General features: G+C 62.3%; 82 protein-coding genes and 1 tRNA gene. 37 read left to right on the forward strand and 46 right to left on the reverse strand.

The features are described 5' to 3' along the window. Positions 1–66: 66 nt before the first annotated feature. The 4 genes from CEJ45_RS10795 (at position 67) to CEJ45_RS10810 (ending at position 2,810) form a co-directional block, all read left to right on the forward strand. A complete protein-coding gene (locus CEJ45_RS10795) occupies positions 67–777 on the forward strand; it encodes an SDR family NAD(P)-dependent oxidoreductase (RefSeq protein WP_088755124.1) in 711 nt (236 codons plus the stop codon). 127 nt (positions 778–904) lie between these two features. Further along, positions 905–1,309: a nuclear transport factor 2 family protein gene (locus CEJ45_RS10800; protein WP_088755125.1), complete on the forward strand. Its 405-nt coding sequence runs from the start codon at positions 905–907 to the stop codon at positions 1,307–1,309. 5 nt (positions 1,310–1,314) lie between these two features. Next, complete coding sequence (locus CEJ45_RS10805) at positions 1,315–2,034, forward strand: carboxymuconolactone decarboxylase family protein (RefSeq protein ID WP_088755126.1); 720 nt, start codon at positions 1,315–1,317, stop codon at positions 2,032–2,034. A 68-nt stretch (positions 2,035–2,102) separates the two neighbouring features. Beyond that, on the forward strand, positions 2,103–2,810 hold the full coding sequence (locus tag CEJ45_RS10810; RefSeq protein ID WP_088755127.1) for an SDR family NAD(P)-dependent oxidoreductase: 708 nt from the start codon (positions 2,103–2,105) through the stop codon (positions 2,808–2,810). A gap of 59 nt (positions 2,811–2,869) precedes the next feature. On the opposite strand, the gene CEJ45_RS10815 is transcribed toward CEJ45_RS10810, so the two are convergent. Both CEJ45_RS10815 and CEJ45_RS10820 read right to left on the reverse strand, forming a co-directional pair. Then, complete coding sequence (locus CEJ45_RS10815) at positions 2,870–3,805, reverse strand: LysR family transcriptional regulator (RefSeq protein ID WP_088755128.1); 936 nt, start codon at positions 3,803–3,805, stop codon at positions 2,870–2,872. Positions 3,806–4,180: 375 nt separating this feature from the next. Then, positions 4,181–4,651, reverse strand: coding sequence for an Lrp/AsnC family transcriptional regulator (locus CEJ45_RS10820; RefSeq protein ID WP_088755129.1), 471 nt, complete (start codon positions 4,649–4,651; stop codon positions 4,181–4,183). 109 nt (positions 4,652–4,760) lie between these two features. Here CEJ45_RS10820 and CEJ45_RS10825 point away from each other — a divergent pair, with 109 nt between their 5' ends. After that, on the forward strand, positions 4,761–5,672 hold the full coding sequence (locus tag CEJ45_RS10825; RefSeq protein WP_088755130.1) for a DMT family transporter: 912 nt from the start codon (positions 4,761–4,763) through the stop codon (positions 5,670–5,672). Positions 5,673–5,701: 29 nt separating this feature from the next. Here the strand turns inward: CEJ45_RS10825 and CEJ45_RS10830 are convergent, their stop codons facing one another. After that, positions 5,702–5,986 (reverse strand): WGR domain-containing protein, encoded by a 285-nt coding sequence (locus CEJ45_RS10830; RefSeq protein ID WP_034336458.1) that lies wholly within the window; start codon positions 5,984–5,986, stop codon positions 5,702–5,704. A gap of 133 nt (positions 5,987–6,119) precedes the next feature. Then, entirely contained in the window at positions 6,120–9,863 is a 3,744-nt protein-coding gene (metH, locus tag CEJ45_RS10835) for a methionine synthase (RefSeq protein ID WP_088755131.1), read from the reverse strand. A gap of 200 nt (positions 9,864–10,063) precedes the next feature. Here metH and CEJ45_RS10840 point away from each other — a divergent pair, with 200 nt between their 5' ends. Further along, on the forward strand, positions 10,064–10,663 hold the full coding sequence (locus tag CEJ45_RS10840) for a phosphorylase family protein (RefSeq protein WP_088755132.1): 600 nt from the start codon (positions 10,064–10,066) through the stop codon (positions 10,661–10,663). Between the two features lie 86 nt (positions 10,664–10,749). Here CEJ45_RS10840 and fmt read toward each other — a convergent pair whose 3' ends face one another. The 7 genes from fmt to hemE form a co-directional block, all read right to left on the reverse strand. Beyond that, positions 10,750–11,703 carry a methionyl-tRNA formyltransferase gene (fmt, locus tag CEJ45_RS10845; RefSeq protein WP_088755133.1) on the reverse strand — a complete coding sequence of 318 codons (954 nt, stop codon included), beginning with the start codon at positions 11,701–11,703 and terminating at the stop codon, positions 10,750–10,752. Positions 11,704–11,736: 33 nt separating this feature from the next. Continuing rightward, positions 11,737–12,543, reverse strand: coding sequence for an SDR family oxidoreductase (locus tag CEJ45_RS10850; RefSeq protein WP_088755134.1), 807 nt, complete (start codon positions 12,541–12,543; stop codon positions 11,737–11,739). A gap of 100 nt (positions 12,544–12,643) precedes the next feature. Next, positions 12,644–13,351 (reverse strand): thiol:disulfide interchange protein DsbA/DsbL, encoded by a 708-nt coding sequence (locus CEJ45_RS10855; protein ID WP_088755135.1) that lies wholly within the window; start codon positions 13,349–13,351, stop codon positions 12,644–12,646. 108 nt (positions 13,352–13,459) lie between these two features. After that, positions 13,460–14,128 carry an SPOR domain-containing protein gene (locus CEJ45_RS10860; RefSeq protein WP_088755136.1) on the reverse strand — a complete coding sequence of 223 codons (669 nt, stop codon included), beginning with the start codon at positions 14,126–14,128 and terminating at the stop codon, positions 13,460–13,462. Positions 14,129–14,149: 21 nt separating this feature from the next. Then, positions 14,150–15,883: an arginine--tRNA ligase gene (argS, locus tag CEJ45_RS10865; RefSeq protein WP_088755137.1), complete on the reverse strand. Its 1,734-nt coding sequence runs from the start codon at positions 15,881–15,883 to the stop codon at positions 14,150–14,152. A gap of 297 nt (positions 15,884–16,180) precedes the next feature. Next, a complete protein-coding gene (locus CEJ45_RS10870) occupies positions 16,181–18,364 on the reverse strand; it encodes a primosomal protein N' (protein WP_088755138.1) in 2,184 nt (727 codons plus the stop codon). Between the two features lie 717 nt (positions 18,365–19,081). Continuing rightward, positions 19,082–20,179, reverse strand: a complete 1,098-nt coding sequence (hemE, locus tag CEJ45_RS10880; RefSeq protein ID WP_088755140.1) for a uroporphyrinogen decarboxylase — start codon at positions 20,177–20,179, stop codon at positions 19,082–19,084. A gap of 227 nt (positions 20,180–20,406) precedes the next feature. Between hemE and CEJ45_RS10885 the strand changes: the two genes are divergently transcribed. Beyond that, entirely contained in the window at positions 20,407–21,204 is a 798-nt protein-coding gene (locus CEJ45_RS10885) for a transporter substrate-binding domain-containing protein (RefSeq protein WP_088755141.1), read from the forward strand. Between the two features lie 31 nt (positions 21,205–21,235). Here CEJ45_RS10885 and CEJ45_RS10890 read toward each other — a convergent pair whose 3' ends face one another. From CEJ45_RS10890 to CEJ45_RS10945, 12 genes are all read right to left on the reverse strand, one after another. Next, the gene (locus tag CEJ45_RS10890; protein WP_088755142.1) at positions 21,236–22,048 is read right to left on the reverse strand and encodes a polyphosphate kinase 2 family protein; all 813 of its coding nucleotides are present in this window, start codon (positions 22,046–22,048) and stop codon (positions 21,236–21,238) included. A gap of 53 nt (positions 22,049–22,101) precedes the next feature. Next, positions 22,102–22,569: a CoA-binding protein gene (locus CEJ45_RS10895; RefSeq protein ID WP_088755143.1), complete on the reverse strand. Its 468-nt coding sequence runs from the start codon at positions 22,567–22,569 to the stop codon at positions 22,102–22,104. Between the two features lie 359 nt (positions 22,570–22,928). Then, positions 22,929–23,351, reverse strand: a complete 423-nt coding sequence (locus CEJ45_RS10900; protein ID WP_006461340.1) for a F0F1 ATP synthase subunit epsilon — start codon at positions 23,349–23,351, stop codon at positions 22,929–22,931. 118 nt (positions 23,352–23,469) lie between these two features. After that, the gene (atpD, locus tag CEJ45_RS10905) at positions 23,470–24,870 is read right to left on the reverse strand and encodes a F0F1 ATP synthase subunit beta (RefSeq protein ID WP_008332979.1); all 1,401 of its coding nucleotides are present in this window, start codon (positions 24,868–24,870) and stop codon (positions 23,470–23,472) included. Between the two features lie 57 nt (positions 24,871–24,927). Next, positions 24,928–25,800 carry a F0F1 ATP synthase subunit gamma gene (atpG, locus tag CEJ45_RS10910; RefSeq protein WP_088755144.1) on the reverse strand — a complete coding sequence of 291 codons (873 nt, stop codon included), beginning with the start codon at positions 25,798–25,800 and terminating at the stop codon, positions 24,928–24,930. Between the two features lie 30 nt (positions 25,801–25,830). Further along, on the reverse strand, positions 25,831–27,372 hold the full coding sequence (atpA, locus tag CEJ45_RS10915; protein ID WP_008332982.1) for a F0F1 ATP synthase subunit alpha: 1,542 nt from the start codon (positions 27,370–27,372) through the stop codon (positions 25,831–25,833). A gap of 45 nt (positions 27,373–27,417) precedes the next feature. Beyond that, positions 27,418–27,951 carry a F0F1 ATP synthase subunit delta gene (locus CEJ45_RS10920; RefSeq protein WP_088755145.1) on the reverse strand — a complete coding sequence of 178 codons (534 nt, stop codon included), beginning with the start codon at positions 27,949–27,951 and terminating at the stop codon, positions 27,418–27,420. Position 27,952: 1 nt separating this feature from the next. Continuing rightward, a complete protein-coding gene (locus CEJ45_RS10925; protein ID WP_075255747.1) occupies positions 27,953–28,423 on the reverse strand; it encodes a F0F1 ATP synthase subunit B in 471 nt (156 codons plus the stop codon). A 74-nt stretch (positions 28,424–28,497) separates the two neighbouring features. Further along, on the reverse strand, positions 28,498–28,743 hold the full coding sequence (atpE, locus tag CEJ45_RS10930; RefSeq protein ID WP_006461334.1) for a F0F1 ATP synthase subunit C: 246 nt from the start codon (positions 28,741–28,743) through the stop codon (positions 28,498–28,500). 76 nt (positions 28,744–28,819) lie between these two features. Beyond that, on the reverse strand, positions 28,820–29,641 hold the full coding sequence (gene atpB / locus CEJ45_RS10935; protein ID WP_088755146.1) for a F0F1 ATP synthase subunit A: 822 nt from the start codon (positions 29,639–29,641) through the stop codon (positions 28,820–28,822). Then, a complete protein-coding gene (locus CEJ45_RS10940) occupies positions 29,638–29,982 on the reverse strand; it encodes an ATP synthase subunit I (RefSeq protein WP_088755147.1) in 345 nt (114 codons plus the stop codon). Before CEJ45_RS10940 ends, atpB begins: the two co-directional genes overlap by 4 nt. A gap of 592 nt (positions 29,983–30,574) precedes the next feature. Further along, a complete protein-coding gene (locus CEJ45_RS10945; protein ID WP_088755148.1) occupies positions 30,575–32,065 on the reverse strand; it encodes an HD domain-containing phosphohydrolase in 1,491 nt (496 codons plus the stop codon). Between the two features lie 213 nt (positions 32,066–32,278). Here CEJ45_RS10945 and CEJ45_RS10950 point away from each other — a divergent pair, with 213 nt between their 5' ends. The 6 genes from CEJ45_RS10950 to rfbD all read left to right on the forward strand — a co-directional run bounded on the left by CEJ45_RS10950 (position 32,279) and on the right by rfbD (position 37,910). Further along, the gene (locus tag CEJ45_RS10950; RefSeq protein ID WP_088755149.1) at positions 32,279–33,064 is read left to right on the forward strand and encodes an alpha/beta fold hydrolase; all 786 of its coding nucleotides are present in this window, start codon (positions 32,279–32,281) and stop codon (positions 33,062–33,064) included. A gap of 259 nt (positions 33,065–33,323) precedes the next feature. Continuing rightward, the gene (gene galE, locus CEJ45_RS10955; RefSeq protein ID WP_088755150.1) at positions 33,324–34,334 is read left to right on the forward strand and encodes a UDP-glucose 4-epimerase GalE; all 1,011 of its coding nucleotides are present in this window, start codon (positions 33,324–33,326) and stop codon (positions 34,332–34,334) included. Between the two features lie 18 nt (positions 34,335–34,352). Continuing rightward, positions 34,353–35,432, forward strand: coding sequence for a dTDP-glucose 4,6-dehydratase (gene rfbB / locus CEJ45_RS10960; protein ID WP_088755151.1), 1,080 nt, complete (start codon positions 34,353–34,355; stop codon positions 35,430–35,432). Beyond that, the gene (gene rfbA / locus CEJ45_RS10965) at positions 35,429–36,340 is read left to right on the forward strand and encodes a glucose-1-phosphate thymidylyltransferase RfbA (RefSeq protein ID WP_187697661.1); all 912 of its coding nucleotides are present in this window, start codon (positions 35,429–35,431) and stop codon (positions 36,338–36,340) included. The genes rfbB and rfbA overlap by 4 nt, the downstream gene beginning before the upstream one ends. Before the next feature lie 44 nt (positions 36,341–36,384). Further along, the gene (gene rfbC, locus CEJ45_RS10970; protein WP_088755152.1) at positions 36,385–36,963 is read left to right on the forward strand and encodes a dTDP-4-dehydrorhamnose 3,5-epimerase; all 579 of its coding nucleotides are present in this window, start codon (positions 36,385–36,387) and stop codon (positions 36,961–36,963) included. Next, positions 36,960–37,910 carry a dTDP-4-dehydrorhamnose reductase gene (gene rfbD, locus CEJ45_RS10975; RefSeq protein WP_088755153.1) on the forward strand — a complete coding sequence of 317 codons (951 nt, stop codon included), beginning with the start codon at positions 36,960–36,962 and terminating at the stop codon, positions 37,908–37,910. Before rfbC ends, rfbD begins: the two co-directional genes overlap by 4 nt. Positions 37,911–38,303: 393 nt before the next feature. Here rfbD and CEJ45_RS10980 read toward each other — a convergent pair. Next, positions 38,304–38,379: transfer RNA gene (locus CEJ45_RS10980), tRNA-Arg, on the reverse strand. A gap of 243 nt (positions 38,380–38,622) precedes the next feature. Between CEJ45_RS10980 and CEJ45_RS10985 the strand changes: the two genes are divergently transcribed. Then, the gene (locus tag CEJ45_RS10985; protein WP_088755154.1) at positions 38,623–39,183 is read left to right on the forward strand and encodes a c-type cytochrome; all 561 of its coding nucleotides are present in this window, start codon (positions 38,623–38,625) and stop codon (positions 39,181–39,183) included. 177 nt (positions 39,184–39,360) lie between these two features. Here CEJ45_RS10985 and CEJ45_RS10990 read toward each other — a convergent pair whose 3' ends face one another. The 5 genes from CEJ45_RS10990 to CEJ45_RS11010 all read right to left on the reverse strand — a co-directional run bounded on the left by CEJ45_RS10990 (position 39,361) and on the right by CEJ45_RS11010 (position 42,891). Then, positions 39,361–40,092 carry a YiaD family glycine zipper/OmpA-like lipoprotein gene (locus CEJ45_RS10990; RefSeq protein WP_088755155.1) on the reverse strand — a complete coding sequence of 244 codons (732 nt, stop codon included), beginning with the start codon at positions 40,090–40,092 and terminating at the stop codon, positions 39,361–39,363. 176 nt (positions 40,093–40,268) lie between these two features. After that, positions 40,269–40,709, reverse strand: coding sequence for a hypothetical protein (locus CEJ45_RS10995; protein ID WP_088755156.1), 441 nt, complete (start codon positions 40,707–40,709; stop codon positions 40,269–40,271). Positions 40,710–40,763: 54 nt separating this feature from the next. Continuing rightward, positions 40,764–41,174, reverse strand: a complete 411-nt coding sequence (locus CEJ45_RS11000; RefSeq protein ID WP_088755157.1) for a phage holin family protein — start codon at positions 41,172–41,174, stop codon at positions 40,764–40,766. Between the two features lie 11 nt (positions 41,175–41,185). Further along, complete coding sequence (locus tag CEJ45_RS11005) at positions 41,186–41,494, reverse strand: ElaB/YgaM/YqjD family protein (protein WP_039783473.1); 309 nt, start codon at positions 41,492–41,494, stop codon at positions 41,186–41,188. Positions 41,495–41,721: 227 nt separating this feature from the next. After that, on the reverse strand, positions 41,722–42,891 hold the full coding sequence (locus CEJ45_RS11010; RefSeq protein WP_088755158.1) for a gamma-glutamyl-gamma-aminobutyrate hydrolase family protein: 1,170 nt from the start codon (positions 42,889–42,891) through the stop codon (positions 41,722–41,724). A 294-nt stretch (positions 42,892–43,185) separates the two neighbouring features. Here CEJ45_RS11010 and kefF point away from each other — a divergent pair, with 294 nt between their 5' ends. Both kefF and kefC read left to right on the forward strand, forming a co-directional pair. Next, entirely contained in the window at positions 43,186–43,707 is a 522-nt protein-coding gene (kefF, locus tag CEJ45_RS11015; protein ID WP_088755159.1) for a glutathione-regulated potassium-efflux system oxidoreductase KefF, read from the forward strand. Between the two features lie 80 nt (positions 43,708–43,787). Next, positions 43,788–45,626 carry a glutathione-regulated potassium-efflux system protein KefC gene (gene kefC / locus CEJ45_RS11020; protein WP_088755160.1) on the forward strand — a complete coding sequence of 613 codons (1,839 nt, stop codon included), beginning with the start codon at positions 43,788–43,790 and terminating at the stop codon, positions 45,624–45,626. Positions 45,627–45,893: 267 nt separating this feature from the next. Here kefC and CEJ45_RS11025 read toward each other — a convergent pair whose 3' ends face one another. The 5 genes from CEJ45_RS11025 to CEJ45_RS11045 form a co-directional block, all read right to left on the reverse strand. After that, positions 45,894–47,378: a DegQ family serine endoprotease gene (locus CEJ45_RS11025; protein WP_088755161.1), complete on the reverse strand. Its 1,485-nt coding sequence runs from the start codon at positions 47,376–47,378 to the stop codon at positions 45,894–45,896. Positions 47,379–47,536: 158 nt separating this feature from the next. After that, positions 47,537–48,871: an ATP-binding protein gene (locus CEJ45_RS11030; RefSeq protein ID WP_088755162.1), complete on the reverse strand. Its 1,335-nt coding sequence runs from the start codon at positions 48,869–48,871 to the stop codon at positions 47,537–47,539. Beyond that, positions 48,868–49,524, reverse strand: a complete 657-nt coding sequence (locus CEJ45_RS11035; RefSeq protein ID WP_088755163.1) for a response regulator — start codon at positions 49,522–49,524, stop codon at positions 48,868–48,870. The genes CEJ45_RS11030 and CEJ45_RS11035 overlap by 4 nt, the downstream gene beginning before the upstream one ends. A gap of 21 nt (positions 49,525–49,545) precedes the next feature. Next, positions 49,546–49,740: a DUF2905 domain-containing protein gene (locus CEJ45_RS11040; RefSeq protein ID WP_034332265.1), complete on the reverse strand. Its 195-nt coding sequence runs from the start codon at positions 49,738–49,740 to the stop codon at positions 49,546–49,548. A gap of 10 nt (positions 49,741–49,750) precedes the next feature. Next, positions 49,751–50,911 (reverse strand): class I SAM-dependent methyltransferase, encoded by a 1,161-nt coding sequence (locus CEJ45_RS11045; protein ID WP_088755164.1) that lies wholly within the window; start codon positions 50,909–50,911, stop codon positions 49,751–49,753. 35 nt (positions 50,912–50,946) lie between these two features. On the opposite strand from CEJ45_RS11045, the gene CEJ45_RS11050 reads away from it, so the two are divergent. From CEJ45_RS11050 to CEJ45_RS11060, 3 genes are all read left to right on the forward strand, one after another. Then, entirely contained in the window at positions 50,947–51,714 is a 768-nt protein-coding gene (locus tag CEJ45_RS11050) for an SDR family oxidoreductase (RefSeq protein ID WP_088755165.1), read from the forward strand. A gap of 18 nt (positions 51,715–51,732) precedes the next feature. Then, positions 51,733–52,122 (forward strand): dihydroneopterin aldolase, encoded by a 390-nt coding sequence (locus CEJ45_RS11055; RefSeq protein ID WP_008333021.1) that lies wholly within the window; start codon positions 51,733–51,735, stop codon positions 52,120–52,122. A gap of 159 nt (positions 52,123–52,281) precedes the next feature. Continuing rightward, positions 52,282–52,536 carry a helix-turn-helix domain-containing protein gene (locus CEJ45_RS11060; RefSeq protein WP_229297011.1) on the forward strand — a complete coding sequence of 85 codons (255 nt, stop codon included), beginning with the start codon at positions 52,282–52,284 and terminating at the stop codon, positions 52,534–52,536. A gap of 82 nt (positions 52,537–52,618) precedes the next feature. On the opposite strand, the gene CEJ45_RS11065 is transcribed toward CEJ45_RS11060, so the two are convergent. The 4 genes from CEJ45_RS11065 to CEJ45_RS11080 all read right to left on the reverse strand — a co-directional run bounded on the left by CEJ45_RS11065 (position 52,619) and on the right by CEJ45_RS11080 (position 57,358). Next, entirely contained in the window at positions 52,619–53,251 is a 633-nt protein-coding gene (locus CEJ45_RS11065) for a YitT family protein (protein WP_088755166.1), read from the reverse strand. Further along, complete coding sequence (locus tag CEJ45_RS11070) at positions 53,244–54,434, reverse strand: amino acid aminotransferase (protein WP_088755167.1); 1,191 nt, start codon at positions 54,432–54,434, stop codon at positions 53,244–53,246. The genes CEJ45_RS11065 and CEJ45_RS11070 overlap by 8 nt, the downstream gene beginning before the upstream one ends. Before the next feature lie 120 nt (positions 54,435–54,554). Continuing rightward, positions 54,555–55,871: an MFS transporter gene (locus CEJ45_RS11075; RefSeq protein WP_088755168.1), complete on the reverse strand. Its 1,317-nt coding sequence runs from the start codon at positions 55,869–55,871 to the stop codon at positions 54,555–54,557. A gap of 71 nt (positions 55,872–55,942) precedes the next feature. After that, positions 55,943–57,358 carry a M20 family metallopeptidase gene (locus tag CEJ45_RS11080; protein ID WP_088755169.1) on the reverse strand — a complete coding sequence of 472 codons (1,416 nt, stop codon included), beginning with the start codon at positions 57,356–57,358 and terminating at the stop codon, positions 55,943–55,945. A 264-nt stretch (positions 57,359–57,622) separates the two neighbouring features. Between CEJ45_RS11080 and CEJ45_RS11085 the strand changes: the two genes are divergently transcribed. The 16 genes from CEJ45_RS11085 (at position 57,623) to CEJ45_RS11165 (ending at position 73,320) form a co-directional block, all read left to right on the forward strand. Further along, positions 57,623–58,558 (forward strand): LysR family transcriptional regulator, encoded by a 936-nt coding sequence (locus tag CEJ45_RS11085; RefSeq protein ID WP_088755170.1) that lies wholly within the window; start codon positions 57,623–57,625, stop codon positions 58,556–58,558. A gap of 224 nt (positions 58,559–58,782) precedes the next feature. Continuing rightward, a complete protein-coding gene (gene ttcA, locus CEJ45_RS11090; RefSeq protein ID WP_206601745.1) occupies positions 58,783–59,745 on the forward strand; it encodes a tRNA 2-thiocytidine(32) synthetase TtcA in 963 nt (320 codons plus the stop codon). Between the two features lie 439 nt (positions 59,746–60,184). Next, on the forward strand, positions 60,185–61,258 hold the full coding sequence (gene rfbG / locus CEJ45_RS11100) for a CDP-glucose 4,6-dehydratase (RefSeq protein ID WP_187697662.1): 1,074 nt from the start codon (positions 60,185–60,187) through the stop codon (positions 61,256–61,258). A 282-nt stretch (positions 61,259–61,540) separates the two neighbouring features. Beyond that, positions 61,541–61,780, forward strand: coding sequence for an acyl carrier protein (locus CEJ45_RS11105; protein WP_088755173.1), 240 nt, complete (start codon positions 61,541–61,543; stop codon positions 61,778–61,780). Positions 61,781–61,782: 2 nt separating this feature from the next. After that, entirely contained in the window at positions 61,783–62,820 is a 1,038-nt protein-coding gene (locus CEJ45_RS11110; RefSeq protein WP_088755174.1) for a ketoacyl-ACP synthase III, read from the forward strand. Positions 62,821–62,825: 5 nt separating this feature from the next. Beyond that, positions 62,826–63,569, forward strand: coding sequence for an SDR family NAD(P)-dependent oxidoreductase (locus CEJ45_RS11115; protein ID WP_241517325.1), 744 nt, complete (start codon positions 62,826–62,828; stop codon positions 63,567–63,569). 2 nt (positions 63,570–63,571) lie between these two features. Continuing rightward, entirely contained in the window at positions 63,572–64,207 is a 636-nt protein-coding gene (locus CEJ45_RS11120; protein WP_088755176.1) for an acetyltransferase, read from the forward strand. 37 nt (positions 64,208–64,244) lie between these two features. Then, the gene (locus tag CEJ45_RS11125) at positions 64,245–65,366 is read left to right on the forward strand and encodes a 3-oxoacyl-ACP synthase III family protein (RefSeq protein WP_088755177.1); all 1,122 of its coding nucleotides are present in this window, start codon (positions 64,245–64,247) and stop codon (positions 65,364–65,366) included. A 125-nt stretch (positions 65,367–65,491) separates the two neighbouring features. Beyond that, positions 65,492–66,904, forward strand: coding sequence for an AMP-binding protein (locus CEJ45_RS11130; RefSeq protein ID WP_088755178.1), 1,413 nt, complete (start codon positions 65,492–65,494; stop codon positions 66,902–66,904). A 16-nt stretch (positions 66,905–66,920) separates the two neighbouring features. Further along, positions 66,921–67,154 carry an acyl carrier protein gene (locus CEJ45_RS11135; RefSeq protein WP_088755179.1) on the forward strand — a complete coding sequence of 78 codons (234 nt, stop codon included), beginning with the start codon at positions 66,921–66,923 and terminating at the stop codon, positions 67,152–67,154. 2 nt (positions 67,155–67,156) lie between these two features. After that, positions 67,157–67,630: a 3-hydroxyacyl-ACP dehydratase FabZ family protein gene (locus tag CEJ45_RS11140; protein WP_167386293.1), complete on the forward strand. Its 474-nt coding sequence runs from the start codon at positions 67,157–67,159 to the stop codon at positions 67,628–67,630. Beyond that, positions 67,627–69,399, forward strand: coding sequence for a thiamine pyrophosphate-binding protein (locus CEJ45_RS11145; protein WP_088755180.1), 1,773 nt, complete (start codon positions 67,627–67,629; stop codon positions 69,397–69,399). Before CEJ45_RS11140 ends, CEJ45_RS11145 begins: the two co-directional genes overlap by 4 nt. A 9-nt stretch (positions 69,400–69,408) precedes the next feature. Continuing rightward, positions 69,409–70,434: an N-acetylneuraminate synthase family protein gene (locus CEJ45_RS11150; protein WP_088755181.1), complete on the forward strand. Its 1,026-nt coding sequence runs from the start codon at positions 69,409–69,411 to the stop codon at positions 70,432–70,434. Continuing rightward, positions 70,431–71,015, forward strand: coding sequence for an alpha/beta fold hydrolase (locus tag CEJ45_RS11155; RefSeq protein ID WP_088755182.1), 585 nt, complete (start codon positions 70,431–70,433; stop codon positions 71,013–71,015). Before CEJ45_RS11150 ends, CEJ45_RS11155 begins: the two co-directional genes overlap by 4 nt. Further along, positions 71,012–72,097 carry a LuxE/PaaK family acyltransferase gene (locus CEJ45_RS11160; RefSeq protein ID WP_088755183.1) on the forward strand — a complete coding sequence of 362 codons (1,086 nt, stop codon included), beginning with the start codon at positions 71,012–71,014 and terminating at the stop codon, positions 72,095–72,097. Before CEJ45_RS11155 ends, CEJ45_RS11160 begins: the two co-directional genes overlap by 4 nt. Then, the gene (locus tag CEJ45_RS11165; protein WP_158214914.1) at positions 72,097–73,320 is read left to right on the forward strand and encodes an acyl-CoA reductase; all 1,224 of its coding nucleotides are present in this window, start codon (positions 72,097–72,099) and stop codon (positions 73,318–73,320) included. The genes CEJ45_RS11160 and CEJ45_RS11165 overlap by 1 nt, the downstream gene beginning before the upstream one ends. Before the next feature lie 42 nt (positions 73,321–73,362). On the opposite strand, the gene CEJ45_RS11170 is transcribed toward CEJ45_RS11165, so the two are convergent. The 5 genes from CEJ45_RS11170 to CEJ45_RS11190 all read right to left on the reverse strand — a co-directional run bounded on the left by CEJ45_RS11170 (position 73,363) and on the right by CEJ45_RS11190 (position 79,393). Further along, the gene (locus tag CEJ45_RS11170) at positions 73,363–74,244 is read right to left on the reverse strand and encodes a glycosyltransferase family 2 protein (protein WP_088755185.1); all 882 of its coding nucleotides are present in this window, start codon (positions 74,242–74,244) and stop codon (positions 73,363–73,365) included. 65 nt (positions 74,245–74,309) lie between these two features. Beyond that, a complete protein-coding gene (locus tag CEJ45_RS11175) occupies positions 74,310–75,419 on the reverse strand; it encodes a DegT/DnrJ/EryC1/StrS family aminotransferase (protein WP_277622419.1) in 1,110 nt (369 codons plus the stop codon). A 38-nt stretch (positions 75,420–75,457) separates the two neighbouring features. Further along, positions 75,458–77,272: a glycosyltransferase family 2 protein gene (locus tag CEJ45_RS11180; RefSeq protein ID WP_088755186.1), complete on the reverse strand. Its 1,815-nt coding sequence runs from the start codon at positions 77,270–77,272 to the stop codon at positions 75,458–75,460. Positions 77,273–77,317: 45 nt separating this feature from the next. Further along, the gene (locus CEJ45_RS11185) at positions 77,318–78,169 is read right to left on the reverse strand and encodes a hypothetical protein (protein WP_088755187.1); all 852 of its coding nucleotides are present in this window, start codon (positions 78,167–78,169) and stop codon (positions 77,318–77,320) included. Between the two features lie 174 nt (positions 78,170–78,343). Then, positions 78,344–79,393: a glycosyltransferase family 4 protein gene (locus tag CEJ45_RS11190; RefSeq protein WP_088755188.1), complete on the reverse strand. Its 1,050-nt coding sequence runs from the start codon at positions 79,391–79,393 to the stop codon at positions 78,344–78,346. 259 nt (positions 79,394–79,652) lie between these two features. Here CEJ45_RS11190 and glmU point away from each other — a divergent pair, with 259 nt between their 5' ends. Next, positions 79,653–81,011 carry a bifunctional UDP-N-acetylglucosamine diphosphorylase/glucosamine-1-phosphate N-acetyltransferase GlmU gene (glmU, locus tag CEJ45_RS11195; protein ID WP_088755189.1) on the forward strand — a complete coding sequence of 453 codons (1,359 nt, stop codon included), beginning with the start codon at positions 79,653–79,655 and terminating at the stop codon, positions 81,009–81,011. Positions 81,012–81,155: 144 nt separating this feature from the next. Here glmU and CEJ45_RS11200 read toward each other — a convergent pair whose 3' ends face one another. Further along, positions 81,156–81,647, reverse strand: a complete 492-nt coding sequence (locus CEJ45_RS11200; protein ID WP_088755190.1) for an Lrp/AsnC family transcriptional regulator — start codon at positions 81,645–81,647, stop codon at positions 81,156–81,158. Between the two features lie 211 nt (positions 81,648–81,858). Between CEJ45_RS11200 and glmS the strand changes: the two genes are divergently transcribed. Continuing rightward, positions 81,859–83,676, forward strand: coding sequence for a glutamine--fructose-6-phosphate transaminase (isomerizing) (gene glmS, locus CEJ45_RS11205; protein WP_088755191.1), 1,818 nt, complete (start codon positions 81,859–81,861; stop codon positions 83,674–83,676). Positions 83,677–84,266: 590 nt separating this feature from the next. Here the strand turns inward: glmS and CEJ45_RS11210 are convergent. Together CEJ45_RS11210 and CEJ45_RS11215 are read right to left on the reverse strand one after the other, a co-directional pair. Next, a complete protein-coding gene (locus CEJ45_RS11210; RefSeq protein ID WP_241517327.1) occupies positions 84,267–84,677 on the reverse strand; it encodes a hypothetical protein in 411 nt (136 codons plus the stop codon). 153 nt (positions 84,678–84,830) lie between these two features. Then, on the reverse strand, positions 84,831–85,149 hold a 319-nt coding region (locus CEJ45_RS11215; RefSeq protein ID WP_206601746.1), incomplete at its 5' end, for a hypothetical protein.

An 85,149-nucleotide genomic window follows, 5' to 3' on the forward strand; every position in this document is an offset into this window, starting at 1 on the left:
AGGTGCGCTCCTATCATTTTCCCTGTCGAGTTCGAATCGATCCCAACATTCCCCAAGAGGTCAATCATGAGTACAGCAAAAAAAGTCGCCATCGTCACCGGCGCATCGCAAGGCATCGGCGCTGAGATCGTCAAGGCGTATCGCAAGCTCGGTTATCGCGTGCTGGCCACTTCGCGTTCGATCAAGCCGTCCGATGATGCCGAGGTCATCACCGTAGCCGGTGACATCGGCGACCGTTCCACCGCACAGCGCGTGGTCGCCGAAGCCCTCGCCCGCTTCGGCCGCATCGATACGCTGGTCAACAACGCCGGCATCTACATCGGCAAGCCCTTTACCGAACATACCGTGGAGGACTACAACGCCATCATGAACGTGAACATGGCCGGCTTCTTCCACATCACCCAGCTGGCCCTGGCCGAGATCGAAAAGCAGCAAGGCGGCCATGTCGTCACCGTCACCGGCAGCATCGACAATGGCATGAGCGGCGGTGTCTACACCGGATTGGCCGGGCTGACCAAGGGTGGGCTCAACGCGGCCACCCGCGCACTGGCCATCGAGTATGCGGAAAAGCGCATCCGCTTCAACGCCGTCGCACCCGGCGTCATCAGGACGCCGATGCATGCAGAAGAAAATCTCCAGTTCTTCGGCAAATACCATCCGCTGGGCCGCATCGGCGAGGCCAGCGAAGTGGCCAATGCCATCACCTTCCTGGAAAGCGCCGAATTCATTACAGGCGAAATCATCCACGTGGACGGCGGCCAGCACGCCGGCCGTTAAGCGCCCATCCGCTTCAAGGGGCCGAGTCACCAGCGTGGCCCGATATCACGCCATTGCGCTGCCAAAGCATTTTCCATGGTGCTCATGGTGGCCGACATGCCGCCATTTTTCAGAAGGAATCAAGCAAATGAACACCGCACACGTCACCGACTATTTCAAGGCCTTGGCCAACAAGGATGCGCAGGGAATCGTTGCGCACCTGTCCGACGACATCGTCCTGCATGGACCGATCTTCCCCGAACCCACGCTGGGCAAGGAGGCCGTGGTACAGATCCTGAGCGGCTTCCTGGCGACCATCGATGCACTCGAAGTCAACCTGAGCTTCGCCTCGGAGCGCGATGTCGCCGTGTTTTTCAGCTTTACGTGCAAGGGAATCACCGTCAAGGGGAACGAGCATCTCCACCTCGATGAGAACGGCCTGATCGATCATATCGAGGTGGCGTGGCGTCCCCTGCCTGATGCTGTCCTGATCCAGGAGATCTTCGCCACCAAGCTGGGTTTCCAGGCGATGCGCCTCGTCCCGGCAGCCTGACCATCATGGATCACGCAAGCTTGCTGTCGAACGCAGCTGCGCTGCCCGGCGCACAGGATGTCTCGCCTTCGTTTGAACGATATACAACGGAGGTCGTGCTGGGCGATCTGTGGAAACGGCCGCATCTCTCGGTACGTGACCGCAGCGTCATCACCCTCTCGGTCCTGATCGCGCGCAACCAGAGCGCAGACATGCCGTTCTACCTCAACGTTGCGCTCGATCACGGTGTAACCCCTGGTGAAATCTCAGCCATGGTGGCGCATCTGGCCTTCTATTCCGGCTGGGCCAATGCGATGGCGGCAGTCGATGTGGTGCGCGCGGTCTTCCATCAGCGCGGCATGGATGCCACGCCGTTTGCGTCCATCGATGCCGGGCCGCATCCGATCGATGAACAGCTCGAACAGCGGCGCCATGCTGCGGCCATGCACAAGTTCGGACAGGTCGCGCCCGGCCTGGTGCAGCTCACCAGCGATGTCCTGTTTCAGGATGTATGGCGCAGTCCGGAGCTGTCGCTGCGCGACCGCTGCCTCATCACCATCTGCTCGGTCATTGCCACCGCCCAGACAGCGCAGCTGGCCTTCTATGTCAATCGAGCGCTGGATCACTGCGTGAGCCGGGCGGAGCTGTCGGAGCTGCTGACGCACATTGCATTCTATTCAGGCTGGTCGAGTGCCTATACAGCGCTGGCAGTCGTAAAGGATGTGTTTGAAAGCCGACCTGACTGACGGCACTCACAAGACATCGCTCCACTGGCCAATCGCATTCCATTCATTACCGAAAGGACAGATCAATCATGAATACAACACAAAAGGTCGCCATCGTGACCAGCGCATCCCAGGGCATTGGCGCTGAAATCGTCAAGACCTATCGCAAGCTCGACTATCGCGTGCTGGCCACCTCGCGCTCGATCAAGCCGTCCGATGACGCCGACGTCATGACGGTGGCCGGCGACATCGGCGAGCGCTCCACCGCACAGCGCGTGGTCGAGCAAGCCCTTGCAAGCTTCGGCCGTGTCGATACGCTGGTCAACAACGCCGGCATCTACATCGGCAAGCCCTTTACCGAAAATACCCTGGAGGACTACAACGCCATCATGAACGTCAACATGGCCGGTTTCTTCCACATCACCCAGCTGGCCCTGGCCGAAATCGAGAAGCAGGACGGTGGCCATGTCATCACCGTGACCGGCAGCATCGACAACGGCATCAAGGGCGCTTACTCAGGATTGGCTGCACTCACCAAGGGCGGACTCAACGCGGCCACCCGGGCACTGGCGATCGAATATGCAGAAAAGCGCATTCGCTTCAATGCGGTTGCACCGGGAGCCACCAGCACGCCGATGCAAGCGGGGAAAGATCACGCCATGCTTGGGCGCTTCCATCCGCTGGGCCGCATCGGTGAGGCGAGCGAAGTGGCCGACGCCATTATGTTTCTGGAGGCGGCAGGTTTCATCACCGGCGAGGTCGTGCACGTGGACGGTGGCCGACACGCAGGCCGCTGACGCCTTGGTAGGCAGGGCAGTGCAGCGATCGTGGAATCTGCGATAGTTGCAAAGCCGAACTAAGCGCCAGGAAACATGCGGTCCCAATAGGGCGGCGATCCGATTGCATTGACGAGGAAGGCGGAGACCTCGCGTACCTTTTGCGAGCGCAGCCGATTTTCCGGCGAGAGAATCTGGATGTAGTGCGGGTCGGCATAAGCCGATATCTCCCAGTCCTGCAGCAGCGCCACCAGCCGTCCTTCGGTGAAACTGGCCGGCGAATAAAGCCATGTCGGCATCAGCACGATGCCACGTCCGGCCAGTGCAGCGTTGATGAGCACTTCGGAATTGTTGCTGCGTAACGGGCCGCCCACGACCAGGGGTTCGAATGCTTCGTTGGAAGCGCGCCTGAAGTGCCATCGCTGCGGTTCCCGCAGGCCTTTGTACAGCAAGCAATTGTGCTGCAGGAGATCCTCCGGCGTTTGCGGGATGCCGCGCTCATGGAGATACTGCGGACTTGCGGCCAGCACGTAGTGCAGGGAACAAACGGTCTTGCCGATCAAGCCGGAGTCGACCAGGCCGCCCACGCGGATGGTCACGTCGGCGCCCTCCAGCACCGGATCGATGAAGGTATTGGTCAGCGTCAGTTCGACCAGCAGATCCGGATACTTGTCTTGCAGCTGGTTGACCAGGTGAGAGATATGCAGTCGGCCCAGCGAATCGGGCGCGTTGATCTTGAGCAGCCCGCGGATGCCTTTGTTCGTGTCCTCGAACTGGTCGGATGCGGAATCCAGAAGTTCGACCGCTGGCCGTACGTTCGCATAGTAACGCTGCCCCTGTTCGGTAAGACGCACGGCACGCGTGCTGCGGTAAAAAAGCTGTTGGCCGAGTTCCGTCTCCAGCGACGAGATGGCACGCGATACCGACGAGGCCGGCACTTCAAAATGACGTGCCGTTGCCAGGAAGCTGCCGGAGGTGGCGACCATCATGAAATAGCGTAAGGTCTGGACGTGCATGCTTGCCCTTGTAATTGTTTCGCGAATCTTGACTTCTGCAGGTGATGGGGACGACTGGCGAACGCGTCTATTCCCGATGTTCTGGAGAACCGCGGTTTGAGCATCCTGCAGCGATCGTCGCACGTTGCGCAAGCCCCGCCCAAGACACGATACCGAATTCGCCTTGGTCCGTGAAGCATCATCTCGCCCAATGGTTGCACTCGGGCCTTTCTCGCGGGCTCTTCCATGTTCGCGTTGTTGTAGGCCATACCTCTGCAAGCGCCGGCGATATACCTGGTGGGCATCCCCGGCATGCAATCATGAACGACTCGGTTTCCGATGCTGCATGTCCGGGCATGCCAGTATCAGATCGCCATGATCGATGTGCAAAGACGCTCAGTGATGGCCAGGCAATGGCAGCGCCGTCGTCAGTTTGGTTTCTTCCAGCGAAATGCTGGTCTCGGTTTCGCCAACGCTGTCGATGATGATCAGCCTGTCCCGGATGAACTTGCGGCAAGCGTCGACACTTTCAACGCGCAGCATCAGCAGGTAGTCGTAATTTCCCGTGACCAGATGGCAGGTCATGATCTCCGACATGTTCCTGATCGCCGCCTCGAAGGCATCCACCGCCTTCTTGCTTTGGGTGCGCAATCGCACGTGAATGAATGCGGTCAGCCCGAGACCGATTTTAGGACCATCGACCAGTGCCACGTATCGCTTGATGATCCCGTCCTCTTCCATCTGCTTGACCCGGCGCGCGCAGGGCGTCGGCGAGAGCCCGACGCGCTCGGACAATTCCTGGATGGTCAGGTGCGCATTCTCTTGCAACGCCCGCAGGATCTGTATGTTGAATTTATCCAGAGTCATGTGCCCCCCAAAAAGCTAATCTAAAAATTTGGTTTTTTTCACTACATCCGACAGCTCGCAGCAATGATTTTAGCTAAATCCGCTCCTTCGGTGAGCGTATTCTGCACGCATGACTACCTTACTTCTTTTCCTCAATGCCCTGCTCGTCGGGCTCGGCTCTTCCATGGTCCTGTCACAGAATGCGGAAGTCCTCCCCATCGTCGGGGTAGGTCATCGCATGTTGGGTGCGGGTGTGATTTTGCTGTTGATCGCCTGGGGAAGCGGGAAACGCCTGCATCTTGAGCGCCGCCACGTGGCCTGGGTGGCAATGCAAGGCATCGCCATGTTCGGCCTGGCCTACGTAGCCTTTTACAACGCAGTTCTGCACATCCCCAGCGGACTGGTGGCCTTGGTACTGTCGATTTCGCCGATGATCACGGCACTTCTCTCACGCATTTTGACGGGAGACATACCGACGACCACCGACAAGGTCGGCATGGGCTTCGGGGTATTGGGCATCTTCATTGTCTTCGGCGGCGGGATGGGACAGCTGATCGTCGACCCGTCCTTCCGGCACGAACTGATGCTCGGTCTGGCTTGGGCCCTGATGGCGGCATTCTCGACGGCAGCGGGAACGGCCATCGGTGCGCGCAATCGGGTCAATGGAATCTGGGGTATCGCCACCGTTGGCTGGGGGCTCTTGTTCAGCGGCGCGTCCTGCCTGGCGGTCGCTTCGATGGAAGGTGCGGCGATCGTGTCGGCGTACTCGGCGTCTTATTTGGGAGGACTGGCGTACCTGGTCCTGGCCGGCTCGGTGGCCGCTTTCCTGCTCTACTTCGAACTGATCAAACGCACAGGCCCTGCCAGGGCATCATTTTCCTTCGTTCTTGTCCCGGTGGTGGCGATCTTCATGTCGGTCATCAGGGAGGGCGTGGCCGTGACGCTGCCATTGATCGCAGGGACCAGCATCGCGTTGCTGGGCAATATCGTCGTGTTGGCACAGCCATCCAAAGGGATGCAAGGAATTGCGCCATCGAAGTGATCGCAGCTGAGAGCGGAAGGCGGGCAGCTTCAGCCCACGTGATAAAGATGCACCGGCCGGAACCCCAATCGCTCCTTGTGCCGCGCAATCTTCTGCAGCATCCGCAAGCCCTCCTCATGCCCGGCCACCACCACCCGGCGCACGGCGCTGCGGCCTTCGATGCCGTCCCAGGCCTGGGTGAGCACCCAGTCGCCCAGCAGGTCCTGCACCAGGTCCACCGTGAAAATGGCGCGCGTCTTGCCGTCGGTGAAGTGCAGGCGCGTGGCCACGGTCACGGGCAGTGCATGGGTGACGTGGTCAGCGGAATCGATCATGGCAAAAACAGGGCTACGGAACGGCGGGCGTGGATGATAGCAGGACGGCGAGGGAATACAAGAACCAACGGCAATAGTCCGGAAATGAAACTAAGCGCCCGGCACCGGGCCGGACGGCGATTCCGTCAACTATTTACAGGTTCGGCGCCAGCCAGCGTTCCACCTCTTCCTTGGGCACATGGCGGCGCTCTGCCATATCCACGACCTGGTCTTCGCCGATCTTGCCGACCACGAAGTACTTCGACTGCGGATGCGCGAAGTAGAAGCCCGACACCGAGGCGCCGGGGAACATGGCGTACGACTCGGTCAACTGCATGCCGATCTCGTCGCACTGCATGACGCGGAAAGCGTCCGCCTTGACGGTGTGCTCCGGGCAGGCCGGATAGCCGGGGGCGGGACGGATGCCGAGATATTTTTCCTTGATGAGATCGGTGCTGCTCAGGTTCTCATCGGCCGCATAGCCCCACAGGTCCTTGCGCACGCGTTCATGCAGGTATTCGGCGAAGGCTTCGGCCAGGCGGTCCGCCAGGGCCTTGAGCATGATCGAAGAGTAGTCGTCGTGGGCATCCTCGAAGCGCTTTTCGTATTTCTCGATACCCAGGCCGGCGGTCACGGCAAACATGCCGATGTAATCCTGCACGCCCGATGCCTTGGGTGCGATGAAGTCCGACAGGCACTGGTTGGGACGCGCCACGCCATCGACCACCGGCTTCTCGGTCTGCTGGCGCAGGCCGTAATAGGTGAAGGCGACCTGGCTGCGGCTGTCGTCGGTGTAGATCTCGATGTCATCATCATTGACGGTGTTGGCCGGCAGCAGCGAGATGACGCCGTTGGCGGTGAGCCAGCGGCCATCGATGATCTTCTTCAGCATGGCCTGGGCTTCCTGGAAGACCTTGGTCGCGGCTTCGCCCACGACTTCATCGGTGAGGATAGCTGGGTAAGGGCCGGCCAGGTCCCAGGTCTGGAAGAACGGACCCCAGTCGATATAGTTGGCCAGCAAACCCAGGTCCACATTCTTGAACAGGCGACGGCCGATGAACTTGGGCTTGACCGGGGCGAATTCCAGCTTGGTCTTGTTGGCGCGGGCTGCCGCCAGCGGCAGCATGGGCGCGGCCTTCTTGCTGGCGTGCTGTTCGCGGATGCGTTCGTAGTCGGCGTTGAGGTCGGCCACGTACTGCGTCTTCTGCTCGTCGGCCAGCAGCGATTGCGCCACCGACACGGCACGCGAGGCGTCCGGCACGTAGACCACCGGGCCTTCGTAGTTGGGGGCGATCTTGACGGCCGTGTGGGCACGCGAGGTCGTGGCACCGCCGATCATCAGCGGCATCTTGAGACCCGCGAAATACGGATCGCGCTGCATTTCCTTGGCGACATACGCCATCTCTTCCAGCGACGGGGTGATCAGGCCGGAGAGGCCGATGATGTCGGCCTTCTCTTCCTTGGCCTTGGCCAGGATCTCGGCGCAGGGCACCATCACGCCCATGTTGACGACCTCGAAGTTGTTGCACTGGAGGACGACGGTGACAATGTTCTTGCCGATGTCGTGGACATCGCCCTTGACGGTGGCGATGACGATCTTGCCCTTGGGCTTGGCGACTTCACCGGTGGCGATTTCGAGCTGGCGCTTCTCTTCTTCGATGAAGGGGATCAGGTGCGCCACGGCCTGCTTCATCACGCGCGCCGACTTGACCACCTGCGGCAGGAACATCTTGCCCTGGCCGAACAGGTCGCCGACCACGTTCATGCCATCCATCAGCGGACCTTCGATCACGTGGATGGGACGGCCGCCATCGGCGGCGACCTGCTGGCGCACCTCTTCGGTGTCTTCCACGATCCACTGCGTGATGCCGTGCACCAGCGCATGCGAGAGGCGCTTGGCCACCGGCAGGTTGCGCCATTCGAGGGTGGCTTCTTCCTTCTTGTCGCCGGCCTTGAGCGTGGCGGCGTATTCGATCATGCGCTCGGTGGCGTCTTCGCGGCGGTTCAGGACCACGTCTTCCACACGCTCGCGCAGCTCGGCCGGCAGGTCGTCATAGACGCCGATCATGCCGGCATTGACGATGCCCATGGTCATGCCGGCCTTGATGGCGTGATACAGGAAGACGGTATGGATCGCTTCGCGCGCCGGGTCATTGCCGCGGAAGCTGAAGGACACGTTGGAGACACCGCCGCTGATCTTGGCGTAGGGCAGGTTCTGGTGGATCCAGCGGGTGGCTTCGATGAAGTCGACCGCGTAGTTGTTGTGTTCCTCGATGCCGGTGGCGACGGCAAAGATGTTGGGGTCGAAGATGATGTCTTCGGGCGGGAAGTCCAGCTTGTCCACCAGCAGGCGATAGGCGCGTTCGCAGATCTCGATCTTGCGGGCGAAGGTATCGGCCTGGCCCACTTCGTCGAAGGCCATGACGATGACGGCCGCACCATAGCGGCGGCACAACTTGGCTTCGCGCAGGAATTTCTCCTCGCCTTCCTTCATCGAGATGGAGTTGACGATGGACTTGCCCTGCACGCACTTCAGGCCCGCTTCGATGACTTCCCACTTGGAGGAGTCGATCATGATGGGCACGCGTGCGATGTCGGGCTCGGAGGCGATCAGGTTGAGGAAGCGCGTCATGGCGGCGACCGAGTCAAGCATCGCCTCATCCATGTTGATGTCGATGATCTGCGCACCGTTCTCGACCTGCTGGCGGGCCACCGCCAGGGCTTCGTCGTATTGCTCGTTGAGGATCAGGCGGGCGAAGGCCTTGGAGCCGGTGACGTTGGTGCGCTCGCCGACGTTCACGTAGAGCGACTGGTCATTGATGGTGAAGGGCTCCAGGCCCGACAGGCGCATCTCGTGCGTGGGCTCGGGCAGCTTGCGCGGGGCGATCGTGGCGACCGTCTCGGCAATGGCCTTGATGTGCGGCGGCGTAGTGCCGCAGCAGCCGCCGGCGACGTTGACGAAACCGCTCTCGGCGAATTCCTTCAACAGGGCCGAGGTGACATCCGGGGTTTCATCGAAGCCGGTGTCACTCATCGGATTGGGCAGGCCGGCGTTGGGGTAGATGCAGACGTAGGTGTCGGCGATCTTGGAGAGCTCTTCCGCATAGGGGCGCATCAGGGCCGCACCGAGGGCGCAGTTCAGGCCCACGGTCAGCGGGCGCGCATGGCGGATGGAGTTCCAGAAGGCGGTCACGGTCTGGCCCGAGAGAATGCGGCCGGATGCATCGGTGACGGTGCCCGAGATCATGATGGGCAGGCGCTTGCCGCTCTCTTCGAAGAAAGTATCAATGGCGAACAAAGCCGCCTTGCAGTTGAGCGTGTCGAAGATGGTCTCGACCAGCAGCACGTCGGCACCGCCTTCGACCAGCGCACGGGTCTGCTCCAGGTAGGCCGCCACCAGCTGATCGAAGGTGACGTTGCGCGCGGCCGGGTCGTTGACGTCTGGCGAGATGGAGGCCGTCTTGGGCGTGGGGCCGAGGGCACCGGCCACGAAGCGCGGCTTGTCCGGGGTCGAGTACTTGTCGCAGGCCGCACGGGCCAGGCGCGCCGATTCCACGTTCATCTCGTAGACCAAGTGCGCCATGTGGTAATCGTCCTGGGCCACGCTGGTGGCGCCGAAGGTATTGGTCTCGATCAGGTCGGCACCGGCAGCCAGGTATTGCTCGTGGATTTCCTGGATGATGTGCGGCTGGGTCAGCGAGAGCAGTTCATTGTTGCCCTTGACGAAGAGATCCTTGCCGGGAACGCTGAAGTCGGCGAAACGCTGGCCGCGATAATCCTCTTCGGTCAGCTTGTAGCGCTGGATCATGGTGCCCATCGCACCATCGAGGATGAGGATGCGCTGCGACATCAGGTCGCGCAGCAGCAATTCGGTCTGGCACAGTTCGTTCGGCTTCATCTGGCGTTTTTCTCTGGTAACGGCAACAATGCGAGGCCTGATCCCGCACGCAAAGACGTTGCGGATAAAAAAACCGGCCAGAAAAGGACCGGTTCCACAGGCAAAAAGTGAACCCGATTATACGCCAAAGCACCCTCCCCCCGCCTCCCGGCAGGCTTCGCGGGCGGGGCTTAGTTGCAAATTGTTAACTACTTATCCCCATGCCAGATCACCCGCCCATCCTCATCCTGACCGCCCTGGAAAGTGAACTCGATGCCGCCGCCGCCCCGGCGGGGGTCAAGGTGGTCTATTGCGGCGTGGGCAAGGTCAACGCCGCCCTGCATGCGACCCAGGCCATCCTGACCCATCGCCCGCGTGCACTCATCAATTTCGGCACGGCCGGCAAGATCGATCCGGGGCACGACGGGCTGCTGGAAGTGGCATCCGTCATCCAGCGCGACATGGCAGCCATGCCGCTGGCACCGCGCGGGGTGACGCCGCTGATGAACCAGGAGCAACAGCCGGCACGCCTGGATTCCGGCTATCCCGGCGTGCTGTGCGGCACCGGCGACAGCTTCGTGACGGCGGCCGATGACTGGCTGCTGGAACAGAAGGTCGATCTGGTGGATATGGAATTGTTTGCCATCGCCCGCGTGTGCCGGCACTTTGGCTTGCCGTGGCGGGCCTTCAAGTTCATCACCGATGGGGCCGATGACGATGCGGCCGATGACTGGCAAGCGCGCGTGCATCTGGGCGAGGAACTGTTCTGGCGGCATCTGCCGCTGGTGCTCAGGCAGTTCGAGGGAGAACAGGCGCGTTGAGTCGCGCAGGCATTCACGTCCGGAGGGAGGACTTAGTTCGCGCCTGAACCAAAGTCCTCATGCCTGCCTGAAGGTGGTCGCGACGCTCAGGCGAAGCGGCCGCCTTCCAGCGGGAAGCCCTTCAGGAATTCCGCCGCCGGCAGGCGCTTGCCGCCCGGCTTCTGCAGTTCCGTCAGCAGCAATGCGCCTTCGCCACAGGCCACCACGATGCCGGCCTGGGCATCGGCCGACAGCACCTGGCCCGGCTCGCCAGGCTGTGCCACCTTGACCGGACGCGCCTGCCACAGCTTGACCACGGTATCGCCAAACCGGCCGGTCGCGCCGGGGAAGGGATTGAAGGCGCGGATGCGGCGGGCCAGTTGCTCGGCACTTTGGGTGAAGTCGAGCGCGGCCTCCTCCTTGGCGATCTTGGCGGCGTAGTTGGCCCCTTCTTCCGGCTGCGGCGTGGCCGGCAGCGTGCCCTGCTCCAGCCGGGCGATGGCTTCCACGATCATCTTGCCGCCCAGCGCGGCCAGCTTGTCATGCAGGCTGCCGGTGGTGTCGTCTTCGGCGATGGGGAGGCTTTCGATGAGCATCATGGGGCCGGTGTCGAGGCCCTCTTCCATCTGCATGATGGTGATGCCGGTCTCGGCGTCACCGGCCTCGATGGCGCGATGGATGGGGGCGGCGCCCCGCCAGCGCGGCAGCAGCGAGCCGTGGATGTTGATGCAGCCCAGGCGCGGGATGTCGAGCACGCTGCGCGGCAGGATCAGGCCATAGGCGGCCACCACCATCACGTCATGCGGGGTCGATTGCAGCAGGGCGTGGGCTTCCTGCGCCACGTCCGGATACTTGCCGTTCAGGCGCAAGGAGACCGGCTGTGCCACCGGCGTGCCGTGCTTGATCGCACACTGCTTCACGGGCGAGGCCTGCAGCTGCATGCCGCGTCCGGCGGGACGGTCGGGCTGGGTCAGCACCAGCGTGATCTCGTGACCGGCGGCGTACAGCGCTTCGAGCGCGACGGCGGCGAATTCCGGCGTGCCGGCAAAAATGATCTTCATGAAAAACTCCAGGAGCGGCCGCAGCCGCCAGATTTACAGATTGCGTTTCTTGTGGGGCGCGCGGGCGAAGGCCATATCGTACAGCCAGTTCGGCAGCAGCCGCAGCAGCTTGGCCACCACCCCCATCTGCCAGGGAATGACGCGATAGCTCACGCCCTCGGCGATGCTCTCGACGGCACGCTCGGCAAAACGCTCCACCGGCATCAGGAAGGGCATGGGATAGGTGTTCACACGGGTCATCGGGGTATCGATGTAGCCGGGCGCGATGGTCACGACCTTGATGCCGGAGGAGCGCAATTCTACCCGCAGCGATTCGCAGTAACTGATCACGGCCGACTTGGAGGCGCTGTAGGCCCCCGCCCCCGGCAAGCCGCGAATGCCCGCCACGCTGCCGATGCCGACCAGGCGGCAGCGATTGCGCTGCGCGGGTGGCGCGGCCTTCATGCGCGCCACGAAGGGCGTGAAGGTGGCAAAGGTAGCCGTGACGTTGACGGCCAGGATGCGTTCGAAGGCCGGCAGGTCTTCCTGGTATTCGGTCAGCGTGCCCTGCGAAATGCCGGCGTTGGCAATGACCACGTCTGCCCCGCCGAACTCGGCCAGGAAGGAGTCGGCGGCGGCGCCCAGGGCCGCGTGGTCGGTGACGTCGAGGGCGTAGACGCGGTGCCGTTCAGGATGCGGCAGGCTGGCGCGCAGGGCCTCCAGCTCGGCCGTGCGGCGGGCGACCAGGCCGAGGATGGCCCCGCGGCGGGCGTAGGCATGCGCCAGGGCCATGCCGATACCGCTGGAGGCGCCGGTCAGGAATACGCGTTCCTGGGCTGCAACGACGAGAGGGTTGGCCATGCCTGCTCCTGAGGTGAGTTGAAGGTTTAGGTAATTTCTACTGCCCAAATGACAACGGTCCGCGGCCTTGCGGACGCGGACCGTGTGGAACGGGTGAAGCTTATTTCTTTTTCGCGGGGGTGCTGCCAGCGGCCTTTTCAGCAGCGACCTTGGCCACCAGGTGATCCATCACCTGCAGGGCGGCGGCTTGCTGCATCGATTCCGGCTGGTTGGCCAGGGCCACGCCGACCACGGCGGGCGAGGTCACGTAACGGCCATCGATGGCGATCATGGGCACGCCGTCGACCTTGTAGGCTTCCTGCAGCTGGGCGGCGCGGCGGGCCTTGGTCTGCACGCCGAAGGAGTTGTACAGGTCGAGGAATTTCTGCTTGTCCAGGCCGATCTTCTCGATGTAGGCCAGGATGGTCTTGTCGGTGTTGATGCGCTGGTTTTCCACGTGGATGGCCTGGAAGATCTTGGGGGTCAGCTCGTCAGCCTTGCCCATGGCTTCCAGCGTGTAGTAGAGCTTCTGCTGCGGTACGAAGCTGTCGCGGAAGGCCACCGGCACCTTCTTGAAGCTGATCTTGTCGCCCTGCTTCTTGACCCAGGCCGTCAGCGACGGGTCCCAGGCCGCGCAGTGCGGGCAGTCGAACCAGAAGAACTCGGTGACTTCGACCTTGTTGCCGGAGTCCGTCGGCTGGGCCTGCTCCAGCACGCGGTAGTCGCTGCCCACTTGCGGATTGGCCGGCGAGGCCGAAGCGCCGACGCTGGCGCTCAAAGCCAGCACGCCGAAGCTGACCGCAGCCAGCAGCTTTTGATGGAAACGCATGGTATTACCCTCTCTGATGGATAGTCGGTGGGAACGACCCTTGGTCGTTCCGCGCCCGTCGTGCCGGTCGGTCATCCCCTGCCGCCGGCATCCACGGTGCGCTCTGGATTACTTGGGAATGCGCACGATGGCGGCATCAACCCCGTTATCGGACAGCTTGCTGCGCGTGCGGTTCATCGACTCCGCATGCTCGAAGGGACCGATGCGCACGCGATAGAGCACGCCACTGTCGGCCGTGCGTTCGGTGACCTTGGCCTCGAAGCCCAGCAGGGCCAGCTTGGCGCGGGCACTTTCGGCATCGGCCTGGTCGCGGAAGGCGCCAGTCTGCAGGAAGTAGGTCCACTTGTCGTCGTTGGTGTCGTTCTTGACAGCCGGGGTCGCAGGCGTGGTGGCCGAGGGCTTGGCGTCAGCCGTCTTGGTCTCCGATTTGGACGGTGCCGGGGTAGCCGGGCTGGACTGCGGCGCCGGGGCCACTGGCGGCACCGGCTGGGCGGCGGCCGTGTTGGGCGGCACCGGCGTCTGCGACTGCTGCTGGTCGCGCGCAGCTTCGCGGGCGATGTCGCGGTTGCCGTAGAGCGGACGGTTGGGATCGGCCGCCTGGGCCGGCGTCGGGTCGGCGCGCTCGGGGCGCGTCACCTTGTTGACGAAGGGGATGGGCGACTTGGTGATCATCAGTGCCACACCCACGGCGATCCCCAGGCCGACGATCAAACCCAGGATCAGGCCGAGCAGCGTACCGCCGGCCTGCTTGTGATATTTCGCGTTCAACGGTTTCACGTTTCTCTTTAGCTGCTTGTTTTACATTCTGGCCGGAGCCGATACGCCCAACAATGCCAGGCCGTTGCGCAGCACCTGGCGGGTGGCGGACAACAGCGCCAGGCGTGCAGACCTGGTTGGGACATCGTCGACCAGCACGCGTTCCGCATTGTAGTAGCTATGCAGTTCGCCTGCCAGATCGCGCAGGTAGAAGGCCACCTGGTGCGGTCCCAGTTCCTGCAGGGCATGGGCCAGCATGTCCGGATACTCGGCCAGCTTGGCCAGCAGCGACGCTTCGCGCGGGGCGGTCAAGAGCGACAGGTCAGCCGTGGTCTTGAGCGCTTCTTCATCCACGCCCGACTTGCCCAGCACGGTGCAGATGCGGGCGTGGGCGTACTGGACGTAATAGACCGGGTTTTCATCGGACTGCGCCAGCGCCAGATCGACGTCGAAGACGAACTCGGTATCGGCCTTGCGCGAGATCAGGAAGAAGCGCACCGCATCGCGGCCGCGCGTGAGGTCGCGCTCCTGGCCCTCGACCGCCTCGCCGGCCGACCATTCGATCAGGTCGCGCAGGGTGACGTAGGAACCGGCGCGCTTGGAAATCTTGACCTCTTCGCCATTGCGCATGACGGTGACCATCTTGTGCAGCACGTAGTCGGGATAACCCTGCGGGATGCCCACACCGGCGGCTTGCAGGCCGGCGCGCACGCGGGCGATGGTGCCGTGGTGGTCGCTGCCCTGGATATTGATGACCTTGCCGTAGCCGCGTTGCCACTTGTTGATGTGATAGGCGACGTCGGGCACGAAGTAGGTATAGGTGCCGTCGGTCTTCTTCATGACGCGATCCTTGTCGTCGCCATAGTCGGTGGTGCGCAGCCAGAGCGCGCCATCCTGCTCGTAGGTCTTGCCGGCGGCAATGAGCGCATCCACGGCGGCGGCTACCTTGCCGTCGGCGTAGAGCGAGGACTCGAGGTAGTAATTGTCGAACTTCACGCCGAAGGCCTGCAGGTCCAGGTCCTGCTCGTGGCGCAGGTAGGCCACGGCGAAGCGGCGGATCGAGTCCATGTCTTCCACATCGCCGCTGCCGGTGACGGGTTCGCCATCGCTGGCCGAGACGGTCTTCTTGTCGAGGAAGTCGCGGGCGATGTCGGCGATGTAGTCGCCGTTGTAGGCCGACTCGGGCCACTCGGCGTCACCCGGCTTGAAGCCGCGCGCACGCGCCTGCACCGAGGTGGCCAGGGTGGCGATCTGCACGCCGGCATCGTTGTAGTAGAACTCGCGCAGCACGTCATAGCCCTGGGCTTCCAAGAGCGAGGACAGTGCATCGCCCAGGGCGCCCTGGCGACCATGGCCCACGTGCAGCGGACCGGTGGGATTGGCCGAGACGAACTCGACCAGCACCTTCTTGCCGGCACCCAGGCTGCCACGGCCGAAGGCCTCGCCCTGTTCGTGGATCACCTTGACCACCGCCTGCTTGGCGGCAGCCGCCACGCGCAGGTTGATGAAGCCGGGGCCGGCGATCTCGACGGACTCCACCAGGCCTTCGCGCGCCGGGTCGGCCATGACGGCGGCCACGATGGCTTGTGCCAGTTCGCGCGGATTCTTCTTCAGCGGCTTGGCCAGCTGCATGGCGATGTTGCAGGCGATGTCGCCGTGCGAGGCATCGCGCGGACGCTCCAGGGTGATGGTCGGGGTCAGGCCGCTATCAGCCAGCAGCGGCTGCAAGGCGGACGAGAACAGGTCGGAGATGCGTTGTTTCTGTTGTGCGAGCATGGGAATGAGGGGTAAAGCGGAAGCGGCCGAGGCGCTGGTCTGGCAGGCTGCGCCGCGCGGAGGGATCGCTTGCAATTGGTTGAGCAGCCGAGATTATACCGGCTAGGCGCGCCATGTTGGCTGCCCGAGCAAGCAGCTTGCACGCGGGCAAGCTCTCTGTTGCATAAAGATGCCGCAATCACAACAAAGCATGCCGCCGCGCTTGGGACACCCTGGGACACTGTTAGAACAATTTTGCAACAAACTTCACCGCGCATGTCGAGACACGCCGGGGACCCGCCAGCGGCGGGCCTGCGTTCATATATCGACTGGATCGACTTCCAGCGACCAGCGGGCCCGGGTCTTGAGTTGCCGCAACTCGGCCAGCCAGTGTTTGAGGAAGCCCTGCAGCGCCGGACGCGAAGGGCATTCGATGAGCAGCTGGGCGCGCTCCACGTTGGCCACCCGCATCAGCGTCATGGGGATCGGTTCGTTGATGGTGATGGCGGGGGCGTCCAGCAAGGCGGCGGCCTCCTTCAGGAATCCCAGGGCCGTGTCCAGCTCGCGCGCCTCGGCCCGCAGCAGCGCCTGGTACATGAAGGGCGGGAAATGGGCCTGGCGGCGCTCCTCCAGCAAGTCGCCGGCAAAGCCGTCGTAGTCGTGGCGCATCACGGCCTGGTACAGCGGGTGATGCGGATAGCGGGTCTGGATCAGCACCTCGCCCGAGCTGCCATCGGCGGACAGCCCGGCCCGGCCGGCGCGGCCGGCCACCTGCATCAATTGGGCAAAGAGCCGTTCGCTGGCGCGGTAGTCGTGCGAGAACAGTGCCGTATCGGGATTGAGCACGCCCACCAGCGTGAGCTTTTTGAAATCGTGTCCCTTGGCCACCATCTGGGTGCCGACCAGGATATCCACCTCGCCCCGGTGCACGCTGTCGAAGGCGCTCTGGGCCGAGCCCTTCAGGCGGGTCGAATCGGCATCGATGCGCAGCACGCGCGCGCCGGGGAAGATCGCCTGCAATCCCTCCTCCACCCGCTGGGTGCCGCGCCCCAAGGGCTGCAGGTCGACGTTGCCGCAGGTCGGGCAGGCACGCGGGATGGCCAGTTCCAGGCTGCAATGGTGGCAGCGCAGGCGGCGCTCGGGCCGGTGCACCACCATGAAGGCATCGCAGCGCATGCAGTTGCTGATCCAGCCGCAGGCGTCGCAGGCCAGCACCGGCGCATAGCCGCGGCGGTTCAGGAACAGCAGTGACTGCTCGCCCTGCTCCAGGCGCTTGCGCACGGCGGCGATCAGGCCGGCGGTAAGGCCGTCGACGGGCTTGTCGCGCTCCATGTCGATCACCTTGACCGTGGGCAGCACCGCCTGCTGGGCCGCGCGCTGGCGCAGCTCCAGCCGGCGGTAGCGGCCTGCCTGGGCGTGGTGCCAGGTTTCCAGCGAGGGCGTGGCCGAGCCCAGCACCACGGGAATGCCGAGCTGGTGCGCGCGCCACACCGCCAGGTCGCGTGCGGAATAGCGCAGGCCTTCCTGCTGCTTGTAGGAGGGATCGTGTTCCTCGTCGATGACGATGAGCTTCAACGACGGCAGCGAAGACAGGATCGCCAGCCGCGTGCCCAGCACGATGTGAGCCTGGCCCAGGTGCGCGGCCAGCCAGTTGCGGGCGCGCTCGCCCTCGGCCAGCCCGCTGTGCAGCGCCACCACGTTCAGGTGCGGGAAGCGTGCGCGGATGTTGCCTTCCAGCTGCGGGGTCAGGTTGATTTCAGGTACCAGCACCAGGATCTGCGCGGGGGCTGGCGCGGGCTGGCCAGGGTCGGCCGTGTCGGTCTGCTCCTCGCCGTTGCCCGGTGCGACCTCCTCGGCCGCGCGGCGCAGGATGGCGGCAGCGGCTTGCAGGTAGACCTCAGTCTTGCCGCTGCCGGTGACGCCGTACAGCAGCAGCGGCGCAAATCCCCTGGCGCCCGCGATGGCGTCCACGGCCTGCTGCTGGGCCGGGTTCAGCGGCGGTGCCTCACCCAGCTGCAGCGGATCGGGCGCAGCCTGCGGGCCGGGTTCGACTGCCTCGACGGTGATCGCTTCGGTGTCGGCGCGAGTCTTGCGGCGCGCCTTTGTCTTTTTGGGGGCGACCAGACGGCCCAGGGCTTTGAGCGCCTTGTCCAGCGCCACCGTGGTCAGCGCACGCAGGTTCTTGGGCAGCCCGGGCAGCATCACCTCACCGAGCGGGCGCTGGTAGTAGTCGGCCGCGAAGCCGCACAGCGCCAGCCAGTGCGCCGACATGGGCGGCAACTGGTGCCGCACGGCAATGACGTCCTTGATCTTGTCGGCCTGCAAGTCGGTCTGGTCCGCATGGCCGACCACCACGCCCACAGCTTCGCGGCGGCCGAACGGTACCACCACCAGCTGGCCGATGGCCGGCATGGGCTCCTCCGGCGTGGCCGGCTGCCAGCGGTAATCGAAGACGGTATGCAGGGGCGTATCGAGCGCCACCTTGAGCAGGCGTTGTTCCACGAACTTAAAGTCAATCCTGAAAAACCGGGCTAAGCCTCGGTTTCATCGTCATTTTTGGACCTATCCACATACACTGTGGATAACTTTGGGGACAAGTGCCACTTGACATCGCCCCGCGCAGTCTGGCTGCGGCTTGCGATGCGTTGCCCAAATCGGGGGCAAAAAATTAAGTCAATGAAATCAATGACTTGCAACCAGGGCTTGAAACACGAAAAATATTTTTTCATGGACGCTTTGCGCATGTGGGCATTGCCTCCTGTGTGCATAAGTCTGCACTTAGGGGCAATGGGCCCAGCGTTTGTCAAGTCCTGACCGACGGAATTTTGTCGACTTTGGATTGCATGCTGTTATCTCACTGTCCTACAAACTTAAAGTAAACCTTCAAAGATTTCGATAAGCAACGGTTTTGTAAACGCTTTTGGTGCTTATGCACAGCATCTGTGGATAACTTTGTGGGCAACTGCCTATTGACAAGCTCGCAAGCCACGGCTAGTGCACTTTTCCACGCAATGTCGCTTCGGCGATCGAAAAATAAATCCAATAAAATCAAAGGGTTGCGCATGAGCACTCTGCGCAAACCTTCATATTCAAATAAATTTGATTCTCAATCAAGAATTCCGCCTGCGTGTGCATAAGTCCCTCGCCAGTGGCACGAATGTGCATATGGGCTTGGCCAGTCGCACAAATATGAACAGATAACGACAGATACGCGCACGTTCAGCCGCGCAGCGAGCGGCTGATCTCGTGTACGGCCTGCGCGAGCGTGGCGACCGCTTCCGGCGGGGTGTGCTGGGAGATGCCGTGGCCCAGGTTGAAGACATGTCCGCTGCCGGTACCGGGACGGCCGAAGGACTCCAGCAGCTTGCGCACTTCGGTGCGGATGGCGTCGTCACCGGCAAAGAGCACATTGGGGTCGAGGTTGCCCTGCAGCGCTACCTTGTCGCCCACGCGGCGGCGCGCTTCGCCCAGGTTGACGGTCCAGTCCAGGCCCACGGCGTCGGCGCCGATGGCGGCGATCTGCTCCAGCCACAGGCCACCGCCCTTGGTGAAGACGATCACCGGGATATGCTGGCCATCGTGCTGGCGCTGCAGTTGGCTGACCACCTGCTGCATGTAGGCCAGCGAGAATTGCTGGTAGATGCCATCGGCCAGCGCACCACCCCAGGTGTCGAAGATCATCACGGCCTGGGCACCGGCGGCGATCTGCGCGTTCAGGTAGGCGGCCACGGCATCGGCATTGGTCTTGAGGATGTGGTGCATCAGGTCCGGACGGCGATAGAGCAGGCTCTTGACCAGGCGGAAATCATCCGAGCCGCCGCCTTCGACCATGTAGCAGGCCAGGGTCCAGGGGCTGCCGGAGAAGCCGATCAGGGGCACGCGGCCGTCGAGTTCGCGGCGGATCTGGGTGACGGCCTTGAAAACGTAGTCCAGCTTGCCCAGGTCGGGGGCCTGCAGGGCCTGGATGGCCGCCTCATCACGCAAGGGGCGCTCGAACTTGGGACCTTCCCCATCGGCGAAATACAGGCCCAGGCCCATGGCGTCAGGCACGGTGAGGATGTCGGAGAAGAGAATGGCGGCATCCAGCGGGTAGCGTTCCAGCGGCTGCAGCGTGACCTCGGTGGCGTAGTCCGGATTGGTGGCCAGGCCCATGAAGGAGCCGGCACGGGCGCGCGTGGCGCGGTATTCCGGCAGGTAGCGGCCCGCCTGGCGCATCAGCCACAGCGGCGTGTACTCGGTGGGCTGGCGCAGCAGCGCACGCAGGAAGGTATCGTTTTTGAGCGGAGCGAAGGTGGACATGGAAGAAGAAGAGGACATGGTCGGCCTGCAATGCGGTCTGACGACAATCCGGCATTATCGCATCCTCCGCGCATGGCTTCCGGCTAATTGTCGCTATCAGCGTGCGCTGATATTGATGCAGGTCGTGGCGCGCGGTTTTGCTATGATCCGGTGGCTGTCCCCAGCCGGTCCTACCAATGAACAAGAAGCGGACCGCATACCGTGTCAACGTCCATCTCCACCATCATCATCCACGAGGAGCTTCCATGAAGTCCATCATCCGCACCGTCCTGCTCGCAGGCCTGGCCGCCCTGTCGCTCTGCCTGACGCTGTCGGCGGCCCGTGCCGACGACGCCGTCCCAGCCTCACGCCTGGACCAGGTACTCAAGGCCGGCAAGCTGCGCATCTGCATGACCGGCGACTACAAGCCATTTACCTACTATCGCCCCGACCAGACCTTCGAAGGCATGGACGTGGAACTCGGCCAGGCGCTGGCCAAGTCGCTGGGGGTGGAGGCGCAGTTCGTCAAGACCACCTGGAGCACCCTGATGAATGACTTCATCGCCCAGTGCGACGTGGCCATGGGCGGCGTCTCGATCACCCTCGATCGCGCCCGCAGGGCGGCCTTCTCCGAGCCGGTCATGGTGGATGGGAAAGCGCCCATCATCCGCTGTGCCGACAAGGAAAAATTCCGCAACTTCGACATGATCGACCAGCCCGGCACGCGCGCCATCGTCAACCCGGGCGGCACCAACGAGCGCTTTGCCAAGGCCCGCTACAAGAACGCGACCTTGCTCCAGCATCCGGACAACGTCACCATCTTCCAGCAGATCATCGATGGCAAGGCCGATGTGATGGTGACCGATGCCAGCGAAACCCTGTGGCAATCCAAGCTGCATCCGGAACTGTGCCCGGTGCAGCCGGACCAGCCGCTGCAATTTGCCGAGAAGGCCTACCTGCTGCCGCGTGGCGATGTCGCCTTCAAGGCCTACGTCGATACCTGGCTGCACCTGGCCAAGGCCACCGGCGAATACCAGCGCATCTTCGACAAGTGGCTCAAGTAATCAACTAGGGTCGGCTGCGCCGCTCCCGGCTTCAGTCGAACTTGAGGTCCTTGAGTTCGGGCTTGGGGTCGGGGAAGCGCAGCTTGAGCTTCTGCAGGGTCTCCAGGACCACATTGGCCACCAGCAGGTTGCGGTGGGTCTTGGAGTCGGCCGGCACCACATACCAGGGCGCGTGCAGCGTGCTGGTCTGGCGCAGCACCTCCTGGTAGCGCTGCTGGTAGGCATCCCAGAACTTGCGCTCGGCCAGGTCTTGCGGGTCGAATTTCCAGTGCTTGTTGGGATCATCGATGCGCGACTGCAGCCGCGATTTCTGCTCGGCCTTCGAGATGTGCAGGAAGAACTTCAACACCACCGTTCCGGTCTCCCACAGCATGCGTTCGAAGTCGTTGATCTGGCGATAGCGGCGCTTGCACTCCTTGTCGTCGATCCAGTCGTGCACGCGGGTGATGAGCACGTCCTCGTAGTGGCTGCGATTGAAGACGGCGATCTCCCCTGCCACCGGTACCTGCGCATGCACGCGCCAGAGGTAGTCGTGCGCCAGTTCGATGGCGGTCGGCCCCTTGAAGTTGGCGATGCGGATGCCCTGCGGGTTGACGGCAGCAAAGACGTCATTGACCGTGCCATCCTTGCCGCTGGTATCCATGCCCTGCAGGATCACCAGCACCTTGTGCTTGTGGCCGGCATAGAGCATCTGTTGCTGCAGGCCGATCTCGGCCGCCAGGCGCTGCACGGTGGCGCGGTCGGTTTCCTTGTTGCCGCTGGAGAGCGGCTTGGTGGAGGCGTCGCTTTCCTTGAGGACGAACTTGGGATGGACGATGAATTGCGGGCCGATTTTCTTTGCCATGCTGTCTCGCTTTTTCTCGTTATAAATGATTTACGGATTTCACCAGCCTGGCATTACAACACGCCATGCAACTGCCCCATGGCATGTTCGATCTTGATGCACTTGTCCATGACCACCTTCAACCCGGCCGCACGCGCGCGGGCAGCGGCCTCTTCGTGAACGATATCGAGCTGCATCCACACGCATTCGGCGCCGATGGCGATGGCCTCCTCCACCACCGGCGGAATGTCGGCCGACTTGCGGAAGCAATCGACGATGGCAATGCGCAGGCCGTCCTGCGCCAATGCCGCGCTGGCCTCCCGCAAGCTGGCATGGCAGTGCTCGCCCAGGATGGTCTGGCCGGCGTACATGGGATTGACGGCGACGATGCGGTATCCCGCTGACTGCATATAGGCGGCCACGTCAAAGCTGGCGCGCTCGGGACGGTTGGACAGGCCGACCACGGCAATGATGGGCTTGCCATGCTGGCGCGCTGTGGTCGAAGAAGGCGATGCGGAAGATGCGGGTGCAGCTGACGACATGGGGGCTCCTGTCCGGCTGATGGAAATGAGGCTAATGCTATCAATGATTGGGTCGGACGGAATTGGTTCTATCCTTCACGTCAGCGCACTTTACCCGAGGATGAAAGTTGCCGCAGCGCCAGTGTGCGCGACATGTGGGCAAACTTGATCCAGGTTGATTCATACGGCCTGGAAGCCGCCAGATTTGGTCAGCCCTGGGGCGGCAGAAGCACCCAGGATCTGCATGGAAGAACTGGCCACGCGCATGAGAGGAACTGTGCGCGCATGAAAAAAGGCAGCCGAAGCTGCCTTTCATCTACTTCTGTACTGCTGTGCTGCCGTGCCGGAGCGCTCTTCGCCGGGAAGAACGCTACCAGCGATCAGCGCTTCTGACGCAACTTCTGGATCGCGGCCAGCTGTGCCACTGCGGCGGCCAGTTCGGCCTGGGCTGCGGCGTGGTCGATCTTGGAGTCACGGTTCACCAGCGCTTCCTCGGCCAGACGCTTGGCTTCGGCGGCCTTGGCTTCGTCCAGGTCGGCACCACGGATGGCGGTGTCGGCCAGCACGGTCACGGCGTCGGGCTGCACTTCCAGGAGGCCACCGGCCACGAACACGAATTCCTCGTGTGCCTGGCCCGAGACCTTGATACGGACAGCACCTGGCTTGATGCGCGTGATCAGCGGGGTGTGACGGGGATAGATACCCAGCTCACCCGCTTCGCCCGGCAACGCGACGAATTCTGCCTCGCCGGAGAAGATTTCCTCTTCCGCCGAGACCACGTCCACGTGAATAGTATGTGCCATGTCGTTTCCTAGTCGATTGACCGCTCCTGCGAACAGGAGCGGCGCCAATGAATCAATGATTACTTACCTGCCATGGCTGCATCCGGTACTGCACCGGAGCCCCACGGCGTGGTCAGTCTTAGTTGATCTTCTTGGCCTTTTCGATTGCTTCGTCGATGGTACCGACCATGTAGAACGCTTGTTCCGGCAGGTGGTCCAGTTCACCGCTGGCGATCATCTTGAAGCCCTTGATCGTGTCCTTCAGCGAAACGTACTTGCCCGGGGAACCGGTGAACACTTCGGCCACGTGGAAGGGCTGCGACAGGAAACGCTGCATCTTGCGAGCACGTGCGACGATCAGCTTGTCTTCCGGTGCCAGTTCGTCCATGCCCAGAATCGCGATGATGTCACGCAGTTCCTTGTAGCGCTGCAGGGTACCCTGGACGGCGCGCGCGGTCTCGTAGTGCTCCTGGCCGACCACTTGCGGGTCCAGCTGGCGCGAGGTCGAGTCCAGCGGGTCGACGGCGGGGTAGATACCCAGCGAGGCGATGTCACGCGACAGAACGACGGTCGAGTCCAAGTGGGCGAAGGTGGTTGCCGGCGACGGGTCGGTCAAGTCATCCGCAGGGACGTACACGGCCTGGATCGAGGTGATCGAGCCAGTCTTGGTCGAGGTGATACGCTCTTGCAGGCGGCCCATTTCTTCGGCCAGCGTGGGCTGGTAGCCCACGGCGGACGGCATACGGCCCAGCAGCGCGGACACTTCGGTACCGGCCAGGGTGTAACGGTAGATGTTGTCGACGAAGAACAGCACGTCCTTGCCTTCATCACGGAAACCTTCCGCGATGGTCAGGCCGGTCAGCGCCACGCGCAGACGGTTGCCCGGCGGTTCGTTCATCTGGCCGTAGACCATGGCGACCTTGGAGTTGGTCGGGTTTTCCAGGTCCACCACCTTGGCTTCTGCCATTTCGTGGTAGAAGTCGTTACCTTCACGGGTACGCTCACCAACACCGGCGAACACGGACAGACCGCTGTGCGCCTTGGCGATGTTGTTGATCAGTTCCATCATGTTCACGGTCTTGCCCACACCGGCGCCACCGAACAGACCGACCTTACCACCCTTGGCGAACGGGCAGACCAGGTCAATGACCTTGATGCCGGTTTCCAGCAGCTCTTGCGAGGGCGACAGTTCGTCGTACGCAGGGGCCTTGCGGTGGATCGAAGCGGTTTGCTCGTGCGAGACCGGACCGCATTCGTCGATCGGGTTGCCCAGCACGTCCATGATGCGACCCAGGGTCGCGGTACCGACGGGCACCGTGATCGGCTTGCCGGTGTTCGAGATGGTCAGGCCGCGGCGCAGACCGTCCGACGAACCGAGCGCAATGGTACGAACCACGCCGTCGCCCAGCTGCTGCTGGACTTCCAGGGTCAGATCCGAACCTTCCAATTTCAAGGCATCGTAAACCTTGGGCATCGCATCGCGCGGAAACTCCACGTCCACCACAGCGCCGATACACTGAACGATTTTGCCATCAGCCATTTTCGTTCCTTCAATAGATAAAATTTAAATTCTGTTTCGCTACGCTACGCCAGCTGATCAGCCGACCGCAGCCGCACCGGCGACGATTTCCGACAGCTCTTTGGTAATGGCGGCCTGGCGAGTCTTGTTGTAGACCAACTTCAACTCACCGATCACGCTACCTGCGTTGTCGCTGGCGGCCTTCATCGCGACCATGCGCGCCGATTGCTCGGAGGCCATGTTCTCGGCGACGGCTTGATAGATCAGCGCTTCGACGTAACGCACCAGCAGTTCGTCCACCACGGATTGCACGTCGGGCTCATAGATGTAGTCCCAGGAGTGCGCACCCTCGTCAGCCTTGAGCTTGTCGCTGGTCAGCGGCAGCAGCTGCTGCAGGGTGGCTTCCTGCTTCATCGTATTGATGAACTTGGTGTACACCAGGTACACCGCGTCCAGCTTGCCTTCCTGGTAAGCGTCGAGCAGCACCTTGACGGGGCCGATCAGCTTTTCCAGGTGCGGCGTATCACCCAGTTGCGTCGCGTTGGCGGCCACACGGGCGCCGATGCGATTCAGAAAACCCAAACCCTTGTTGCCAATGGCGACGGTTTCGATGGCCTTGCCCTGGCCTTCCAGTTCACGGAACTTGTTGGTCAACAGACGCAGCGAGTTGGTGTTCATGCCGCCGCACAGACCCTTGTCGGTCGTGACGACGATGAAACCAACGCGCTTGGCCGTGTCTTGCTGGACCATGAACGGGTGCACGTACTCCGGATTGGCCTGCGACAGGTTGGCCGCAATGTTGCGGATCTTGTCGCTGTACGGGCGGGCTGCGTGCATCCGGTCCTGCGCCTTGCGCATTTTGGATGCCGCGACCATTTCCATCGCCTTGGTGATCTTCTTCGTATTTTCTACGCTCTTGATCTTGCCACGTATCTCTTTACCTGTAGCCATGAGTAAGACTCCTTATAGCTTCAGTAAGAATTAGTACGCGCCGGATTTCTTGAAGTCAGCGATGGCGGCTGCCAGGGCTGCCTCAGCATCCTTATCCAGTTGCTTGGTGTCTTCGATCTTCTTCAGCAGCTCAGCGTGGCTGGTCTTCATGAAGTTGTGCAGAGCCGACTCGAAGGCCAGGATCTTCTTCACTTCGACGTCGTCCATGTAGCCCTTGTTGACGGCGAACAGGGTGACGGCCATGATCGAGATCGATTGCGGGGTGTACTGAGCCTGCTTCAGCAGTTCGGTCACGCGCGCACCGCGGTCCAGCTGCTTGCGGGTGGCTTCGTCCAGGTCGGAAGCGAACTGCGCGAAGGCAGCCAGTTCACGGTACTGTGCCAGGTCGGTACGGATACCGCCGGAGAGGCCCTTGATGACCTTGGTCTGGGCAGCACCACCGACGCGCGACACCGAGATACCGGCGTTGATCGCAGGACGGATACCGGCGTTGAACAGCGAGGTTTCCAGGAAGATCTGGCCGTCGGTGATCGAGATCACGTTGGTCGGAACGAAGGCGGAAACGTCACCAGCCTGGGTTTCGATGATCGGCAGTGCGGTCAGGGAACCGGTCTGGCCCTTGACTTCGCCGTTGGTGAACTTCTCGACGTAGTCGGCGTTCACGCGGGCAGCACGTTCCAGCAGGCGGCTGTGCAGGTAGAACACGTCGCCAGGGTAAGCTTCACGGCCCGGCGGACGGCGCAGCAGCAGCGAGACCTGACGGTAAGCCACGGCTTGCTTGGACAGATCGTCATACACGATCAGGGCGTCTTGACCGCGGTCGCGGAAGTATTCGCCCATGGCGCAACCCGAGTAGGCCGACACGTATTGCATCGCTGCCGATTCGGAGGCGGTCGCGGCCACGACGATGGTGTATTCCATCGCGCCGTGGGCTTCCAGTGCGCGCACCACGTTCTTGACCGACGAAGCCTTCTGGCCGATCGCAACGTAGATGCAGGTCATGTTCTGACCCTTTTGATTGATGATGGCGTCGATGGCGACAGCGGTCTTGCCGGTCTGGCGGTCACCGATGATCAGCTCACGCTGGCCACGGCCAACGGGCACCATGGAGTCGATCGACTTCAGGCCGGTCTGCATCGGCTGCGACACGGACTGACGCGCGATCACGCCCGGGGCGATCTTTTCGATCGGGGCGGTCAGCTTGGCGTTGATCGGACCCTTGCCGTCGATCGGCTGGCCCAGTGCGTTGACGACACGACCCTTCAGTTCAGGACCGATCGGCACTTCCAGGATGCGGCCGGTGCACTTGACCAGGTCGCCTTCGGAGATGTGTTCGTATTCGCCCAGGATAACGGCGCCCACCGAGTCACGCTCCAGGTTCAGCGCCAGGCCGAAGGTGTTGCCCGGGAATTCCAGCATCTCACCTTGCATCACGTCGGACAGACCATGGATACGGCAGATACCGTCGGACACGGAGATGACCGTGCCCTGATTGCGAATCTCAGCGGTATCGCCAAGGCCTTGGATCCGGCTCTTGATCAGCTCGCTGATTTCAGATGCGTTGAGTTGCATACTAACTCCTAAAAATTGTTCTTTCGCTTAGCCAGCCAGAGGCACTTACGCGGCCAGAGCAGCTTGCAGCTGCTGCAGCTTCGCGCGCACGGAGGTATCGAACACTTCGTCGCCGACCACGACGCGCACACCGCCAATGAGGCTGCTGTCGACCGTCACGGAGGGGTTCAGCTTGCGGCCGAACTTCTTCTCCAGTGCCGAGACCACATCCTTGACCTGGGCATCGCTGAGCTCGAAGGCGCTCACGATGTTGGCATCGGCCGAACCTTCCGCCGTGTTCTTGAGCACGTGGAACTGTTCGGCGATCTGCGGCAGCAGGACCAGGCGGCCGTTGTCAACCAGCGTCTTGACGAAATTGGTCGCCTCGACCGACAGCGGGGTCTTCAGGGCAGCGGCAAACACTTCTGCCAGCTTGTCATGCGATACGGAAGGGTTCTGCGCCAGGGCCTGCACCTCGGGATGCGCCGCCACCTGGGCCATCTCGTCGACGAGATCGGACCAGGCTGCCAGGCTGCCTGCCTTGGCCACACGGAACAAGGCTTCGGCGTAAGGACGAGCGATCGTTGCGAGTTCGGCCATATTACAGCTCTGTCTTCAGTTGATTCAGCAAGTCGGCGTGAGCAGCCGCATTCACTTCGCGCTTGAGGATCTGTTCCGCGCCCTTGACGGCGAGCGTTGCAACCTGGCCGCGCAGTTCTTCACGCGCCTGGTTCACTTGCTGTTGAGCGTCTGCCTTGGCGTTGGCGATGATGCGGGCAGCTTCTTCAGCGGCCGTCTTCTTGGCTTCTTCGATGATCAGCTGAGCGCGCTTTTCGGCTTCGCCGATGCGCTTCTGGCCTTCATCACGTGCCGATGCCAGTTCGCCCTGGATACGCTTTTCGGCGGCGGCCAGATCGGCCTTACCGCGGTCAGCGGCTGCCAGCCCGTCCGCAATCTTCTTGGCGCGTTCATCGAGCGCCTTAATCAACGGCGGCCACACGAATTTCATCGTGAAGCCGGCGAGGATGAAGAAGACCACGAACTGTGCAATCAATGTTGCATTTAAGTTCACGGTAATTTCCTTCTCAGAATAACGAGTGCCGGAACCAATCGTCCGGCAGATGAGAATCGGCTATGAAGCGCGAATTACTTGGCGATGAACGGATTTGCGAATGCGAACAGCATGGCGATACCAACGCCGATCAGGAAGGCCGCGTCGATCAGGCCAGCCAGCAGGAACATCTTGGTTTGCAGGGTGTTCATCAGTTCAGGCTGACGTGCGGATGCTTCGAGGTACTTACCGCCCATGATCGCGATACCGATACAAGCGCCGATAGCACCCAGGCCAATGATCAAACCGCAAGCCAGAGCAACGAAAGAGACATCAGTCATGACAATTCCTTAAGAAAAGTTAAATTAAATACAAAACCAAAAAACAAACTGAAAAACAGGTACTGCAAGCCTTGTGTTAGTGCGCTTCGTGCGCCTGGCCCAGGTAAACCAGTGTCAACATCATGAAGATGAATGCTTGGAGCAACACGATCAGGATGTGGAAAATTGCCCAGATAGAACCGGCGATCACATGGCCGATGAAGCCGAATGCGGTCGCGGTCGATCCCAGCAATGCGATCAGCAGGAACAACAGTTCGCCTGCATACATGTTGCCGAACAGTCGCATGCCCAGGGACACGGTCTTGGCGGCGAATTCGATGATGTTCAGCAGCAGGTTGAACGGAGCCAGCCAGATGCCGAAGGGTGCTGCAAACAGTTCATGCACGAAACCGCCCGCGCCCTTGATCTTGACGCTGTAGTACAGCATCAGGGCCAGCACGCCCAGGGCGATGCCCAGGGTGCCGTTCAGGTCGGCGGTGGGAACGATGCGGTGATGCATTTCACCCAGGCCGAACAGGCCCAGGATGCCGGAGGCCAGGTCCACCGGCAGGAAGTCCAGCGAGTTCATCAGGGCCACCCAGACGAACACGGTCAGGGCCACCGGGGCGATGAAGGTACGGTCACCGTGGACAATGGCCTTGGACTGGTCTTCGACCATTTCCACGACCATTTCGACGAAGGCCTGGAAGCGGCCCGGCACGCCCGAGGTCGCCTTGCGGGCGGCCAGGAACATGAAGAAGCAGGCGATCACGCCACAGAACACGGACCAGAAGATGGTATCCACGTTCAGGATGGAGAAATCGACGATCTTGGTCTGGTGATGCGTGGAGAGGTGTCCGAGGTGGTGGACAATATATTCAGAGGCTGTCGGCGCGTGCTCTGCGGCTTCTACGGTCATGGTCGGTGTCTAAACAGTAAAATGAAATAACTCTTAAGCACCACGATGAAGCTCAGCACAAATGCGAGCCAGTGAACACCGTGGTACAACCAAACGATCGCGCCCATGAGCGCAAAAGTCGTAGCAATCTTGATAAATTCCCCGAAGAAAAACGTCATCGGGTTGGTACCACCGGGTTTCTGCGCACTGACATGAAGTCGCAGTGCAAACAGGGCATTGGGAACGACACAGCAGACGCCTCCCAACAATGCGGACCAAAGCGCCGGAAGTCCGCCGAGCATCCCCGCCACCAGGGCAGCGATGACCGTGGTGAGGAGCTGCAAGAGAATGATGCGCAGCATATCTATCCAATATCGTGCATGCGCCGCACCCTTTACGAGCAGACGGCAGCTTAAAAGCCCGGCGATTATAAAGGTTCGTTTTCCGGTAAGTCAAACCTTTTGCAGCCAGATCAAGGGCTTATCTGGGGCACTTCGCGGCGAGTTGTGGCAAATAAGCAGCCACTTGGATTTTTTGCAGTGCAACACAAAAACGTCGTTGCACGTCTTTTGCACGCTGCCCGCTTTTTGCTCCCGAGGGATCTCCCCTTCTTGTCCCTTTGTTCAGATTTATGCATCTCGCAGTGAATTTGCGGAAATGCACGTACAAAAGCCGGAAAATCGCGCCGGTTTTTGAAACAGCGCTCAATTTAATCAAAAACGCCCGTCGACGCCAGAGAAATATCCCGCAAATTCAATGATTTACGGAAATTCCCCTGGCGCTCGCAAACGTTTACGCAAGGCGCTGACATTTTGTCAGGAAATCGGGAGAGGTCGGACGACCGGGCTCGCTTTCAGGGTGGCATGTTGCAGCACAGCGTGGGTCCGCAAAAAAGTGAGCCCGCTCACCGGACCGGTGCAGTGGTCGGACCGTTGATGCCGTAAAAATACGGCATCAGATCAACCCCAGGTGCAAGCCCTTGAGCGTGGCCGCAGCCCGCGTGGAGCACTGCAGTTTGCGGAAGATGCTCTCGACGTGGGTACGCACGGTCGAGGGACTGATCTGCAGCGCGCGGGCGGCCTCCTTGTTGCTTTCGCCCAGGCTGATGCGGCGCAGCACCTCGCACTCGCGCTCCGACAGCAGCCCCTTGCGGGAAGACTGCGGGGACGTATCCCCTGCAGCGGCGGCCAGGACCCAGCGCACGGCATCCGGGTCCATGCGGCCGCCCTGCACTTCCCCCTCCAGCATCTCAGCCACGGCAGCCGGTGCACACGCGGCCCGCCACGGACGCGGCGCGCACAGGGCGGCATGGGCCGCCGAGACCGCCAGCAGGCGGGCCGGCAGGCCCAGCGTGTCGCGGTCAAGCCCACGGAAGTAGCCGCTGCCGTCGAGTCGCTCATAGAGTTGCGAAGCCAGGCCGGTGTCCTCACGCACGGCCGGCACCAGCGCTCCGGCCCGCGAGGTCCAGTAAGGGGCCAGGCGGATGCGTTCCCAGTCAGCCTGGCTGGGACGGCCCGCGCGCTCCCAGATGGTATTGGGGACGGCGGCGCGGCCGATGCCGTGGACCAGGGCGGCCCGAACCAGCCTTTGCTGTTGCTCGGAAGGCAATCCAGCCAGCGCGGCGGCCTGCGCGGCCAATTCGCTGACCCGGCGCGAATAGCCGGTCAGCCAGGGCAGCTTCAGTTCGATGAGTTCGGCCACGATGCGCAGGGGTACCAGATGCTCGGGCAAGTCCCCCGACGGATAGCGCGCGCTGTCATCGTGGTCCAGCGACGCCAGCCAGGACGGCGCATGCTCGGCCACGCGCTCGGCCAAGTCGGCCGGGTATTTGATGCCGCCGAAGCGGCGCACCACGCTCAGGGCAGCCTGCACCCCATGCGTGCGCGCATAGATCTCCAGGTCACCCGCCAGGCTCGTGTAGAGGACCGCAGTCGGCACGGCCGATCCGCGCAACTGCTGGGGCGCACCGCTGCCGTCATGATGCTCCCAGACATGGCGCAAGCCGGCCTCCACGCCCGCCGGCAAACCCAGCAGGCTGGCCACCTCCCCCGCCACTTCGCAATGGATGCGCGCCAGCGGCGCAATGGTGGTGAAGTTCAGCGGATGGTCGGCGGGCAAGCCATCGCGCAGCATGGCCTCGCGCCCGCCCACGTCATCCCCGAGCAGGCCGGCAAAGCCGGCCGCATTGGCGGTGCAGCCGGACCAGCGCAGCCAGGAGACCAGCCGGGCCTGCTCCACCAGTTCGGGCGGGGCGCCCTCCAGTTGCGCCACCCGGGCGGCCAGCGCCGCTGTACGCCGCGACTGGTCGGGAGGCTGGCCCATGCTGAGATCACCGACCAGCGCCAGCACCTGCACGGCAGTGCCGGCGGCGATCATCGGCGGCGCGTCCACGATGGCGGGGGAAGGCGAAGAGGAAGGGGAAATCGGGTTGGCGTCGGGAAGCATCCCGACACTGTAGCGGCAAGCGCGAGACTCCTGCAATCAACTCTTCGGTTAATGGGCAGGCCGGCGGTGAGCGGCCACAATCGCAGCGCCTCATCGTCACGGCCGACCGGGGTCGGTCAATTGACCGATACCGGGGCCGCAAGGGCGTTCCTATACTGGCCTCACTGCAACACACCACCCCGACACACCTTCTTATTTGAACAGGAGAACACCATGAAAAGCTCGTCCACCCGCTTCAGCCTCAAGACCGGCCTCGGCATGCTGGCCATCGCCGCCGCCTTCACCGGCAGCAATGCCATGGCCGCCGACGCGACCGAAAAGCCCTCCGTCGTGATCGTCCACGGCGCCTTCGCCGATGGTTCGGACTGGGCCAAGGTCATCCCGCTGCTGCAGGCCAAGGGCATCAAGGTCACCGCCGTGCAGAACCCGCTGACCTCGCTGGCCGACGACGTCGCTGCCGCCAAGCGCGCCATCGACAACCAGCCCGGCAAGGTCGTGCTGGTGGGTCACTCCTGGGGCGGCACCGTGATCACCGAAGCCGGCAACCATGAGAAGGTCGCCAGCCTGGTCTACGTCGCCGCCTTCGCACCGGACGCCGGCCAGGCAACGGGCGACCTGGGCCGCGACCTGCCCGTGCCCCCGGGCATCGCCAAGCTGTCGGTGGACAAGGCCGGCTTCGCCAGCCTGCCGCCGGCCGCACTGGCTGCTGACTTCGCCCAGGACGTGCCGGCCAAGCAGGCTGCCGTGATGGCCGCCACCCAGGGCCCGATCGCCATGAAGGCCTTCGGCGACAAGGTCGAGACCGCAGCCTGGAAGACCCGTCCGAGCTGGTACATCGTCAGCACCCAGGACCGCATGATCCAGCCCGCGCTGGAACGCAGCTTCGCCAAGCAGATCAACGCCAAGACCACCGAGCTGGCCGCCAGCCACGTGCCGCAGCAATCGCGTCCGGCCGACGTCGCCAAGGTGATCCTAGAAGCCGTCGCCGCCACCAAGTAAGCCTGCCTGCTTGCTCCCCGCCCCTGGCGGCAAGGGCCGTCGCCCGCTTCGTGCGGGCGACGGCCTTTTCGCTGGCGAACGCGCCCTGCCGCAAACGGGGCAAATGAAGAAAAATCCCGGCTGTTTCATGCTTGCACCTCGCCCTTCGCATGTTCTAATCTCAGGTGCTCCGGATCCCGCGACCAGATCAAACAACAATGAGGGACCGCGCGGACTCTGACATAATCGTCACGTTGCCAACTTAACAAGCGAAGCTCACATGAATATTCTTGTCACCGGCGGTGCCGGCTATATTGGTTCCCATACTTGCGTGGAACTGCTCAAGGCCGGCCATGAAGTCATCGTCTTCGACAATTTCTGCAACAGCAGCCCGGAGTCGGTTGCGCGGGTCCAGAAGATTGCCGGGCGTCCGCTCTCGCTGGTCAAGGGTGACATCCGCAACCGCGAGCAGCTGGAAAGCGTGCTGCGCGAATTCAAGTGCGAGGCCGTCATCCACTTTGCCGGCCTCAAGGCAGTGGGCGAGTCGGTGGAACAGCCGCTGATGTACTACGACAACAATGTGGTCGGCACGGTGCGCCTGCTGGAGGCGATGGAGGCCACGGGCGTGAAGACCATCGTTTTTTCGTCCTCGGCCACGGTGTATGGCGATCCGCAATACCTGCCGCTGACCGAATCCCATCCGCTGTCGGCCAGCAATCCGTATGGCCGCAGCAAGATCGTCATCGAGGACATGCTGCGCGACTACCACCGCGCCCATCCCGACTGGAAGATCGCCCTGCTGCGCTACTTCAACCCGGTGGGCGCGCACGAGAGCGGCCTGATCGGCGAAGACCCGGGCGGCATCCCCAACAACCTGATGCCCTATGTGGCGCAGGTGGCCGTGGGCCGGCGCGAGAAACTGAGCATCTGGGGGGGTGATTATCCGACCCCGGACGGCACCGGCGTGCGCGATTTCATCCACGTGGTCGACCTGGCCACCGGCCACCTGGCGGCCTTGCAGGCGCTGACCGAACCGCAATGCTTCGCGGTCAATCTCGGCACCGGCAATGGCTACAGCGTGCTGGACGTGGTGAAGGCCTATGAAAAAGCCTGCGGCAAGCCCATCCCCTACACCATCGCCGCCCGCCGTCCGGGTGACATCGCTTCCTGCTATGCCGATCCGGCCGAAGCACGCCGCAAGCTGGGCTGGGAAGCCAAGCTGGGGCTCGATGCCATGTGTGCCGATTCTTGGCGCTGGCAGCAGGGCAATCCCAATGGGTTCAAGTCGTGATCTGAACGAGTCCTTCTCATGATCTTCGTCACTGGTGGTGCCGGTTTCATCGGCAGCAACTTCATCCTCGACTGGCTGCGCGCACCCAATGCCGAGCCAATACTCAACATCGACAAGCTGACCTACGCAGGCAATCCCTACAACCTGAGTTCAGTGGCCGACGACCCGCGCTACGCCTTCGTGCAAGCCGATATTTGCGACGAGCTGGCGATGAGCACGCTGCTGTCCCGTTACCGCCCCCGCGCAATCTTGCACTTTGCGGCGGAGAGCCACGTGGACCGCTCCATTCACAGTCCCGACGAATTCATCCGTACCAACGTCAACGGCACGTTCAACCTGCTCAACAAGTCGCTCAGTTATTGGCAGGCATTGCCGCAGCAGGATCAGGCTGACTTCCGCTTCCTGCATGTCTCGACCGACGAAGTCTATGGCAGCCTCGAACCCGACGACCCGCCTTTCTCAGAAACTACGCCCTATGCGCCCAACAGCCCGTATTCGGCCTCCAAGGCAGCTTCCGATCATCTGGTGCGGGCATACCACCATACCTATGGCTTGCCCACACTGACCACCAACTGTTCCAACAACTACGGTCCGTATCACTTCCCGGAGAAGCTCATTCCGCTGGTGATCTCCAATGCTTTGGCCGGCAATCCGCTACCCATCTATGGCGATGGCCAGCAGATCCGCGACTGGCTCTACGTCAGCGACCACTGCGCTGCCATTCGCGCGGTGCTCGCACGCGGACAGGCCGGACAGACCTACAACATCGGCGGGTGGAATGAACAGGCCAACCTGCACGTGGTGCATACCCTGTGCGATACGCTCGATGAGCTGCAACCGCGCGCACAGGGCAGCTATCGTGAGCTGATCACCTTCGTCAAGGACCGCCCCGGGCATGACCGGCGCTATGCCATCGATGCGCGCAAACTGGAACGCGAACTCGGCTGGAAACCCGCCGAATCCTTCGAGAGCGGCATCCGCAAAACGGTGCAGTGGTACCTGGCCAATGGCGACTGGGTCGCACAGATCCGCTCGGGGGCTTATCTCAACTGGCTGCAGCAACAATATGGTGACCATCCAGCGGGAGCAATGCCATGACAGGGATAACAGAAGCGACGCAGGCGCAAGCCCGCAAGGGAATCATCCTGGCCGGTGGTTCCGGCACACGGCTGTATCCTGCTACCACGGTGGTATCCAAGCAGCTCATGCCGATCTACGACAAGCCGATGGTGTATTACCCGCTGTCGAGCCTGATGCTGGCGGGCATACGAGATATCCTGCTGATCTCCACGCCACAGGACACGCCGCGCTTTGCCGAGTTGCTGGGGGACGGCCACCAATGGGGACTCAATATCGGCTACGCCGTGCAGCCCTCGCCGGACGGCCTGGCGCAAGCCTTCCTGATCGGGCGAGAGTTCATCGGCAACGCGCCCTCCGCATTGATCCTGGGTGACAACATCTTCTACGGGCGCGACCTCGAACCGCCCATGCGTGCGGCCAATGCGCGCGTCGATGGCGCCACCATCTTCGCCTATCACGTGCAGGACCCGGAACGCTATGGCGTGGTCGAGTTCGACCGCCAGCGCCGCGTGATCGGCATTGAAGAGAAGCCGCTCAAACCCGCCTCCAATTACGCCGTGACCGGCCTGTACTTCTACGACAACCAGGCCATCGACATCGCTGCCGGGATCAAGCCTTCGGCGCGAGGAGAACTGGAGATCACCGATGTGAACCGGGCCTACCTGGAGCGGGGCCAGCTGCAGGTGGAACTGATGGGGCGTGGCATTGCGTGGCTGGACACGGGAACGCACGAGTCCCTGCTCGATGCCGGGCAGTTCATCGCCACCATCGAAAAGCGGCAGGGACTCAAAATAGCCTGCCCTGAAGAAATCGCTTATCGACGCGGGTATATCGACGCGGCCCAACTGGAACGCCTGGCTGCCCCGCTGAAGAAAAATGCCTATGGACAATATCTGTTGCAGTTGCTCACTGACCTGAGCTACTGAGCTGGATGACGTCATGAACAGCCCGACCTATTGCATCCCGACTCATGCAGATTGAACAAACTCACCTATCCGGCGTTTTAGTGATCACGCCCCGCGTATTCGGCGACAGCCGCGGTTTTTTCTACGAAAGTTTCAACCAGCGCGCCTTCCAGGAGCACACGGGCATCGCCGCGCAATTCGTTCAGGACAATCATTCACGCTCCGCGCGCGGCGTACTGCGTGGCCTGCACTACCAGATCCGGCAACCGCAAGGCAAGCTGGTCCGGGTGGTGCGCGGCGCGGTGTTGGATGTGGTTCTCGACATCCGGCGCGGATCACCGACCTTCGGTCAGTGGTTCAGCTCCTTGCTCACTGAAGAAAACAAAGTGCAGCTATGGATCCCGCCCGGGTTCGCGCACGGGTTCTCGGTGCTGGAGGATGACACTGAATTCCTCTACAAAGCCACCGATTACTGGGCACCGGAGCATGAGCGCTGCATCCTCTGGAATGACCCGGCGCTGGCCATCAACTGGCAATTGCAAGGCGCCCCCATCCTCTCGGACAAAGACCAGCGCGGCACACCTTTCGCTTCTGCCGAGGTCTTCGAGCCGCATGATCTTCCCTCCCTGAAAGCAGACCCATGAAACCCATGCGTATCCTGCTCACCGGCGCCAGCGGCCAGGTCGGGGGCGAATTCCTGCGGCGGCTGCGTGCCATGCCGGCCGGGCTGGATGTCATTGCCCCGGCGCGCGGGCAACTCGACATCGCCCATCCCGATGCCTTGCGCTCGGCGGTGCGCGATGCGAAACCCGACCTGATCATTCATCCGGCCGCCTACACCGCCGTGGTCAAGGCCGAGTCCGAACCCGACCTGGCACGCCGCATCAACGCCGACGCACCGGCGGTGCTGGCGGAGGAGGCGGCACGACTGGGCGCCGCGCTGATCCATTTCTCCACCGATTACGTGTTTGATGGCCAGCACCCGGGGGCCTACACGGAAGACATGGCCACCCATCCGCTGAACGTGTATGGAGCGACCAAGCGCGAGGGCGAACTGGCCATCGCCGCCAGTGGCGCAGCCCACTGGATTTTGCGCACCAGCTGGGTCTACAACGTGGCGGGCAACAATTTCATGAAGACGGCCATCCGCCTGGCCCAGCAAAAGGAAAGCTATACCATCGTCGGCGACCAGCTCGGCGCGCCGACCTGGGCTTCCACCATTGCCGCGGTCTGCTGCCGCATGCTGGCCGGCCCCGACGGCGGACGCGAGAAGGTGGCCGCCACCACCGGGACCTATCACCTCACCGCACGCGGCGCCACGTCCTGGCACGGCTATGCCACGCTGATCGCACGCGAACTGGCTGCACGCGGCGTGCCGCTGAAACTCAAGGGGCTGGATCAGATCACGCCGGTACTCACTTCTTCCTACCCGACGCCGCCCGAACGTCCGCTCAATTCGCGGCTGGACTGCAGCAAGTTGGAACAACGTTTCGGCATCACCTTGCCCGATTGGGACGAGGATGCCCTGGCCTGCCTGGACCAGATCATCCGCCACTACCAGCTGGACCAGGGTCGCTTGCTTCCCGACTGAAGACGCCGGGTGCTGCCCATACTCTTCAGTGACTGGGTACGTACTTGGTCTGGTCGCCGCGCGTGCGATCTCCGGCGCGATGACAACGCCGCCGAGCGGCGAAGGGCATTGCACGGATAAAAAGAGCCCTATTGCCCCGGATTGATATCGCGCAAAGTATCTGTCACGCAACGCCGGCATACTGTTTCCCGGCAGAATACGTTGCTGTTTTAATAATTTTGTATCTGGCGTGGTACCGGGTTGGTAGAGAAGGGGCGAACGGCGGCTGCCGTTGGCCTTCTGCCTTGAGTGTGGAAACTTGCTTTGGCTGCAGGAAATTGAATGCATCCTGCTGCCCGACGGCAAACCGATGTTGCGGTTTTGGGCAGCAGCAAAACGAGGAAGAAGGGAAAGTGGCGCGGCTGGCGGGGATCGAACCCACGACCCTTGGCTTCGGAGGCCAATACTCTATCCACTGAGCTACAGCCGCGCTGAATCGGGGCGAACCCCGGAAAGGCCTGAAGGATACCGTCTTTCCGGCAGGACGTCCATGGCGCTGGCGGTTTTTCCGTGTCAAACGGAAAGCATTGTGACTATAATCAAGAGTTCGGCGAGAGAGCGCAATGAAAGCCCTGCCTGATCCCAGTTCCACGCAATGCCAGGCGATAAGGCAATACAAAGGGAACCGACGTTTTCCGCCCCAATTTCGAGGAAACATTACGGAGGGACGCCAATGAGCTCAGCTCAGCATGAACACGAGTCGGCAATCAAGACTCCCAAGCAATTGATCGCAGCCGTCGTCGCAGGTTTCATGGTGCCCATCGTGTGCATCGTGTTGCTGGTGCAGTATGTCACCAATGGCCAGAAAACCGGCGCCGGCTCGGACAGCCAGACGCCCGAAATGATCGCGGCACGCATCAAACCCGTCTCCGACGATGGCTTCACCTTCCGTGATGCCGCCGGTCCCAAGCAACTGCTCTCCGGTGAAGAAGTCTACAAGACCACCTGCGCCGCCTGCCACAGCGCCGGCGTAGCAGGTGCCCCCAAGGTCGGTGACGCCGCCTCCTGGCAGGCCCGCATCGCCGCCGGCTATGACACCCTGGTCTCGCACGCCATCAACGGCCTGCGCGCCATGCCCGCCAAGGGCGGCAACCCGGACCTGGATGATGTCGAAATCCAGCGCACCGTGGTCTACATGGCCAACCAGTCCGGCGCCAAGTTCAAGGAACCCGAAGTGAAGGCCCCGGCCGCCGCTGAAGGTGCCGCACCAGCGGCCGACGCCCCCGCCAAGTAATCCGCAACGACCAGCGATCCGCTCGCTGGCCACGCCCCAAAAAAAATCCCCGAACCGAAATTCGGGGATTTTTCATTTTCATTCACATGCCAAAGAGTCAACAGGTCGCGGTCATCGCCCCGGACCCTGCGGATGCGCCGCGACTGCCGGGCGCATCGCCGCATCCTTCATACCGCCTCAATAGCGCTGGGGAGGCGGCGGCGGCGGGTAGTAGCCCGGTGCATAGCCAGCCGGTGCCGGCTGCTGTGCCGGTGCCGCAGCCTGCTGTTCGGCCACGAAGATTTCCACGCGGCGGTTCTTGGCGCGGTTGGCGTCGCTGGTGTTGGGCACCAGCGGCTCATGCGAACCACGGCCCGAGATGTTGAAGCGGTTGGCGGCCACGCCGCGCGTGGTCAGGTAATCGCGGGTACGCGCGGCGCGCTGCTGCGACAGCGGGTCGTTGATGGCATCGCTGCCGGTGTTGTCGGTGTGGCCGACGATGGTCACGGTGGTGGCCGGGTTCTCCACCAGGGTGGCGGCGAAGCGATCCAGCACCGGGCGCATCTCCGGCTTGATGTCGGCACGGCCGGTATCGAAGGAGATGTCGCTGGGGATTTCCAGCTTCAGGCGGTTGTCGGCAGTCTGCGTGACCTGCACGCCCGTGCCTTGGGTGGCTTGCTCCATGGCGCGCTTCTGGTTTTCCATGCGGTTGGACCAGATGTTGCCGGCGACCGCACCAATGGCGCCGCCAATGGCCGCACCACCCAGCGCACGTCCGCCGCCACCACCGCCGGTGGCCGCGCCGATGATGCCACCCAGGCCGGCACCGATACCGGCGCCGGTCGCCGTGCCACGCTGGGTCGGGCTCATGTCGGCACAGCCGGAAAGCGCCAGCACGCCGGCGATCGCTGCAATCGAAATTTTCTTCATGTCATGTCCTTTCTTGCCTTGTCAGTCTTGTTGTCCAGGCCATGGGCCGGTGTCCTTCAGAGCGTATCAGGGCCGATATGTTCCTGCCGCGCTTGCCAAAACGCTGCCCATGAATGACAAAGGCATCCGGAAAACCGGATGCCTTTGCCGTTGCATCAAGGACCAGCCCGAAGCCCTCAATCGGGTTCCGGCGGTCCTTGCAGCGCTGCCGCGTCAACCGTGTCCGGCTGATCCCGGCTGCCGCCGCGCTGGCTGAAGTAATAGGCCAGCCCGCCGACGGCTGCAATCACGCCGCCCATCATCAGCGGCTTGCGCAGCCAGCGCCGTGAGAGCAGCGAAGCGCCCGTCATCAGCAGCGGCGTCACCGTCTGCAGATTCAGGTTGCCCAGCCCGCCTGCGCTGAGCGACTTGATCGACTGCACCGCCCTGCCGCCACCAAAAAGCGAAGCGGCAAAATGGCCGACCCGGCTCATGGCGCCTTTGGCCAGCGACTCGGCGCTGAGATTCTCGCGCACCACTTCACGCGCTTCCATCACGCCCAGCCGGTACAGCGCGCCTTGCGCCAGTATCTTGCGCTTGCGTTCCTCATGGGTCATGCCCTGGTCCTGATCGCTCATGCAGTCCTCACTGAACTAGGAAAAATGACGCAGCCGCTGCGTAACAAAACTTCATCACAACAGCGCATCGCGGTCCTTGCGCAGCTCCGACATGGTCTGCGGCAGCGACAGCTTGCCCTGCCTCAGCACCGACCTGGCATACAACACCAGGCCCACGGTGGCCGCGCTGAAGATGAAGCCCAGCAGGGCCAGGATCTTCCAGCCCCAGGTATCCCAGGCCAGCATGACCACCAGCACCGACCAGAAGGCGATGGCAAACCACAGCGCCACCGCTGCCAGCACGAAGATGACGGCGAAACGGACCAGGTTGGCGCCGATCTCCGACATCTCCAGCGAGGCCAGCTCGATGCGGCTGATGATGAGGCCCAGCAGGTTCTTGGCCAGGCCCAAGAGGCCCGCCGTCAAGCCGGGGTTGGCGGCATGGGCGGCGGGTGCGGACGGGCCGTCCTTGTGGGAAGTCGCCATTGGCGCGGCGCTTACTTGCTGCGGCCGATGACCAGGCCGACCAGCAGGCCCAGGCCTGCGGAGATGGCCACGGCACGCCACGGATTTTCGTGGACATAGTCGTCGGTCTTGGCGGCGACTTCCTTGCCCTTCTCGATGGCAGCCGCCTGAGCGGTCTGGGCAGCTTCGGCAGCGGCTTCCAGCAGGGTCAGGCCGCGCGCGCGCAGCTCGTCAGCCTTTTCGCCGGTGGCGGCAGCGGCTTCGGCGAACAATGCCTGGGCGTCCTTGACCAGAGTCTTCATATCGTTGCGAACGGTCTTCAGTGCGGGGGATTGGGGCATGTAAATTCTCCTTTTTTGCCGGTGATGGAAAAAACTAGCAAGTCGCCGCTCCCTGAACACAGCACCCGGGCGGTGCTGCACTGCGACGACCTTTTGATTCTACAGAGTCCGCGCTGAGGCGGATAGCGCATCGCGCCCTTGCTGCAGGAGCGATGCAATCAGCTTGCGCCAGCGCAAAGAGGGTTCGATGACGCTGGCAGTCTTAGGTTCCGGCCAATCACGCGGGATCAGAAACGCGTCTCGCGCGCTGCCCGCAGGAAACTGTCCAGGATAGGCGTGCAATCCAGCAGCTCCGGGCCGCCTGCGCGGTGGAATTCCGGATGCCACTGCAAGCCCATCACGAAGGGAGCCTTGCGGTAGCGGATGGCTTCCACGATCTGGTCCGGGCCCGAGACGGCCTCCACCGACAGGTCGCGCCCGAGGTTGTGGACGGCCTGGTGGTGGATGGAGTTGACGATCGCGTTCTCGGTCTTGACCATGCCGGCCAGTGACGAGCCCTGCGGGAAATGCAGCGCGTGATAATTGCTGTCGTACTGATCGTTGACGTGCGGGATGGCGGTCGGTACGTCGGTGGCGATGTCCTGGTAAAGCGTGCCGCCAAAAGCCACGTTGATCAGCTGGCAGCCACGGCAGATGCCCAGCACGGGCTTGCCGGCCTCGATGAATTCGTGCAGCAGCTCCAGCTCATACATGTCGCGCACGCGGTCGCCGCTCCATTCGGGGCGTGTGGCCGCTTGCGCATAGCTCTGCGGCGAGACATCCGCCCCGCCCTGCAGCACCAGGCCATCCAGGTGCTTGGCATAGTCGCGCAGGCGAATATTGCTGGGGTGGACCAGGCCATTGGTATTGACGGTGGGGATCATGAAGACCAGCACGTCACGCGACATCACCCATTGCGCGATCGACTCCTCCAGATACTGCAGGGTCTTGCTGCGCAAGCCCTTGGCGCCGCTTTCGGGATGGAAGATGCGGGCCGATACGCCGATCTTGAGCGTGCGCTGCATGACGCGGCGCCCGGCCTTGTCCGACAGCTGGCGCAGGCGCGCCGTCAGGAAACGCCAGGTCTGCGCCCAGGGCGCGTCGCCCGCGTGATGGGGAGGCGGCGGCAGCGAGGTGTAGATGCGCTGCTGCGCCTGGTCCCCAGACTGGCCATGGACGGCCTCGGTAGCAGGCTGCGCGCCCGGCTGGGCCGGTGGCGTCACCGGTTCAGCAGCCGGCACGGCCGGGGCGGCCGAAGGGGCTGCAACCACGGCGGTAGCAGGTGCGACGGCGGGCTGCGCGGGATTCTGGGATGCGGCCGGCGTACCGGACGCGTCGGCAGACACGGGCTTGGCCGGGACCGCGCCCGGGGAGCGGTCTGGCGGCAGGTTGGCTTCGGAATCTTGGATGTCGGACATGGCTGCAATAAGTAATCAGATGAAATGAACTGCGGCGAGTACCAGCGGCGGCATGCAAGCCGTCAATGGCGCGACGGGCCCGGGGAGTGGCTGAGTATATTCGCATTGCCCGGCTTTGGACACCTGCGGGCAGGGCCGCCTGCAAGCAGTTTCGTACAAGCCGGCAAGCGCGCTTTCGTGGCACACTCCTCTCCCTTGCAAGGGCAGACAGCGCCAAGGCCATGCATGTTCCGGCCATTTGCACCGGAGGCCATGGTCCCCTCTGCCCACCACCCACATTGCCCGCGCCGACACATGTCCAAGGTCCTGATCCTGTACGCCCATCCCGCTGCCGAGCTCTCCCGCACCAATCGCCTGATGCTAGAGGCCGCCGCCCGCCTGCCCGAGGTGACCGTGCATGACCTCTACGAGCACTACCCCGACTTCCACATCGACGTCGAACACGAACAGCAACTGCTGAGCCAGGCCGAGCTGGTCGTGATGCAGCATCCCATCCACTGGTACAGCATGCCGGCCCTGCAGAAGGAATGGCTGGACCGCGTGCTGGCGCGCGGCTGGGCCTTCGGCCACGATGGCCATGCGCTGGAGGGCAAGCGCTTCTGGCTGGTGGCCTCGACCGGCGGGGAGACGGCGTCCTACCAAGCCACCGGCCGCCATGGCCATCCCTTTGCGGATTTCCTGCCGCCCTACCAGCAGACCGCGCGCCTGTGCGGCATGCAGTGGGTGGAACCCTTGATCCTGCATGGCGCCCATCACGTGCCGCCGGTCGAATTCCAGCGCCATGTGGAACGCTACCTCGAAGGCCTGCAGGCATGAGCGAGGCTTCCGGTTCCTCACCAATCCTCGCGTCTCACTGCGCCCTCCCCTTTCAACTGACCAACTGATCGGACCCTGCCATGGATGAACAACTGCTCATCGCCCTCGTCTACCTGCTGGCGGCCGTGGCCGCCGTGCCCATTGCCAAGCGGCTGGGGCTGGGTGCGGTGCTGGGCTACCTGTTGGCGGGCATCGTGATCGGCCCGTGGGGACTGGGCCTCATTACCGAGGTCAAGCACATCCTCGAATTCTCCGAATTCGGCGTGGTGCTGCTGCTGTTCCTGATCGGTCTGGAACTCGATCCCAAACGCCTGTGGGCGCTGCGCCGCTCCATCTTCGGCTGGGGCAGCGTGCAGGTGGCGGCGGTGTCACTGGCGCTTTTCGCTGCGGCGCTGGCAGCGGGCGTGCCGTGGCGCATCGGGCTCATCGGTGCGCTGGGCATGTCGCTTTCCTCCACCGCCATTGCCCTGGCCACACTGGGCGAGCGCAAGCTCACCGCCACACCGGCGGGTGCAGCGGGCTTTTCCATCCTGCTGTTCCAGGACATCGCCGCCATTCCCATGATGGCCGCCGTACCCCTGCTGGGCGTGGCGGCCAGCCAGGGCAGCGGACAGGGATGGCTGCATGCCGGCCAGGTGGCGCTGGTGATCGCCCTGCTGATCTTCGGCGGACGGGTGCTGATCCGGCCCATCCTGCGCATCATCGCCAAGACCGACATGCGCGAGATCTTCACCGCCTTCGCCCTGCTGCTGGTCATCTCGACCTGCCTGCTGATGCAATCGGTGGGCATGTCGATGGCGCTGGGCACCTTCCTGGCCGGCGTGCTGCTGGCCGATTCCGAATACCGCCATGCGCTGGAAAGCGACCTGGAACCCTTCAAGGGCTTGCTGCTGGGCCTGTTCTTCATTGCCGTGGGCATGTCGGTGGACTTCGGTGTCTTCCTCGCGCAACCGTGGCGCATCCTCGGCATGGTGGCGGGTTTCCTGGCCATCAAGACCGGCGTGATGTGGTTCCTCGGCCGCTGCTTCGGCATTCCGCGCGGGCAGCAATTGTTTTTCGCCTTCCTGCTCTCGCAGGGCGGGGAATTCGCCTTCATCGTCTTCGGTGCCGCCGTCACCGCCAAGGTACTCACGCCCGAGATCTCGTCCATGCTGGTGGTGGTAGTGGCGTTGTCGATGCTGATCACGCCGCTGCTGTTGCTGGTGCATGACCGCCTGCTGGTGCGCTGGCTGGAAAGCGGCAAGCGCCGCCCGGAAGACAAGATCGGGCCGCAGGACAACGAAGTCATCATCGCCGGCTTCGGTCGCTTCGGCCAGATCGTGGGTCGTCTGCTGGCGGCCAATGACATCGGCGCCACGGTGCTTGATCACGATCCGGACCAGATCGATTTCCTGCGCAAGTTCGGCTTCAAGGTGTTCTACGGCGACGCTACCCGCATCGACCTGCTGCGCACCGCCGGTGCCGACAAGGCCAAGGTCCTGGTGATCGCCATCGACGATGCGCAAGCCGCCCTGGACATGGTGGAAAAGGTACGCGAGGAATTCCCCCACCTGCAGATCGCTGCCCGTGCGCGCAACGTCACGCACTACTACGACCTGATGGATCGCGGCGTGACGGTGCTGGAACGCGAGACCTTCGAAAGCGCCCTGCACATGGGCCGGCAAGTCTTGCAGCAACTGGACTTCGGCGCCTATCGTGCGCGTGAAGCGGCGATGAAATTCCGCTCCCACAATCTCAAAACCCTGGCAGCGCTCTACCCGCACTACAAGGACCAGGCGCAGATGGTCTCCATGGCCGTGCAGGCGCGGGAGGAATTGCAAGCCATGTTCGCCGGCGACCGCGAAGCCATGCAGCGCGATCACTCGCACGACCAGTGGCGCGAAAAACCGGCCCCCGCCAAACCTGCGGCAGAAGAATAAAAAAAGACCGGACACGCTTGCGCACATCCGGCCAAATCCCTCACTGCTTACTGCTTACCACTTACTGCTCACTGCTCACTGCTTGCTACTTACTGCTCACCGGTACTACTCACTGCAAAACCTCAAGACTTGAAGACATCAACAACGAAAAAAATTTAAAACATCTAAAACATCTAAAACATCTAAAACATTTAAAGCATTTAAAGCATTTAAAGCATTTAAAGCATTTAAAGCATTTAAAGCATTCAAACCTTTAAAGCATTCAGCTCAATTCAGCGCCAACGGCACGAAGATCTTCTCGTCGCCCCGTTCCACCAGCAGCGCCACGTTCTTGCCTGCCTCGCTGGCCAGCTTGCGCAGCTGCGCCACACTGGAGACGGGCGTGCCGTTGAGCGCCAGGATCACGTCGCCACTCTGGATGCCGGCCACTGCGGCCGGACCGCTGGCGTCTTCCACCAGCAAGCCCTTCTGGCCACCGAGCTGGGCCTGTTCATCCTTGTCCAGCGGGCGCACCGCCAGCCCCAGTCGGCCCTGGTCATCTGACTTGCCGGGCTTGGCCTCATTCTTGGCCTGCTTCATCTCGCCCACGGTCACGTTCATGGTCAGCACCTTGCCGCCGCGCATGACCTGGATGGGCTTGCTGGCCCCCGGCGCGGTATCGGCCACCAGCGTGGGCAGGTCGACCGAATGATCGATGGCGTGGCCATCAAAGCTCAGGATCACGTCACCCGCCTGCAAGCCGGCCTTGTCCGCCGGGCTGCCCTTTTCCACCGAACTGACCAGCGCGCCCTCGGCCTTCTTCAAGCCAAAGGATTCGGACAAGGCCTGGTTCAGGTCCTGCACCGAGACACCCAGGCGACCCCGCGTCACCTTGCCGTGCGTGACCAGTTGCTGCTCGACCTTCATCGCCACATCGATGGGGATGGAGAAGGACAGCCCCTGGAAGCCGCCGGTCTGGCTGTAGATCTGCGAGTTGATGCCGATCACCTGGCCATTCAGGTCGAACAGCGGGCCACCGGAATTACCCGGATTGACGGCCACGTCGGTCTGGATGAAGGGCACGTAGTTGTCATCGGGCAGGCTGCGCGACTTGGCGCTGATGATGCCGGCGGTGGCCGTGTTGTCGAAGCCGTAGGGCGAGCCGATGGCCAGCACCGGCTGACCGACCTTCACGCGGGAAGGATCACCGATCTGCACCGTGGGCAGGTTCTTGGCATCGATGCGGATGACGGCGATGTCACTCTGCTTGTCGATGCCCAGCACCTTGGCCTTGAACTCGCGACGGTCGGTCAGCTTGACCACCACTTCCTGGGCGCCGTCGACCACGTGGGCATTGGTCAGGATCAAGCCATCGGGCGAGATGATGAAACCGGAACCGAGGCCGTGCATGATGCGCGGCTGCTGCGGCATCTGCAGTTGCGGGCCGAAGCGCTTGAAGAATTCGGAGAAGGGATCGTTGGGATCGAGGCCGTTGTCATCGTCATCGGCGACCTTGCGGGCCTTGCCGGTGACGCTGATGTTGACCACGGCCGGACCATAGCGCTGGACGATGCCCGAGAAATCGGTCGCCGCCGCGACCACCGGTCCGGCCGGGGCAGCGGGCGCGGCGTTGGCGGCCACCAGCGGGGCGTTGAGCGCGGCCGCGTGCGCCGACGGCAGGTCGGCACCGCGAAAATAGACGTAGCTGCCGCCGACCACCGCGGCAATCATGACAGCCAACGTGTTACGAACAAAAACGATGCGACGGCTCATCTTCTTCTCCTTGATCGAACGGGATATCGAGGGTCGGGGCTGTTTGGCCTCAACCGTTGGAGTGAAGATTAAGCAGTGAAAATTAAGACAAACTTAAGGCTGGAAAATTGAGCATTAACCCGCGCTTAATGCTCCGAAAGCGCCGTCCGGCGGCCGTTTCAGGCCGGCAACAGGGTGAAGACCACGCGCGCCTGCAAGCCGCGCCCGGTATTGCGCAACTCCACCGGCACCCGGTGCAGGTCGGCGATCTGGCGCACGATGGCCAGCCCCAGGCCGCTGCCGAAGGCACCGCGCGAACTGCCCTGCTCCTGCGCCCGCTGGGCCCGGTAGAAGCGATCAAAGACGCGCGGCAACTCGCTCTCGGCGATGCCGGGGCCACTGTCCTGGATCACCACCGCGCACCTGCCCGCAGCGGGGAATTCGAAACCGACATCGACCACGCCGCCCGCCGGGGTATAGCGCAGGGCGTTATCCACCAGGTTGTTGAAGAGGATGCGCAAGGCGTCGGCATTACCCTGCACGCGCAGGGGCCGGCCGTCATCGCCCTGGTCCGCCAACCCGAGATCGATGCCGCCATGCTCCGCCACCGAGGACAGGTCACCCACGACACTGCCCAGCAGCGCACGCAAGTCGACCTCCGCGAAGCCCATGGCATCGGGCTCCTGGCGCGCCAGCGTGAGCAGCTGGTGCACCAGATGGGTAGCACGCTCCAGCCCGCTCTTGAGATCGGCGAAGGCGGCGCGCCGCTCCTGCTCATCGGTGGCGCGCTCGGCCAGCTGTGCCTGCAGCCGCAAGGCCGTCAGCGGCGTACGCAATTCATGCGCTGCATCGGCGACGAAGGCGCGCTGCGTTTCCGTGGCCTGTTTGAGCCGTGCCAGCAGGTCGTTCAGGGCATGCGTGAGCGGCTGGATTTCCTGCGGCATGCCCACATCGGCCAGGGGCTGCAGCAAATTCATGTCACGCGCGGCCACTTCGGCGGCCGCCTTGCGCACCGGGGCCAGCCCACGGCTGACCGCCACCCACGACAGCACACCGATCAGCGGGAAAAGCAGCAGCAAGGGCACCACCGTCTTGACCGCCATCTGCGCCGCGATCTCGTCGCGCGCGCTCTGCGGCTGCGCCACCTGCACCACGGTACTGCCGATCTGGGCGCTGTAGACGCGCCACATGCCATTGGGCCCGCGCACGTTGGCAAAGCCCAGCTCCGCCTGGCGCGGCATGGCCCCGCGGGCATGGGAGTGATAGATGACCGACCCACGGCTGTCCCAGATCTGCATCATGATCTCGTCCTCCAGCTCGGGGAACTGCTGCCCCGGCGAGATGGGCGAGAAGGCCTGGCGCGGCAGCGAAGCCGCGATCTGGCGCATCTGGTAATCGAAGATCTGGTTGGCCTCGCCGCGCGCCTGGAAATACAGCGCCACCCCGGCCAGCAGGATGATGGAGAACAGCCCCAGTCCCAGCCACAGCAGCAGCTTGTTGCGGATCGATTTCATGCCGGCACCAGGTAGCCCACGCCGCGCACGTTCTTGATGAAGTCGCTGCCGACCTTCTTGCGCAGCGCGTGGATGTGGACTTCGACGGCGTTGCTCTCGATGCTGTCATCCCAGCCATAGAGTTTTTCTTCCAGCTGGGCGCGCGAGAGCACCACGCCCGGGCGATCCATGAAGGCGTGCAGCAGCGCGAATTCGCGCGCCGACAGGTTGACCGGTTTGCCGCCCACGGTCACTTCATGCGTGGCCGGATTCAAGACCACTTCGCGCACCTGCACCAGGCTCTCGGCGCGTCCGGCCTGGCGGCGCGAGAGTGCGCGCATGCGGGCCGACAGCTCCTCCAAATCGAAGGGCTTGATGAGGTAATCGTCGGCGCCGGCGTCCAGCCCGGCCACGCGGTCGGCCACCGCATCGCGTGCAGTGGTGATGAGAACGGGAATGGCGCTGCCGCGTTCACGCAGGGTGCGCAGCACGGCCAGGCCATCCTTCTGCGGCAGGCCCAGGTCCAGCAGCAGCATGGCGTAGTCCTCGGTGCGCAGGGCCACGTCGGCCGACTTGCCGTCCTGCACCCAGTCGATGGCGAAGCCGTCCTGGCGCAAACCCTTGCGCACGGCTTCTCCCACCATGGGATCGTCTTCCACCAGCAATACGCGCATGTTGACTACTCCTGATCGGACTCAGAGGATCTTCGCCAGCAGGAACACCACCACTGAAATCAGGATGGTGGAGGCGAAGGGCAGCGAAAAGATGCGGCCGAACAAGCGGAAGCGCAAGTCTCCCGGCAAGCGGCCGATGCCCAGCTTTTCCAGCCAGGGCAGCAAGGTCGAGAACACGATGACCGAGAGGAAGATGACGACGATCCAGCGAATCATGCGGGGCTCCTCACAGGCGATGGGTACGGTCGTGGCGCAGCATGCGGGCTGGCCATTCGACATTCTTGCCAATGGCCAGCACCTTGAAGAGCTCGCCCATCTCGGCCGGGGAAATCAGTTTCTGCATGCCGTTGGCCAGCGGCAGGTAGCGCAGGCTGTCCTCGGGGGAGGTACGCAGCAGCAGCTCGCCGATACCGGCATTGAGCAGGAAGGCGCCCTGGCTGGTATAGGCCAGCACCTCCGCGCCCTCTTCCACCGCCGCCACCGCCATCGCCGTGAAATCCACGTGCGCGGTGATGTCCTGCAAACCCGGCCAATAAAAGGGATCGGTGTGGGCGTGATGGCGGTAGTGGCACATCAGCGTGCCCTGGTCGCGGTCGGGCAGGTAGTATTCCGCGGCGGGGAATCCGTAATCAGGAAGGATTGCCAGCGCCCCCGGGCCGCTGGCCAGCATGCGGCCGAGCGTGTGCATGAAGCCGATGGCCACCGGCGACAATTCGGTCAGGTAGCCGGCCGGCAAGTCATCGGCCTCGGGAATCTGCGCCAAAGGCAGGTCATTCACGGTACGGTCCGCAAACTGCAGGCGGCCGGTGGCATCGACCGTGACGCCACGTTCCTGCCAGCCCTCTTCGGCCTTGATCGCCAGGCGCACCGGCATGGCATCGAGCACTTCGTTGCCGACCACCACGCCCGAAAATGTTTGCGGCAGGGCATCGAGCCACTCCACCCGGGGCGCGAAAGCGGCCAGGGTTTCCTGCTGGCGGGCGCGCAACTGGGCCGAGATTTCCACGATGAAATATTTTTCGGGCAGTGCCCCGCGCGACTGCAATTCGGTGAGGATGTCGCACGCCAGCTTGCCGGTGCCGGCACCGAACTCCAGCAGCACATTGGCCACCTGCGGGCTGGCCGCGATCACTTCGGCGGCCAGGTGGGCCAGGGTCGCGCCGTACAGCGGCGAGATTTCCGGGGCGGTTGTAAAATCGCCCTCCTTGCCCAGTTTGGCAGAACCCCCGCTGTAATAGCCGACCTGCGGCGCATACAGGGCCAGTTCCATGTAACGTTCGAAGGAGATCCAGCCGCCGGATGCGGCGATTTCGCCGGCGATCAGGTGCTGGAGGGAATGCGAGGCGGACTGTGCGTCAGCGCCGGGTTCGGGTAGTTGCAGTTGCATGGGCCGTATTGTATCGACGAATGGAAACCGGGAACATGACATCACCCTCTTCTGCAGGTATTGCGCTGGTCACCGGCGCCGCACGCCGCATCGGCCGTCACATTGCGCTGGCCCTGGCCCGCGCCGGCTGGGACGTGGCGGTCCACTACAACCGTTCGCGCGAAGAAGCTGACACGCTGGTGCGCGAAATTGAAGCCCTGGGCCGCCGCGCCCTGGCGGTGCAGGGCGAACTGGGCGACGAAGCCCAGGTACGTTCACTGCTGCCCCAGGCCGCGCCGCTGGGCCGCGTCACCTGCGTGGTCAACAACGCCTCGCTGTTCGATTACGATGACGCTGCCAGCTTCGGCAACGACCGCCTGCTGCGCCACATGAGCGCCAACGTCGGCGCTCCCGTGCTGCTGGCACAGGCCTTGTTCGAGGCTACGCCGGAGGGGCAGCAGGCCGTGGTGATCAACCTGCTGGACCAGAAACTGTACAATCCCAATCCTGACTTCCTGTCCTACACCCTCTCCAAGGCCGCCCTGCACAGCGCAACCACGCTGCTGGCACAGGCACTGGCGCCCAAGGTGCGGGTGGTCGGCGTGGCCCCCGGACTGACCATGGTCTCGGGCGACCAGACCGAGGCGCAGTTCGACAAGGCGCACACGGTCACTCCCCTGGGCCGTGGCAGCACGCCCGAGGACATTGCCGCTGCGGTCTGCTACGTCGCTTCGGCGCGGGCCGTGACGGGCACCACCCTGCTGGTCGATGGCGGCCAGCATTTGCTTCCCCTTTCGCGCGACGTCATGTTCGTGGCGAAATAACCTTAATTTTTTCTGATCATGCTCTTTCTCTCCCATCCTTCCCTGCAAGATTGCCGCCGCCTGTTCCTGCGCAACTACGAGGTGTTCATCAACATCGGCGTGCACGAGTTCGAAAAGAAGGGTGAGCAGCGCATCCTGATCAATGTCGACCTCTACGTCCCGCTGGCCGAGACCACCCCGACCGCCGACCACCTGGACGAAGTGGTGGACTACGATTTCATCCGCTCCACCATCGCCGAGCGCATGGCGCGCGGCCACATCCACCTGCAGGAAACCCTGTGCGACGACGTCATGACCGCCATGCTGGCCCACCCCAAGGTGCGCGCGGTGCGGGTGTCGACCGAGAAGCCGGATGTGTATCCGGATTGTGATTCGGTGGGGGTGGAGACTTTCCGGATCAAGGCTTGATCCACATCGGCCAGATTGCTTTGTCCTGCTGACCCCGCTTGATGCGGGGTTTTGTCTTTTCGACCTTCATTTGTTCCCAAAGCGACGATTGCCAGCTCGGGTGCTTGCGCGTAAAACGCAACGCAAGATCAATGTGGAAGAACTTGGAAGGAGCACGGCATGCAACTCAAACTGATACGCACCCGCAAGGATTACCGCGCCGCGCTGGCTGAAGCGGAACGCCTCTGGGACGCGCCCGCCGGGTCGGAGCAAGCCGACCAGCTCGATGTGCTCACCCTGCTGATCGCCGATTACGAACGTGCGCACTTTGCCATCGATGATCCCGATCCAATCGACTTCCTGCTGCACGTGATGGAAGCACGCGGTCTCTCGAGCAATGATCTGGAGCCTGATCCGGGATTGTTGCAAGTGTGAACTAAGCCAGAACTAAAAAAAAATGCCGCCCAGTCTGCACTGAACGGCATTCATTCCGGCAAGGCAATCCCGCCTTCCCTCCTTACATTCCCATATACCTGCCCGCCCGGTGATTCAAGGCAATCACCAGATTGGCCGTCACCGCCCCGAGGATGGACGCCAGCAGCACGCGCGGCGTCACCACGAACAGCGAACACAGCACGATCACCACATCCACGCCCATCTGCAGCTTGCCGGCGCGCAGGCCGTAGCGGTCCTGCAGGAACAGCGTCACCACGTTGATGCCACCCAGGCTGGCCCCATGGCGGAACAGCATCACGAAACCCACGCCCATCAGCAGTCCACCCAGCACCGCGCTGTAGAACAGGTCCAGCTTGGCATAACCGATGAAATGCGGATGCATCAGCGAAAAGCCCGACACCAGCGCCACCGCAAAGAAGGTCTTGCCGGTAAAGCGCAAGCCCATGCGGCGAAACGCGAAATAGTAGAACGGGATGTTGATGGTGAAGAACACCACGCCAAAGGGCAGCCCCGTCAGGTAATGCGTCAGGAAGGCCAGGCCGGCGGTGCTGCCGGTCAACAGGCCTACCTGGCTGTACATGTTCACCGCCAGCGAGACGAAGAGCGTACCGGCCACCAAGGCCAGCACGTCTTCATAGCTCTTGTGGCGCAGGTCGGCCGCAGAAACGGCGGCCTTGCTTGCCACTTCAGCCACGCAGCACCTCGGCCATGGTCTCGGCCACGCGTGCAACGTTGCTGTCGTTCAAGCCCGCCACGCAGATGCGGCCGGTGCCCACGGCATAGACGCCGAACTCGTCACGCAGGCGATCGACCTGGGCCGCGGTCAGGCCGGTGTAGCCGAACATGCCGTTCTGGCGCAGCAGGAAGGAGAAGTCCTGGTCCGGCACCGCGCTCTTCAATTGCGAGGCCAGCTTGACGCGCATGTCACGCACGCGCACCCGCATCTCTTCGACTTCGGCACGCCATTGCGTGGCCAGCTTGTCGTCGTTCAGCACATGCGCCACCAGCAGCGCGCCATTGCGTGCGGGGCTGGAGTAATTGCGGCGCACGGTCAGCTTCAGCTGGCCCAGCACGTTGGCGGCCTGGCCTGCCTGCGGGCAGAACACCGACAAGGCACCGATGCGCTCGCTGTAGAGCGAGAAGATCTTGGAGAAGGAGTTCGACAGGAAGAAGGGAATCTGGCGACGCACCGCTTCACGCACCGGCCAGATGTCGTCGTCCAGGCTTTCGGCAAAGCCCTGGTAGGCCAGGTCGAAGAAGGGCAGCAGGCCGCGCTGCTCGACCACGGCGATGATCTGCTCCCACTGCGCGCGGGTCGGGTCGACGCCGGTCGGGTTGTGGCAGCACGGGTGCAGCAGCACCACGGCGCCCTTGGGCAGGCTTTGCAGCTTGTCCAGCATGCCCTCGAAGTTGAGGCCCTTGGTCTGGGCATCGTAGTAGGGATAACGCTCGGTCTTGAAGCCGGCGCCTTCGAAGATGCCGACGTGGTTGTCCCAGGTCGGGTCCGGCAGCCAGATGGTGGGCTGCGGGAAGAAGCGCGCGATCAGGTCGGCACCGACCTTCAATGCGCCCGAACCGCCCAGGGTCTGGACGATGGCCAGGTGCTCGGGGGACGGCAGGTCTGCACCGAAGAGCAGCTTGGCCACGGCCTGGCGATAGGCGGCATGGCCTTCCATGGGCAGGTAGACGTAGGGCGCGCCGGTCTCGGCCACCGCAGCCGAAGCGGTTCGCACAGAGGGCAGCACCGGCACCACGCCACGGCCATCGGTGTAGATGCCGATGCTCAGGTTGACCTTGTTGCTGCGCTCATCGCGCTGGAATTGTTCCATCAGGCTCAGGATGGGATCGCCGGCATACGGCGGGAGATGCGAAAACATGAGGACCTCGTCAATGTGGGAAAACGCCGATGCCGGCACAGTCCAGCTTGTCCGGCAAGACCGCCATGGTAGCGCGGCACGGGAAAAAATTCCCGTCCCGCGTGCCACCTGTGCGTTTTTTCACAGGTATTTTTTCAGGCGGAAGTGATAAATGCCCACGCACACCAGGCTGATGGCCGCGCAAACCATCAGGTAGTAGCTGGGCGAGACGGGGTTGCCGGTCTTGCCCACCAGCCAGGTCACCATGAAGGGCGTGAAGCCGCCGAAGATGGTTGCTCCCAGGCTATAGCTGATGCCCATGCCGCGCACTCGCGTGGCCGGCGGGAAGATCGAGGACAGCACCACCCCGAGCGAACCGAAATAGACCGCCTTGAGGATGCCGGCCCAGATCATGATGGCCATCATCACCCACACCGTCGGCATGGCGATCACCCAGACGAAGGAGCCATAGATGGTGGCCAGCGTCAGCACCGTGGACACCACCATGATGCGGGCCCGGCCCACGCGGTCGGCCAGCATGCCCATGAAAGGCGCGCCGATCATCAGGATGGCGCCGGTCACGGCGGCGGCGGCAAAGGCGGTGGACTGCGGCAGGTGCAACTGCTTGATGGCATAGGTCGGCATGTACAGCAGCATCAGGTAGGTGGCGGCGGTGGAGACCGAAAGAATGCCCATGGCCACCAGCACCCGCGTGACCTGCAGGCCCCAGCTGGCATCGTCCTCGCCGGCCACCTGCACCTTCTTCGCCATCGGCACTTCATCGATGTGACGACGGATGTACAGGCCCACCGGTGCGATCAACAGGCCGAAGGCGAACGGCAGGCGCCAGCCCCAGGCGGAGATCTGCTCGGGCGTGAGCCACTGGTTCAGCAGGAAGCCGGCCAGCGCCGCCATCAGGGCGGCCGCACCCTGGCTGGAGAATTGCCAGCTGGCCATGAAGGCGCGGCGCTTGGAGCCGGTCTCGGTCAGCAAGGCCGTGGCCGAACCGAATTCGCCGCCCGCTGACAGCGCCAGCAGGATGCGTGCCACCAGGATGCCGATGGGTGCGGCCACGCCGATGCTCTCGTAGGTCGGAATGACGGTACAGATCAGGGTGCCAGCCACCGTCATCGACAGCGAGACCAGCAGCGCCGGCTTGCGCCCCACCTTGTCGCCATACCAGCCCAGCAGGATCGCCCCCAGCGGACGGAACAGATACGACAGCCCGAAGGTGGCAAACGTGACCAGCAGCGAGACCGTCTCATCTCCGGTCGGGAAGAACAGCTTGGAGATGGTCACGGCAAAGAAGCCATAAGCGACGAAATCGAACCACTCCAGCGCATTGCCGATCGAGGAGGCGACGATCAGTCGCCGCGTGCGCGCGGCCGACATCGGCGCGGGCGCCGCTTCTGCTGCTGGAGAAATTTCCGGTGTTGCCGAGGGTGACGCTGCGTTCATGGTCGTGTTCCCGTTGGAAGATGGACTGCGCTGGCTTGCGTTCGTGAAGATGAAATGAAAAAAGGGGGGATTCAGGCAACCGCAGACTGCGCCCGCTGCTGGCGCACCTGCCGTCCCTGCTGGCCGATATCCCACAGCAGGCCCGCCATCAGCTGCAGGCCTTCGCGCGCCACCGGTGCGAGCAGGTGTTCGTCCGGCGCATGCTGCGAGCAGGACGGATAGGAATGCGGCATCCACAGCGTGGGCAGGCCCAGTGCTTCCGAGAAGCAGTGATTGGGGATGGTGCCGCCCAGGTTGGGCAGGATGGTCACGGGCTTGCCGCCGGTCTCCTGCAGGGAATCGGTGGCCAGGCGCACCCAGGCATCGTCGGGATCCAGGCGCGTAGCGGGCGCGGCGGCCTGGATCTCGATCTGCACATCGGCATAGCCGTGTTCATCGAGATGGCGGCGCAGGCTCTGCTGCACGTCTTCCCACACCGTACCGACCACGAAGCGCAGCTGGAACACCGCCTGTGCCCGTGCCGGAATCGCCCCCACCGGACGCTGCGCATTGCCGGCCTCGAAGGCGATCAGCTCCAGCGTATTCCAGGCGAACAGACGCTCACCGGCGCTCAGGCCGGGCTCGCCCCACTGTGCATCGAGCTCCGGATCACCGGCATCGCTGCCCACCGCAAAGTCGCGTACCAGGGCACGCACCCGTTCGCTCACGTTACGCGGACGCATACCCGGCACGCGGATCACGCCGCGACCATCCACCAGCGAGGCCGCTGCATTGGCCAGCACCGTGGCAGGATTGCGCAGCACGCCACCCCAGTTGCCGGCATGGTGCGCGCCGTTGCCGGTATCGAGCACCAGCTTGAACTGCAGCGCCCCGCGCGAGCCGAGAAACAGCGTCGGGCTGGACGCCGCCAGGCGCGGGCCATCCGAGGCCAGGAACAGGTCGGCCTCCAGGTAATCGGCGTGATCGCGGCAAGCCTCGTAGAGACCGGGCGAACCCACTTCCTCACCCATTTCGAAAATCATTTTCAGGTTGCAGCCCAGCTTGCCCCCGGCTGCCTCGATGGCGGCGGCCAGCGCTCCCAGGTTGATGCTGTGCTGGCCCTTGTTGTCGGCAGTGCCGCGACCATACCAGCGATCGCCATCCGAGCTCAGCTGCCAGGGCGAACGGTCCTGCTGCCAGCGGCCTTCCTGGCCGTTGACCACATCGCCGTGGCCATACATGAGCACCGTCACCGCGTCAGCCGATTCGATGCGGCGCGCCAGCAGCAGTGGCGGTGCGCCTTCCACCGGGTTGGCAATCTGCTGCGTCTCGAAGCCCATTGCGGCCAGCGCCGGTGCGATCTCTTCGCGCAGGTAGGCGGCCAGTTCATCGGCACGTGCGGCGTTCTGGCTTTCGGTCGGCAGCGCGATGCGACGTTGCAGGTCACGCTGGAAACGGCCCGAGTCAAAATATTCGGCGGCCAGGCGAAGGGCGGTGCTGCGGGACATGGAGGACTCCGGGTGAACTGTCATTGGAGACGATTCTAGGAGCCGACATGGTTTCCAACAATGTCAATTTTTAAAACGGTCCTTTCGCAAATTAGCAAAATGATTTATTGTGTTTTACGGCCCATTCCAGCCCAAGAATCGTGCATGAATTGCGCATTCAAGCGGTCATTTCGTGCACCGTGATCCCCATGCACCATGATGGCCTTGCGCAGCTTTGCAAGGATCTTTCTCATTGATTGCCGAATTCAGAAAGTTATTCCCGCCATGCAAAGTACCGCCCTTCGCTATTTCTACCAGGTCGGCCGCACCGGCTCCCTGACCGCCGCCGCCGAACGGCTGCACGTGGCCGTCTCGGCAGTGAGCCGCCAGATCGCCAAGATGGAAGAAGAAACCGGCGTGCCGCTCTTCGAACGCCGCGCGCGCGGCATGGTGCTCACGCCCGCCGGCGAAGTGCTGATGGCCTTCGCGCGGCGCAACCTGCTGGAGGTGGAACAGGTCATGGCCGAAGTGAAAGGCTTGCACGCCGTCGGCCAGAGCGTGGTCACGCTGGCCTGTTCGGAAGGCTTTGCGTGGGACCTGCTGCCCAACGTGATGGCACACTTCCGCGAGCAATATCCGGGCATGCAGTTCAAGCTCAAGGTGGTCGGCGCGGCCAAGGCATCGCAGATGGTCATCGATGGCGAGGCCGACATCTCGGTCACCTACAGCCTGGGGCCGGTGGAGGGCCTCAACATCGCCTACCGCGAGTCGGGACCAATCTTCGCATTGATGCGGCGCGACCACCCGCTGGCCGCGCGCAAGCTGCTGTCCTTGAACGATCTTTCACCTTACCCGCTGGCCCTGCCCGAGCAGGGCTCCACGGTGCGCCAACTGTTCGACATCGCCTGCGGCATGCGCGGGCTGCTGTTCGCACCGGTCTTCACCAGCCATTCGCTGGGCGCGGTCTACCGCTTCACCGCCCGCTCGGCGGATACGGTAGCGCTGGGCGGCTTCCTCACCGTGCAGGAACGCGCCGAGGAAGATGCCATGGCCCTGGTGCCGATGGCCGAGAGCGAACTGCACCAGCGCACCCTGCAGGTCCAGACCATGGCCGGGCGCAAGCTGCCGCCGGCGGTGGCGGCCTTCATCGATTTCCTGGTGGCGGCGATCCGCCAGATCCGTACACGGCACGAACTGGGGGCGCTGCAGGCCGACAAATGAGGCAATGGACACCCCGTAAAAGGACCACAAGACGGCCCGGATGAGGCATCCATGCGACGCTTGCCCCGCAGCAAGCCACGCAGAAATGGCAGGATCCGGCGCTGCATGAGAAAATGCCGGTCCTCCGCCCGCACGCAGCCTTCCGCCCCTATCCCTTCCGGACATGGATGAGCGGCAACATTGCTCGTCCGGCAGCAACAGCCTACCGATTGAAGGAATATCCCATGAACGACATTGCCACTGCAGTGCAACTGTCCGACCTTGCCGACCTCGATGCTTCCTCCGCCCAGGAGCAGGAAGAACGCGGCCAGCCCGAAGTGACCGCGCGCGGTTCGCGCCGCTTCGAGCTGCTGGAAAAGAACATCCGCCGCCTGACCGGCCGCGCCATCGCCGACTTCGACATGATCCGCGACGGCGACGTCATCATGGCCTGCATGTCGGGCGGTGCCGACAGCTACACCATGCTGGACACGCTGCGCTACCTGCAGACAGTGGCACCGGTGAAGTTCGAGATCATTGCCGTGAACCTGGACCAGAAGCAGCCGGGCTTCCCCGAGCACATCCTGCCGCAATACTTCGAGCGCATCGGCGTGCCCTATCGCATCGTCGAGGAAGACACCTACAGCATCGTCAAGGAAAAGATCGCCCCCGGCAAAACCACCTGCTCGCTGTGCTCGCGCCTGCGCCGCGGCATCCTGTATCGCGTGGCCAAGGAGCTGGGTGCGACCAAGATCGCGCTGGGCCACCACCGCGATGACATCCTGCACACCTTCATGCTCAACATGTTCTACGGCGGCAAGATCAAGACCATGCCGCCCAAGCTGATCGCCGACGATGGCGAGAACGTGGTGATCCGTCCGCTGGCCTACGTGCGCGAGCCGGACATCAAGAAATATGCGGCGGCCATGGAATTCCCCATCATCCCCTGCAACCTGTGCGGCTCGCAGCCCAACCTGCAGCGCCAGGCCATGCGCGAGATGCTCAACCAGTGGGAGAAGACCAATCCCCTGTGGATCAAGAGCATGTTCACCGCCATGGCCAACATCACGCCCTCTCACATGCTGGACCGCAGCCTGTTCGATTTCACCCGGTTCACCGCCGGGGCGGGCAAGGAAGCCCACGGCGATACCCTCTTCGACCGCGACGACAAACTGGACCAGGGCCAGTCGGTGATCAACCTCGTCTGACAACACACGATACGGGACGGCTCATGCCGTTCCGCAAAAACTTAGTCCAACGAGACACTGCGTTCCACCTCATCAGCAGGAAACGCCCCTGTGGCGCGGCTTTCCCGCCCATGCCCGGTTCCTGCTGGATGATGCAAAAGTAAATTTTTGTTGTCATCCGGCTATAGTCGGGGAATGAGCATCAAAAACCCTCCTCTTCCACGCTTGAAGCAGAAAACACGCATGTTCTAATCTGTCCCATCGCAATGTATTGCCGCAAGGCTGCATTGCCAGGGAAGAAAAAACACAACCATGCAGTCGTGGTTTCGCAGGGAAACGTGGTCCTGGCCAGCACGATGGCCGGGCTGCGTGGTTTCGCCATCCGCGTGACTGATTGGCTTGCCGCCATCACGCCTCTGCACCCGAACGACTCTCTGCCATACGTGTATGAGGCTGCCTGATGGCTAACTTTTGGCGCGACAAGCGCGTTTTCATCACCGGTCATACCGGCTTCAAGGGGAGCTGGCTGACGCTCTGGCTGCACCTGATGGGGGCGCGCGTGAGCGGCTATGCCCTGCCGGCGCCGACCAATCCCAGCCTGTTCCACCTGGCGCGCCTGCACAACTGCGTGCAGACCACCACCGGCGATGTGCGCGATCCGCGCCACCTGGCCGAGACGCTGGCGGCGGTGCAACCCGATGTGGTTTTCCATCTGGCCGGGCAGCCACAGATCAGCCAGGCCTTTCTTAATCCTCTCGATACGTTCGCCACCAACATGATGGGCACCGCCCATCTGCTGGAGGCAGTGCGACATACGCCGAGCGTGCGGGGGGTAGTAATCGCCACCAGCAACAAATGTTACGAGAATCGGGAGTGGCTATGGGGCTACCGTGAAGACGATCCCATGGGTGGACGTGATCCCTTCAGCAGCAGCAAGGGAGCGGCCGAACTGGTCACGGCCGCCTATCGGCGCTCCTATTTTTCGGACGAAAAGAATAGTCGGGTGGGTGTAGCGTCGGTACGGACCGGCAATGTCATCGGCGGTGGCGACTTCTCCCCGGAGCGCCTGCTGCCCGACTTCATCCGCGCCCTGGAAAAAGAAGAGCCCGTCGTCATCCGCCAACCCCGCGCCGTGCGCCCTTGGCAATTCGTGCTGGAACCCCTGTCGGGCTATCTGCAGATCGGAAAGCTGCTCTACGAGCACGGCAGTGCGTATGCCGAAGCCTGGAATTTCGGGCCAGCCGACACCGACCTGCAAACCGTGGCCCAGATCTGCGCCACCTTCAACCACTCGTTGCAGAAGAACGATGTGGAACCCATCGAAGTGCGGCTCGAACCCGAACCGGACGACCAGCAACAGGCGGTGCTGCGGCTGGATATTTCCAAGGCACGTCAGCGGCTGGACTGGATCCCGAGGATGGAGCTCTACACGGCTCTTGAGCTGACCGCGCAATGGTATGCCGGCTATGTGAACAATGAGGACCTGCGCGCGCTCTCCGAGAACCAGATTGCCTTTTACCAGAGCCTGACGTAGTGGCGGAATCGCCCCGAACAGCGCTTGCAGAGCGAGAAGGCAGCCCGACCTGACCGGCCTTGTCACCGAAGCGAGCCACCGTACGCACTGCTGGCAGCGCCGTCGGCGAAGTCGCGCCATCAAAAAAGGTGGACCGGAAAATCCCCTGTAATCCTGCCACCCGGCCCGACAAATCCACGTACACTATTATGCATGCCTGTTTCCGGCAGCCTGGCCGGGACGTGGAAAGCAGACGTCATCCCTGCCTACAGGCAAGAGCAGCCAACAACATAAGGTGGAGTCATGTCACTGAACGATCAGCCAACCATTGAGCAATTTATCCAGCAACTCCAGCTTGCTGTCGATTTCCAGGAATCGGTGGAGTTGACGGCCGATACCGTGCTGCAGAGCTTGCCAGAATGGGATTCGCTGGCGGCCCTCGGGGTGATCGTCATGTTCGATTCGGAATATGGCAAGAACATCTCGGGCACCGATATCAAGAAGGCCGCCACAATTCGCGATCTGTACGCACTGCTCGGCTAGGCATGGGGCAATCCACTCTGCACAAGGTGCGCTTCGCGGGCATGGCGACCTGCGTGCCCGGGCGCGTGGTCGACAACATTGACGACGCACCTCCGCACCTGCGCTCGGAACGCGAGCGCCTGGTGCGCAACATCGGTATCCGGCAGCGCCGTCTGTGCGCGCAATGGCAGTGCTTTTCGGACCTCGCCTTCGATGCGGCCGAGGCCTTGTTGGCGGATCTGGCCTGGTCACGGGAACAGATCGACGCCCTGATCGTGGTCACGCAGTCGCCTGACTACATCACGCCGGCCACGGCCATCATCTTGCAGGACCGCCTCGGCCTGCAACAAACGACCATCGCCTTCGACGTCAACCTGGGATGCTCCGGTTATCCGTTCGGCCTGCACATCCTGGGCAGCATGATCGCTTCAGGGGCGGTCAAGAAAGGCCTTCTTCTGGTGGGCGACCGGGGTGGTTCGCTGCGTGATCCGCTGTTTTCCGACGCCGGAACGGCCACTGCGCTGGAATACGATGCCGATGCGCCGCCCATGTACTTCGATCTCAACAGCGACGGCAGCGGCCACAAGGTGCTGATGACGCCGGTAGGCGGCCATCGCGAGCCGGTGCAGCTGCGACACCTGGTCGGTTATCGCGACGAGAACGGCTTTGAGCGCTCGCCGCTGGAACCGGTGCTGGATGGCGCGGCAGTACTGAGCTTTGCAACGCAGCGCATTCCGCCAGCCATCGAGCAGCTGCTGGCTTACGCCAAACTCGATAAAGACGCCGTCGATTATTTCGTGCTGCACCAGGCCAATCGCATGATCAATGAAACCATCCGCAAGAAGCTGGGCTTGCCGGTGGAGAAAACACCGAGCTCGCTGGCCGACTTCGGCAATACCAACGGCGCCTCCCTTCCGGTGACGATCTCGGCGCGACTGCAGGCCAGCCTGAACATGACCAGACACCGCCTCCTCTTGTGCGGATTCGGCGTGGGCTTGTCCTGGGGGAGCGCGATCGTCGAGGTCGACTCGGCACACTTCCCGGCCATCGTCGAATCATGAGCGCCTTGGATCAATTCTCCCTGGTGGGCAAACGTGTTCTGGTGACGGGCGCCTCGTCGGGCATAGGCCGCCAGGTTGCGCTCAGTTGCGCACAGGCAGGCGCGACCATCATATTGAGCGGACGCGACCAGCCGCGGCTGCAGGCAGTGCTGGAGGAACTGGGTGGCGGTTGCCACGATCAGTTCGCCTGCGACCTGATCGATGATGACAGCATCGCGCAACTGGCACAGCAAACCGGCCGGATCGATGGCGTCGTCCATTGCGCTGGCGTGGCAATGTCAGTGCCTGTGCGCCAGGCCACACGCGATCATGTCGAGGGCATGATGCGCATCAACAGCGTGGGGCCGATGCTGCTGACGCGTCAGCTGTTGTTGCGCAATGCCATCAATAGTGAAGGGGCGATCGTATTCATCACTTCGATCTCGGCCAATGCCATCGGTGTGCCCGGAATCGCCGCGTACAGCGGCAGCAAGGCCGCGCTTGAAAGCATGGCGCGTTGCCTGGCCATGGAAGTCGCCAAACGCAAGATCCGCGTGAACTGCATCGCTCCCGGCTTCGTCGAAACCCCCATGCTCCAGCGCGGCCGCGATCACATGGCCGATGCGGTCGACGGCACGGCGCTGCGCTACCCGCTGGGCATCGGGCAGCCGGAAGATGTCGCCAACGCTGCCATCTTTCTGCTCTCGCAGGCCAGTCGCTGGATCACCGGGACTTCCCTGGTGATCGATGGCGGCCACACCGTACGCTGATCATGTCGGACCAACTTGTGATTGTCGGCGCAGGCGGTCTTGGCCGCATCCTGCACGACTGGTTATCCCGGGACGCTGCCCTGCGCCAGCGCGCCGACATCGTCGGCTTCCTCGATACCCGTCCCGATCCGGCGCTACCACCCGGACTGGATTGTCCGTTGCTCGGCAATCCCCTGGATTATCAGATACAGCCGGGTCAGCTGTTCGTCTCCGCTGTTGGCGCACCGGCCTTGCGCAAGCAGTTGCTCGATCCCCTGCAGGCTCAAGGCGCCGCCTTTCTGCGCTATGTCGAGCGCGCCATAGTGGGGGCACGTACCGAACTCGGCGAGGGCGTCTTCATGATGCCCGGTGTCGAGGTGGGAACCGATAGCCGCATCGACGCGTTTGCCTTCCTCGATACCGCCACCCTCATCGGCCATGATGTGGTGATCGGCAGTCACTGCATGATTGGCGCGATGAGCTTCGTTGCCGGCGGCGTGCACATCGGGGACAGTGTCACGGTGCATCCGCGCGCAGTGATCGCCAAGGGGGTGCATATCGGCGCCGGTGCGACCATCGGAATTGGATCGGTGGTGGTCAAGGATGTACCACCGGACGTGACGGTGTTCGGCAATCCGGCCCGGATCATTTCAACTTGAGCGGCATGCTTGTGCCGAACTGAATGGGCGCTCCATCATGGCCAATCTGACATTCTCGCAATACCGGATCACGGCGATTGCCAGCAGCGTGCCGCCGGCACTGCGTTCCAGCCATGCGTTCGCCGAGAAATATGGCGCCGCCTACGTGGAGAAGATCATCAAGAACGTCGGCGTGCTGCAAGGCTATGTTGCCGATGACAAGACCACCACCTCGGATCTGTGCGAACACGCGGCCAACACCATCATTGAAGAGCTGGGCATTGCGCGTGATTCAATCGACGCGCTGCTCTTCGTGAGCCAGACGCCGGATTACATCGCGCCATCGACTGCGTGCGTGCTGCAGGAGCGGCTAGGCCTGTCGGTGGACTGCCTGGCGCATGACATCAATCTGGCGTGCTCGGGATTTGTCTACGGACTCAACGCCGCACTGTCCTACCTCAGCAACAGCGGGATGGACCGTGTGCTGCTGCTGTGTGGTGACACGGTGAGCAAGCATTGCTCGCCGGACGACCGCGGCCTGGTCATGCTGTCCTGCGACGCCGGCTCGGCTATTCTGATCGACAAGGACACGACGACATCCGATCAGGCCTGTTTCAAACTGCGCACGATGGGCTCTGGCTATCGTGCGCTGATCGTACCCTATGGCGGCTATCGCCACCGGCATGGCGAGGTGGCGCGGACCTTGCGCGAACCGGATGTACTGCGCAGCGATTACGACGGTTACATGAATGGCGCCGAGGTATTCCGCTTCTCGATCACCGAGGTACCCAGGCTGGTGCGTGACTTCAAGACTGATTTCGGTATCGATTATGACCTTGTGGATCGTCACTTCCTGCATCAGGCCAATATCTTCATCATGAAGAATGTCGCCAAGCGTGTGGGAATCACCGAAGAGAAAATGCCGGTGAGCATTGACCGCTACGGCAACACCGGCGCTGCCACCATTCCCTTGACCATCTGCGACTGGTATGCCCGCGATGCCGACGGCATGGCCCATGAGCAGATTTCCGTGTGCGGTTTCGGTATCGGCCTCTCGCTCGGGGTGGGCGTGCTTCGCCTGCGCGATACGCGCGTCTTCAAGGTGCGCACCTGCACCAGCCACTTCGAGGACAACATCGATAACCTTCATAACGAAACGGGCAGCCTGGTTAATCTCTGAGGTCACTTTTCCCCACATCGGAGCCGCCGCAGCAGGGCTTGGCATGACGCTGCAGCCGCCGCCGGGAGCGTCCGACGCGCCCGCCGCTGGCTCGCCAGCCCCAGGGGGCGGTGGTAACATGAGCTATGTTTGATCTAATCCAATTCGGCAGCCAACCTTGTCTTGAAGGCGACGGCCAGGCCTACACTTACGCTGAGGTGCAGCGCGAGACCGAGCGCATGCGGGCGGTGCTGCCGGGCCGCCATCTGGTGTTGTGTCTGTGCGAAAACAGCCTGCCCTCTCTGCTGGGCTATATCTCCCTGGTCGTGCATGACCAGGTGCCGCTGCTCATCGAGGCCAGTCTGCAAGCACCGACGGTGCAGGCCATGGCAGCTCTCTACCGGCCGGGCTATGTGTGGCTGGCAGAAGCGCGCAGCGCAGAGTGGCCGGGGGCCACGCCGGTCTATCGCTCGGGCCATTATGTGCTGCTCAAACTGGCGCACGCGGAGGCGCCGCCGTTGCTCGATGCAAGCCTGCAACTGCTGCTGACCACCTCGGGTTCGACCGGGAGCAGCAAGCTGGTGCGCCTGAGCCGGGCCAATCTTTTGGCGAATGCGGCGTCCATCTGCACCTATCTCGATATCCGGGCAGAGGATGTGGCGGTGACCAGCTTGCCGTTCAGCTATTCTTTCGGCCTGTCGATCATCCACACCCATCTGCTGGCAGGTGCGTCGATCCAGGTCACTGCGCTGACGCCGCTCAATCGCCAGTTCTGGGACCTGATGCAGCAGCGCAAGGTCACCTCGTTGTCCGGAGTGCCCTACACCTACGATATGCTCAAGCGCATCAAGTTCGAGCGCTTCGATTTGCCGGCCTTGCGTTACCTGACTCAGGCTGGCGGCAAGATGAGCGCCTCGGGCCTGACCTATCTGCAGCGGCTGTCGACGGAAAAAGCCTGGCCCTGCATCGTCATGTACGGCCAGACCGAAGCCGGTCCGCGCATGGCCTATCTGCCGGCGGCCTGGCTGGCGCACAAACCGCAGAGCATCGGCGATGCCATTCCCGGCGGCCGCTTCGAACTGATCGACGTGGATGGCAAGCTGATCACGGCGCCGCACGTACCGGGTGAACTGGTCTATTACGGTCCAAATGTGGCACTCGGGTACGCGACCGGTGCGGCGGACCTGGTGCGCGGCGATGACTGGGGCGGCCGACTGTCGACCGGTGATGTCGCCTATCGCGACGAGGAGGGCTGCTATTACATCAGCGGTCGCCTCAAGCGCTTCGTGAAGGTTTTTGGTAATCGCGTCTCGTTCGACGAGGTGGAAGCCTTGCTGCAGAGCGCCCACCCGGATTGTGACTTCGTCTGCCACGGCCAGGACGACCGCTTGTGCATCGCCTTTGTTGGCGCCTGCGATGTGCAGGCGCTGCTGGCATTCGTCACACGTCAACTGGGGCTGCACCGCAGCGCGATCCACTGCGAGGCGATCACCGAGATTCCTCGCTTGGGCAACGGAAAGATCGATTACACAGCCCTGTATTCATCAACCAGCTTGTAAGGCCATGGAGAAGCAAATGAATAACCTCGAAAAATACCAGAGCATTTTCAAAGAAGCATTCCAGTACGACGGCGACGTCGAACAACTGAACTATCAGGACATCCCGGAATGGGACAGCGTCGGTCACATGCAGCTCATGGCCGCACTGGAAGACAGCTTCGGCATCGAGCTGGACGTGGACGACATCATCGATTTCTCCAGCTTCAAGAAGGGAATCACGATCCTGTCCAAGTACAGCGTGGCGATCTGATCATGAGCCTCCCGCTGGAATTCGACATCAACGGCATCAAGGCGTGCCAGCGCAACCGGCATCCGCTGCTGTTCGTCGATCGCGTATTTGACGTGATTCCCGGCGAGAGGGCGTCGGGCTTGAAGTGCTTCAGCTACAACGAGTGGTTCTTCCCTGCGCACTTCGACGATGAACCCAACGTTCCGGGCTTCATCCAGGTAGAGTCGCTGGTACAGACCTTCATCATGAGCTTCCTGTCGAAGGAGGAGCTACGGGGCAAGAAAACCAACTTCCTGAGCATCGACAACGTCAAGTTCAAGCGCAAGATCGTTCCCGGTGATACGCTGACCATCCACGCCACGCTGAAGTCCTTGCGCCGTGGCATCGCGACCGGCAGCGCAGCAAGCTTCGTCGGTGATGCGCCGGCCTGCTCTGCTGACTTCGTCGTGGCGATTCCTGACATCCTGGACCAGTTCAAGCCCAAGGGTGCGGCATGAGGCTGGCGGACTACGTATTCGAAACGCTGGCCGACCATGGCGTCGATACGGTATTCATGGTCACCGGTCGCGGCGCGCTGTTCCTCACCGATGCCGTAGCCAAGTGCGAACGGCTGCGTCCGGTGTGCGTGCATCACGAGCAGGCCGGCGCCTATGCTGCCACGGCGCGTGCCCAGCTTCACAACGCGCCGGCCGTTTGCCTGGTCTCGACCGGCTGCGCGTCGACCAATGCCGTCACCGGGGTGCTGAGCGCCTACCAGGATGGTTTGCCGGTGATCTTCGTTTCGGGACAGAACGTTCTGAAGGAAACCACGTACTACACGGGACATAAACTGCGCACGTATGGCCAGCAGGAAGCCAATATCGTGGAGATCGTCAAGTCCATCACCAAGTATGCGGTGACGCTCACCGATGCACGCGACATCCGTCGACATCTGGAAGAAGCGCTCTACCTGGCCAGCGAGGGCAAGAAAGGGCCGGTGTGGCTGGACATCCCTCTGGACCTGCAAAGCGCCCAGATAGAGCCTTCCGATCTGCCCGGCTATACGCCCGCGGCGGTACCGGTACTGGCACCACAAACCGATATCGACTACCTGCGCGCGGCACTGGCACAGGCGCAGCGGCCGGTGCTGCTGATTGGCTCCGGACTGCGCTCGGCGGACCGGCTCAGCGAGTTCGCCGCGTTTGCGGAGACAAACCGGATTCCCGTGGTCTACACACCCAGTTCGGCGGACTGCTATCCGCTGTCGCAGCCGTTGTCGGTCGGTTCGCTGGGTAGCATGGGCTGCTCGCGCGCCGGTGCTTTTGCGGTCCAGAACGCCGACTGCCTGGTAGTCCTCGGCAATCGTCTGTCTTCCATCACTACCGGGACTGACCTGTGCAAGTTCGCGCGTCAGGCCAAGACCATCATCGTGGACATCGATCCCGACGAGCACAGCAAGAATGACCTGCGCATCGATCGCCTGATCCTGCAAGATCTGCGTACGCTGTTCGACCGGCTGGGTCCGCAGCGCATTGCCGGGGACACCGCCGCCTGGGTCGCCACCTGTGCGCGCTGGAAGTCAACTTACGCGGCCGAACCGTATTTCGCTTCCACCGACCGTATCGACCTGTATGACTTGACCGATGCCTTGTCGGATGCGCTCGACGACGATGCCATTGTCGTTACCGATTCCGGGCTGATCGAGGTGATCCTCCCGTCGAGGCTGAACTACGGTAGCAAGCGCCGCGCGATTCACCCGGTGTCGCAAGGGGCGATGGGGTTTTCCATCCCCGCTGCGCTGGGGGTGGCCGATGCGCAGCGTCAAACCGTGGTAGTGGTCGGCGACGGCTCCTTCATGATGAACATGCAGGAACTGGAGACCCTGCGCGCCCACAAGATCGCGTTGAAGCTGATCGTGGTGAACAACAACGTTTATTCCATCATCCGCCGTCGGCAAAAAGAACTGTTCCGCAAGCGCACCATCGGAACCGATCCAGGCAATGGCGTGACCGTACCAAGTTTCGAGAAAGTGGCCGCACTTTTTGATTTCGGCTATGTCCGCATTGACGGCATTACAGGGCTTGCCGCCGGTCTGCGCGAGGTATTGAGCAGCCAAGGGCCGGTGTTGTGCGAGATCATGGGCAAGGATGACCAGGAGTATGTCGAGGTCTCCCATGCGAAAAACAGCAGCGGCAAGTTCGTGCGGCGTCCGCTGGAAGATCAGTGGCCTTTCCTGGAGCGAGAGGCCTTCCTGGCCGAAATGATCGTACCGGCTATTGACCAATAAGGAGAGAGCATGAAGCTCAATGACGGGATCCTCATCGAGAACCACGGCGCGCCGTATTTCATTGCAGAGCTCAATACCAGCCACTTCGGCAAGGTAGAGACAGCCAGAGAAATGATCGTGGCAGCCAAGGCCGCAGGCTGCGACTGCGTAAAGTTCCAGTCGTGGTCGGCCAGCACGCTCTATTCGAATACGTACTACCGGCACAATCCTGTGGCCAAGCGTTTTGTCGACAAGTTCTCGTTCTCCTCTGCGCAGTTGAAGGAGCTGGCAGACTTTGCGCGCCTGCAGGGCCTGGCATTTTCTTCCACGCCCTACGCGCGCGAAGAGGTCGATTTCCTGCTCGAGCAATGCGGCGTTCCTTTCATCAAGATCGCCTCGATGGAAATCGACAACCTGCCCTACCTGGACTACATCGCCCGCACCGGTTCGGCCATCATCCTGTCGACCGGCATGTCTGACCAGTCCGAAATCGACCGCGCCGTGCAATGCATACGCGCGGCCGGTAACGACCAGGTCTGCGTACTGCATTGCGTGTCGATCTACCCTGCCGAGCCCTCCACGATCAATCTGAACAATATCCTGACCTTGCGCCAGCGCCATCCGGACCTGGCAATCGGCTATTCCGACCACACCCTGGGTGCGGCCACGCCGATCGCCGCAGTGGCTCTGGGTGCACCGATCATTGAAAAGCACTTCACGCTGGACGCGGCCAAGATCGGCATGGACAACCAGATGGCCATGGAGCCCGATGACTTTGCCGCCATGATAGATGCCTGCCGGACAGCGTGGCAGTCGCTGGGTTCGCACGAGCGCGTGGTGTCGGAGGCCGAACTGGCACAACGCCGCAACATGCGCCGCAGCGTGGTCACCCGTCACGCAATTGCGGCAGGCACCTTGCTGACAGCGGAGCACCTGGACTTCAAGCGTCCCGGCGACGGCTATAGTCCGGCGCAGGTCGATGAGGTGCTAGGGCGCCGGGTGCTTCAGGATATCGCGGCTGACGAAGTCCTGTACCCCGCAATGCTGGCCGGATGATCGACCTCACCATCCTGAACCGATCGCGGGGCAAGAGCGTTCTGCTCATACACGGCCTGTTCACGACTTCCGGCTACTGGCTGCCTTATCTGGGCAACCTGAAGGATTGTCGTCTGCTGATACTGGATATCGACTATCGCGCCATCGGTGAACCGGGACCCTATCTGCAGCGCGTGGAAGAGATCATTGCGACAGAGGCCCAGGGCCGGGTCGATGCGGTGGTAGCGCATTCTCTCGGAGCGCTGCTCTCCAGCAGCCTGTCGGACCGGATGCGGCGGACCAGTTATGAAGTGTGCCCTGTATATGGCGCCACGCGCTTGCAGCCGGAACGTTTTGTCGAGGAGATCGAGCAACGCCTGAGATCGACCATGAGTGGCGAACAGATTCGTGCACTGCTGGCGCAAGTAGACGCCGCGCTGGCCCGCCACGTCGTATGCAATCCGATCCAGGCAACCATCTACCTGCCCGAGACCGACCCGTATTTTGCCTATGACCCGGGGCCGGTCGGCCGATATTTCAAGGGGAATCATTTCGACATCACGGCGGCCATGGAGGAGATCGGCAAGGAGTTGTCCGCATGAGTTACTACGAGCATTTCTCTATATTTGACACTAACCACCCCTACGGCCTGCCAGCAGGGGAAAAACAGCGCCTGCTGGTGGAGCTGCTCAATGAGCTGACCGCACACCACCTCCGGCAGTCGGTGCCCTACGCCAGGATCGTCGCCAGCCTGGGCATGCCTCCCGTCGCGCACCGCCTGGCCGACGTACCATTCATTCCGGTGCGCCTGTTCAAGCACCTGGACCTGCTCAGCGTCCCGCGCAGCGAAATATTCAAGACCCTGACCTCCAGCGGTACCAGTGGCCAGGCCGTATCGCGCATCCATCTCGACCGTGAGAACGCCTCCATGCAGACACGGGTACTGGGGGCTATCGTCTCCAGTTTCCTGGGCAAACAGCGCCGGCCCATGGTGGTCATCGATGCCGACAATCTGCTGGCAGAGCGCCGGCAGTTCAATGCACGCGCGGCCGGGGTACTGGGCTTCTCGGTCTACGGCAAAGAACATATTTATGCATTGGATGCAGACATGGCGCTCAAGCTGGAGGCGCTCGACGCCTACTGCAACCAGCATCGTGCCCGCGGCATCTATGCTTTCGGCTTTACCTTCGTGGTCTGGAAGTTCTTGTGCCAGGCGCTGGAACGCAGCCAGCACCGGCTGGACTTTGGCCCCGACAGCATTCTGATCCATGGCGGCGGCTGGAAAAAACTGCAGGAGCAAAGCGTGTCCAACACCGTGTTCAAGGCTACCTTGCAGGAACGCGCAGGGCTGCGCCACGTTCACAACTACTATGGCATGGTGGAGCAGACCGGCTCCATCTACATGGAGTGCGAGCACGGTCACCTGCACGCATCCAACTACGCCGACGTGATCGTGCGGGATCCGATGAGCTTCAAGCCGCTGCCGGCGGGTCAACCGGGACTGCTCCAGGTACTCAGTCTGTTGCCGCACAGCTACCCGGGCCACAGTCTGCTGACCGAAGATGTCGGCGTGTTGCTGGGCGAGGATGACTGCCGGTGCGGACGCATGGGCAAATACTTTCACGTGAACGGCCGCATGCAATCGGCCGAGATACGCGGATGCAGCGATGTGAGGCAGGTCTGATGAAGAATGTTCAGTTTTTTGTGCCGGTCGCTGCCGCCAGAGCCGATCTCGATACCGTTCTGAGGACCGCATCTGGCCTGCGGCTTCTGGCGCCGTTCGATCCGATGCTGGTTGACTTCGTCGTCGCTTTCGCAAAGTCCATCCTGCTGGACCGGACTTCGCGCGAGTATCCGGAACTGGTCGTGCTGGGCAATTTCTTTCGCACCGCCCGGATCGAGAGGCTCAAGCGCGCATTGATGATGGAAGAGGGTGCAGCCTGTTTCGGCCGCGGCCTTGTCTTTCACATTGCGCCCTCCAACGTGGATTCCGTATTCCTGTACAGCAGCCTGCTGTCTGTGCTGTGCGGCAATATCAACATCGTCCGCATTTCACGCAACGCCGGGCCGCAACTGCGCTTCGTGCTGGACAAACTGGAGCGGGCGCTGGCGCAGGCCGGTTTGGGCGAGCGTTTTTATGTACTGACCTACGAGCACGACGACGCCATCACCACGCGGATTTCCGCGCAGTGCCACATGCGGGTAGTCTGGGGAGGCGATGCCACGGTCAGCAAGATACGCTCCCTGCCGCTGCGCCCGACCGCCACCGAGCTATGCTTTCCGGACCGCTTTTCGGCCGCCATGTTGCGTGCCGACGCGATCAACGCGCTCGATACCGCAGCCCTGGACCTTCTGTGCGGAGACTTCTACAACGACGCCATCTGGTTTGCACAGCAAGCCTGCTCCTCGCCGCGGCTGGTGGCCTGGATTGGCGACGAGCAGGCCTGCACGACAGCCCGGCTGCGCTTCTGGCAGAGCTTTGCGCAAGTGTTGAAGCACAAGGATTTCGAGAACTCGTCCGGCATGGCCATGGACCGCTTCGTTACCGCCTGTCTCGTGGCCACCGAACCGACCCACCGAGACACCACGGCACTGGGCTTCCCCACGCGTATATTGATGAACAGTGCACCGCTTGCAGCGGCCAAGCATCACCACCGTGGCAATGGTCTGTTCTACGAACAGTGTTTTGGCGACGTACCGGCCTTCCTGAGCACCCTGAGCGATCAGGAGCAGACGCTTTCGGTATTCGGCTACGAGGGGCCGGAGATGGCACAGTGGCTCGGCGACTTGCCCATGCGCTCAGTGGACCGAATCACCAAGGTTGGCCACGCGCTGGACTTCAATGAAATCTGGGATGGCACCCGTCTCTTGCAGGCCTTCACGCGCCGCATCAGCATTGAGCTGTAGTACGGACTCGTCAAACCACTTCGGAATGCACTGCTGGAAAGATCAGTCCGGATAGTTCAGGTTGGCAGCCGCCTTGACCAGGTGTTCGTAATGCGCGCCGGGCACCACCTTGCGCAACAGGATGACCAGATGATTGAAAATCATGTGGTCGAAATCGGCGGCGAAGCGCTGATCCAGCGTCATCTGCATACGCCGCAACAAGCCCAGGAACTCGGCCTCGAAACGCATGTTGAATTCAATATTGCCGTCGTATTTCCCGGTGAAACTCTGCGGGTTCTGGCTGCGCCAGCAGCTGAAATCGAAAGGCAGGTACAGCGCGCCACCGCGCAGAGCGCCCAGTACCTGGTACATGTAGTCGCCCACGGGCTGGTGCTCGAAGACCCACCGGGGCGCTTTGTCGAAGACATTGGTGCGCATCACGATGGAGCCGGTGTGTATGAAACCACCGTCGCCGCGGATCACTTCAGAGGCTTCCACCCGACGTGCCTTGTCGCCCAGTGCGCTCATGAAAGTATTGGTATGGTTGCCGTCCAGGTCGACGATCGGCGCCCGGGCGAAGCACAAATCCATGTCGCGGTGCTTGTCCAGGCCCATCATCTGCAACATGAGCTTGTTGTCATCCATCCAGAAGTCGTCACCCTCCAGCAAGGCAAGATACTCGCCCTCCACCTGTTCCAGCATGTCCAGCAGGAATGGAACCCTGCGCTGGACCCGATTGAAGGGACGGAACAAGCGCTTGACCTGCACCTCCTTACCGGCCAGCATGGCTTCGCCGAGCTCGATGGTGCGATCGGTGGAGCGGTCATCGTGCCAGATAATCTCCAGCTCGTGGAGACTGCTCTGGCGCAGGATGCTGCTGATGCACTGCTGGATGAAGGCTTCGTGATTGTAGGTAATCAGCAGCAGGGAAATCTTTTTTTTCATGACTCGATCATCGGAAAAAACTGGGAGACGGGTGAATTCATGCTGACAGGCAGGCGCACATGAGTTCAGTGGGCGATGATACTCACGATACGCTGGAGGTCAGCCGCCTCCAGGGCAGGGTAGATCGGCAGGCACAGGATCTTGCGCGCCACCTGGTGTGCCACCGGGAGGTTGCCGGGCGCAGCGCTGGGCAGATTGCGATACATGGGCATCTCCGAAATCAGCGGGTAGAAATAGCGTCGGCCGAAGATGTTGTCGGCCTTGAGCTTCTCGTACAGGGCATCCCGCGACAGAGGATAGTGATCCTCGACCAGGATGGGATAGTAGGCATTGTTGGAGTGCACGCTGCGGTTGCCCTCGACGACAGTGATGCCATCGATTCCCGCCAACGCCTCGTTGTAGAACAAGGCGATCTCGCGTCGCCGGGACAGGGCTCCTTCCACATAACGCAATTGCAGCAGCCCCATCGCCGCATTGACTTCACTCATCTTGCCATTGATGCCAGACTCGACTACCGTGGTCTCGTCGACGAACCCGAAGTTCTTCAGATTGTCGATGCGCTGCTTGGTGGCTGCATCGTGGCAGACGATGGCGCCACCCTCGAAGGTATTAAACACTTTCGTGGCATGAAAGCTCAGCACCGAAAGGTCGCCATATTGCAACAGGCTTCGGTCACCATGCTGGACGCCGAAAGCATGCGCCGCGTCATAGATCACCTTCAGACCGTGACGGCGCGCCACCTCTGCGATACCGTCCACATCGCAGGCGGTGCCGTAGCAATGGACAGGCAGGATCGCAGTGGTGCGCGCCGTAATGGCCGCCTCTACGCTCGCCGCAGACAGGTTCATCGTGACCGGATCGATATCGGCAAATACCGGCTGAAGATGGTTCCATATCTGCGAATTGACGGTGGCCACGAAGGAATAGGGCGTGGTGATGACCTCACCGGTAATCTCCAGGGCCTGCAGAGCCGCGATCAGCGCGATGGTGCCATTGTTGAACAGCGCAATGTGATCTACACCGAGGAAGTCGCGCAGCGCCGCCTCCAGCTCCTGATGCAAAGGACCATTATTGGTGAGAATCTTGTTGGCCCAGATCTTCTCCAGGTAGGTCACGAATTCGGTCAGCGGCGGCAGGAATGGCTGCGTCACATAGATGTTCTTGCTGCTCACGATATTCTCCAGGATCAAGTTGCCGACCGTCTGCCACGGTCTCAGGACAGCGTCAGTAGTTCTTCCAGCGAGGGCCCGGCCAGCAGCTGCCGGTAGTAGTCGAAGATCTTCTCCGTCATCTCGGGCGCGCGTTGCGCGCTTTGGTAGAACAGTTCGGTCGCATCCGCATGCATGTCGCACACCTGCGCCAGCACGCCCATCTGAAAGATGATCTCGGGATCTTCCGGACGTTCGTTGAGCGCCTGCGTGAGCGTGGCGAAGGCTTCCTCATATTGTTCCCGTGCGATCTGCCACTGCGCCAGTGCCACCGGATCGTCCGGCGGTGGCGACGGCAGGCTGCGTGTGGCCAGCGCCAGGCGTGGAGTGGCCCGCAGTCTCCCCTGGTAAGCTTCGATTACCTGCTTGAGCACATCGGGGCAATGCCGGATGGCTTCCGTGAAGATGTTGTTGGCATCGTCGAGCATGCCCGACAGCAATCCGATGTATCCCAGCTGGAACAGGTATTGCGGGTGCTCCAGCAGCGCCTCCTGCTGCGACAGCAGCAACTGATAGGCAGCGTCGAGATCACCGGCCTCGATCATGGCTCGGGTGTTGCGCAGAAAGATCGTGGCCTCGTCTTCTGCGTCATCCGCGACGGGGGGAGTCAATGGTGCCAGGGCCGCCCTCTGCGGCAGGGGACGCTCGGTGGCCAGCTTGCGCTCGATGGCATTCCACATGAACGACAGCCGGAAGTCGCCTGTCAGGTCGGCGCGCGCAGACTCGACCTGCGCGATGACGCGCATGATCTCGTAATGGCGCGGCATCGGGCAATTATCAGCGCACCTGTCGCGCTGAAAGATCTGCAGCAATTCCTTGAGCTCCTCCAGCGCCTGGCCCAGGAGCTCTTGCGACACCGGCACGCCCAGGCGATTGCCCACATGGGCGAGCAGCCACGCCGGATCGGAGGCTGGAGAAAAGCCGGTCCTCGCGGCACTGCCCGTGAGCAGCATCGCATCGAGGGTACGCGCCAGCAGTTCAGCGCGCTCGTTGCCCGGGTCGAAGCGGGTCAGGCTCTGCGCCTGCCAGAGGAAGCTATGTCCCTCGCTGGCCATGGCATCGTAATGGTTGTGCCAGCCAGCCGCACGCTCCTGCCGCGTGTAACGCGGCAAGCGCTCGTTGAGCACCTTGCGTCGCCCATGTTCGCTGCCCCGGATCGGATAATGGCGCAGGATGAACGGAATGGGGAAGACCTGCCGTTCTGCAAACGCGACGTTATGCCCTCCCGAGGAAGCCAGGTCGACCTCGACGCCCGTATTCTTCCACGCCTTGATCTGGAGTGCATTGACCCACTCGCCGGGCTCGTAGAACTTGAAACATTGGCGCAGGTCGTCCCCTGGACGGAAACTATCATCAACCGGACGGAAGTTGAACAGTGCGAAATTGACGGCATTGAAACCAAGTGAATCGACTACGCCGAATGCGTCGGCCAAGGACATGTCCGGCCAGGGCGACTCACGCAGTTCATCGGCGTCCGCATGGATGATCCAGTCGGCGCCAAGCTGCCCAGCCAACTGCGATTTGCGCATCAGGATTTCACGCCAAAGGTACTGCTTCTCGAGATCGGCGGGCGGGCCTGGCGGAAACGCCTCGATCTCGATGAGGCCGCGTCCCAGCCACTGGCTGGCGACCTCGACCGTATTGTCGGTGGAGTGATTGTCCAGCAGGTAGACCTCGCAGCCATTGCCGATCAGGTCACCGATGACCTGGCCGATTACGTCACCCTCATTGAAAGAAGAGATCAGCGCAATCACGCGCAGGCGCCGCTGCGGCAGCAAGTCGCGCAGGCGGGTGGCGGAACGGGCAGAGAATGGAATCATGATGCTGTCCTGAAAATCAAGTCGGTGGCCGTCGGCGGCCTGTCATCAAAAGAAATGTTGTTTGGTACGCTCGTCATCGCGCAACGGTTCACACTGCTGCAGGATACGGTTGCGCAACGCGAAGAAATTCACGAAATAGCGCTGGTGACGGGTCTCGATGAAGGCCAGCTTGAGCGCGTTGCACGTCATCATGTCATTCCAGCAGGGTATGTAGGCCGGGTTCGACCAGGGCATCAGTTCGATGTCATAGGCCACCGTCTTGATCGAAGTATCCAGCGCCAGTACCAGCGAGGCCAGGCGCTCCACGATGAACACCTTCATGTTCAACGGTGACTTCTGGCGATAGTCAGTGAACGCGTCGATCTTTCTTCCCAAGCTGCTGTTGCGGTCCTCGGCCAGTGCGAAGAGCTGCTCCGTCAAGGCGAACCACTGCGCCCAGAAAGTCGGCTTGGCGACGAAGTAATTGCAGAAGATGGTGCTGCGCAAGTCCATCACCAGGCGGGTGAAATCGACCTGGATGTCCAGCGCGGCCAGGAACTCGTTGGTGATATCGATCAGGCCCGGGTGATAGCGGTTGCCATGCTCGAAAACATTCAGGTAGCACAAGGAATCCTGGCGCAGCGGCGACAGGGAATACACATCATGGCCCGGATGGGCATCGATGAACGCATACACCTGCCCGGCACTCAGATTGGTCTTGTGACGAAAGACGGGTGAAAAAAAGCCGTACAGCTCATCACCGTTTATTACGTTGTTGAGCAGGAAGTTTCGCATTGGCCAATATTCACGCCAATCCGGCCGCGCATTGTCGTTGTTGTCAAGCGGAAGGAAACCAGGGTCGACCAGGCGGCGCGTCTGCTCGTCATAGTGAATCTGGTAGATGTTGGCCTTGGTCACATGCTCTCCTGGTTGGACAAGAGGGCCATGGCCGACATCGCAAGGGCGCAGCTCGACGGCGATGTCGCCTGTCCCGCTGCACGGCCACGGCTGACGAGCGGCGCAGAAATACGGTGATTGAAGTCCATGATGGTCAAACGTTGGCTAAGGGAGCAAGGATCGGTGGGGCGAAGATCAGAATCCCATCTTCCTCACGGCAATCTGCGATTGCACCCGATAGATCAGGCGCTCGAAGGTCTCTGCCCAGTCACTGGTGAGGTTGCCCAGGAGCAGGCTCTTGCCGGCCCGGGTGACGCGACGGCGTACGTCTTCGTTGCAGAGCACCATCTGCAGATTCGACGCCAGCAGTTCAATGTTGCCCACCGGGTGCATCATGGCATTGACGCCGTGCTTCAGACCAATATGGCCATAGGTCGCCAGGTCCGACAGGCAGACCGGGACCTGAAGTTCGCAGGCCTCCCATATCGTCAGTGGTTGCGACTCGCTGGAACTGGCCAGCACGAAGGCATCGGCGGAGGCCAGGTAACGCAGGGTCTCTTCGTTAGGCTGCTCGCCCAGGAAGCGGTAGCGCTCCGGCAGCGCTTCCGAGAGCTTGCGCGCTCCCTCGGCCAGTTGCAGGTACTTGCCGATGAAGACCACTTCGATTCCCGTACGCTGTTCGCTGTTCATGGCATTGACTGCCATGATGGTGTCCTCCATGCGCTTGCGCGGCTCGATGGTGCCGATGCAGACGATACGCTTCTTGTCCTTGGGCTTGGGCTGCAGGTCCTGCTGGCGATAGATGGCGTCATTCCAGAACGGCAGCACATGCACCATGGCCGGACTGTCGAACAGGAAGCTGCCGTAGACGATGCGCTGGAACTCGGTCTGGAAGACGATATGAGTAGCGCTCTTGAAACCCATCGCCATCTGCGGATAACGCAGCAACAAGTCACGGCCGACCTCAGCCTCGTGCACCCACCAGATCACCGGACAGCGCGGGGCCAGCTCGCCCACGAGGGAGCCCGACAGGATGCAGTTGGAAACGATCAGATCAGGCTGACCAGCCAGATCCTTGACGATGGGAATCCCCAAGGCCTCGAATTGCTTCCTGATCTCGCCCTGGCCATCGATGCGCGGCAACACCGAGACCTCATGATTCTGCACCAGCCGCTCTGCCAAGCGCAACATGGCGGTGCTCGCCCCGGTGGTGTAGAACTCGTCGTTCAGCAAAAGAATCTTCATGTAATGTCCAAAGATGACGCGGCCCCTGAGGGGCCGCCTGTGGCTCATAATGTTGGCACTATTGCGCTGCCAAAGTATTCCCCCGGAAAAACACGGGCAGCGAGCCTCAGGTTCTCATCTTAATGGGAGCAGCCGCCCTCAAAGGGCGGAGCACACCCGCAAATGCCCTTCAGCTTCCTTTTTGAGCAACCCCGGCGCGGAGGCTGGGGCAGCATGCTAGACTTTGCCCTTTTAGCAAGTCCATCAAACCCGCTCCGCCATGAACATCGTCATCCTCGCCGCCGGCATGGGCAAACGCATGCAATCCTCGCTGCCCAAGGTCCTGCACCCGCTCGCCGGCAAGCCGCTGCTGGGCCATGTCATCGATACCGCGCGCCAGCTGGCGCCCACGCAACTGTGCGTGATCTACGGCCATGGCGGCGATGCCGTGCCCAAGGCCTTCGCCAACCAGGAGCTCTCCTTTGCCCTGCAGGAACCGCAACTGGGCACCGGCCACGCCGTCATGCAGGCCGTGCCGCATCTCGATGATGGCGCGCCCACGCTGGTGCTGTATGGCGATGTGCCGCTGACCACCGCCGCCTCGCTGCAACGCCTGCTGGACGCGGCTGGCCAGGACAAGCTCGGTGTGCTGACCGTGACGCTCGAAGACCCCACCGGTTACGGCCGCATCGTTCGCGAGGACGGCAAGATCAAGCGCATCGTCGAGCAAAAGGATGCCAGCGAGGCCGAGCGCGCCATCCACGAAGTCAACACCGGCATCATCGTCGCGCCCACGGCGCGGCTGCGCCAGTGGCTCTCGCAGCTCTCCAACAACAATGCCCAGGGCGAGTACTACCTCACCGACGTGATCGCGGCCGCCGTGGCCGATGGCGTAGACGTGGTCTCGGCCCAGCCCGATGACGTGGCCGAAACCCTGGGCGTGAACAGCAAGGTGCAACTGGCCGAGCTGGAACGCGTGCATCAGCGCAACATCGCCCATCGCCTGCTGGAAACCGGCGTGACCCTGGCCGACCCGGCGCGCATCGACGTGCGCGGCAAGCTGGAATGCGGACGCGATGTGAGCATCGACGTCAATTGCGTCTTCGAAGGCCAGGTCAGCATTGGCGAAGGCAGCAGCATCGGCGCCCATTGCGTGATCCGCAATGCGCGCATCGGTGCGGGCGTGGCCATCAAGCCCTTCACCCACATCGAGGATGCGGTGGTCGGCGACGGCGCCCAGATCGGGCCTTATGCGCGCCTGCGCCCGGGTACCGAACTGGCCCGGGAGGTGCACATCGGCAACTTCGTCGAGGTCAAGAACAGCATCGTGGGCGTGGGCAGCAAGGCCAATCACCTGGCCTACGTGGGCGATGCGGATGTGGGCAGTGGCGTCAATGTCGGCGCCGGCGTGATCACCTGCAACTACGACGGCGCCAACAAATTCCGCACCATCATCGAGGATGGCGCCTTCATCGGCAGCGACACCCAGCTGGTCGCCCCGGTGCGCGTGGGCAAGGGTGCCACCATCGGTGCCGGCACCACCCTGACCAAGGATGCCCCGGCCGACCAGCTGACCTTGTCGCGCGCCAAGCAGCTGTCGCTGGCGGGATGGCAGCGGCCGGTCAAGATCAAGAAGTGAGCGCTGCGGATGGCGGGCCCTGTGGATAAATCAACCGGGAGGGCGTGGTTCCAGGGCGATATGAAGGAAAAAGCCCCTTGAAACACGACTTCGTGACTTATCCACAAGCCAACACGGCCGAACCCTGAAGGTTTCGGCCGTTTTTCATGGGGCCTCGGCTGTCGCGCCGATCGGGATGGCCGTCTCGAACTTGCTGCGGTGGATGGAGAAATAGCTGCGCACGTTGCGCACATTGCGCTGGGAGGCGAAGAGCCGGTGCGCCAGGGCGTGATAGGCCGGCATGTCGCGCACCAGCACCACCAGCACGAAGTCCGGCCCCGGCGAGACCCGGTAGCACTGCTGCACCGCCGCCTCCCCCGCCACCAGGGCCTCGAAGGCCTGCTGTTCTTCTTCACCCTGGCGGTCCAGGGTGATCTCCACCACGGCCGTGAGGGTGGATGCGAGCTGAGCCGGATCCAGCAAGGCCACCTGGCGCGCGATCACGCCCGCCTCCACCAGCCGCTTGACGCGGCGCAGGCAGGTCGGCGGCGACGCATGCACCTGCGCGGCCAGCTCCTGGTTGGTCTGGCTGGCATCGGCTTGCAGGGCCTGCAGGATGCGGCGGTCGAGGTCGTCCAGGTCGAGGGAAGGTTTCATGGGAGCGAAGGGAAACGCGTGGAATTGCCTGACATTGTGTGAGTGTGGCTGAGATTCATTGACATATAAATTCATAATCCAGCATTGAATTAAATAATATTTCACCACATCCCAACAAGGTAATATTAGTTCATATCACCATCATTTTAGAAATCTTATTTCATATCGCCTCGCCTAATATGTATGCACAACTTTTCCAGCGAGGTACTTCATGTGCGGCATCGTCGGCGCGGTAGCGCAACAAAACGTCACTCCCATCCTGCTCGAAGGCCTGAAGCGCCTCGAATACCGTGGCTATGATTCCTGCGGCGTGGCGCTGCACGTGGACGGCAAGCTGCAGCGTTCGCGCAGCACCTCGCGCGTGGCCGAGCTGCAGCAGCAGGTGGCGCAGACCGGCCTGTCCGGTTTCACCGGCATTGCGCACACGCGCTGGGCCACCCATGGCGCCCCGGCCACCCACAATGCGCACCCGCACTTCTCGCGTGAGCGCATCGCGCTGGTCCACAATGGCATCATCGAGAACCATGACGAACTGCGCGCCGAGTTGCAGGCCGCCGGTTATGTCTTCGAGAGCCAGACCGATACCGAAGTGATCGCCCACCTGGTCGACCACATGTACGACGGTGATCTCTTCCACACCGTGCAGCAGGCCGTGCGCCGCCTGACCGGCGCCTACGCCATTGCCGTCTTCTGCGCCGACGAACCGCATCGCGTGGTCGCTGCGCGCCAGGGTTCGCCGCTGATCGTGGGCGTGGGCGATGGACAGAACTTCGTGGCCTCTGATGCGATGGCCCTGGCCGGCACGACCGACCAGATCATTTATCTGGAAGAAGGCGACGTGGTCGACCTGCAATTGCAGAAGGTGTGGATCGTCGACGCGGCCGGCCGCCCGGTCGAGCGCGAAGTGCGCACCGTGCAGGCTTACACCAGCGCGGTGGAACTGGGTCCGTACCAGCATTACATGCAGAAGGAAATCTTCGAGCAGCCGCGCGCCATTGCCGACACGCTCGAAGGTGTGGTCGGCATCATGCCCGAGCTGTTTGGCGACAAGGCCTACAAGGTCTTCAAGGAAGTGGATTCGATCCTGATCCTGGCCTGCGGCACCAGCTATTACGCCGGCCTGACCGCGAAGTACTGGCTGGAGTCGATTGCCAGGATCCCGGTCAACGTGGAGATCGCCAGCGAATATCGTTATCGCGACAGCGTGCCCAATCCGAAGTCGCTGGTGGTCACCATTTCGCAGAGCGGTGAAACGGCTGACACGCTGGCTGCGTTGAAGCATGCGCGTGGTTTGGGCATGACGCACACGCTGACCATCTGCAACGTGGCTACCAGTGCGATGGTGCGCGAATGCGAACTGGCCTACATCACGCGCGCCGGTGTGGAAGTAGGCGTGGCCTCGACCAAGGCGTTCACGACGCAACTGGCGGCGCTGTTCCTGCTGACGCTGGCGCTGGCGCAGACGCGCGGCCTGCTCACCGAAGAACAGGAAGCCGAACACCTCAAGGCGATGCGCCACCTGCCGGCTGCGCTGCAGAGCGTACTGGCGCTGGAGCCCTCCATCGTTGCCTGGGCCGAGGCCTTTGCGCGTCGCGAGAATGCGCTCTTCCTGGGCCGTGGGCTGCATTACCCGATCGCACTGGAAGGTGCGCTCAAGCTCAAGGAGATCACCTACATCCACGCTGAGGCTTATGCCGCAGGTGAACTGAAGCATGGTCCGCTGGCGCTGGTGACGGACCAGATGCCGGTGGTCACGATTGCACCTAATGATGCGCTGGTGGAAAAACTGAAGTCCAACATGCAGGAAGTGCGTGCGCGCGGTGGTCAGCTGTATGTGTTTGCGGATGGTGATTCACGCATCAATTCGGCGGAGGGATTGCATGTGATCCGCATGCCGGAACACTATGGCGTGCTGTCGCCGATCCTGCACGTGGTGCCGTTGCAGTTGCTGTCGTATCACACTGCGCTGGCAAGGGGGACGGATGTGGATAAGCCGCGGAATTTGGCCAAGTCGGTGACGGTGGAGTGAGGATGTCTGGCTGTCCTTGACCTGTTCTCGAACAATAGATAGGTGACTCAAGCCACAAATAGATAGGTGACTTTGGCAGTTCCGACTGGCCGCAATGCCAAGCCGGAAGCGGCCAGTCACCTAACTATTGTTCCGGACAATTTGCACTGCTTTTTTTCTGGCCTTCTTAGGCAGCCAAGAATAGTACGACCGCTCTTTTCCACCGCAAGTCATTTCCTCGCCCCCCCCCCATACTCGGGACCTCGTATCACCACTGTTTTCCATGTAGTCATGTTGACAGGCCACATTTTCGGCCGCCTCTTGCGCTGGCCCCTCCCCTATAAACGGGCGGAATCAACTTGATTTCGAAACAACAACCGGGGACGGGAAATGCTTTCAACCTGAATCATTCGATTGGCGATTCTTGTCGAAGCGTATGCAATTCATTAGGCGCTTTTTTGACGGCAGGCTTGTTCTTTCATCTGAAAAACAAGGTGCTCGACTACGATGCGCATTACAACCTCGGCGGAAATAACACTGCTCCTGATGGCCGGAAAATTCGCCCTCCCTTGGTACCGGTTCCGATGTTCTCCGCTGGCCGGCTGCCCAGCCTACTTTTTCTTCTTCGGCTCAACCGAGAGCATGGTCGTTACGACGGAGGGGTTGGCCCTATGCAACTGCTCCTGGATGACTTCGTAACCATAGAGCTTATTCAGGGCCACGGCGTTGGCGCACGACCTCGAGAAGCCGCCTTCGCAGTGAACGACGATGGTGGCGATATCTAATGGGAGGCTCTCTACGAACTGCTTCACCTCGGAAGCTTGGTGGCGCGTGAATGCGTCCTGAAGTTTCTTGGCTGCCCTAGAGGAGATTTCTTTCGAGAGGAAATCCACATCTGCGAAGCTGAGCCGCAGGATATGTGTGAACTCCGCTAGCGCTGCTGGCGGTTTCTCCGGGGCTGTGATGGAGATGACCGCCACGCCAGGCAGAGTCGGCAACTGCTGGGCATCACCTCTGGACATGGCGATGACCTGCCGGCCGGATATAGGCGGACTGAGGAGGCGGCCGTAAATTTCCCGGGATGAAAGCGGCATATCTCTAATTAATAATTGTCAGTAAATACTGACAATTTCAATCTAGGCGAAACCGGGGTGAAATGCAATGTTGCCGCGCCCTTAAGCCTGACTTGCAACTTCTGCCTCTGCGGCCGCGACGATATCCTTGTAGTCGAGGAAACTGTCCAGGCTATGACTGCGCAAGATGATGAGACACTTCAAGAAATCTGGAAGGAAGAGATTCCCTTCTTCAATATGAGCGACGAGTGTCTTCTTGGTGAAGCCAGCTCCGAGAGCGATTAACTTGTCTGCTAGCTCATCGACACTCATAGGTAAGGTCTGGCGCTGTTGAATTGCACTAAAAACTGACCCACTTTCCCCGGAAATTTGCATCCTAAGTTGACCCATGTTTAGACCACAATCCTGCTCATGACAGCGA

Origin of the sequence: Herbaspirillum aquaticum (assembly GCF_002213425.1) — a bacterium.
GTDB classification, from domain to species: Bacteria; Pseudomonadota; Gammaproteobacteria; order Burkholderiales; family Burkholderiaceae_D; genus Herbaspirillum; species Herbaspirillum aquaticum.

Bases quoted from the DNA above. Each gene is read 5' to 3' on its own strand.
- atpD (WP_008332979.1), bottom strand. From the start codon at position 24,870: ATGGCTGATGGCAAAATCGTTCAGTGTATCGGCGCTGTGGTGGACGTG.
- CEJ45_RS11150 (WP_088755181.1), top strand. From the start codon at position 69,409: ATGAAGCTCAATGACGGGATCCTCATCGAGAACCACGGCGCGCCGTAT.
- CEJ45_RS11050 (WP_088755165.1), top strand. From the start codon at position 50,947: ATGACATCACCCTCTTCTGCAGGTATTGCGCTGGTCACCGGCGCCGCA.
- CEJ45_RS10850 (WP_088755134.1), bottom strand. From the start codon at position 12,543: ATGGCCAACCCTCTCGTCGTTGCAGCCCAGGAACGCGTATTCCTGACC.
- CEJ45_RS11135 (WP_088755179.1), top strand. From the start codon at position 66,921: ATGAATAACCTCGAAAAATACCAGAGCATTTTCAAAGAAGCATTCCAG.
- CEJ45_RS11025 (WP_088755161.1), bottom strand. From the start codon at position 47,378: ATGAGCCGTCGCATCGTTTTTGTTCGTAACACGTTGGCTGTCATGATT.
- CEJ45_RS10920 (WP_088755145.1), bottom strand. From the start codon at position 27,951: ATGGCCGAACTCGCAACGATCGCTCGTCCTTACGCCGAAGCCTTGTTC.
- CEJ45_RS11075 (WP_088755168.1), bottom strand. From the start codon at position 55,871: ATGAACGCAGCGTCACCCTCGGCAACACCGGAAATTTCTCCAGCAGCA.
- CEJ45_RS11055 (WP_008333021.1), top strand. From the start codon at position 51,733: ATGCTCTTTCTCTCCCATCCTTCCCTGCAAGATTGCCGCCGCCTGTTC.
- CEJ45_RS11180 (WP_088755186.1), bottom strand. From the start codon at position 77,272: ATGATTCCATTCTCTGCCCGTTCCGCCACCCGCCTGCGCGACTTGCTG.
- CEJ45_RS11160 (WP_088755183.1), top strand. From the start codon at position 71,012: ATGAGTTACTACGAGCATTTCTCTATATTTGACACTAACCACCCCTAC.
- CEJ45_RS11210 (WP_241517327.1), bottom strand. From the start codon at position 84,677: ATGTCCAGAGGTGATGCCCAGCAGTTGCCGACTCTGCCTGGCGTGGCG.
- CEJ45_RS11045 (WP_088755164.1), bottom strand. From the start codon at position 50,911: ATGCAACTGCAACTACCCGAACCCGGCGCTGACGCACAGTCCGCCTCG.
- fmt (WP_088755133.1), bottom strand. From the start codon at position 11,703: ATGAAGATCATTTTTGCCGGCACGCCGGAATTCGCCGCCGTCGCGCTC.
- rfbA (WP_187697661.1), top strand. From the start codon at position 35,429: ATGACAGGGATAACAGAAGCGACGCAGGCGCAAGCCCGCAAGGGAATC.
- kefC (WP_088755160.1), top strand. From the start codon at position 43,788: ATGGATGAACAACTGCTCATCGCCCTCGTCTACCTGCTGGCGGCCGTG.
- galE (WP_088755150.1), top strand. From the start codon at position 33,324: ATGAATATTCTTGTCACCGGCGGTGCCGGCTATATTGGTTCCCATACT.
- CEJ45_RS10990 (WP_088755155.1), bottom strand. From the start codon at position 40,092: ATGAAGAAAATTTCGATTGCAGCGATCGCCGGCGTGCTGGCGCTTTCC.
- CEJ45_RS10950 (WP_088755149.1), top strand. From the start codon at position 32,279: ATGAAAAGCTCGTCCACCCGCTTCAGCCTCAAGACCGGCCTCGGCATG.
- CEJ45_RS11120 (WP_088755176.1), top strand. From the start codon at position 63,572: ATGTCGGACCAACTTGTGATTGTCGGCGCAGGCGGTCTTGGCCGCATC.
- CEJ45_RS11200 (WP_088755190.1), bottom strand. From the start codon at position 81,647: ATGAAACCTTCCCTCGACCTGGACGACCTCGACCGCCGCATCCTGCAG.
- CEJ45_RS11010 (WP_088755158.1), bottom strand. From the start codon at position 42,891: ATGTCCGACATCCAAGATTCCGAAGCCAACCTGCCGCCAGACCGCTCC.
- atpB (WP_088755146.1), bottom strand. From the start codon at position 29,641: ATGACCGTAGAAGCCGCAGAGCACGCGCCGACAGCCTCTGAATATATT.
- CEJ45_RS10945 (WP_088755148.1), bottom strand. From the start codon at position 32,065: ATGCTTCCCGACGCCAACCCGATTTCCCCTTCCTCTTCGCCTTCCCCC.
- CEJ45_RS11085 (WP_088755170.1), top strand. From the start codon at position 57,623: ATGCAAAGTACCGCCCTTCGCTATTTCTACCAGGTCGGCCGCACCGGC.
- atpA (WP_008332982.1), bottom strand. From the start codon at position 27,372: ATGCAACTCAACGCATCTGAAATCAGCGAGCTGATCAAGAGCCGGATC.
- CEJ45_RS10885 (WP_088755141.1), top strand. From the start codon at position 20,407: ATGAAGTCCATCATCCGCACCGTCCTGCTCGCAGGCCTGGCCGCCCTG.
- CEJ45_RS11110 (WP_088755174.1), top strand. From the start codon at position 61,783: ATGGGGCAATCCACTCTGCACAAGGTGCGCTTCGCGGGCATGGCGACC.
- CEJ45_RS11030 (WP_088755162.1), bottom strand. From the start codon at position 48,871: ATGAAATCGATCCGCAACAAGCTGCTGCTGTGGCTGGGACTGGGGCTG.
- CEJ45_RS10900 (WP_006461340.1), bottom strand. From the start codon at position 23,351: ATGGCACATACTATTCACGTGGACGTGGTCTCGGCGGAAGAGGAAATC.
- CEJ45_RS10795 (WP_088755124.1), top strand. From the start codon at position 67: ATGAGTACAGCAAAAAAAGTCGCCATCGTCACCGGCGCATCGCAAGGC.
- CEJ45_RS11125 (WP_088755177.1), top strand. From the start codon at position 64,245: ATGGCCAATCTGACATTCTCGCAATACCGGATCACGGCGATTGCCAGC.
- ttcA (WP_206601745.1), top strand. From the start codon at position 58,783: ATGAACGACATTGCCACTGCAGTGCAACTGTCCGACCTTGCCGACCTC.
- CEJ45_RS10840 (WP_088755132.1), top strand. From the start codon at position 10,064: ATGCCAGATCACCCGCCCATCCTCATCCTGACCGCCCTGGAAAGTGAA.
- CEJ45_RS10940 (WP_088755147.1), bottom strand. From the start codon at position 29,982: ATGCTGCGCATCATTCTCTTGCAGCTCCTCACCACGGTCATCGCTGCC.
- CEJ45_RS11140 (WP_167386293.1), top strand. From the start codon at position 67,157: ATGAGCCTCCCGCTGGAATTCGACATCAACGGCATCAAGGCGTGCCAG.
- CEJ45_RS11155 (WP_088755182.1), top strand. From the start codon at position 70,431: ATGATCGACCTCACCATCCTGAACCGATCGCGGGGCAAGAGCGTTCTG.
- CEJ45_RS11035 (WP_088755163.1), bottom strand. From the start codon at position 49,524: ATGCGCGTATTGCTGGTGGAAGACGATCCCATGGTGGGAGAAGCCGTG.
- rfbD (WP_088755153.1), top strand. From the start codon at position 36,960: ATGAAACCCATGCGTATCCTGCTCACCGGCGCCAGCGGCCAGGTCGGG.
- CEJ45_RS11070 (WP_088755167.1), bottom strand. From the start codon at position 54,434: ATGTTTTCGCATCTCCCGCCGTATGCCGGCGATCCCATCCTGAGCCTG.
- CEJ45_RS11105 (WP_088755173.1), top strand. From the start codon at position 61,541: ATGTCACTGAACGATCAGCCAACCATTGAGCAATTTATCCAGCAACTC.
- CEJ45_RS10800 (WP_088755125.1), top strand. From the start codon at position 905: ATGAACACCGCACACGTCACCGACTATTTCAAGGCCTTGGCCAACAAG.
- argS (WP_088755137.1), bottom strand. From the start codon at position 15,883: ATGCTCGCACAACAGAAACAACGCATCTCCGACCTGTTCTCGTCCGCC.
- CEJ45_RS10995 (WP_088755156.1), bottom strand. From the start codon at position 40,709: ATGAGCGATCAGGACCAGGGCATGACCCATGAGGAACGCAAGCGCAAG.
- CEJ45_RS10830 (WP_034336458.1), bottom strand. From the start codon at position 5,986: ATGATCGATTCCGCTGACCACGTCACCCATGCACTGCCCGTGACCGTG.
- CEJ45_RS11000 (WP_088755157.1), bottom strand. From the start codon at position 41,174: ATGGCGACTTCCCACAAGGACGGCCCGTCCGCACCCGCCGCCCATGCC.
- atpE (WP_006461334.1), bottom strand. From the start codon at position 28,743: ATGACTGATGTCTCTTTCGTTGCTCTGGCTTGCGGTTTGATCATTGGC.
- CEJ45_RS10825 (WP_088755130.1), top strand. From the start codon at position 4,761: ATGACTACCTTACTTCTTTTCCTCAATGCCCTGCTCGTCGGGCTCGGC.
- CEJ45_RS10895 (WP_088755143.1), bottom strand. From the start codon at position 22,569: ATGTCGTCAGCTGCACCCGCATCTTCCGCATCGCCTTCTTCGACCACA.
- CEJ45_RS11060 (WP_229297011.1), top strand. From the start codon at position 52,282: ATGCAACTCAAACTGATACGCACCCGCAAGGATTACCGCGCCGCGCTG.
- CEJ45_RS11145 (WP_088755180.1), top strand. From the start codon at position 67,627: ATGAGGCTGGCGGACTACGTATTCGAAACGCTGGCCGACCATGGCGTC.
- CEJ45_RS10805 (WP_088755126.1), top strand. From the start codon at position 1,315: ATGGATCACGCAAGCTTGCTGTCGAACGCAGCTGCGCTGCCCGGCGCA.
- CEJ45_RS10890 (WP_088755142.1), bottom strand. From the start codon at position 22,048: ATGGCAAAGAAAATCGGCCCGCAATTCATCGTCCATCCCAAGTTCGTC.
- hemE (WP_088755140.1), bottom strand. From the start codon at position 20,179: ATGTCCTCTTCTTCTTCCATGTCCACCTTCGCTCCGCTCAAAAACGAT.
- CEJ45_RS10985 (WP_088755154.1), top strand. From the start codon at position 38,623: ATGAGCTCAGCTCAGCATGAACACGAGTCGGCAATCAAGACTCCCAAG.
- rfbG (WP_187697662.1), top strand. From the start codon at position 60,185: ATGGCTAACTTTTGGCGCGACAAGCGCGTTTTCATCACCGGTCATACC.
- kefF (WP_088755159.1), top strand. From the start codon at position 43,186: ATGTCCAAGGTCCTGATCCTGTACGCCCATCCCGCTGCCGAGCTCTCC.
- metH (WP_088755131.1), bottom strand. From the start codon at position 9,863: ATGAAGCCGAACGAACTGTGCCAGACCGAATTGCTGCTGCGCGACCTG.
- CEJ45_RS10810 (WP_088755127.1), top strand. From the start codon at position 2,103: ATGAATACAACACAAAAGGTCGCCATCGTGACCAGCGCATCCCAGGGC.
- CEJ45_RS11190 (WP_088755188.1), bottom strand. From the start codon at position 79,393: ATGAAGATTCTTTTGCTGAACGACGAGTTCTACACCACCGGGGCGAGC.
- CEJ45_RS11170 (WP_088755185.1), bottom strand. From the start codon at position 74,244: ATGAAAAAAAAGATTTCCCTGCTGCTGATTACCTACAATCACGAAGCC.
- CEJ45_RS11080 (WP_088755169.1), bottom strand. From the start codon at position 57,358: ATGTCCCGCAGCACCGCCCTTCGCCTGGCCGCCGAATATTTTGACTCG.
- CEJ45_RS11165 (WP_158214914.1), top strand. From the start codon at position 72,097: ATGAAGAATGTTCAGTTTTTTGTGCCGGTCGCTGCCGCCAGAGCCGAT.
- CEJ45_RS11005 (WP_039783473.1), bottom strand. From the start codon at position 41,494: ATGCCCCAATCCCCCGCACTGAAGACCGTTCGCAACGATATGAAGACT.
- CEJ45_RS11130 (WP_088755178.1), top strand. From the start codon at position 65,492: ATGTTTGATCTAATCCAATTCGGCAGCCAACCTTGTCTTGAAGGCGAC.
- rfbC (WP_088755152.1), top strand. From the start codon at position 36,385: ATGCAGATTGAACAAACTCACCTATCCGGCGTTTTAGTGATCACGCCC.
- rfbB (WP_088755151.1), top strand. From the start codon at position 34,353: ATGATCTTCGTCACTGGTGGTGCCGGTTTCATCGGCAGCAACTTCATC.
- CEJ45_RS10815 (WP_088755128.1), bottom strand. From the start codon at position 3,805: ATGCACGTCCAGACCTTACGCTATTTCATGATGGTCGCCACCTCCGGC.
- glmS (WP_088755191.1), top strand. From the start codon at position 81,859: ATGTGCGGCATCGTCGGCGCGGTAGCGCAACAAAACGTCACTCCCATC.
- atpG (WP_088755144.1), bottom strand. From the start codon at position 25,800: ATGGCTACAGGTAAAGAGATACGTGGCAAGATCAAGAGCGTAGAAAAT.
- CEJ45_RS11040 (WP_034332265.1), bottom strand. From the start codon at position 49,740: ATGATTCGCTGGATCGTCGTCATCTTCCTCTCGGTCATCGTGTTCTCG.
- glmU (WP_088755189.1), top strand. From the start codon at position 79,653: ATGAACATCGTCATCCTCGCCGCCGGCATGGGCAAACGCATGCAATCC.
- CEJ45_RS10820 (WP_088755129.1), bottom strand. From the start codon at position 4,651: ATGACTCTGGATAAATTCAACATACAGATCCTGCGGGCGTTGCAAGAG.
- CEJ45_RS10855 (WP_088755135.1), bottom strand. From the start codon at position 13,351: ATGCGTTTCCATCAAAAGCTGCTGGCTGCGGTCAGCTTCGGCGTGCTG.